Raw genomic sequence first — 113,307 nt, 5'->3', positions numbered from 1 at the left:
GCCGCGCATCGAGGGGTCGGCGGCCAGCGGCAGCAGCGCCTCGGGGCCGCCGGAGACGACGGCGGTGTCCGCGATGGCGCTCAGGGCGGCCTGTCCGGGGCGCGGTGCGCCGTTGCCCGCCGGTTCGTAGATCTCGACGGCGCGCTCGCGCGGGTAGAGGCCCTCGACCTGGAGCGGGGTGTGGTGGGCGATCCGGCCGCCGGTCACGACCGGTCCGAAGCCGGTGACCCGCTGGTAGCCCGACTGTTCCAGGGTCCGCTTCACGGTCTGGGTCGGGACGTAGCCGACCTGGTCGGGGTCGAGGTCGTTGCGGACGACGACGTAGTAGAGCCCGGCCCGGCTCAGATAGTCCCCCAGGCCGGGGACGTCACTGCCGGTCATGAGCGCCTGCTCGACGGCGTCCATGGCACGCCGGTTGCCGGGGGTGCCGAAGGGGACGTAGTCCCGCTCGGCCCAGCGGGAGTCGGCGAGCACGTCGAGGGGCTCGTCGATGGGGGAGCCCCAGGTGTAGAGGCCGTGCGCGGTGGCGGGGACGACGAGGGCACGGGAGTCGGGCGAGTACTTCTTCAGCCAGTCGGCGGTGGTCTGCCAGTACGTGGGGAGCTGCTGGAAGGAACCCGGGTTGAGGATCGACCCGTTGAGGTACGGCCAGGCGAGGCCGGGCAGGATCAGCACGGCCGCGACGAGGGGCGCGTAGCGGCGGCCGCGTACGGGGCGGGCGCCGCGTGGCTCCGCCGCGACCCCGGCGAGATGCGCGAGGCCGAGAACGAGGGCCAGCGCGAGGCCCGTCTGGAACTTGTAGATGTTGCGGAAGGGGACCAGCCATCCGTTCAGCCAGTCCTGGACGACGCCGTGGAAGGGCGCGCCGAACGCACCGCCGTACCCCGCGAGGGTGAGGAGCGCGACCGACAGCACGGTCAGGACCAGCCAGCGGCGCTCGGGCATGTCACGTCTGGCGAGCCCGGCGAGACCGAGTCCCGCCGCGAGCGCCGAGCAGACGATCACGATCACCGAGGCGGCGACGGTCCAGCCGGCCGGCAGCCAGGCCTCGCCGAAGTGGAGGTACGCGACCCAGTTCCCGGCGCCGCGCAGGGACTCCGTGGCCGACATGGTGGCGGTCGTGGTCCCCGAGGTCTCCACGTACGGGAGGAAGTTCTCGCCGTAGACGCCGAGCATCAGCAGCGGGATCACCCACCAGGCCGTCGCCAGGATCACGCCCGGCACCCACCAGGTGATCAGCTTGCGCTGTCGGGGTCCACGTGGACGGGACAGCAGATACAGCCCGACGGGGAGCAGCGAGGCGAGGGTCGCCGCCGCGTTCACGCCGCCCATGAAGGGAATGACGAGCGCCGAGCGGAGGGCGGCGACGCGGGCGCTGTAGCGCTCGTCGGTGAGGGGGAGCAGGACCCAGGGGAGGAAGGCGCCGGGGAGTGCGGCGGCGGAGGTCGAGCCGACGACGATCGTGAAGACCGGCCAGAGCGCGTACGCGACGGCGGCGAGCAGCCGGGAGGAACCGTTCCCGATCCGCAGCCGCTCGGCCAGCCGCAGGGCGCCCCAGAAGGCGACGGACACGACGATCGACAGCCACAGCCGTTCCGCCAGCCACACCGGGAGGTGGATCAGCTTGCACAGGCCGTAGAACGGCAGCATCGGCCAGGCGTAACCCACGTACTGGTCCTGGATGCCGCCGAAGCCGCCCCGGTCGTGCCACAACTGGCCCAGGTCGGACAGGAACTGCCAGGGGTCGAGCGCGACACCGAGCTTGGTGTCGAACGTCATGCGTCCGGGGTGCACGGCCAGGAACAGCACGAACACCACGGCCCAGAACCCCAGCAGCCAGCGCCTGGACCGCGGCCCGTGCGGGGGGCCGGACGTGGTCGAGACGGGGCGGACGGCCGCCGGGGGAGGAGCCTGGACCGTGGTCGTCATGGTGGACACCGCCGGAGGATGAGGAGGAGGTTCCAGGTGGCGAACTCCCGCAGCCCCGGCGCCCTGGTGACGGCGGAGGCGAGGATGGGCCAGTAGCGGGAGCGCGCCGAGACGACCGTGACGTCGTCGCGGGCACGCACCTGCCGCAGGGTGGTGCCGATGTGCACGGCGAAGAGGTTCTCGCCGAGGGTGTGCTTGGCGGGCCTTCCGGTACGGCGGTGATAGCGGGCCCGCGCCCGCTCCGCACCGAGGTAGTGCCAGGGCGCCCACTCGTGACCGCCCCACGGGGAGAGCCAGTTGGTGAACGAGACGTAGATCAGCCCGTCGGGCCGGGTGACGCGCACCAGTTCGCTCAGGAACGTCTGCGGATCGGCCACGTGCTCAAGGACGTTGGAGGAGAAGGTGACGTCGGCGACCCCGTCCGCGAGCGGCAGCAGATACCCGTCCGCGACGACCGCCGAGCCGTCGGGCTTCGCCCCCAACTCCCGCACGTCCGGCTCGAAGAGATACGCGTGCGCCCCGCGCCGCCGGAACTCCGCGGTGAAGTACCCGCCGCCGCCCCCGACGTCCACGACGGTACGTCCCTCGACGCCGCCGTACGCCTCGACCTGGTCGGCCGCGTCGCGGGCCAGCAACGAGTAGCAGCTCTCGGGGTCGTCCTGCTCCCGCATGAAGGCCCGGAAGAGCGTGAACGAACGCCGGAAGGAGGGGTCCTTCCACGCGGGGGGCGCGCCTTTGGCGGGGGCTCGGCGGGGTATCTCGGGGTCGCCGTCCATGGGTGTCACCCCCGCCAGGAGGTGGCCGCCTCCGTGGCCACCGCCCTGAACTGGCGGACCGTGTTGTTCCAGCGGTACTGGGCCGCGCGGTCGCGGGCGGACTTGCCCATGAGGGTGCGGCGGTGGGTGGACAGGGCGAGGGTGCACCAGGCCGCCGCGAAGGAGGACTCACCGCGCGCCAGCACACCCGTCTCGCCGTCGACCACGGAGTCGCGCAGACCGGGCACGTCGAAGGCGACCGCCGGGGTCTCGCGCGCCGCCGCCTCCGTGACCACCAGGCCCCAGCCCTCCACGGCGGAGGGATGCAGCAGCAGCCACGCGGCGCACAGCAGCCGGTGCTTCTCGTCCTCCGAGACCCGCCCGGCGAACTCCACGTCGGGGCCGGCCAGTTGTTCAAGTCTCTCCCGCTCGGGGCCGTCGCCGACGATCACCAGCCGGCCTCCGGTGACGGGACGGACCCGCTCCCACAGCCGCAGCAGCAGATCGATCCGCTTGTACTCGACCAGCCGTCCCATCGCCACGAACAGCGGCTCCGGCGAGCGCTCGGCGAGCGGCCCCGGCTCCTCGACCCCGTTGTGCACGACCCGGATGCGCTCCCGCTGCACCCCGATCGCGCGCAGCGCGTGGGCCGTCGACGGTGAGACGGCGACCAGCAGATTGCCGCGCTGTGCGCCCGCCAGTGCCCAGTGTTCGAGTCTTCGGCCGATCCGGGCGGCGGGCGCCAGCGGCCCGCCGAACCGCATCCGCCACAGGTCCGTGTGGACGTGGTTGACCAGGCACAGGGTGGGGCCGTGGTGCCAGAGCGGGGCCAGGTACGGCATGCCGTTGCAGACCTCGACCAGCAGGTCGCAGCCGCCGACCTGACGGTGGAAGGCGGAGCGAGCGCGCAGGAAGTGGCCCAGGTCGCCGCCCGCCGACACGACCCGGTAGTCGTGGTAGGCCGCGGGGCCGCCGCACACCAGGGTGACCTGGTGGCCGAGCGAGGTCAGTCCCTCGGCGAGCCGGTCGACGAGGATCTCGGATCCGCCCGCGGACCGGTTTCCCAGGTCCCGGTGGGCGAGGAAGACGATGCGGCGCGGCTGTGGGGGAAGCGCCGGGAGGGACTGCGCGTCGCGCGGGACCGCGGCGCGCAGCGGGGAGGGCACGTGCTGGGGCATGGGTGCTCCAACTCGTCTCAGGGTGCGGAACTCAGCGTGGGGGGTAGGGCGTAGGGCGGGTCGGTCGCTTGGAGGGTGAATTCGCCGATCTGTGCGGGGTGAATCTGCCGATCTGTGGGGGATACGGGTACTGGCTGTCACGGGAGTGTGGGAGGGCTGTGCTCGGGTGGGGGTGGATAGTTTTCGCCCGGCGCTGGGAAGCTGCTACTCACCGAGGTGACAAATTCCGGGCTTTGTGGAGCTGACAGACCATCACATCGTGAGTGGTGAAGGGGAGTTACCGGGCGAACCGGGATCCCGTCGCCCTCGTACCACCAAAACACCCCCCGCGGCGGCGAGGACGAACCCGAGCACACCGGCACCTGTCGGCAACGTCTGCCCCACCAGGCGCAGTTGACCGCTCTCCTTCTTCGCCTGCTTCACCTGGTCCTTCTGGGTTGCCGTGGTGAAGGCCAGCTTGTCGGCGTCCAGGAGCAGCGTCGAGTCGTACGTGGAACCCGGGGCGCGCAACGTCCTGCGCGGACCGACCTGGGCGTAGAGCACCCGGCCGGTGCGCTGGTCGACGACCAGCTCGATGCCGTGGTTGGAGTACCACTCCTCGGCCAGCACCTGGGGGCGACCCGGCAGGTCGACGATGCTGCCGGGCACCAGCCGGGTGCCGATCTTCGTCGGGGGGACCGTGCCGGTGAAGCGGTAACCCGTGTAGCCCTGGATCTTCTTGGTGCCCCGGTAGGCCAGGGTGATCGGGGCGCCGAGGGAGTTGTCCCACCAGCGGTAGGCGTGTTTCTGCACGTCGAAGGGGAACTTGAGGTAGGCGTCGCCCTCGAAGTGCGGACTCTCCTGGCAGCAGTGCACCGGCTGGTTGGTCTTCCGGTCGGTGACCCAGCGGTTCGGGAAGAACTCCAGCGCGTCGTACGGGTCGGCCGCGGGCAGCGACTTGTCCGTGTCGACCGTCGTCGTCACGTCCCAGACGGCGCGCCCGCTGTGCTCACTGTCGGCGACATCGCCTCTGACCTGCTGGGTGATGGTGATCCGCTTGTCGTACAGGGTCTGGATCTGCGCGGTGTCGAAATAGGCGCCCGTGCCGGTGTAGACGGCGGTCGTGTCGATGTCGATGGGATTCACGGCGGCCCGCGGTTCCACGTACCACGCGAGCATCGGGGCCAGTACGAGCAGAAACGTGCCGAGGCCGAGCAGGACCAGTGCGAGGGGTGAGGGTTTCCGGCGCATCCGGGCACTCCAGGGGCGTGAGGAGGCTCGACACACGGGTCACCACTGCTGATCACGGCCGGTCACGGCCGGTCACGGGTGATGCGGGTGATACGGGTGGAACGCGGTGATACGGGTGCGTCGACACCAGGAGGGAAAGTGCACGTGCGGTATGGGCCGGGAACCGTACGGGCACCCTTGACGGAGTGTCAATGCATTGTCGAGACTGAGGACGTGCCGGACGGGACCGGCGAAACGGGCTGCGCGGATCACGGGAACGGGTGGGGACGACCTCCGACAGAGAGGCTCACCCTGCGATGTCCAGACTGTTGGCCGCCGTACTCACCGTCGCGGCCGCCGCCGCGCTCGCCGTGGGTGCCGCACTCGGCATCGTCGCGCTGCTCGACGCGACCCCCGACCAGCCGAACACCCCCCTGATCACGTACGAACATGCCGACCAGGAGCACTGACCGTGCCGAGGGGCGCGCCGCAGGCGGACCGGAAAGCGCAGGCCGGCCACGGGACCGTCGCCATGCGCTCGGCCTGGCATGACGTTCCCCCCGCCCAGGTGCGGCAGTTCGCGGCGATCGCCCTGGCCGAGGCGCCGGATCTCGCCGAGGAGATCCTCCGGGAGATCCGCCGCGAGTACCCGAACGTGCCCCTCGTCCTCGACGACTCCGGCGAGCCGATGGCCCTCGTCGGCATCCGCCGGGCCATCGAGGTCTTCGTGCAGCACCTGGAGACGGCGGAGGGCAGGCCTCGCGTCCACCCCGAGGTCTTCCAGGAGTTCGGCCGCGGCGAGGGACTGCACGGTCGCAGCCTCGACTCGCTTCAGGCGATCTACCGGCTGGGCGTACGCCTCGCCTGGCGCCGGTTCGCGGAGATCGGACAGCGGGTCGAGATCCCGCCACCGGCGATGTACGAGCTCGTCGACGCGGGATACGAGTACCTGGACGGTCTGGTGGACCAGTCCGTACGGGGTTACGCCGAGGCCGCGGCCCGGCAGGCGGGGGAGCGCCTGCGCCTCCAGCGCCGACTGATGGAGCTGCTGCTCGCCGAGCACCACCACCGGGGAGACCCCGCCGAGGCGCTCGTCGAGCGGGCCGCGCGGATCGGCTGGCCACTGCCGGACAAGGTCGCCGTCGGGGTGCTGCTGCGGCCGGCGCGGGAGGCCGTGGCGCCCGCCGTCGGGCAGGGGGTGCTGCTCGACATGGAGTACGAGCAGCCGCGGATGGTCGTGCCCGAGCCGGACGCCGCCGGGCGGCCGGAGCTGCTGCACCGGGCGCTGACCGGCTGGTCCGGGGCGATCGGGCCGCCGGTGCCGCTGGCCGACGCGGCGAAGTCGCTGCGCTGGGCGGATGCGGCGGTACGGCTCATGGAGCGGCGGTTGCTGCCCGGCGGGGAGGTGCTCCACTGCACCGAGCACACCGAGGCCCTGGTGCTCCTCCAGCCCGAGGAGCTGATCGACGACCTCGCCCTGCGCTGCCTGGCACCGCTCGCGCACTGCGGGCCGACGCACGGGCGGCGTCTCGCGGAGACGTTGCTGGCGTGGCTGGAGACGCGCGGAGGTGCGCCGGAGGTTGCCGCGCGGCTCGGTGTCCACCCCCAGACCGTCCGCTACCGCCTCCGCCAGATCAGGGAGCTGTGGGGTGACGAGATCGACGACCCGGACCGGCGGTTCGAGCTGGAGCTGGTACTCCGCGCGCAGCGTCTGCGCGGCGAACTCGGCGACCCCCGGCCCCGCCGCTGACCTCCCGTCGCGCGCGGCCGGCTCCGCCTGCGCGCCAGTGCCCCTGTGACCCCCTGCACCTCACCGTTACCCACCCATTGCCCGCGCAAGAGCACTATGAGTAGCCTGTGTTCGTCATGCCGATCGGCTGTTGAAATTTCGAACATAGAGAGGGGGCCGGTTGTGGGACGCCTCGTACCTGCCGTGACCCGAGCTCTCGACATACTCGAGCTCTTCCTCGACGGGGACGGGACGCTCTCCGCCCCCGACATCGTGCGCAAGCTCCAGCTTCCCCGGACGACGGTGCACGAGCTGGTCACCACGCTCGCCGCCCGCTCGTACATCGTGCAGGTTCCCGGCCAGCCGGGACGCTACCGCCTCGGTGTGCGCCCGTACCAGCTCGGGAGCCGGTACGCCGAGCAGCTGGACCTCGCCGCCGAGGGCCAGCAGGTCGCCCGCTCCGTCGCCGAGACCTGCGACGAGACCGTCCACGTGGCGATCCTGGAGGGCACGGACGTCATCTACATCGCGAAGGTCGACTCCACGCACGCCGTGCGCATGGTGTCCGCGGCGGGCCGGCGCCTGCCCGCCCACTGCACCTCCGTCGGCAAGATGCTGCTCGCCTCGCTCCCCGACGTCGAGCTGACATCCCGTATCCCGGACAACGCGGATCTGGTCGCGATGACGCCCAACAGCATCACCGAGCCGGGCGCCCTGCGCGAGGCCCTCGCCGAGATCCGCCGCCGCGGCGTCGCCGTGGAGAGCCGCGAGTCGAACCCGGACGTCAGCTGCGTCGCCGCCCCGGTGCGCGATCGCACGGGCCAGGTCGTCGCCGCGCTCTCCATCTCCGTACCGATGATCCGCTGGAGCGACGAGCGTCGCGTGGAGCTGGAGCAGCTCGCCGCGAAGGGCGCCGCCGAACTGTCCGAGCGGCTCGGCCACCGGAGCGTGGTGGGATGACCGCGACGAGCGGGAAGACCGGGACGACCGGCAACACGGGCAACGCGGCCTTCGACGTCGCGGTGCGCGCCGAGGCGGCCCTCGGCGAGGGCCCGACCTGGGATCCGGACGCACAGCGGCTGATCTGGGTGGACATCCTCGGCTCCCGGGTCCACACGTACGACCCTGTCTCCGGGTGCCGCACGGTCATGGTCACCGAGCAGCACGTGGGCGCCGCCAAGCCCCGCGCGGGCGGTGGCCTGGTCGTCAATCTGCGGGACGGTGTGGCGACGTACGGCGGCGCCGAGGGCTTCCGGTGGCTGCACCGCGACCCCGTCCCCGGCCGCCGCGCGAACGACGCCGCGGTCGCCCCCGACGGCTCGCTGCTCTTCGGCACCATGCGCTACGACGAGGCCCCGGGCGGCGGCACCCTGTCCCGGATCACCGCCGACGGCACGGTCACCGCGGTCCTCGACGACGTCGCCGTCAGCAACGGCACGGGCTGGAGCCCGGACGGCCGGCTGATGTACTACATCGACTCCCCGACCCGCCGCGTCGACGTCTTCGACGTGGGTGACGGTCAACTCCCCCTCAGCAGGCGTCCGTTGGCCGTGATCGAAGAGGGCGCGGGCTGGCCCGACGGGCTCACCGTCGACGCCGAGGGCTGCGTCTGGGTGGCCCTGTGGGACGGCGGAGCGGTCCGCCGCTACACACCGGACGGCGAGCTGGACCGGGTCGTGGAACTCCCCGTCCCCCGCCCCACCGCCTGTGCCTTCGGCGGCGCGGACCTGACCGACCTGTACATCACCACGGCGCGTACGGGCCTGGAGGCGCCGCATCCGCTCTCCGGCTCGGTGCTCGTCGTCCCCGGCGCGGGGAAGGGCCTGCCGCAGCCGCCGTTCGCCGGCTGACGGCCCCCTTCAGATCAAACCCGGGTCCCCCTCAGAGGTCCCCGTCCGGTCGTCGACCGATGGACGGGGACCTTCGATTTTTGTGCAAACCATTGACGAGAAAGCGCTTCCTATCTACGGTCCCGTTCGAAGTTACGAGCGATCACCGAAATTTCGAACAGTGAATCTCGAACAGTGAAGGCAGGGCATGGGACGACCTGACCTGAACCGCAGGAACGTTTTGGCCGCGCTGGGCGGCCTGACCGTCGCCGGCAGCCTAGGCTTCGCCGCGCTCGGCACCGGCGCGGACGCGCTCGCCTCCAGCGCGCGCACCCGGGTCCGCTACTGGAACCTCTTCCAGGGCGGCGACGGCACCAACCAGGTCGCGATGGTGGACGCCTTCCGCAAGGAACATCCGGACATCGCGGTCAAGGACTCCACCCTGACCTGGGGCGGCCCCTACTACACCAAGCTCGCGATGGCAGCGGCCGGCAACCGCGCACCGGACCTCGCCGTCATGCACCAGGGCCGTGTCCCCGGGTTCGCGCCCGGCCGCCTCCTGGACCCCTGGGACATCGACCTCCTGGCCAAGTACGGCGTGCGGGAGGCCGACTTCAACCCCGTGCTGTGGAAGCGCGGCATCGTCGGCGGCAAGCTCTACGCCCTGCCCCTCGACATCCACGTCCAGCTCTGCTTCTACCGCAAGGACGTCTGCAAGAAGGCCGGGCTGCTCGACGCCGACGGCCGGCTGCCGGCCGCCGGTTCCACCGACGAGTGGTTCGCCCTCCTCAAGGCGGCCAAGAAGCAGCTGAAGAACGGGCAGCAGACCCTCGGCCTGCACGCCAACGACCAGAACTTCGCCTGGTGGTTCTTCGTCGCCTTCTACCAGCAGCTCGGCGGCGGCTACTTCAACGACGACCAGACCGACGTCACCTTCGACACCGACAAGGCCACCGAGGTCCTGGAGTTCTTCCGCAAGCACGTGACCGACGGCTACGTCACCGTCGGAGAGGCCGACGGCGAGGCCTTCCTCGCCGGGTCACCGTTCACCTGGGAGGGCAACTGGTCGGTGCCGTACTTCAACGGCGAGAAGCTCGACTTCGGCGCCCAGCCGCTGCCCCCGGTGTTCGGGAAACCGGCCACCCACGCCGAGTCGCACTCCTTCATCCTGCCCCACCAGTCGGGCCGCGGCGGCGCCGCCGACGAGGGTGCCTACCGGCTCGCCGCCTACATGGTCACCCACGCCACCACCTGGGCCATCGGCGGCCATGTGCCCGCCTATCTGCCCACCTTCAAGGACCCCGCCTACCTCAAGCTCAGCCCGCAGAACGAGTACTCCAGGCCCGCCATGGAGCACCCGGCCACCGAACCGCACATCTGGTTCGCCGGTTCCACCGGTGTCCTCGCGCAACGGGTCGGCCCGGTCGTCGCCTCCTCCAACCTCGGCTCCGCGAAGCCGGCCGCGGCGGCCCGCCGTATGAAGTCCGTCCTGGAGCAACTGCTCGCCATGAAGAACCCCATGGACGGCAGGACGGCCGCCCAGGAGCTGAAGGGAGCAGGCGCATGAGCAGCGCCACGAGCACGGTCGCCGCCACCACCCTGCGCCCCCGCGCGACCACCGCCGCAGACTCCGCCCGACTGCGCTGGAGCCGTCGCTTCCAGCACGGCGGCTGGTTCGTCGCCCCGTTCTTCGTCCTGTACGGGCTCTTCGTGCTGCTGCCGGTGGTCCGCGGCCTCTACCTCAGCTTCACCGACGCCAACATCTCCGGCGACCACACCAACTTCGTCGGCCTCGCCAACTACCGCGAAGCCCTCAAGGACGACCTGGTGTGGAACTCGCTGTGGCACAGTGCCCAGTTCACCCTGTACGTCGTCCCGTGCATCGTCGTCGTGGCCCTGCTGATGGCGCTGATCGCCCACCACACCGTGCACTTCAAGTGGCTGTGGCGGCTGTGCTTCTTCGCACCGTTCCTGCTGCCCTCCGCCGTCATCGGCAACCTGTGGTGGTGGCTGTTCCAGCCCACCAACGGCATGGTCAACCACGTCCTCGGCCTCACCACACCCTGGCTCACCCAGAAGTCCACGGCCCTGCTCGCCGTCGTCGTCGCGACCCTGTGGTGGACGGTCGGGTTCTCCTTCCTCCTCTTCCTCGCCGCCCTGCAGAACATCCCCCAACACCTCTACGAGGCGGCCGAGCTGGACGGCGCGAACGCCTTCCAGCGCATGCTCCACATCACCGTGCCGAACCTGCGCAACATCACCGGCCTCGTCATCGCGCTGCAGATCCTGGCCTCGCTCCAGGTCTTCGACCAGGCGGTGGTCATGTACCAGTTCGGCCCGGGGCCGGAGGAATCGACCCGCACCTTCGTCCAGTACACCCTCGAACAGGGCTTCACCAGCTACCGCGTGGGCTACGCCTCCGCGATCTCCTTCGTCCTGTTCCTCATCATCGCCGCCGTCGCCCTCGGGCGGATGTGGCTGCTCCGCAGCCGAGAGGAGGGCATCTCCCGATGACCACGCCGTCTCCCACCCTCCGTAAACCCCGCAGCACCTGGACGCCCGCGCAGATCGCCCTGACGGCCGTCGCCCTCGCTCTGTCCGTGATCTGGATGGCGCCGCTGGCGTGGGCCCTGTCCACCTCGCTCAAGACCCCGGCCGAATCGGTGGCCTCGCCGCACTGGATCCCCAAGGACTTCACCCTCGACTCCTGGCGCAAGGTCTTCGAGGCCGGCAACATCCCCAACTGGTTCGTGAACTCGCTGGTCGTGTCGGTCTGCGTCACCTTCATCGTGCTGCTGGTCGCCTCTCTCGCCGGATACGGCTTCGCCCGCACCGAGTTCCGCGGCAAGTCCGTCCTGATGGCCGTGACGATGGCGGGCCTGATGTTCTCCCCGGCGATCCTCGGGGTCCCGCTCTTCACCACCGTGCAGTCGCTCGGCATGGTCGACACCTACTGGGGCATGATCCTGCCGCAGTGCGCCCCCGCCGCGATGGTCTACATCCTGTACAAGTTCTTCCAGTCGCTGCCCCGCGAGCTGGAGGAGGCGGCGTTCATCGACGGCGCGGGCCGCTGGCGGATCTTCTTCACCCTCGTCCTGCCGCTCTCGAAGCCCTCGCTGTCGGCCGTCGGGATCTTCACCTTCATCGCCTCGTGGAACAACTTCCTGTGGCCCTACATGGTGACCAACAACCCCGACCTGATGACCATGCCGAACGGCATCGCCACCGTGCAGAACGCCTTCGGCATCGTCTGGCCACAGCTCATGGCGGGCGGCCTGATCGCGGGACTCCCGCTGATCGTCGTGTTCGTCTTCTTCCAGAGCCAGATCGTGCGGGGCGTGGCCCACACGGGTCTGGCCGGCCAGTAACAGCCCTGAGGAGAGTGTGAGTTGAAGCGCTTCAGGCTCGCCGCGCTGCTCGCCGCGGCCACCATCGCCCTGCTCCCGTCCACCGCGTCGGCCGACGTCACCTACCCCGACCCCCTCCCGCTCACCGGCCAGCAGATCATCCACGACCCCACGGTCACCCACCTCAGGAACGGCCGCTACGTCGCCTACTCCACCGGCGGAGTCATCGGCGCCCGCCTCTCCACCGACCTCCACCACTGGGACGACGCGGGCAACGCCTTCACCACGCCCCCGGCCTGGTGGTACGACTACAACTCCACCGCCGATCCCTGGGCCCCCGACCTCTCCTACCGGGACGGCCGGTACTGGCTCTACTACGCCGTCTCCTCCTGGGGCACCAACCACTCGGCGATAGGCGTGGCCACGTCGAAGACGGGCATGCCCGGCACCTGGACCGACCACGGACCCGCGTTCACCTCGGGGACCACCGACGCCTGGAACGCCATCGACCCGGCGGTGGTCCGGGCCGACGGCAAACTGTGGATGGCGTTCGGCTCGTACTGGACGGGCGTCCGCATGGTCGAACTGGACCCGAGCACCGGCAAGGCACTGCCCGAAGCCACGGTCCACCACCTGGCCACCCGCCCGGACGCCCCGTACGCGGTCGAGGGCCCGTACATCGTTGAACACGGCCGCTACTACTACCTCTTCGCCTCCTACGACGCGTGCTGCGCGGGCGTGAACTCGACGTACAAGATCCGGGTCGGCAGATCGGCATCGGTGACGGGCCTCTACGTGGACAGCACGGGCAAGCCGCTGCTGGAGGGCGGCGGCGACCTGTTCCTGGCCGGGCACGGCAGGTACATCGGCACCGGAGGCGAGTCGGTCTTCCACGACCGAGGCCAGGACTGGCTGGCGTACCACTACTACGACGCGGACGACAACGGCACGCCCAAGCTGGGGCTGAACAGGCTGAACTGGAACGCAAACGGCTGGCCAAGCTTGCTTTAGGGGCGCGGGGCCGTACCAATATGCGGCTCCGCCGCGTGGGCGCGACCAGCCCTCCCCGAACCCGCAGACAAAACCGAACCCCCGGAAGGAAAACATGCGTACCGCCCGCTTCGCCCTCGACCCCGCCTTCACCATCGGCGAGGTCAACCCCCGTCTCTTCGGCTCCTTCGTCGAACACCTCGGCCGCTGCGTCTACACCGGCATCTACGAACCCGACCACCCCACCGCAGACGCCGAAGGCCTCCGCACCGACGTACTGGAACTGGTCCGCGAACTGGGCGTCACCACCATCCGCTACCCCGGCGGCAACTTCGTCTCCGGCTACAACTGGGAGGACGGGGTGGGCCCCGCGGAGGAACGGCCCCGCCGCCTCGACCTCGCCTGGCGCTCCACCGAGACCAACCGCTTCGGGCTGTCCGAGTACATCGCGTTCCTGAGGAAGATCGGTCCCCAGGCCGAGCCGATGATGGCGATCAACCTCGGCACGCGCGGGGTCGCCGAGGCCCTGGAGCTCCAGGAGTACGCCAACCACCCGGGCGGGACGGCCCGTTCGGACCTGCGGGTGGCGCACGGCGACAAGGAGCCGTTCGGCATCGGCCTGTGGTGTCTGGGCAACGAGATGGACGGGCCCTGGCAGACCGGCCACAAGACGGCGGAGGAGTACGGCCGTCTCGCCGCCGAGACCGCCCGCGCGATGCGCCAGATCGAGCCGGACCTCGAACTCGTCGCGTGTGGATCGTCGGGACAGAGCATGGACACGTTCGCCGCGTGGGAGGCGACCGTGCTGGCGGAGACGTACGACCTCGTCGACCACATCTCCCTGCACGCCTACTACGAGGAGACCGACGGCGACCGCGACTCCTTCCTCGCCTCCGCCGTCGACACCGAGTCCTTCATCGAGAACGTGGTGGCGACCTGCGACCACGTGGGCGCCCGGCTGAAGTCCAAGAAGAAGATCAACCTCTCCTTCGACGAGTGGAACGTCTGGTACCAGAGCCGGCCGAACCCGCATCCGGTCGAGGACTGGCAGGAGGCCCCGCGCATCCTGGAGGACGTCTACACCGTCACGGACGCGGTCGTCTTCGGCTCCCTGCTGATCGCGCTGCTGCGGCACGCGGACCGGGTGACCGTCGCCTGTCTCGCCCAGCTCGTCAACGTCATCGCGCCGATCATGACGGAGCCGGGCGGCGCGGCCTGGCGGCAGACGACGTTCTTCCCGTTCGCGCAGGCGGCGAAGTACGGGCGCGGGGAGGTCCTCGACGTCCGCCCGGTGTCGCCGACGCACGAGACGAAGAAGTACGGCGAGGTCGACCTGCTGCACGCCACCGCCGTGCGCGCCGAGGACGGCTCGGTCACCGTCTTCGCGGTCAACCGCAGCCAGACCGAGCCGCTGCCGCTCGAAGTCGCCCTGAACCGGCTGGGGTTGACGACGGTCGTCGAGCACAGCGCGATCGCCGACGCGGACCCCGACGCCCGCAACACCCTCCAGGACCAGGAACGGGTCACCCCGCACCCCGTCGAGGGCACCACCCTCCAGGACGACGGCAGCCTGACCGCCGTCCTGGAGCCGCTGTCCTGGAACGTGATCCGGCTCAGCTAGCGCGCGCGTGCGCGCGGCCGGGGGAGTCCACCGGTGTCACCGGTACCCCTCCGGCCGCGCTGCCCATCAGCGTCAGCTTCACCTCGCCCGGACCGGCCGGGGTGGTGCCGTCGGACAGTACGGCGAGGGCCAGGGTGTTGGCGCCCCGGGTGCGCAGGACACCGTTGGGCAGGACGAAGGTGTGCTGGGGGCCGACGTCGTTGATGTACTGGCCCATGTTCCAGCCGTTCAGGAAGATCTGGACGCGGTAGGCGCGGGTCGGGTCGTCGGTGAGGGTGAGCCCGATCGAGGCGTCCACGCCCGGGCTGATGGCGAGCCGGAACCCGGTGCGGTACCAGGCGACACCCTGCCCGCGCGCCGCCCGCGGGAGGTCCACGGCCTTCCAGCCGCTGTCGGCGAACCCCGGCAGATGCCAGCCCTGTCGTTCCCCGTACAGGCCGCCGTGGTTGAGCGGTCCCCGCACCGGGTCGGGCGCCGTCTGGCCCTGGATCCGCCAGGTGACGGCCGGGCTCGCCCCCGCGAACGTCACCGCGGTGAGGCCCCGCGCGGCCTTGTGCGTGTCCTTCGCCGCGCCGTCCTCGTCGTGCTGCATCCGGCGGACGAGGACGGAGAGGACATGCGGTCCGCTCGCGTACCGCACGGGGAAGGTGGCCGTGGCGGACCAAGTTCCCTTCCGCACCGTCGACTTGTCCGGCACCGGCATCCGGTGCGTGCCCAGCGGCTTCCCGTCCAGCCACGCCATCAGCAGCCCCTGTGTGCCCGTGACGTACGAGAGGGACACCGACTCGGTGGCGCCCGCGGCCCCCGCTTCCTCGAAGCGCCCCCGGTACCAGACGTCTCCGTAGTGGAAGCCGTAGTCGTCGGCGAAGAGGACGGGCTGCCCGGCCGGTACGGGGGTGGTGCTGTACGAGGAGGTCCTGTCCGCGACCTTCCAGGCGGAGTCGTCGAACTCGGCGTCCGACTCCGGGTTCTCGCTGTGGAAGCGCCAGTTGCCCAAGGCGGGCAGGTGGACGGCCGCGACCCCCGGCAACCGCCGCTCGGCCCGCAGACTCCCGGAGGTGGTCGCCCTGGCCTTCAACGTGCCCTGGTTCCACACCACGTCACTCATCCCGCGCGGCCCCCACACCTCCAGGTCGGCCGCCTCGACCGTGTCCCCGGTGAGATGGACGGTCGTGTCGCGCAGGGCGGCGGTGCGCAGGAGCGCCGGGCCGTATGCGAGCACGGGCCCCGACGGGGTGTCGTGGCGCCACAGCCGTACGGACGTCTCGTCGTCGGCGAGCAGCAGGAGGAGGGGGGCCTCCGTGCCGCCGCCCTCCACCAACACCCTGGTCAGACCGCCGAGTTCGGCGTCGACGCGCAGCGCGCCGGACGTGTACGCGTGGTCGGCCTCTCCCTCCAGCACGGTGACCGTGGGCTCGCTCGCGCACTCGACGGCCGTCCGTGTCGGCTCCCCCTTGCGCCCCGTGAACACGGCGATGTCCTGCCGTCCGGCGGTGAGCCACATCATCGGCTGGGCGCTGGAGTACCTCAGCGTCCGCCGCCCGAGCGGGAGACCGGTGGCGAGCAGCCGGGCGTCGAGGCCGGGGACCGGTACCGGAACGCTCACCCCGGCGAGGGGGACGGCGGCGAGGACGTCGTCGGTCCGGTCGTTGCGCAGGATGTGGAAGTGCGCCTTGGTGTCCGGGTTGACCAGGTGGTACGCCGTGATCCCGGCGTCCGCCCCCGACGCGCCGCCACTCGCGCCGACCTGGACGTCGGGTGCCCGGTCCAGCTTGGCGAGGTCGGGCACGCAGTGCAGGAGCTGCCCGAGCTGGTGCATGGGGACCAGCTTCGGGGTGGGCCTGCGGGCCTCGTCGAGGGCCGCGCCGTAGTCGTACGAGGTGTAGACGACCGGCGCGGGCAGCCAGCCCCAGGAGGTCCCCCCGAACGTCATGTAGACGTTGTGGATCTTGATGCCGTTGGCGAGGTTGGTGAGGTAGAAACGCCGCTCGTACGCCGCGTCACGCGTTCGCGCCGACTCCGCGTACCCCTTGCCGCCGAACTCCACCCCGCCCCACGGGTCGAACCAGCCGCCGCCGAACTCGGCCAGCAGCCCTGGGGTCTCGGGACTCGCCGTCGAGCCGCCCTTCGTACCGCCGATGCCGTAGTAGCCCCAGTCGGGCGGCGGCGCGAAGGGCGAGGGGTAGCCGTCGAAGCCGTACAGATAGCGGCCGCTCTCGCCGCCCGTGTCGAACGTTCCCGGCGCCCAGTGCCCGTTGCGCCCCTTGTCGTTGTGGAAGAGCGGCACGTCGATGCCGTCGGCGCGGACCTTGGTGTAGAGGTGGGCCATGTAGTCGAGCCCGCGGGGGCTGGTGACGTTGTTCGCGTACTCGTTCTCCAGCTGGTAGAGGACGATCGTGCCGCCGCCGTGGGTGTAGAGGTGCCGGGCCGCGATCCGGTTCACGGCGGTCAGCCACTCGTCGACGTACGACAGATAGGTCGGGTCGGAGGTGCGGGCGGTGCCCCGGGTGGCGGTCAGCCAGCCGGGGAAGCCGCCCGCGTCGACCTCGGCGTTGATGTACGGGCCGGGCCGCAGGATCACGTACAGGCCGGTCTCGGCGGCCGTGCGCAGGAACAGGTCGAGGTCGCGCACGCCGGTGAAGTCGTACTGTCCGGGCGCGGGGGAGTGGTAGTTCCAGGAGACGTAGACGCTGATGGTGTTGTAGCCGTGGGCGCGCAGCTTCTCCAGGACGTCCCGCCAGAGGGAGGGGCTCGGCAGCCGGAAGGGGTGGACCTCACCGGACCACAGGACGACCCGCCTGCCGTCGACCAGCATCGAGTACTTGTCGAAGCCCACGGTGTGGCGGGTGCCGTCCGCGCCGGGCGGCTTTGGTGCCGGGCCGGTGGGGGCGCTCGCGCGGGCGAAGGCGCCGTCGCTCCCGCTGAGCGTGAGGCCGAGCGCGGTGGTGCCGGCGAGTGCGCTGAAGGTACGTCTGCTCAACACCATGCGGGGCCTCTCGTGGACAGGTGCGCGGGGGTGCGGCCATTGTCCACAGCGGTGCGTCTCCCCATGGCCGTATGAGGGGCTCGGCGCGGGTGGATTACGCGGTACGGCCGGTACGGGGGTCGCGCCGGCGGAGATCGCCCGGTCGGCACGCGGGCGCTGCCGGCCGGCGGCCGGATGGAGCCGCGCAAGGTGATCGGCTCCATCGACACGGGCGGGGCGGGTGGGTCAGGAGGGCTTGGCCGCCGTGAGGGCGGTGACCGTCACCTTGTCGTCGCACTCGGCGATGACACCGTCCGTCAGCGCGATCTGGTGCGCCCCGGCACTGGGGACACCCACCACCAGCGTCGGATAGCTCGCGGGCGTGGCTCCGGACTTGCAGTAGCCGTCGGCCTCACCCTGGACCTGCACGAACGTCAGCTTCGTAAACGCCTTCCCGCCCGGCGCGACCTTCACCGTGGACGCGCCCCCGGTCGTGGTCACCTTGAGCGGACGGTTCTTCTCGGGGGAACCGTTGCCCGCCCCCGCCACGGTCGGATACCCCTGGACCGTGCACGCCTTGCCGGACACGTTGGTGAACTCGACGATCGCCGCGCCGGTCCCGGTACCGTCCGGCCGCACCGCGGCCTGGTACATGGACGCCTTGAGATCCGACAGGCCGCAGGCCTTCGCACCGGTGGACGGCGCAGTGGTGTGTGTCGGGGAGCCGGACGTGACGGACGTGACGGGGGTGGACGGGGTGGAGGGGGAAGTGGAGCTGGAGGTGGAAGTGGAAGTGGATGCCGCCGGCTTGACCGGAGCACCCGACGGCGAAGAGCCCGCCCCCGCCGGGCTCCCGCCCGGCTGACACGCGGTCATGAGCAGGGTGGCCGCCGAAGCGGTCACCATGGCCGTCGCGACTCTGCGGATACCGATGCCGTACATGAAGTCCCCCGAAGTGGTTCAGGCGCCGGTCTCTCACCGACACTCGTCGCTTCAGAGCGCGTCATCGGCTTCCGGGGTTCACCTGCCGGGCTGTCTGTGACACGACGGTGACACAACAGGTCCCACTGCGCAGTTCGGGACAGCCCGATCGACTCGCCGATTCAGGGCCTGTGCGGCGGTGAATGGGGGGCCGCCCACAGGAGGTCGCGGGTCAGTTCGAGGACGCTCGGTGTGCCGGTCAGGCTCATCGCCTCGACGAGTTCGTCGGTGAGGTCGTCGATCAGGCGGGTCACACCGGCGGCGCCGCGGACGGTCAGTGCCCACAGGACGGGCCGGCCGATGAACACGGCACGGGCGCCGAGGGCGAGGGCGGCGAGGATGTGGGTGCCGCGGCGCAGCCCGCCGTCGGCGTAGACCTCGGCTCCCGTGCCCGCCACCGCGTCGACGACCTCCGGCAGGGCCCAGGCGGTGGGCACCAGCCCGTCCAGCTGCCGCCCGCCGTGGTTCGAGACGATGAGGCCGGACGCTCCCGCGGCCACCAGTTCCCGCGCGTCGTCGCCGCGCAGCACGCCCTTGACGACGATGGGGAGGCCGCGGGCCCGTTCACGCAGCCAGCCGATGACGTCGAGGGTCAGATCGGGTGCGCGCTCGGCCGCCTCGGGCGAGGGAATCCCGGTGACGTTGCCGTACAGGTCCTCCGGTCCGATGAAATCGTCGACCTGCGTTCCACGTTTGCCCCGTGCCCCGTTGACCGGCGTGTCAGCGGTCAGTACGACCGCCCGCGCCCCGGCGGCGAGGGCCCGCTCCAGCGCCTCGATGGTCAGTACGGGGTCCCGGGCCACGTACACCTGCACCCACCACGGGGCCCCGCTCGGCACCAGGTCCGCGAACGGCACCGCGGTGTTCGAGGTCACCGCCAGCAGCGATCCCGCCGCCGCGACGCCCCGCGCGGTGGCGCCCTCCCCGTCCGGGTGGGCCTTGCGCTGCAGGGTGCTGGGTGCGACGAGTACGGGGGTACGAACGGGCGTGCCCAGTACGGTCGTAGAGGCGTCGCACGTCGAGACGTCCCGCAACAGCCGTGCCCGGAAGCGGAACTGGTCCCAGGCCGAGGTCGCCTCCGCGACGCTCATGCCGCGACCGGCGCCGCGCCGGAAGTACGCGTAGACGTCCTCCGGCAGCACCTCGGCGGCGCGCTCCTGAAGACCGTCGATCCAGCGACCGATGTCTGTCACCTGACATCCCTTCGTCGTACGGTACGACGAAGCAAGGGTGCCCCAGGCACCCGCCTCGGCGGTCTAATTCGCTCGACACCGAGGAGCGGGACCGTGATGCTGCACCCCTATGACGCGAACCGATACGCCCCCCGCGTGGGACGAGCGCACCCAGCTGACCACCTTCCTCGACTACGTCCGTGCCACCGCCCGCGCCAAGTGCGAGGGAGTCTCACCGGAGGGCGCGCGGCAGGCCCCGCTCCCCGGATCCCCGCTGATGACGCTGTGCGGGCTGATCAGCCACCTGCGCTGGGTCGAGCACTACTGGATCCAGGTGGTGTTCCTCGGCGAGGAGGACTCGGGGCCGATCGCGGCCGCGACCGACGACGATCCCGATCCGGAGATGCGGATCGCCGTCGACGTGCCGTTGCCCCGACTCCTCGACGAGTACGAGGAGCAGAGCGCCCGCTACCGTCTCCTGGTCGCCGAGCACGACCTGAACACCACGGCCAAGCGTCCGATCCGCGACGGCCGGCACGTCGACCTGCGCTGGATCCTCCTCCACCTGATCGAGGAGACCGCCCGGCACAACGGGCACGTGGACATCGTCCGGGAACTGGTCGACGGCGTGACGGGGTTCTGAACTCATGGCCGAAGCAAGCGGGTTGAACCCCACCCTTCGCACCCTCACCTTCGACTGCACCGGTGATCCGTACGATCTCGCCTTGTTCTGGGGCGAGTTGCTCGGCCGTCCGCTGGACGACGACGACAAGCCGGGCGACCCGGAGGCGGTCCTGCGCGACCCGTCCGGCGGCCCGACGCTGCTCTTCGTGCGCGTCCCCGAGGGCAAGTCGGCCAAGAACCGCATCCACTTCGACCTCCAGCCGCAGGGCCGCACCCGCGCCCAGGAGGTCGCCCGCGCCCTCTCCCTCGGCGCCCGGCAGATCGCCGACCACACCCGCCCCGACGGCGGCGGCTGGGTCACCCTCGCCGACCCCGAGGGCAACGAATTCTGCGTGGAGCGCGGGAAGTCGGGCTGAGCGCGCGCCGGCGCTACGCGCGCGTCACCCCGTTCAACGGCACCCGTCGCGCCTCCACCGTCCGCCGCGCGATGCGCCAACCCCCGTCACGCCGCACCACCACGTCCTCGTACGACACCGATCCGCACCGGCCGTCCGCCATCACCCCCAGTCCTTTGGACCGCACCCGCGCGCGGCCGTCTCCGAGGTCGTCGGTGATGACGATGTTGGTGACGTGATGGGCGACGGCGTTCCCGGCGCCGAGGGCGAGTGCCGCGTCCCGGATCGCCTCGATCCCGGCCAACTCGCCCTGTCCGAAGGCGGACACGTCGTAGACGACGTCCTCGGTGAACAGTTCCGTCAGTTCGTCGAGGCGTCCGTCGTCGAAGAGGTGGCCGTGCAGGGAGACCAACTCGGCGATGGCCAGGCGGTCTTCGGTGGCGAGAGTCATGGCGGGGCCTTCCGTGTGCGTACGGTCGCGTGCGGCATGGGGATGTGACAGGCGTCACACTTCTGGGTTCGAACTTTCGCGCTTGCCGTGCATCTGGTCGGTGTCGGGTCACCGGGTGGCTTCGGAACAGCACATCTCCGTAGCCGTCCATTCCATTTCACCGAGGAACTTTCATGGCTTATCTGCGCGGATTCGTCCCCTGGATCGTCGCCGGCGTCGTCTCGTCCTTCGACTGGCGCTGGGGCGCGATCGCGGGCCTTGTGTCGGGACTGCTGCTCCTGCTGCAGGACCGCTTTCGCGGGGTCGGCCTCGACGCGCTGATCCTGGAGATCAGCACCGTCGCGTACTTCGTCGTGGTCGGCGCCGTGGCCGTCGCCGACCCGGGCTCGGCGCTGGCGGACCACACGGACGTCGTCTCCTTCGGCTGGCTGGCCGCCACCGCCTGGGGGACGCTGGCGATCCGGCGCCCCTTCACGCTGGGCATCGCCAAGCGCCAGACACCCCCCGAGTACTGGGACATGCCGGAGTTCGTCCGGGTCAACAACCACATCACCAGTGCCTGGGGCGCCGGCTTCACCTTCATCGGCGTCAGCCTGGCCGTCTGCGGCGCGGTGGACGCCCCGGCCTGGGTGGGCATCGCCGCCCATGTCGCCGGTCTCGTCGGCCCCGCCGTCTTCACGAAGGTCCATCCCGCCCGGGCCCAGGCGCGTCTGCTGGCCGCCCAGGCGCCGGTCACGGCCGTCCCCCGATAGACCGTCCCCTCCCCGTACGAGAAGGAGCAAACACATCGTGACCACCACCCCGGAAGCAAAGAACGTCGTTCTCGTCCATGGCGGATTCGTCGACGGATCGGGCTGGAGGGGGGTCTACGACCTGCTGCGCGCGGACGGCTACACCGTCAGCGTCGTCCAGAACCCCACGCTCTCGCTCGAAGGCGACGTCGCCACGACCAGGCGGGTACTCGACGCCCAGGACGGCCCGACCGTACTGGTCGGACACTCCTACGGCGGCGCGGTGATCTCCGAAGCGGGCACCCACGAGAAGGTGTCCGCACTCGTGTACGTCGCGGCGCTCGCACCCGACAAGGGCGAGTCCGTCAACACCCTCATCGCCGACCCGCCGCCCGGAGCTCCCGTCCCGCCGATCCTGCCCCCGAACGACGGGTTCCTCTTTCTCGACCGGGAGAAGTTCGCCGCGTCCTTCGCCGGTGACCTGCCCGCCGACGAGGCCCGCTTCCTGGCCGACTCCCAAGTCCCCTGGGGCGTGGACGCGTTGGGCGGGACCGTCAGCCTCCCCGCCTGGCGCACCAAGCCGAGCTTCTACCTGGTCGCCGCCGACGACCGCATGATCCCGCCCCCGGCCCAGCGCGCCATGGCCGAGCGGGCGGGCGCGACGGTGAGCGAGACCGGCGGCAGCCACGCCGTCTACGTGTCCAAGCCCGGCGAGGTCGCCGCGCTCGTCAAGAAGGCCGCCGCGGGAGCGAGCGCGTGACGAACGAGACAGCTCTTCCCCTGTATCTGCGGGGCCGCTTCGCCCCGGTGCCCAGGGAGCACAGCGCGGCCGACCTCACCGTGCGGGGCTCCCTGCCGCCCGACCTGGACGGCCGCTATCTGCGCAACGGCCCCAACCCGCTGCCCGGTCAGGACGAGGGGCACTGGTTCACCGGTCCCGGCATGCTCCACGGCATCCGGCTGCGCGACGGACGTGCCGAGTGGTACCGCAACCGTTGGATCCGCACCCGGCAGCTGGACGGGCACCCGTTCATCCGCGCGGACTTCACCGTCGACCTGGCCGCGACGCCCGCCAACACGCACGTGATCCGGCACGGCGACACCGTGCTGGCCCTGTGCGAGGTCGGTCTTCCCTACTGGGTCACCCCGGAGCTGGAGACCGTGGGACCGTACGACTTCGGCGGGCGGCTGACCACCGCGATGACCGCTCACCCCAAGGAGGACCCGGTCACGGGCGAACTGCACCTGTTCGGGGCCGGGTTCGCCCCGCCCTACCTCACCTACCACCGGGTCACCGCGGACGGACTGCTGCTCGACAGCCGACCGGTCGACGTGCCGGGTCCGACGATGATGCACGACTTCGCCCTCACCGAGCACCACATCGTGTGGATGGACCTGCCGGTCGTCCTCGATCCCACCCTGGCCGGTTCCGGCGGCGGCATGCCCTACCGGTGGGACGAGGAGTACGGCGCGCGGCTCGGGGTCATGTCCCGTACGCCAGGCAGCACCGACGTGCGGTGGTACGACGTCGATCCCTGCTACGTCTTCCATGTGGGCAACGCCTACGAAGATATGCGGGGGCGCGTCGTGCTGGACGCGGTGCGCTACGACCGCGCCGGCTTCCAGCACACCTGGTCGGACATCGGCGGTTCCACAGGGGCGAGCGGACCGGGCGGTCTGGTCGGGGTGAGGGAGCCCGGCCACTCCCAGGCCTCCGCCGTCCTGCACCGCTGGACCCTTGACCCGGCCACCGGCCGCGCCTCCGAGTCCCGACTGGACGACCGCGACGCCGAGTTCCCCACGCACAACGAGACCCTCACCGGGCGCGAGAACCGCTACCTCTACACCGTCTCCGGTGACGGCATCGCCAAACACGACCTCACGCGCCACACCAGTAACGCCTACGAGACGCCCGGCAGCCGCTACGCGGGCGAGGCGGTCTTCGTACCGGCGGTGGACGGCACCGGCGAGGACGAGGGGTGGCTCCTGTCGCTCGTCTCGAACGACGACGGCGAGGCCGGGGAACTCCTCGTCCTCGACGCCGCGGAGATGTCCGTCCAGGCCGTGGTGGAACTGCCCCACCCCGTCCCGGCGGGGTTCCACGGAAGCTGGTTGCCGGAGCCCGTCCAGCGGCCCTGAACGGCTGGACAGGTCCTAGGGCTCCCACGGCCTGACGCAGGAGCTCTATCCTGCGCGCATCGCCATCGCGACGGAGGCGTTCGGACATGATGCCCCTCACCTCACCCACGGACGAGGAACTCACCCGCCGGGCGCAAGCCGGCGAGACCGGAGCCCTCGGGCTGCTGCTGGCTCGCCACCAGGCGCCGATGCGCGCGGTGGCGATGAGCCTGCTCGGCTACGGCCCCGACGCGGAGGACGCGGTGCAGGACGCCGCACTGACCGCGCTGCGACGCATCGGGGACGTACGGGATCCCGCGGCCGTGGGGGCGTGGCTGCGGGCGATCGTGCGCAACGCCGCCCGCATGCGGCTGCGTGTCACCCGGGAGACGCCCGGCCTGGACGGCCTCGACCACCTGCACCCGTGTGATCACGAGCCGTCGCACCCGGAGCGGGTCGTCGAGCAGCACGCGATGCGGGACTGGATCTGGGACGCGGTGGAGGAACTGCCCGAGCAGCTGCGGCTGGTGCTGATGCTGCGGCACTTCAGCGGCATCACGTCGTACCAGGAGATCGCCGCCGCCTGTGAGATACCGGTCGGCACGGTGCGCAGCCGGCTCAACCAGGCCAGGGCGAAGCTGGCCCAGGTGCTGTTGTCGACCGCCGCCCACGCGCACGACGACGCTTCCGTTCTCACCGAGGAGAGCAGGCAGGAGGCCCTGGAGACCTTGCGGGGTGCCGCGCGTGGCAACCTGCCCCGGGAGATAGCCGAGCTGTGGCCGGCCGAGACCGAACTGGTCGGTGCGCTCAGCCGAACAGGAGAACGCACCCACCCCTTCCCGGCCATGCGGCAGAACCGGGAATCCGGGGTGCGTCAGCACCTGCGCCATGTGGTGGCCAGCCGGGACATCGCCATCTGGGAGATGGACGTCATCAACCCCGTCGGCGCCGTCAGCCCCTGCCCGCCGACCCTCGCCTGGCTCATGTTCCGGCGGGACAGAAGAGTTCAACGACTACGGGTGGTCTTTCCCGAACCTCCGCGGTGAGTGTGGTTCCGGCGGGGGGCAGTGACGATCACGGTCTTGGCTGCTTGGGCCGCTTCAGCGTGTGGCAGGCGTGCCGGGGTCCATGCTGGGGCGAGATCTGGCCGACGAGTTCCCGGAAGCAGATCAGGGCGGTGATGGGTGGGATTCCGACGACGACCATCGCCAGCAGGGAGCGCGGGGACTGGCCGACGCAGAGGGCGACCGCCGTGGCGGAGGCGATCAGCATCACGGACCAGGACCGTCTGGCGCTCCGGTGCTGAACGGACGCTCGAAGAATGGACAGACCTGCCACGAGCCACGGTCCGTACACCATGAGTGGCCACCATCGCGCCAACTTTGCCGAAACGACCAGCAATGAAATGCCACGCAGTTGGTTGTATGAATAAGAGACGGACCATCCCAGCATCATCACTGCGGATACAATGATCATTACGACCAGGAAAACAACCGTGATGATCCTGTGTTTAGCGGCAATGGCGTGGAATCCCGGCCGGGGCCTGCGCCGGTTGACCGGGCGGCGCGGCTGGGCGTGGCTGTGCGGCGGGGCCGGAGCGGCGGGCGTCACGCTCGACGTCGTGTACAGCATCTGCGCCAGCTCTTCGTCCGGATCCCACGCGTCCGGCTCGATCGCGGGCTCGGGGACGCGCCAGAAGTGTTGCGTCCCGAGCGGATCGGCGCCGGTGAACGGTGGGTTCAGCGGATCATAGGCGGTGGCTCGCGGATCGAACTGAATGTCGCGGAGGGTGGGATCGTCCTGAGTCCAGTCCATCTGTCTGCAGCTCCTTTGCGCCCTGGCTCAGCGGGATCCGTCTGCGGTGTGTCCGTCCCACGTGGCCCGCAGGTATTCGCTTTCCATGCGGGTCATGGCCTTGAGGAACTCCTCGAGCAGGTCCGCGCAGTGCTCCAGGCGTGCCCTCCCGTCGGCGGTATCGAGCCAGTCGTTTGCGTGCATATCTTTTGTCGTCACGGCTGAATAACGAGCACCATAGGGCGTAAGGCATTCGGTCATTCAGGGGAATGTACGTCCATAGATCCATAGATCAATTGAGATGATCGTGGTGTTATCGAGGCGAGGGCCCCGCCGGTTCCGGCGGGGCCCGTTGCGGGGGTTCGTGGGGCGGACGTCAGCTCGTTTCGACGCCGACCGTCAGCGTGCCCGTGTAGCCCGACGCGGCCGTGCTGCCCAGGGCCGTCAGGGTGAGGAGGCCGGACGCGGCGCCTCCGTCGTCGTAGATCGAGTCCTGGGCGAGGGTGGTGCGGGTGACCGTGTTCGTGGAGTACGGGGAGATCCTGGCCACCGCCGTGGTGATCGTTTCGTTGAAGAAGAGCTGGCCGGTGTGGAGTTCCCGGCCGCCGGTGAAGCTGCCGTCCGAGGTGAGCGTGACTCCCGTGTGCACCTTGAGGTGGATGTGGATGCAGCGGCCCCGGTACCAGCCGGGGTAGATCGTGGTGAGGTTCGCGACGCCGCCGGCGTTGGTGAGGACGCCGCCCCGCAGGAACGAACCGTCGTCCGGTTCGCTGTGGCCGTTGTTGCCGACGAAGCCGGAGTACTCGCCCAGCGCGTCGCAGTGCCAGATCTCCACGAGGGCGCCGGAGAGCGGGACGCAGGTGTCGTCGTCGACGACGGTGAGCGCGAGCTTGAGCGGGACGCCCGGCTTGCTCTCGGTGATGTCGGCGCGGACCAGGGCGCCGTCCAGGTAGTAGGGGCCTTCGGTCATCTCCTTGGTGAGGGTGCAGACGGCCGCCGCGGCGACGGGGGCCGAGTCCACCGTCTTGGCCGTGTCGGTTGTGGGGGCTTCCGGTGCGGCGGCGCCCACGGCCAGGGTGGCGGCCGTGGCGCCGGTGGCGATCAGCACCGTACGGCGCCCGATCGGGTGGGCTGCTCCTGAAGTGTCTGTCATGAACACGGCAGATTAGGAACGGATGCTGTTGGTCAGCTGTCAGTACGGCAAAGTGATGAGCCGTCAAGTTCCTTGTGAGACACGTGAACCGGGTCTGGGTCGGGTTGCCTCAGACGGTCGCTTCGAGGGTCACGTCGATGTTCCCCCGTGTGGCGTTGGAGTAGGGGCAGACCTGGTGCGTGGTCTGCACGAGCTGGTCGGCGGTCGCCTGCTCCACGCCGGGCAGGTGGACCGACAGCTTCACGGCCAGGGTGAAGCCCCCGTCCTCCTTGCTGAGCAGGCTCACGGTCGACGTGACGGTGGAACCGGGCACCTTCACATCCTGCTGGGCCGCGATCAGCCGCAGTCCGTTGTGGAAGCAGGCCGCGTAGCCCGCGGCGAAGAGCTGCTCGGGGTTGGTCCTGTCGCCGCCGGGGCCGCCCATCTCCTTCGGCACGGCGAGGACCTCGTCGAGGACTCCGTCGAGGCTACGGACCTCCCCGTTGCGGCCGTCGCCGGTCGAGAGGGCCTCGGTGGTGTAGAGCGTGGTGGTGGACATGGTGTCTCCTTCTGGCTGGACTTGGGCAGGTTTGAGTAGGCACGCGTGGGCATGCCGAAGAGAGGGGTGAGGATCACCCCGGCTACTGGACGGAAACGGAATCCGTGTCGGCGGCCGTCCGCGTGCGCGGGGCGGTGACCTGGGCGAGCAGGGTCAGTGCTGCCTGCGAGGAGGACTCCGCCGCCGCGGTGACCGCGACGATGCGCTGCCCCGGCTCGTTCGGGACCGGCATCGCCTGCTGGACGACGTCCATCGGGCCGACCAGAGGATGCCGCATCCGGTGTGTCGCGATGTCCCAGGCGCGAACGCGGTGTTCGGACCAGAGGGTGGTGAACTCCCGGCTTTTCATCGTCAGGTGACCGATCAGCTCGGCCAGCTCCGGATCGTCGGGGTACTCCCCGACCGCGAGCCGCAGCTTGCCCACCGCGTCCCTGGCCTTGCGCGGCCAGTCCTCGTACAGATCACGCGTGTGCGGATCCAGGAAGACCAGCCGTGCGGTGTTGGGGCGCCGGGCCGGCTGCTCGGGACTGTCCGGATCGAGATGCCCGGCGAACAGCGCGTGCCCGGTGCGGTTCCATGCCAGGACGTCGCTCCGGCGGCCGAGCACGATCACCGGGGTGTCCCCGAAGGCGGCGATCAGCTGCCTCGTCGCCTCGGAGACACGCTCGGGTGCGGGGCGGCGGGGCCGACTCCTGCCGCTCTTGCGCACCACCCCGGCGAGGTCGTGCAGGTGGCGGTGTTCGGTCTCGTCCAGGCGGAGCGCCCGGGCGATCGCGTCCAGTACCTCCACGGAGGCGTTGAGGGACAGTCCCTGCTCCAGCCGCGTGTAGTAGGACTGGCTCACCCCCGCCAGCTGGGCCAGCTCGTCGCGCCGCAGCCCGGGCACGCGCCGACGCTCCCCGAACGTCGAGAGCCCGACGTCGGCGGGCCGCAGCTGCGCGCGACGCGTACGGAGGAATCGACCGAGCTGGTCCTTGCTGTTCATGGACTTGAGTATGGGCGGGTCGGGCGTGGGTAGCCTGCCCCTCCCAGTGACACGTTGTGACTCCGTCGGTTCAGCGGTGGTTGGCGGAGGCGTAGTTGAGGAAGTCGGCCCAGGTGGTGGGGGAGAGGGTGAGGTGGGGGCCGTCCGTGTTCTTGGAGTCGCGGACGTGGATGGTACGGGGGCAGGTGGCGACCTCGACGCAGTCGCCGTCGCCGCTGCTGCTGTAGCTGCTCTTGAACCAGGCCAGTTCGGACGTGCTCATAGCGCTCCTCGCATCCGCTCCAGCAGGCTCACGGAGTCCTGAAGGGTGAGAGCCTGCGAACGCATCCTGGCATACCGCCGCTGGAGGACGCTGATCTCTTTTGGGTCGGAGAAGAACAGGCCGCCGCGCTGGGCTTCGTTGTAGGCGTACCACTTGTTGTCGGGGGTCTCCAGCTGCTGGAGGGGGCCCGCCATTCCGGCATGCGACTCCAGCACCAACGGCATGATCTGGACCTCGACGTTCCGCAGCGCGGAGACCTCCAGTACATGGTCGATGAGCTCGCGCGTGACCTCGACTCCGCCTGTACGCCGCAGGAACAAGTGCTCTTCGAGGATGAAGCTGAAGGCGGTGTTCGGTCGCTCTCGCAACAGCCTTTGACGCTCGGCCCGCGCTGCCCACTGGGCCTCGATCTGCTCGTCGTCCAGGGACGGCAACCGATCGGTGAACAGCTGCCGCGCATACCCCTCCGTCTGCAACAGACCCGGAATCAACCGGCACTCATAGGTATAGAGAGTGATCGCGGTCGTCTCCAACCGCGCCCACTGCCGAAACCACGCCGCCAACCCCGGCTGCCTCGCCAGATGCCCCGCCGCCTTCCGTAACGCCCCGGTGTTGCCCAACACCTCCTCCGCCCGCTCGACGAACGTCGGATCCGGCATCCTCCGCCCCAGCTCCACCGACGCCACCGTGTGTTTGGAGAACCGCACCCGTTCCCCGAACTCCTCCCGGCTCAGCCCCGCATGCTCCCGCAGGGCCTGTACGACCGCCCCGAACGTCCGCAGACTGTCCGACGACTCGGGCTCTCCACCCGTCCCCACCGCACCATCGACCACCATGGGTCACCTCCCGCACCCCATGGTCACGCCCAGTGACCGGTACTGTCCAGTCCGTCACCGCGTACGCTCGCGCAGCGTACGCGGCGCCGACCTGGTGAAGTGCCTCGATCACCGTCAGATTGGGCCCATGACCGCACCATCCACCCCCCAACACCCGGTTACCGTACGTGTGTTCACGCAGCGCCTCAGTGCCACCCCGCGCGGCGCCCGCCTCGCACGTCACCTCGCCCTGCACCAGCTGCACGCCTGGGGCATCCCGCACGGCACGGACGTCTCCGACGCCGTCGCCGTGATCGTCGCCGAGCTGGCCGCCAACGCGGTCACGCACGGGCGCGTACCGGGGCGGGACTTCGAGCTGCGGCTGTCGCTCGTCACGGGCAGCGTCCGCGTCGAGGTCACCGACACGCGCAGTGGGCCGCGTCCGCCGGGACCCGGTGACGTACCGGCCGCCCGCCCCCTCGACGAAGGCGGTCGGGGCCTCGTACTCGTCGAGGCGCTCGCCGACCGGTGGGAGGTGCTGGACCGGGAGCCGCCCGGCAAGACCGTCCGTGCCGAGGTGGACCTGCCCAGGTGGCTGTCCCTGGTCAGGAGGTCGAGCGTGTCGCCTTCCCGATCGACGACAGCACCGCCTCCGGATCCCCGCCCGGAGCCACCGACTTGCCGATCTGTGCCCTGATCGACGCCGCCACCTGGGACCAGTTGGTCTCGGAGAGGGGGTAGAGCTCCATGTTGTCCAGGGCGTCCAGGCCGTTCCAGAGCTTGCTGTACTGCTTGTCCTCGCGCATGGCGGCGCTCGCCGCGGTGGTCACGGGCAGGAGCTGGTACTCGGCGGCCTGCTGGGTGACGTACTTGTCGCCGTAGAGGAAGTCGAGGAACTTGCCCGTCTCCTCGCGGTGGCCGGCCGAGCGGAAGGCGATCGTCCAGTCGGCCGTGCCCATGGTCGGCACGGTCCGGCCGGTGCGGCTCGGGAGCGCGACGGTGCCGTAGGGGACGCTCAGGGTCGAGTCCTCGATCTGGCGCATCAGGGAGAGCGGGGCGTTGACCATGGCCGCCTTGCCGTCCATGAAGGCCTGGAGGGCGGCGCCGCGGTTGAGCTTGCCGGGGAGGGTCGGGCCCGTGAGACCTTCGGCGACGAGGGAGGAGCGCAGCCACTTCAGCGTGGAGACGTTCTCCTTGGAGGTGAGGGCGTAGCTGCCGCTGTTGTCGGTGTAGCCGCCGCCTCCGGCCAGCAGCCAGGCCAGGGTCTCGGCCTCCGCCTCCTCCGGGCCGAGGGGCAGCGCGATCGGGTACGTCACGCCCATGGCCTTCAACACGCGGGCGTCCGTGAGGAGTTGCTGCCAGGTGGTGGGGGGCTTCAGGCCCGCCCGGGAGAAGAGGTCCTTGTTGTAGTACAGGAGGCGGGTGCTCGCCGTGAACGGCAGGCCGTACTGGACGCGGCGCACCTGCCCGGCCTCGGCGAGGCTCGGTACGAAGCTGCCCTGGGCGGAGATCGACAGCAGCTCGTCCGCCCGGTAGAGCATGCCCTTGGCCGCGTACTCGGCGTAGCTGTCGGTCTGCACGACGTCCGGCGCCCTGCCCTGCTTGACGAGCGCGGCGACCTTCGCGTCGACCTCGTCGGCCGGGTAGACCTTCGTCTCCACCCGGATGTCGGGATGGGCGGCCTGGAAGGCGAGACCGACGCGGTCCCAGAAGCCGACGGAGTTCTTGTGGACGCTGTCGCCGTAGTTCGTGGCGACGACGGTGAGGGTCGTGGTCTTCGCCTCCGACCCGGAGTCCTTGCCGCAGCCGCTCACGCCCACCGTGAGGCCCAGCGCGGCCGTCATCGTCATCATGATCCGGGCTCTGCGACGCACGGCTCCCACCCCTCCTGGACGAAGAGCGTTGATCGTAGGCCGGGAGGGGCGGTGGCCACAGGGCCGCCGCCGTTGCGTTTTGGTTCCGGTGGTGTGACGGGACAGGTGATCTCATGGGCGCCGTCAACGACTCACAAGGAGATCGACCGTTGGTTGCCAGCAATCTTGTTCTCATCTCCAACGCCGGTGACGTGGGCCGCACGGTCCTCGACCAGCTGCGCGCGCGGGACGTGCCCGTGCGGGTGATGGTCCGCCGCGACGACGATCGTGCTGCCGAGTTGCGCGTGCTCGGCGCGGAGGTCGTCATCGGAGACCTGACCCGGCCCGAGACCGTCGCCGCCGCGCTGGAGGGTGTCGGGCGGGTGTACTTCGCGATGCCCGTGTCGCCGGACCAGCTGCTGGCGGCGGCCGTCGTGGCCAGCGTGGCGCGCGAGCAGGGGGAGCTGGACGGCCTGGTCGACATGTCCCAGATGACGGTGTCGCAGATGACCGCCACCAGCACCGGGGAGTCGCACCAGCAGCGGCTGCACTGGCTGTCGGAGCAGGTACTGAACTGGTCGGGACTGCCAGTGGTCCACATCCGGCCGACGGCGTTCCTGGACAATCCGCTGTTCACCACACTGGCGGCGCGGTCGATCCGGGACAACGGCACGATCGCGCTGCCGTTCGGCACCGGACGCACCTCGCCGGTCGCCGTGGACGACGTCGCCCGGGTCGTCGCCACCGTGCTCCGCGACCCGGCCCCGCACATCGGGCACGTCTACGAGCTGACCGGGCCACGCACCGTCGACATGACCGAGATGGCCGAGGAGTTCTCACGGGCGCTGGGGCGTCCGGTGTCCTATGTCGACGTGCCTTTGGGCCAGTGGCGGACCGAGGTGCTCGCCGAGGCGGGCCTGCCGCCGCATACCGAACAGCACATCGCCACCATGGCCCGACTGCACCGGGAGAACCGCTACGACCGCGCATCCGACGACGTCGAACGCGTCACGGGCGTGCCTGCCCAGACGATCGAGGCGTTCGTGGCCGCGCGCAGGGACTTCTACCTGGGCTGATCCTCACGTCTGCGCCGTGATCGGCTGGGCAGGTCCTAGCCGACCTGGTTGTACATCGCGCCCGCCGCCGGCCAGCCCGTGGGCTGGGGCGCGGGCGTGGGTTCCGGCTCGGTGCGGCCCCGTACCTGGGCTGCGGTCAGGCCCCGGTTGCGCAGGCCCGGCATGCCGGTCTGGCCCAGCCCGGCGGCCGGGGCGGGGGCCATGGCGGGCATCGCCGGTGCCTGCGGCGGCGGCTGCATCGACCGTGCCTGTGCCTGGGCCGCCGGTGACGGGGCCTGGGCGACGGCGGGGATCGGCGCCTGCTGTCGTTGTGCCTGTGCCTGAGCCTGTGCGGTCTGGGCCATCTGCGCCATCTGAGCGACCGCGGACATCGGCGGCGCCTGCGGCATCATCTGGGCGGCCGGTTGCATCTGAGGGGCGGGCTGCATCTGGGCCACCCCGGGCATCTGGGCCACCCCGGGCATCTGCGCGACGTTGGGCATCTGCGCGACGTTGGGCATCTGGGCCACGTTGGGCATCTGGGCGACCGCGGGCATGGGCATGGGCTGCTGCTGCGGCGGCGCAGGCGCGGGCATGCGTGCCGCGGGCTGCTGCTGCGGCGGCATCATCGCGGCGGCCGGAGCCGGGGCGGGGACCAGGCCCGGCATACCGGTGGGGGCCTGCGCCGGGGCCGGGCCCGGCCAGGTCTGGGCGGGCGGCAGGCTCGGCATCGCGGCGGCCTGCGCGGCCAGCGGCATGCCGACCCCGTTCGTCTCGCTGATCAGACGGTCCACCGCCGCCGTACCCGAGCTGTAGCTGGTCCCTGTGCCCAGCTCGGGTACGGCGGCTCCCCTCCTGGACCCGTAGAGCACCTGTTCCATGCCGGACACCAGGCGACGCACGTCCGTCTGGGGGCGCACCACGAGTCTCAGGAAGCGACTGGACGAGCCGATCTTGTTGCCGCACTCACGGACCAGGATCCGGTGCTCGGTCAGCAGCCGGTCGCGGACGACGGTGCCCTCGGCGCCCACGGGAAGCCGTACGAAGAGGAAGTTGCCCTGCGAGGGGTAGACCGTCAGGCCGGGGAGCGCCGAGAGCTGGCGGGCCATGTCGAGGCGGTCGCGGCGCACCAGGTGCAGGCTCTCCATGTACTCGGCGCCGTGCTCCTTGAGCATGAACACCACGGTCTCCGCGAAGGAGTTGAGGTTCCACTTGGGCAGCATGGAGCGGATCTTGCCCGCGAGCGCGGGGTTGGCCACGAGGTAGCCGAAGCGGATGCCGTGCAGGCCGAAGTTCTTGCCGAGGCTGCGCAGCACGATGACATTGGGCCGCAGGACGGCCTCTTCCACGACACTCGGGTCGTTCTCGGCGTCGGCGAACTCCAGGAACGACTCGTCGATGACGATCAGGTCCAGGTCCTGGAGCTGGTCCATGAAGTTGACGACCGCGCGGCGGCTGAGGAAGCCGCCGTCGGGGTTGTTCGGGTTGCAGATGACGGCGACACGGGTGCCGCGGGCGCGGATGAACTCGATGTACTGGGCCGGGTCCAGAGCGAAGCCGTTGGACTCCATGAGCGGGAACATGTCGACCCGCTTGCCGGTCTCCATGGGCTGGTCGGTCCAGCGGCCGAAGGTGGGGACGGGGATGGCGAGGGACTCGCGCACGAGCAGGTGGTCGATCCAGGTGATCAGTTCCGTGGAGCCGTTGCCCATCGCGACGCAGCTCGGCGGGAGTTGGAGCAGCGCGCACAGCTCGGCCGTGATCGTGTCGGCGCTGCTCGGGTAGTACGTGATGATCTCGCGCAACCGCCCGGCAAGTTCGTCGAACATGCCGGGGGTGGGGAAGTACGGGTTGCACGGGATGCAGAAGTCGATCGGGCCGACTCCATCGCTCTCGCGGGCCAGCGCAGCCATCGAGGGGCTGTGCGCCGCAGTACCGCGGAACAGCGAGGCGACGTTGTCGGCCATGGAACCTCCGGTCTCTGGGTGGCCCGTGCGGGGGAGCACGGGCCGTCCTTTCATACGGAGGCGGAGGGGGCGCCGTTCAACTCGTGGGGATCGAGTAAGGGTTGACTTTTCCAGGCAACCGAAAGGGCCCCGGTGGCGTCACCCACCGAGGCCCCGATGTCACGCGGACGTCAGACGGATGTCACGCGCTGAACGAGTGGACCGTCGTCGTGCGGTATGTCTGCTCAGGTCGCAGCACCGTCGAGGGGAACGACGGGTGGTTCGGCGAGTCCGGGAAGTGCTGGGTCTCCAGGCACATGCCGTCGCCCTGCCGGTAGGTGTGTCCGGAGGGGCCGACCAGGGTGCCGTCCAGGAAGTTGCCCGAGTAGAACTGCACGCCCGGCTGGTCCGTCGCGATCTTCAGGGTGCGGCCGGACTTCGGGTCGCGCAGGGTCGCGATGTGCTCGGGCTTGGCGGTGACGCCCTTGTCGAGGACCCAGTTGTGGTCGAAGCCCTTGGCGGTGACCAGTTGCGGGTGGCCGACGCGGATGTCGCGGCCGATCGGCTTGGCCTTGCGGAAGTCGAAGGGGGTGCCCGCGACCTTGGCCAGCTCGCCGGTGGGGATCAGCCCCGAGTCGGTGGGCGTGTAGCGGCCCGCGGCCAGGTGCAGCTCGTGGTCGTAGATGCCGCCGCTGCCCTCGCCGGCGAGGTTGTAGTACGTGTGGTTGGTGAGGTTGACGACCGTGGCCTTGTCGGTGGTGGCCCGGTAGTCGATGCGCCAGTCGCCGTGCCTGGTGAGGGTGTACGTCACCTTCACCTTGAGCGTGCCCGGGTAGCCCATCTCGCCGTCGACGCTGGTGTAGTGGAGGTGCAGGCCGACGTCGGAGCCCGAGGTGAAGCCCTCGATGTCCCACACCTTGGTGTTGAAGCCCTTGGCGCCGCCGTGCAGGCTGTTCACGCCGTCGTTGACGGAGAGCTGGTAGGCCTTGCCGTCCAGGGTGAACTGTCCCTTGGCGATGCGGTTGCCGTAGCGGCCGATCGTCGCCCCGAAGAACGTCGTCCCGGCGACGTACGAGGCGAGGTTGTCGTATCCGAGGGAGACGTTGGCGTAGCGGCCGTGCCGGTCGGGGATCTCCAGGGACTGGACGATGCCGCCGTAGGAGATGACCTTCAGGCGCGTGCCGCCGTTCTCCAGCGACCAGCGGTAGACCTTGGTGCCGTCGGCGAGCTTGCCGAAGAGCTCCTTCACCGGCTTCCTGCCTCCTGTGCTGGCGTGGGCGGTACCGACCGTGCCGGCGGCGAGTCCCGCGGCCGCGGCCGCGGCGATGACCGTACGTCTGCTCGTTTCCATGTGCGGCTCCAGTGGAAGAGGAAGGCCCCCACCGGAGTGGGGGCCTTGACGAGACTTACGAACCGACCTTGCGCTTGTTCCACACGTCGAAGCCGACCGCGGCCAGCAGTACCAGTCCCTTGATGACCTGCTGCCAGTCGGAGCCGATGCCGACGAGGTTCATACCGTTGTTCAGCACGCCCAGGACGAGACCACCGATGATCGCGCCGAGGACCGTGCCCACGCCGCCGCTCATCGACGCACCGCCGATGAACGAGGCCGCGATCGCCTCCAGTTCGAAGTTCAGACCGGCCTTGGGCGAGGCCGCGTTGAAGCGGGCGGCGAAGACCAGACCCGCCAGGGCCGCGAGCATGCCCATGTTCAGGAAGACCAGGAAGGTGACCTTCTTGTCCTTCACACCCGACAGCTTGGCCGCCGGGAGGTTGCCGCCGATCGCGTAGATGTGACGGCCGATGACCGCGTTGCGCATCAGGTAGCCGAAGCCGGCGACCAGGACGCCGAGGATCAGCAGGACCACCGGGGCGCCCTTGTAGCTGGCGAGCAGCATGGTGACGGTGGCGACGGCGGCGATCAGCGCGACGAGCTTGAGGAGGAAGAGGTTGCGCGGCAGTACGTCGAGGGAGAACTCCGTCTGCCGCTTGCGGTCGCGGGTCTCCTTGACCACCACGAACGCGATCAGCCCGATGCCCAGCAGCAGGGTCAGGTTGTGGTAGTTCGTGTGGGGGCCGACCTCGGGCAGGAAGCTGTTGGCGACCTTCTGCAGACCCTCGGGGAACGGGCCGATCGTCTGGCCCTTGAGGAAGATCTCGGTCAGACCGCGGAAGGTCAGCATGCCCGCCAGGGTCACGATGAACGACGGTATGCCGAGATACGCGATGAGGAACCCTTGCGCGGCGCCCGCGGCGGCGCCCATGGCCAGACACAGCACCAGCGCGATCGGCCAGGAGATGTTGTGGTTGACCATCAGCACGGCTCCCACCGCGCCCACGAACGCCGTCAACGAGCCGACCGACAGGTCGATGTGGCCCGCGATGATGACGAGCATCATGCCGATCGCGAGGATCAGGATGTAGCTGTTCTGCAGCACCAGGTTGGAGACGTTGCGCGGCAGCAGCAGGTCGCCGTTGGTCCACACGGCGAACAGCACCACGATCAGACCGAGGGCGAACAGCATGCCGTACTGCCGCATGTTGCGGCGCATGCCGTCCAGCATCAGCTGAAGCAGGCTCTCGTCCGTGGCCGAGCCGCTCTTGCCGGGCGGCGCCGGGGCCGGCGTCTTGGCGGTCACATCCGTGCTCATCGGGTTACCTCTTTGTCCTTCGTCATCTGGCGCATCAGCGTTTCCTGCGAGGCCTCCGCCCGCGAGAACTCACCCGTCAGCCGTCCTGCGGCCATCGTGTAGATGCGGTCGCACATTCCGAGCAGCTCCGGGAGCTCGGAGGAGATGAAGACGACCGCCTTGCCCTCGGCCGCCAGCTTGTCGATGACCGTGTAGATCTCGAACTTGGCGCCCACGTCGATCCCGCGGGTCGGCTCGTCGAGGATCAGCACCTCGGGGCCCGCGAAGATCCACTTGCTGAGGACGACCTTCTGCTGGTTGCCGCCCGACAGCTTGCCCACCGGCTCGAAGACGGTCGGCGCCTTGATGTTCATGGACTTGCGGTAGCCCTCGGAGACCTGCCGCTCCTCGTGCTCGTCGACGATCCCGCGCTTTGCCACCTTGCCCAGGGCACTGAGCGTGATGTTGCGGTTGATGGTGTCGATGAGGTTGAGGCCGTAGTGCTTGCGGTCCTCGGTGACGTACGCGATGCCGTGTCCGACCGCTTCGGACACGGTCTTCGTACGGATCTCCTTGCCGTCCCGGAGCACCGTGCCGCCCGCGTACCGGCCGTAGGTGCGTCCGAAGACGTTCATCGCCAGTTCGGTGCGTCCGGCGCCCATGAGCCCCGCGATACCGACGATCTCCCCGCGCCGCACGGAGATCGACACATCGTCAACGACCTTGCGCTGCTGGTCGATCGGGTGGTACACGGTCCAGTCGCGGACCTCCAGGGCGGGCGCGGCGCCCTCCTCCGGGTGGTGCGGCGTCCGCTCCGGGAAGCGGTGTTCGAGGTCGCGGCCCACCATGCCGCTGATGATCCGGTCCTCGGTGGTCTCCGGGGCCTTCACGTCGAGGGTCTCGATGGTCCGCCCGTCGCGCAGGATGGTCACCGAGTCCGCGACCCGCTCGATCTCGTTCAGCTTGTGGGAAATGATGATCGAGGTGATGCCCTGGTTCTTCAACTCCAGGATGAGATCGAGGAGTTTGCCGCTGTCCTCGTCGTTCAGGGCGGCCGTCGGCTCATCGAGGATGAGCAGCTTCACCTGCTTCGACAGCGCCTTCGCGATCTCCACGAGCTGCTGCTTGCCCACGCCGATGTCGGCGACGCGGGTCTGCGGGTTCTCGTCGAGCTCGACCCGCCGCAGCAGCTCGGAGGCGTGCCGCAGCGTCTCGGTCCAGCTGATGAGCCCGCGGGTGGCGTGCTCGTTGCCGAGGAAGATGTTCTCCGCGATGGAGAGGTAGGGCACCAGCGCCAGTTCCTGGTGGATGATCACGATGCCGCGGTGCTCACTGGCCCTGATGTCCTTGAACGAGCAGACCTCGCCCTCGAAGAGGATGTCCCCCTCGTAACTCCCGTGCGGGTGAACGCCGGAGAGGACCTTCATCAAGGTCGACTTGCCGGCGCCGTTCTCCCCGCAGATGGCATGGACCTCGCCCTGCTGGACGGTCAGAGTGACGTCCGACAGCGCCTTGACGCCGGGAAAGGTCTTGACGATCGAGCGCATTTCCAGGACGGGTCCCGCCATGGTCGTGCCTTCCAATCACTAGAGGGTGGCGGTTACTTGAGGTCGCTGTCCTTGTAGTAGCCGGTGCCGACCAGTTCCTTCTCGTAGTTGGTCTTGTCGACGCTGACCGGCTGGAGCAGGTAGGCGGGGACGACCTTGGTGCCGTTGTCGTACGTCTTGGTGTCGTTGAGCTCGGGCTTGTTGCCCTTGAGGGCCGCGTCGACCATGCCCGAGGCCACCGTCGCCAGCTTGCGGGTGTCCTTGTAGACGGTCTGCGTCTGCTCGCCCGCGATGATCGACTTCACCGAGGCCAGCTCGGCGTCCTGGCCGGTGACGACCGGCAGCGGCTTGCTCTTGGAGCCGTAGTCGTCCGACTTCAGCGAGGAGAGGATGCCGATGGAGATGCCGTCGTAGGGCGAGAGCACCGCGTCGACCCGGGCGCTCTTGTACGACGAGGTCAGGATGTCGTCCATGCGCTTCTGGGCGGTGCCGCCGTCCCAGCGCAGGGTGGTGACCTGGTTCAGCGCGGTCTGGCCGGACTTGACGACGAGCTGCTTCTTGTCGATGTACGGCTGCAGGACCTTCATCGCGCCGCCGAAGAAGTACTTCGTGTTGTTGTCGTCGTTCGAGCCGGCGAAGAGCTCGATGTTGAACGGGCCCTTCTTGGAGCCGTCCGCGAGACCGAGCTTCTGCAGGATGTAGTTGCCCTGGAGCTCGCCGACCTTCGAGTTGTCGAAGGACGCGTAGTAGTCGACGTTCTTGGTGCCGAGGATCAGTCGGTCGTAGGAGATCACCGGGATCTTGGCGTCGGCGGCCTGCTGGAGCACGTTGTTCATCGACTTGTTGTCGATGGCCGCGATGATCAGGGCCTTCACACCCTGCGTGATCATGTTCTCGATCTGCGAGACCTGCGTGTCGGGGTCGTCCTCGCCGAAGGCCAGCTTGGTCTTGTAGCCCTTCGACTGAAGGTCCTTGACCACGTTGTTTCCGTCGCCGATCCAGCGCTCGGAGGACTTGGTCGGCATCGAGATGCCGATCGTGGCGCCCTTGGTGCTCCCCGAGGAGTCCTTGCTGCCGCCGTCGCTGTTCTGGCCGCAGGCGGTGAGCGTGAGGGCGAGGGAGGCTGCGCCGGCTATGGCGGTGAGGGCAGCTCTGCGGTTACGCATGATCATCATCCTTGATGTCTCGGACCGGCTCGGTCTCGCGTTACGGGGATGCTCCGAGAGCGTTGCGAGGGAAAGACCGAGTAGAGGTGTGTGGGATTGTGCGCGGCTGTGTCGGCTTGTGTGAAGGGGGTTTGTGCGAACGTTATGAGGTGGTGTTGAAGCGCGTGAGAGTTCCGGGCAGCCGGGATCCGAGCGGCGCCATGTCGCCGTCCGCTCCGTGCCGCGCGAGCAGGTCCAGGGCGAGCCGGCCGCGACGCACCCGTTCCTTGGCGGTGTTCAGGGTCAGGTCCCTCAGGTGGTGCCCGTACGGGTAGATTCCGGGGGCTTTGGACAGGCCGAACTTGAGGTACAGCGGTGCGCCGCGTCGGATCAGCTCGGCGACCTCGTACATCCGCACATAGCCGCCGAGGTCGTCGGGGGCCTCGATGTACATGTCCATCGGAGCGGCCGAAACTCGCCGTATCTCGGTGAGATGATCGAGCGTCAGATCGCTCGGCACGTTGATGGAGTCCGCGCCGAGGTTCTCGTACACCGCGTACGAGGCCGGGTTGACCGGGCCCACCAGTGCCGAGAGTTTGAGAGTCGTGTCGGCCGGGATGATCCCCGCCGCGCGCGCCCGGTGCAGGGTCCACAGCACGCCCTCGTCGGCGACGAGGAGGCACTTGACGCCCAACTCCGTAGCCCGGACGGCGTCTTCGACACAGCCGGCCACCGCGTCGTGGCCGCGGGCCCGCAGGCCGCCGCCACGCGAGTCCGAGCGCACCGAACCGCCGATGTCCCAGGTGCCGCGCGGTCCGGTGAACAGGCAGAGCTCGATGTCCCGTTCACCGGTGGCCTCGACCATCTCGGTGATCTCGGCGTCGGTCAGCATCCAGACACCGCTGCCCTGGCTGATCCGGTGGATCGGTACGTCGAGCCGCGAGGACTCCTTGAGGACCACGGCCAGGGCTTCGGGCCCCTCCACGGAGGGAACCTCGGTGCGCCAGCGGCCGCCCCCCGGGAAGGTGTGCGGCGAGGCGTCGGCGGGAGAGAGGGCGGGCGCGCCCAGGCCGAGCGCGGCGAGCGCCTGCTCACCGGGTCGACGGGCTGCCGTAGGGGCGGCGTCGGTCACTGGCTGTCCTTCGTGATCGAGGGTGGCGCGTACAGATGTGGTGCGCGTACAGAAGTGGTGCGTGTGGCGCGTGTACTGATGTGGTGCGCGTACCGGCATGTTCGATATGTCGAACGAGGTTCGCGTTCTTGGGTGCGCGGAGCCTGGGTGGTACGCCGGTACGGAGCCGTCAGGTAACTCCGTACCGGCGTACGGCTTGGGGGACTACGGCTTCAGCAGGACCTTTCCGACCTTGGGGTCGCCGGACCCCACCAACTCGATGGCCTGCGCGAACTCGGCGAGCGGCAGCTCGTGCGTGACCAGCGGCAACGGACTGAGCAGCCCCGCCCCGAAGACCCGCACGGTGTGCGCCCAGGCCGCCGGCGGCGCCCCGAACACGGTGTGCACCTCCAGCTGCCGTACGACGAGATCGGTGGGGTCGAGCCCCTCCGCACCCGGCGCCGGGATCCCCGTGAGGACCAGGCGTCCGCCGCGCCTCAGCAGGGAGGCGGCGGTGCGCGCGGCGGACGCGGACCCGGCGGTCTCGATGACGACGTCGAAGTCGTCGGGGAGTTCCTGGTCCTTCGTACGGAAGTCGGTGGCGCCGAAGTCCTTCGACAGCGCCGCCCGGTCCGGCCGCGTCCCGACCACGAGCAGCTCCGCCGGAGAGTTCGCCTTCAGGAACTGGATCGCGAACATCCCCAGCGTGCCGGTCCCGACCACGGCGACCCGCTCACCGGGCCGGGCGTTCGCCTTCAGCGCGGCGGCCGCGATGCAGGCGGCGGGCTCCAGGAGGGCCGCCGCCGTCAGGTCGGCGTCGTCCGGCAGCACGTGCAGCAGCCGGGCCGGGAGGGTCAGCGTGGTCGCCATCGCGCCCGGCTGGGTGAACCCGGTCTCCTCGTACCCCGCCGTGCACAACGTTGTCTCGCCCGCGTGGCAGCGGTCGCAGACCTGGCAGTTGCGGAAGCCTTCACCGACGACCTTGCGTCCGACGATCGACTCCGGCACGCCGGCCCCGACCGCCTCGACGGTCCCCGACCACTCGTGGCCGGGCGTGAGCGGATAGCGGACGTACCCGTCGGGGCGGTTGCCCTGGTAGACCTCGCGGTCGCTGCCGCACATGCCCACGGCGTGGACCCGGACCAGGGCCTCACCGGCGCCCGGCCGCACCGGCGCGTGCTCGATCAGCCGGTGCTCGCCCGGCGCCTCGACGACGACCGCGGTGCTCACGCGGTCCCCTTGGGCTTGCGCTGTTCCCAGCCGTCGGCCCAGAGATCGAAACGGGCCTGCTGCTGCGGGAACTCGGCCGCCGCGTCGACGTCCAGCTCGACTCCGAGACCGGGCTCGTGGGACAGCTCGAAGTAGCCGTCGACGACCTGCGGGGCGCCCTTCACGACCTTCTTGATCTCCGCGTCCGCGAAGTCGTTGAAGTGTTCGAGGATCTTGAAGTTGGGGGAGGTGAAGCCGACTTGGAGGGAGGCGGCGGTGAGGACCGGGCCACCGACGTTGTGCGGCGCGACGAGGACGTAGTGCGCCTCGGCGGTGGCGGCCAGCTTCCGCGTCTCCCAGATGCCGCCGATGTGGCCGACGTCGGGCTGGATGATGTCCACGGCCTGGCTCTCGAAGAGCTCGCGGAACTCGATGCGGTCGTGGATGCGCTCACCGGTCGCGACCGGGATGTCCACCTTGGCGGCGACCTTCTCCAGGGCCTTCAGGTTCTCCGGCGGGACCGGCTCCTCCAGCCACGCGGGCTTGAAGGGCGCGAGCTCGCGGGCGAGCCGGACGGCGGTGGAAGGGGAGAACCGGCCGTGCATCTCCAGCATCAACTCGGCCTCGGGGCCGATCGCGTCGCGCACGGCCTCGATCAGCGAGACGGAGTAGAGCGTCGCCTCGTGGTCGAGCTCGAAGTGCCCGGTCCCGAAGGGGTCGATCTTCAGCGCCTTGTACCCGCGCGCCACGACCTCCTGGGCGGCCTTGTGGTAGGCCTCCGGAGTTCGCTCGGTCGTGTACCACCCATTGGCGTAGGCCTTGACCTTGTCGGTGACCTTGCCGCCGAGCAGCTGCCACACGGGGACGCCGAGGGCCTTGCCCTTGATGTCCCAGCAGGCCATCTCGATGACCGCGATGCCGGACATCACGATCTCGCCGGCGCGCCCGTAGTCGCCGTACTTCATCCGTCGGACGAGGTCCTCGACAGCGAACGGGTCGGAGCCGAGAATGTGATTGGCCTCCGCCTCTCGCAGATAGCCGATCAGCGCGTCGGTGTGGCCCAGCATGCGGGTCTCGCCGACTCCGGTCAGGCCCTCGTCGGTGTGCACCTGGACGTAGGTCAGGTTGCGCCAGGGCGTCCCGACCACGTGTGTGCTGATTCCCGTGATGCGCACGGCAGTTGCCCCCTGTGCTCTTGCGGCTCTGTTCGAAATTTCGTCACACGTTCGAAATGCTGGCGTGACAGTAAGGACGTGGCCCCTGGAGTGTCAATGGGTCGAACGGAACGGTCGGCGATGGATTTTGCCGGTATGCCTCGGCTCGTCGCGCGCGCGATGCTGCGAACGGGGAGCGCGGCGCGCCGGAACAGGCAGTTCCCTACATAACTTTCACAGCTGTGACTATGCACGTTACCTGTGAGGAACTTAGTCTTCCGGCGTCATGGACTACTGCGACCCGTGCCGACGGCACCTCAACGGCGCCCTTGCCTGCCCGGGGTGCGGCACCTCCGCCGAACAGCTCCGCACGCATGCGGAGGAGACCGACATGCGTGCCGGAACGGGCGCTGGGGCGGTCGATGCCGGCGTCGACTCGTTGTACGAGGGCGACAACGACGACGAGGATCACGGCGACGACGAGGACGGCGAGGGGGAGCGGTCCGGGCGGGCCGCTGCCCGGCGGCGGAACCGTGGGCGAGGCCGGGGCCGGGACTCGGAGGGGCCCGGCGGTGCGAGCCGGCGGGACCGGAAGGCCGCTGCGCACCGTCGGCGGCGGCGTCGGGTGCTGCTCGTCGTCGCGGGGTTCGTGCTGGCGGCGGGTGGGCTGAGTCTCGCGGAGCTCGGCATGGACGGGCCGGGGCTGTTGCCGAAGCCGGCCGCGGCCGGGGGTGAGTCGGCGGACGGATCGGCGACCTCGGACGCCGGGACGGCGCGGCCGATCACCGACGCGGGGGGTTCGTCCGGTGGTACGTCGGCTGCGACGGCCTCTCCGGACGCGTCGGCGTCTCCCTCCGCTTCCAAGTCCGCCAAGGATGACAAGTCCAAGGACGACAAGAAGAAGGACACGCAGGGGCAGTCGGCCACGGCGGGTACGGGTGTGGTGCCGTCCGCGACGTCCGGCCCCGTGTCCTCCACTCCGCCGAAGTCGTCCCCCAAGCCGACGGCCGCGCCGACCTCGGCCGCGCCGTCACCGTCGCCTTCACCTTCACGGTGCAACCGTTTCCTGTGGTGGTGCACGTAGGAGGTTCCGTGGTCTTGTCGGCTGCGGGTGCGTGGGGGTCGCTCGCGCAGTTCCCCGCGCCCCTGAGACGGGGCTTCGCCCCGAGCTTTTAGGGGCGCGGGGAACTGCGCGGCCGGCCCCCACCGGCCCGCACCCGAGAACTACGGCGTGAGCATTCTCTGCAGGAGGTCCCGGAGGGACAGGCGCTCCTCGGTGGAGAGGCCCGCCAGGGGCTCGCGGGCGAAGTTGAGCGCGTCGCGGAGGGAGCGTGCGACACGCCGGCCCTCCTCCGTCGCCGCGGCCAGCTTCACACGCCGGTCGGACGGGTCGGGGCGCCGCTCGACCAGACCCCGCGCCTCCAGCCGGTCCACGATCCCGGTCACGTTCGACGGCTCGCACTTCAGCTTCTGGGCGAGCCGCCGCATCGGCAGCGGCTCCAGGGAGAGCAGGCTCAGAAGTCGCGCCTGCGCCCCGGTCAGCGCATGCTCGGCGGCAGCCTCCTCGTACTCCTCGTGATAGCGGGCCACGACCGTGCCGATGAGTTCCACGACCTCAAGGGTCAGCGTGTCGATTCGGGCTGTTCTTTGCGTGGCCATGGGCTCCAGGTTACTCCGTTACTTGACATCATGAAATATTGAGGAGCATGGTTGTTTCAGGTACTGAAGCATTAGAGCCGTCGTCGCACGTACCCGTGCATGCACGTAGGAAAGGCACCCCCTCATGACCGAGACCCAGCTCCCCGCCGTCAACCGCGAATGGCACCTGGTCAGCCGCCCGGTCGGCTGGCCGAAGCCCGAGGACTTCGCCCTGGTCGAGGCCGAGGTCCCGCAGCCGGGGGAGGGCCAGGTCCTCGTACGGAACGCGTACGTGTCCGTCGACCCGTACATGCGCGGCCGCATGAGCGCCGCCAAGTCCTACGTCGCCCCCTTCGAGCTGGGCAAGGTCATGCAGGGCGGCGCGGTCGGTGAGGTCATCGCCTCCAACGCCGAGGGCATCGAGGTCGGCGACCACCTCCTGCACTTCTTCGGCTGGCGCGAGTACGCCGTCGTGGACGCCAAGCAGGCCGTCAAGGTGGACCCGCAGGCCGCGCCGCTGTCGACGTACCTCGGCGCCCTCGGCATGACCGGACTCACCGCCTACGCGGGCCTCCTGCGCACCGCCGCCTTCAAGGAGGGCGACTCCGTCTTCGTGTCGGGTGCGGCCGGCGCCGTCGGCAGCCAGGTCGGACAGATCGCCAAGCTCAAGGGCGCCTCGCGCGTCATCGGCTCCGCCGGCTCCGACGAGAAGGTCAAGCTGCTCGTCGAGGAGTACGGCTTCGACGCCGCCTTCAACTACAAGAACGGGCCGGTCAGCGAGCAGCTGCGCGCCGCCGCCCCCGACGGCGTCGACGTCTACTTCGACAACGTGGGCGGCGACCACCTGGAGGCGGCCATCGGCTCCCTCAACCGGGACGGCCGCATCGCCGTCTGCGGCATGATCTCGGTCTACAACAGCACCGAGCCCGTCCCCGGCCCGAAGAACCTCGCCCGCCTCATCCAGACCCGCGGCCGCATCCAGGGCTTCCTGGTCGGCGACCACTACGACCTCCAGGCGCAGTTCGTGCAGGAGGTCGGCGCCTGGGTCCGCTCCGGCGAGCTCAAGTACAGCGAGACGGTCCTCGAGGGCATCGAGAACAACCTGGAGGCGTTCTTCGGCGTCCTGCGCGGCGACAACGTCGGCAAGATGATCGTCAAGCTCTGACCCTCCGGTCCTCTGACCCTCCGGTCCTCTGGTCCTCTGGTCCTCCGGCTCTCTGGAGAGGCTGTCGCTGGACTTTCGGCATACGGTAACTTCTTTCCGAAACCGTCGCGATCGTGGGCGCGAGTTGCGGCGGACCAAGGAGGAACGCACCGTATGTCCATCCAGCAGACCGATGTCCTCTACACCGCCGTCGCCACCGCCGAGAACGGTCGCGACGGCCGGGTCGCCACCGACGACGGCAGGCTCGACGTCGTCGTGAACCCGCCCAAGGAGATGGGCGGCAGCGGCGCCGGGACCAATCCGGAGCAGCTCTTCGCCGCCGGGTACAGCGCCTGCTTCCAGGGCGCCCTCGGCGTCGTCGCCCGCCAGGAGAACGCCGACGTCTCCGGTTCGACGGTCACCGCGAAGGTCGGCATCGGCAAGAACGAGGACGGGTTCGGGATCATCGTGGAGATCTCCGCGACGATCCCGAACGTCGACGGGGCCACCGCACGGGACCTCCTCGAAAAGGCCCACCAGGTCTGCCCCTACTCGAAGGCGACCCGCGGCAACATCACCGTGACGCTCGTCTGACGGCGCTCGTTGTGCAGGGCAAAGGCCGCACCCCAGGACGTGGGGTGCGGCCTTTGCCCTGTCGTGGGAGACGGTCGGCAGTGTCCTACGAGACGGTCAGCAGTGCCCTTCCCACCTGCGGGAACTCCCCCTTCGGATGGTCGCGGAAGAGCGGTTCCGTACCGAAGAGCACGGCATGGGGACCGCTGACGACAGCGGCCTGGCCGCCGGCGGCCGCAGGCCCTCCCGTCCCGTCCGCCAGCGGGCGCCAGTGGCCGGAGACGAGCGGATCACCAGGCGCGTACGCCTGCTCCACGCGCACCCCCGGGCCGAGATCGGTGAACCAGACGGGCGCGTAGACGAAGGCGTGGTCGGGCGCGTTCGCGGTGAGCGGCCCGCCCGAATTCACCACCCGCACCACACCGTTGGCGTCACCGTTGCCCTCCACCTGCCGCACCGCCAGCAGCCCGGCCCCCGAGTTGAGCGCGGCTCCGACGGCCCCGCGGCCGACGAGACCGTGGGTGTGGAGGAAGGCGTCCAGCGCCGCCTGCGCGCCCGCGTTCAAACGGGCGTGGTCGAGCTCCGACGACACGAACAGCACCTCCACCGCGGACCAGTCGAAGCCCGCGTTCAGGACGGCCGTCGACACCGGCACGACGTCGAAGTTCATCTCCCGCAGCGCGAAGAGCTCACCCGGGGTGACGGCCGCGGCGACGCGGACGCGGTGCAGGGGAGTTCCCCGCCCGTCCCCGGCCGCCTCCGTCGCATCGAAGGCGACGTCGTACGTACGGGCGAGAGCGGCGGCCCGCGCCCGCGCCGACCCCGGCACGACGACACTGCCGTCCGCGAGCTGCCGTACCGAAACCCCCTGCCCGAGAAGAGAGTTGAGGGCGGCGATCTCCTGCGGGGTGTCGAGACGCAGCCGCAGATCGCCGCGCGGGGCGACGTACCCGACATGCGTGGCGGCTTCGACCCGGCGGGCGGCCACGGCGGACAACCCCCCGCTCCGTACGGGCACGACCGTCGCACCCCACAACCGGCCCAGACTCCAGCCCGAGATGTCGTACATCACCGACACCTTGTCACTGATGTCCCGCCCGTCGGCCAGCATCACATTGGCCAGACCGCGTTTGGGCTGGTGCAGGTCGACGACGTACGAGCCCTTCGCGTACGACCGTCCGGCCAGCCGGAAGTCGCGGATCGCGCGCGTGACGCGGACGTCGTTGGCGAGGAGGTGGTCGACGAGGCGGGCGGCGGCCGTCGCCGAACGCTGGGCGCCGCCCGCCGGGATCACGTAGGCACGCGGGAAGTCGGTCGTGTAGACGTCCTCGGGACCGATGCCCGGCACCCCCGGCACCGTCTCCGCCGAGACCGGTACCTGGGCCGCGCCCGTCGCGCCGCGCCGGAAGACCTCGATCTGGTCGGCGATGATCGAGACGCGGTGGTTCTGGGCGTAGGCCAGGGTCGCGCGCATGGCCGCGCCGGCCACGTCCACGTTGATGGCGGACCGGCGCCGGAGCTCTGCCACGGGCAGGGTGTCGTATTCCGAGTTGTTCACCGCCAGCGGGATCTCCACGGTGTGCGCGGCGACCGCGCCGTGGAACGCCTGGTACTGGGGCGTGAAGATCGGCGGCCAGTCGTCCCAGCCCTCCTGCTGGTCGCGGAAGGGGATCTGGGCGGGCTCGACACCGTCCTTCGCGGGGGTGTAACCGAGGCCGTTGACGGCGGCCTCCATACCGAGGGCGTTGGCGTAGGTGTTCTTGAGGAACAGGTCGTACTCGTAGTTCTCGCCGTGCGGCGGGGTCGTCGGCTCGATCAGGGTGCCGTTGACGTACCCGTGCAGGTCGAGCATCACGGCCGGCTGCTTGTCGATGGCGATCTGGCGGATCGCGCGCGCCTCGGGCTGCGAGGCGGTGATGAAGTCCCGGTTCAGATCGAAGCCGTTGGCGTTGGCGCGGGTGCCCGCGATCCGGCCGTCCGGGTTCGCCGTGATGTTGAAGTAGAGACGGTTGTGGGCGAGGAGGTCGGTCGTCCGCGTGTCCTTCGCGCTCGCGAGCCGCTCGATGAGCTTGAGGGCGGCGTCGGTGCCCTCCCACTCGTTGCCGTGGATGTTGTTGTTGAAGAAGACCGGCGTCTTGTACGTCGCCTTGACGGCCGGGTCCTTCGCCGCGGCCTGCGGCGCGTTCTCGATCAGCTCGCGCATCCGCTCCTGGGCGAGGGACTGGCGGGCGGACTCCGGCGCGGTGACGGTGACCAGGTACAGCCGGTGACCGCCGGCCGAGCGGCCCGCCACCTCCACGCTGACACGGTCGCCGAGCCTTTGCAGGGCGTTCAGCTTCGGGGCGATGGCGTGGTACGGGGTGAGGCCCAGCTTGATGGACTTGTCCGCCGGGTTCTCCGGGTCGGGGGAGAGGACCTGCTCGCGCGGATAGCCACGGCGGGGGGAGGCGGGGCCGGAGTCGGACAGGTCGGTGACGGGGCTGGTGAGGGCGTTGCGGGCGGCGTTCGCCGGGGCCTTGGCGGCGACCGGGGGCTGGTCCGCCCCTTCGCGGCCGGCCCCTTCACGGACAGGGGGGTTGCGGTCCGCGGTGGCGCTGTGCGGGGCGAGGAGAAGCGATCCGGTCGCGGCGGTGAGGACAGTGGCGATCAGGACGGGTCTCGGTAGGCGCACGCGTCGTACCTCCGGTGGGGGCCTGAGATCGGTACGGGTGGGTGGGGCACGGGTCGGTAGGGCACGGTTCGGTAGGGCGTACAGGTCGGTAGGGCGAGGTGTACCTGTTCGACTCTTCCGCAACAAGAGGGCGTTGGTGCCACGGCGGCTCCCCTGGACGCCATGGATGCCACGGATGGGGCATCGCCGACGGTCCGGAGGGGGCATGCTGAGGCCATAGGACGCCACAGGAGGCCGGCGGGCGGGTCCAGGTGGCGAGGTGCCGTGCGTGGCCAGGAGGGCTCATGTCCCCGATTCCGTCGCTTCCCAGCATCCCCGGCATCCCCAGCAGGGATGACGTGTTGCGCATGGCGCGCAGCACGACCGACATCACCGGCCAACTCCTCGACACGGCCGGGAACATCACCAGAATCGCCCTCAACACCCTCGACCCCCGGGACGGGTCGGGGGCGGAGGCGCTGCGTGTGCTCCGGGAGACGACGGCGGAGCTGGCGGAGGCGAGTGCGTCTCCGCAGGCGCAGGAGGCGTTCTACCGGATCGTGGACACGCTGACGCGGCTCGGGACGAGTGGGGCGCCGCTCGCGGTGCATCCCGTGAGCCGGCCCGCGCAGGCGTTGCTGGCCGCGCTGGGGGACAGTCTGCTGCCGATCCTCGACGCGGTGGAGCCCGCGGTGCAGGAGGCGGCGGACGCGCTGGGGGACTTGATGGAGGCGGGGTCGCCGTTGCTGCCCGCGGTGGCCGGGGTGGCGGCGGGGGCGCTGCTCGCTCTGACACCGGTGATACGGGCGGCGGCGGACGTGTTGCGCGACTCTTCGCCCGAACTCCGGCGTATCGCGGACGCGTTGACCTCGGCGCTGGCTCCGTTGCTGCCGCTTCAGGTGGCGCTGGCCGAGCGGGCGGCCGCGGCGGGGGTGGGGGTGGTGCGGGCCGCGCTGCCGCCGCTCGCCGACCTCACGGAGGCGGCGGCGGCCACGACGAACGCGGTCCGGCCGGTGCTGGTCGCCGGCGAGGAGTTCCTTGTCTCCGGCCTCGAACACCTACAGCCCCTGCTCCTGGCATCGGCGTCACGGACGGGGCGGCTGGCTCGGGCGGCGGCGGTGCGGGTGTCCGCGGCGGTGTCGCCTGCGGCGGAGCGGGGGCTGGTGGTGGCGGTGACCCCGGCCTAGCCTCCGCCCTCGCCCACGGACCGGCGGGGGCTGCGCCCCGCGTCCCCGGGCCGTCCGGATTGGTTCGGCTGCGGGCTCGTGGGGGCTGGTCGCGCAGTTCCCCGCGCCCCTGGGGCGGGGCTGCGCCCCGCATTCCCGGCTGTCCGGATTCGTTCGGCCGCGGGCTCGTGGGGGCCGGTCGCGCGGTTCCCCGTGCCCCTTAAGGCCTGGGGGCGTGCGGCGTTCGTAGGTGGGACCGAAGGCCGCTGCCCCACCCGGCCCCCGGGCCCGCGCCTTCCCCCGTTCACCCCACCCACCCTGGTCCGCGCCATCCAGCCCGTCCGGCGTTTGAGGACGAGGACGGAGGCCGAGCCCCGCCCACCCCGGCCCGCATCACTCAGCCCGTCCGGCGATTGAGGACGAGGCCGTTCAGGCCGACGGGGGTCCGGGGCGCAGCCCCGGCGGGGTGGAAGGGGCGGAGCCCCTGGGATGGGTCGGGTAGGGGCGGCGGGGGCGAGGGGAAGGGGGCGAGCCCCGGTAAAGTTCAGGCCATGCGTGATCTCGGGGCGGGGTTCGGTTATCTCATACAGGGCCAGCGATGGGTGGCACGGCACGGGAAGCAGTACGGGTTCGGACTGCTGCCGGGCCTGATCACCCTCGTGCTGTACGCGGCAGCGCTCGTCACCCTCGCCCTGTACGGCGAGGACTTCGTCACCTGGTCCACCCCCTTCGCCGACGACTGGTCCAGCCCCTGGCCGGGCCTCTTCCGCGGCTTCCTGACCGCCGTACTCTTCGCCCTCGCCCTCCTCCTCGCCGTCCTCACCTTCACCGCCGTCACCCTCCTCATCGGCCAGCCCTTCTACGAGTCCCTCTCGGAGAAGGTCGACAGGGACGTCTCCCCGGACGGCACGGCCCCGGAGTCGGGCCTCCCGCTCTGGCGCGAGCTGTGGATCTCCGCGCGAGACAGCCTCCGCATCCTCGTGCGGGCCGCCGTCTGGGGCGTCCTTCTCTTCGCGCTCGGCTTCCTCCCGTTCATCGGCCAGACCGTCGTCCCCGTGATCGGCTTCTTCGTCACCGGCTTCTTCCTCACGGAGGAGCTGACCGCCGTCGCTCTCCAGCGCCGGGGCGTCGGCCTCCGCGACCGCCTCACCCTGCTCCGCTCCCGCAAGACGCTGGTCTGGGGCTTCGGCACCCCGCTGGGCCTCGCCTTCCTGGTCCCGTTCGTCGCCGTCTTCCTGATGCCGGGCGCGGTCGCGGGCGCCACACTGATGGCCCGCGACCTGCTCGACGAGGAGACGGGCGAGCCGGACGACGACCACGACCACCACGGCGGCCACGACCACCACGGCGGCCACGACAACCACGAAGAACGCGCCGCCGCGTGACCGGGACCCCCGCCGGCCCCGGCATCACCCCCGCGTCCGCCCCGTCCCCCTGACGGCCGACGCGCTCGCGTCCGCGGCCACCGTCACGATCGCCCGCACCTGGGCGATGATGTCCAGCCGGTTCTGAACGAACTCGGGGTCCGTGACCGTCCCCGTCGCCGGGTCCGTGTTGCCCGCGCCGAACTGCAGTACGGGTGTGTGGACATGCCCGCCGGGCAGGCTGTCGTGCAGTCCGAGGCGGTCGCGCAGCAGCGTCGCGCGGTAGGCGATCTCGTTGGAGAGGTAGTCCCCGCCGCCCCCGGCGCGGGCCGTCGAACCCGGAGTCGGGCCGTCGGGGCGTACGACCGGATCGGTGCCGCCCGCCGGAATCTCGGTCACCGAGGTGTGGTCGTACACGGGGAAGCGGCCCGTGGCCGCGGCCACGATCCGCGCGTACGGGAGCGTCGTCGACGTCCATTGCGGCTGCGAGGCCGGGTCGGTGACGGGGATCGTCTCGGTGCGGGAGACGTTCTCGTTGTCCGGGAAGCCGCCCCGCCAGGCCCCGTTGGTCCGTTCCACATCGAAGCGCCCGACGCGGCCCTGGCTCACCGTGGTGAACAGATTCACGCGCGGGAGCTGGCGGCGCAGTGTCCGCTCCACCGTACCCTGGGCGAAGTCCTGCCAGCGGACCGGGAACACGGCGGTCTCGATGCGCGCCGGGCCGTCCGCGGTCTGGATCGTCGTGCCGTCCAGGGCGAGGGCGGTGGCCCCGGACGGGTTGGAGATCCGGACGTCGCGGTCCAGCGTGAACGGGTCGAACCCGGTGAGCAGGATCCGCTTCACGCCCTTGGCGCGCGCATAGCGGATGGCGTTCTCGCCGCGCGAGTTCTCCTCCAACTCGGCCAGAAGTTCGGCGCGTTGTGTGTCGGTGAGATCGAACTCCGGCTCCCACTGGCGCACTTCGCGCGTCATGCCCAGCCGCGCCCAGTACAGCGGCCGGTCGTCGTCCCGGCTCAGGTCGCCACCCGCCGGGCCCCGCCCCTGCGCCCGGTCGACGGCCCGCTGCCACAGCCGCGCCCCCTGCCGTACGACGACACGCTCGGCCTGCCCGAACGAGCCCGCCCGCTCCAGCGCCCGCGCGAACCCGGGGGCCACCGTGTCGAATCCGGAGCGCCGCAGGATCTCCTGGGGAGCGGCCCGGTCGAGGCGCTGTTCCTCGACGGTGGCGGGGGCCGCCGCTGCCGCCGACGCGGTGGGCGCCGCGGCCAGGCCGCCCACCAGGGCCAGTCCGAGTACGCCTGCACCGAGCCGAACGCGTATGTAGGTCAAGGGAGTTCATGCCTTCCGTCGCCGTGGGGTGCTGCCGGACGGCCGCAGTATCGCGTGACGGAGGGGACGTGCGCCATGAGGTGTGGCACCGGCAGCCGAAGTGGCTGGGGCGGCGAGTGGCTCAGGTGGGCAGGTGGGTCGCCGCCTCCCGCAGTGCCCCCAGGAACGCCTGCGCCGCCGGTCCCAGCGACCGGCCCCGCGCCGTCGCCGCGTACACCGCCCGCGCCGGCGCCTCCTCGTCGCGCACCGGAAGCAGCGCGATGTCCGGGCGTACGGACTCGGCGGCGAGCGCCGGTACCAGGGTCACTCCGAGCCCGGCGGCGACGTACCCCTGCTTGGCCGTCCACTCGGCCACGACATGCGCGACGCGCGGGCGGAAGCCGTGCCGCAGGGCCGCGTCCAGGAGGGTGCCCTCGGGGCGCGAGGAGCCGGATATCCAGTCCGCGTCGGCGAGTTGGGGGAGACGGACGGAGGGCTCGGCGGCGAGCGGATGGCCCGCGGGGACGGCGACGTACAGGGACTCGTCGAGGAGGTGGTGCAGGGTGTACGGGTCCAGCGGGGCGCGGCCCGTCGTGGAGACGATCGCCAGGTCGAGGCCGCCCGCGGAGAGCCGCTCCAGGAGCACGGGCGTCAGGCCCTCCTCGCGGGTGAGCCGCACCCCCGGATGGCGCACCCGGAACGCGGCGATGGCACGGGGCACGAGCGCGGCGTCGGCCGTGGCGAACGCGCCGAAACGCAGCCGGCCGCCCGCGACCCGCCGCAGCGCGGCCAGTTCGCGGTCCGCGCCATGCAGCCGCTCGACCACCGCCTCGGCGTGCGGCACGAGGACCCGCCCGGCCTCCGTCAGCCGTACGCCCCGAGGAAGCCGGTCGAAGAGCGGGGCTCCGCCGAGCGCCGACTCCAGCGAGGAGATCTGCCGGGACACCGCGGACTGTGTCCAGCCGAGGGTCCGCGCGGCCACCGTGAACGAACCGTGCCGGGCGACCTCAAGGAAGACCCGCAGCCAGGTGGTGGAGAGGCCGGGTACGGCATGCGGGTTGGGCATGAGAGCCATGCTAGACATTCGCTTGTCGCATCACGTGGGCCCGCCTAGCGTCGAAGGCATGGAAAAGATCGCATTCCTCGGGCTCGGGCACATGGGCGCCGCCATGGCGCGCCGGCTCCTCGCCGCGGGATTCCCGCTGACCGTCTGGAACCGCACCGCCGAGAAGGCCGAGCCGCTGGTCGCCGAGGGCGCCACCCTCGCCGCGTCCCCGGCCGAGGCCGTACGGGACGCGGACGTGGTGATCAGCATGCTCGCCAACCCGGCCGCGCTCGACGCGGTCGCGGACGCCATCGTGCCGGAGCTGCGCCGGGGCACCACCTGGGTGGAGATGTCGACCGTCGGCCCCGAGGTGGTCAAGGAACTCGCCGCCCGGCTCGGGGAGGGCGTGACGTTCGTCGACGCGCCCGTGGCGGGCAGCACGGACAAGGCGGCCGCCGGGCAGCTCCGCATCCTCGCGGGCGGCGAGCTGACGGGCGTCGGGCACGTGCTCGTCCATATGGGCACCGTCACCCGCACCGGCCCGCTGGGCTCCGGCGCCGCGCTCAAGCTCATCGTCAACACGGCCCTGCTCGGCGGGGTCGCCCTCGTCGCCGAGACCATGGCCCTCGCGGACAAGCTCGGCATCGACGAGAAGGTGGCGCGCACCGCGCTCGCGAACGGCCCGCTCGGCGGCGCCGTCGGCCGCGCCTTCGCCGAGGACGTGCACTTCGCCACCGCGCTCGCCGCCAAGGACGTCGCCCTCGCCACGAAGGTCGCCGAACTTCCCGTACTTGAAGCGGTGTTGGAGCACTACAAGCGTGCCGCCGCCGATCCCGCCGTCGCCGGCGCGGACATCGCGAAGGCCGTCGAACGCATCCGCCGCTCCGCCTGAGAGGGCCTCCCATGCAGATCACGCTCGACAACCCGCCCTCGGCGCCCGGTCCCGCCAACGGCTACTACTCCCAGGTGGCCCGGGTCGAACTGCCGGGCGCGGGAGCCCTGTTGTACCTCTCCGGACAGGTCGCGGACGGCGCCGACCTCACCGAACAGAGCCGCGGGGTCTTCGAGACCATCGACGCCCTGCTGGGGGCGCACGGGGCGGGCCTGGCGGACATCATCAACATCCGTACGTATCTGACGGACATCACCCAACTCCCCGCCTACGGTGCGGTACGCGCCCAGTACCTCACCGGTGCCCCGCCCACCAGCATGACCTTCGAGGTCTCCCGTCTCTTCAAGCCGGAGGCGCTCATCGAGATCGAGGTCGTGGCCGCCGTACCGGCCCCGCGTGACGCACACGGGCCGGAGTGATCCCTTCCGGGTGATACTGCCGCCCATGAAGGCAGCGAACCTGGGCGTCCTCTTCCTCATCGAACTCGGCGCCCTCGCGGCCGTCGGGTACTGGGGCTTCACCCGCGACGCGGCGACGCCGCTGACCTGGCTCCTCGGCCTGGGTGCCCCGGCCGTACTCATCACACTGTGGGCGCTGTTCGGCTCGCAGAAGGCGTCGTACAAGACGCGCGGCGCGGTCCGCGTCGGTTTCGAACTGCTCTGGTTCGGGGCCGGTGTGGCCGCGCTGGCCTTCGCCGGGGTCTACGGGTGGGCGATCGCCTTCGCCGCCGTCTGCGCGGTGAGCAAGACGCTGGCCGTGATCTGGCGCCAGTAGCGCAGACAGCGGCGCAGGCGGTGACGGTGACGGTCGGGTTCAGTCCTCGCCGAGCAGCGCGAGGAAGTCCCGGAACGCCCCCGGCATGTCCACCGACTCCGGGTCCAGGAGCCACTGGAACTGGAGGCCGTCCATGACCGCCACCAGCAGCGGAGCGGTGCGCTCCGGCGTGAGCCCGTTCGGCAGCCGCTGCCCGTACTCGGCGCGCAGCACCGCCGCCATGCTCGCGCGCACCCGCGCGTACCGCTCGGTGAAGTACTCGCGCGCAGGGTGTCCCTCGGTGACGCTCTCGCCGAGCAGTGCCGAGAACGTCTGGATGATCCCGGGCCGCATGGCGTTGTACTCGACCAGTGAGGCGAGCAGGTCGACCCGCCACTGGGTGTCGGGCACGGCGTCCCACTGGTCCCGCTCCTCGAGCACCGCGACGAGCAGCGCGTCCTTCGTCGGGAAGTAGTGCAGCAGCCCCTGCTGCGTCAGCCCCACGCGCTCCGCGACCGACGCCATGCTCGCGCCCCGGTAGCCGCGTTCGGCGATCACCTCCAGGGCCGCCCGGACGATCTCGGCGCGCCGCTCCTCGCTTCTGGCCCTGGTGCTCATGGCGTCACCGTACGGCATGAGCATACCCGTAATATAACGAAGAAATAACGAAACCTACTGCTTTACAGGTAGCGGATGCAGGATGGACGCGCAGACCGAATTCGCGGGCTCACGGGCTCACGGGCGTACGGGCTCACGGGCGTACGGATTCACGATTCACGGACTCAATGAGGAGGCACCGCGATGGCGGGAACGCGCACACCGGCCGACGAGGCCCGCGAGGCGGTCGTCGAGGCGGCCCTCGGCAAGCTCGACCTGGGCACGAAGGCGAGGCTGCTCGCCGGGCAGGACATGTGGTCGCTGCCCGCGCTGCCCGAGATCGGCCTCAAGTCCCTCGTCATGTCCGACGGCCCGATCGGCGTACGCGGTGTCCACTGGACCGCCGGCGACCCGTCGATCGCGCTCCCCTCGCCGACGGCGCTCGCCGCCACCTGGGACCCGGCCCTCGCCCGCCGGGCCGGCACCCTGCTCGCCCAGGAGGCTCGCCGCAAGCAGGTCCACGTCCTCCTCGCGCCCACCGTCAACCTGCACCGCTCCCCGCTCGGCGGGCGCCACTTCGAGGCGTACAGCGAGGACCCGTTCCTGACCGGCGAGATCGGCTCCGGCTATGTCCAGGGCGTCCAGTCGGGCGGCGTCGGCACCACCGTCAAGCACTTCGTCGCCAACGACGCCGAGACCGACCGGTTCACGGTGAACAACCTGCTCTCCGAACGCGCCCTGCGCGAGCTGTACCTGGCCCCCTTCGAGGCCATCGTCGCCCATGCCCACCCCTGGGGCATCATGACCGCCTACAACACGGTCAACGGCACCACGATGACCGAGCACCACCACCTCGTGAACGAGATCCTGCGCGGCGAGTGGGGCTTCGACGGCTTCAACGTCTCCGACTGGACCGCCGCCCGCGCCACGGTCGGCGCCATCGAGGGCGGTCTCGACGTCGCCATGCCCGGCCCCCGGACCGTGTACGGGGAGGCGCTCGCCGCCGCCGTCCGCGCGGGCGAGGTCGAGGAGGCCAAGGTCGACGACGCCGTCCGCAACGTCCTGCGGCTCGCCGCCCGCGTCGGCGTCCTGGAGGGCGCCGAGCCGGTCGTCACCGAACCGCCCGGGACCGTGGACGGCGAGGCCCTGGCCCGCGAGATCGCCCGCCGCTCCTTCGTCCTCGTGCGCAACCAAGGGGCTCTTCCGCTCAGGGAAGGGCACGGCGAAGGGCACGGTGAAGGGCACGGTGAAGGGCATGGCGAAGGGCACAAGGTCGCCCTGATCGGCGCCGCCGCCCGCGACGCCCGCGTCCTCGGCGGCGGCTCCGCCACCGTCTTCCCCTCCCGGGTCGTCCCGCCTCTCGACGGCCTCACCGCCGCCCTGCCCGAGGGCAGCCTCACGTACGCCGTCGGCGCCGACCCGAACGAGGAACTCGCCGTCGCCGACAAGGGGTTCACCCTGCGGGCCGTCTGCCGTGACCGGGCCGGCACGGTCATCGGCACCGGCTCGGCCCCCAACGGCCAGATCCAGTGGATGGGCAACGACCTTCCTGAAGGCGTCACCCACGCCACCCTCCACAGCGTCGAACTGACCGGCACCTTCACCCCGCGCGAGAGCGGCATCCACACCCTCGGTATCAAGGGCGTCGGCGCCTTCACGCTCACCGTCGACGGCACGGTCCACTTCGACGACATCCAGCGCAGCACGAAGGACGACCCCTTCGAGGCGTTCTTCGGCGCTCCCGTCGAGCGCGCCCAGGTGGATCTCGTCGCCGGTGAGACGTACGAGGTGGCGCTGCGGCACGTCATCGTCGTCCCCGAGGGCGCGCCGCTGAAGGTGGTCGGCTTCACGCTCGCCCACCAGGACCCGCGCCGCGACCCCGACGAACTCATCGCCGAGGCCGTCGAAGCCGCCCGCGCCGCCGACACCGTCGTCGTCGTGGTCGCCACCACCGACCGCGTGGAGTCCGAGGGCTTCGACCGGAAGGACCTGCGACTGCCAGGCCGGCAGGACGAGTTGGTGCACGCCGTCGCCGCCGCCAACCCGAACACCGTCGTGGTCGTCAACGCCGGCTCCCCGGTCGAGCTGCCGTGGCGCGAGGAGGTCGCGGCCGTACTGCTCAGCTGGTTCCCCGGCCAGGAGGGCGGCGCCGCCCTCGCCGACGTCCTCACGGGCGCCCACGAGCCCGGTGGCCGGCTGCCCACCACCTGGGGCTCCCTCACGGCCGCCCCGGTCACCCAGGTGGCCCCGGCCGACGGCGAACTCCCGTACACCGAGGGCGTGTTCATCGGCTACCGCGCCTGGGAGAAGGAGGGCAGGACCCCCTCGTACGCCTTCGGGCACGGCCTCGGCTACACCGACTGGACGTACGAGTCGATCGAGCTCGACGGCGGCGACGGCGGTGCCGGTTCCGGTTCCGGTTCCGGTTCGAGTTCGGGTTCGGGTTCGGGTACGACGGTCACGGTCCGTGTCCGCAACTCCGGTGCGCGTCCCGGGCGCGAGGTCGTCCAGGTCTATCTGGCGCCCGTCGAGGCCGACGCCGAGCGTCCGGCCCGATGGCTCGCCGCCTTCGCGGGCGTCGAGGCGGGCCCCGGCGAGAGCGTCGACGTCGGCCTCGTACTCCCGCGCCGGGCCTTCGAGGTCTGGGACGAGAGCACCGGAGCCTGGGTGTTTGTGAAGGGTTCGTACGAGGTTGCGGCGGGTCGCTCGATCAGCGACCGTCGGGTCGCGGCGACGATTAACGTCTGACGCGGGACGAGTCCACCCCGAGCAGCCCCGGTCCGGAACCTGACATCCGGACCGGGGCTCGTCGGTTCTCGGCCACCTGTGGCAGACTCGCGGGCCGGAAACACGCCGGTTCGGGGGAGAACAACGCATGTACCCAGGTCAGCAGCCAGGCCCGTACCCACCACAGGGGCCGTATCAGGGGCAGCAGCCCTACTACCCGCCTCCGCAACAGGGCCCGTACCCACCTCAGCAGGGCCCGTACCCGCCCCAGCAGGGCTACCCGCAACAGCCGCAGCAGCCGTACCAGCCCTATCCACCCGCTCCTCCCCAGTACCAGCAGCAGCCCCAGGCCCCCCAACAGCACCTGGGCGAGGGCGAGATGCGGCTGGACCCCAGCCTCACCCCCGACCAGCGACAGCTGGTGGTGCGCATCCAGCAGCAGGCGAAGACATACGCGTACGGCTTCGTCCTCGGCATCCCGCTGACCTTCGGCGGCGCCCACTACGGCATCACGCGGACACCGATCGGCTTCGCGGCCACGGCCGTCGGACTGGTCGCCGTGGCCGTCGGCCTCTTCGCCATGACACGGATGCGGGCCCTCAAGCAGCAGCTGCGCCTGATCACCCCGGACGCCTGGCGCTCCCCGGCCGCGCATCTGCCGGGCGCCCGCAAGGCCGCCACCCTCGCCGCTTACCTCAACGGCGTACTCGTCCTGCTGTCCTTCGCCGCCGCCGGCTATCTGCTCTACAAGGGCGCCGGATGGGGCGCGTACGGCAACTCGTTCGGCTTCGGCGCCCTGGTGCTCGGCGCGTTCATCCCGTTCGGCATGGGCATCGCCGCCGCCACGACGATCCCGCAGCTGCTGCGGGTGATCCCGGCCGGTGCCAAGGTCGGCCGGAGCCTGTACTCGATCATCATGGTGCTGGCCACCACCGTGCTCGTCGAGGGGATCAAGGGCAAGGCCCCGCTCCCCGCGCTGACCGGCGCCGTGGTGGTCGCGGTCTGCCTCGGCGCGATGACCCTGCTGGGCAGGGCCACCCAGCGGATGCGCGGCGAGAGCGTCTGACGGTCGGTCGCCGGCTACTGGCCGCGGACGCCGAACCCGTACACGGTCCGCGACCGGTACACCCCGCCCGGCCGCAGTTCCGTGCTCGGGAACTGCGGCCGGTTGGGGGAGTCGGGGAAGTGCTGGGTCTCCAGCGCGACGCCGTCGCCGGGGGCGAAGGGGTCGCTCAGGTGCTCCGCGGTGTACAGCTGGAGCCCGGGTTCGGTGGTCGCGACGGTCAGCGTCCGTCCGGAGGGCGGGTCGTACAGCTCGGCGACCTCGACGGCGGTCTCCGTGAGCCCCTTGTCGAGCACGAAGTTGTGGTCGTAGCCGGCGCCGACCTTCCGCGCCGCACGGAAGTCGAACCGTGTCCCGTCGACGGCGTCCAGCGCCCCGGTGGGGATCAGATCGGCGTCCACCGGCGTCAACCGCGAGGCGTCCAGCCGGAGTTCGTGGCCGCCCGCGTTGCCCGTACCGGCCAGGTTCCAGTACGTGTGGTTCGTCAGGTTCACCACGGTCGGCGCATCCGTGACCGCCTCGTACGCGATCCCCAGCGCACCCGCCTCGTCCACCGTGTACGTCACCGAGACCTCCAGACGCCCCGGGAAGCCCTCCTCGCCGTGCGGGGAGACCCGGGTGAGGCGCAGCCCGTGATCGACCGGCTCCGCGTCCCACACCCGCTTGTCGAAGCCGCGCTCCCCGCCGTGCAGGGAGTTGGGCGGGTTGTTCTGCGCCAGGTGACAGGTGAGGCCGTCGAGGAGGAAGCGGCCGCCGGCGATCCGGTTCGCGTACCGCCCGACCAGCGCCCCGAAGTACGGTCCCGTGTGCGTCAGATAGCCGTCGAGGTCGGGGAACCCCAGCACCACGTCCGCGCGCACCCCGTCCCGGTCCGGGACCTCGACCGACTGGACGATCCCGCCGTACGTCAGGACCCGCACCCGCACCCCGGCCCGCTCCAGCGTCCAGCGGTGGACCGGGGTGCCGTCGGGAAGAGTGCCGAAGAATTCGCTGTGCATGATCGAAAGCCTAGGCCAAGGATCCCAACGACAAGTCCTAGCCCACCGGCTTCGTCGCCGTCACCACCCGATAGGCCATCTCCGCGAGCCGCGCCTGCCCGTCCCTGCTCGGGTGGAACCAGTCCCAGTGGCTCAGCTGGTCCGTGCCGAAGCGGTAGTCGAAGACCGCGCCCCCGTCGAAGCGGCAGTGCTGGTCCTTGGCGCACACCTCCTTCAGGACCTGGTTGTACGCCTCCACCCGGTCCTGCACCGTCGTGCGCCGCCGCATCGCCGCCGTGGTCAGGGAGTCCGCGTCGCTCAGCATCGAGGGGCAGATACCCAGCTTCCAGATCTGCTTGCCCAGCGGGTTGCTCCGCCCCTCGGACCACAACCGCTTCAGATCCGGCACGCTCGACACGTACACCTGGGTCTTGGGCAGCGCATGGCGCAGCGTGTCCATGGCGTCCTCGAACTCGGCGCGGAACTCGGCGACGGGGGTCATCGCCGACACCGACGAGCGGCAGGCGTCGTTCGCGCCCGCCATCACGGTCACCAGCTCCGGTTTGTTCGTGACGGCCTGTGCCATCTGGTCGGGGAGATCCGCCATCCGGGCGCCGGTCACCGCGTAGTTCCAGCTGCGCTCGGCGGCCCCGGCCTGCCCGAGCAGCCGTACGGCGAGGCTCTTGACCTTCGTGTCGCTGCCCGTCGCCCAGGACACCTCCGGACAGTCGGACAGCACGGTGCACGCGTCGAAGCCGCGGGTGATGGAGTCCCCGACGGCGGCCATCGACTTCGGGCTGCGGTCCCAGGCGGGGGTCGGCTTCGGGAACGCCTTGGCCGTCGTGCCCCGGGGCGCCGGGGAGTTGTCACCGACGGCGTCGCAGCCGGCGACGGCGACACCCAGGAGAGCCGCCGACGCGATGGCGAGGACGGCCCGAGAACGGTGACTCCTGTGATGCATCCCCTGGTCCCCTCGTTCGTCAAGCACGATTGCTCGGCACCATTGCTCAGCACCCCTGCGACACGGTTGGCCGACACCCCGCAGTACACGACCGGTCGCACCGCGTCCCCTTGGGTGAAACCTCAATGTTTCTGGGCGCTGGGACCGACGGTACGTCACACTCCTTGCGCCGCCGCACGGTAGCCTCGCCACGTGGCCGCCCTGCCACTGCCTTTCCGCTAAGTTACAAGATGTCTCGCTCTGTCCGGAGGCCCCAGTGACGACACGTGGAGTTCTCTACGTGCACTCCGCGCCCCGAGCGCTGTGCCCGCACGTCGAGTGGGCGGTCGCGGGCGTGCTCGGTACCCGCGTCAACCTCGACTGGATCCGGCAGCCCGCCTCGCCGGGCACCTGGAGATCCGAGTTCTCCTGGAAGGGCGAGGTGGGCACCGCCTCCAAGCTGGCCTCCGCGCTGCGCGGCTGGCAGATGCTGCGCTTCGAGGTCACCGCCGAACCCTGCCCCACGGCCGAGGGCGAGCGCTACAGCTGCACCCCCGAACTGGGCATCTTCCACGCCGTCACCGGAATCCACGGCGACATCCTGATCCCCGAGGACCGCCTGCGCGCCGCCCTCCTGCGCTCTCAGCGGGGCGAGAGCGACCTGGAGTCCGACCTCGCCAAACTCCTGGGCAAGCCCTGGGACGACGAGCTGGAACCCTTCCGCTACGCGGGAGAGGGCGCCCCGGTCCGCTGGCTCCACCAGGTGGTCTGACTCTTAGTCGCCCTCAGGGGCAGCGCCCTGCTTTTAGGGGCGCGGGGCTGTGACATATGCGGCTCCGCCGCGTGGGCGCGCCCAGCCCCCACCGCCCGCACTCGACGAACAACAGATGTGGCCCCGGACTCCAGAAGGAGCCCGGGGCCACACCCCGTTAGTACACCTACGGCCGAATTCAGATCGTACGGAACGCCAGCACCACGTTGTGCCCACCGAACCCGAACGAGTCGTTCAGGGCCGCGATACGGCCCTCGACAGGCAGCTTGCGAGCCTCCCCGCGCACGATGTCGGCGTTCGCCTCGGCCTCGGGGTCGAGGTTCTCCACGTTGATGGTCGGCGGAGCGATCCGGTTGTACAGCGCCAGCACCGACGCCACCGACTCCACACCCCCCGCGCCACCGAGGAGATGACCGGTCATCGACTTGGTCGCCGAGACCGCCATGTGGTCCGCGTCGTCACCGAAGACCTTGCGCAGCGCCTTCAGTTCCGCCACGTCACCGGCGGGCGTCGAGGTCGCGTGCGCGTTCACGTGCACGATCTCGGCCGGGTCCAGGTCGGTGTTGTCGAGCAGGTTCTGCAGGGCGCGGGAGATGCCGCGCCCCTCCGGCTCCGGCTGCACGATGTCGTGGCCGTCGGCGGAGATGCCCTGGCCGACCGCCTCCGCGTACACCCGGGCGCCGCGCGCCGCGGCGTGCTCGGCGGACTCCAGGACGAGGACGCCGGCGCCCTCACCGAGGACGAAGCCGTCACGAGCCACGTCGTAGGGGCGCGAGGCGCCCTGCGGGTCGTCGTTGTTCTTGGACATCGCCATCATGTTGCCGAACGCGGCGATGGGCAGCGGGTGGATCGCCGCCTCCGTACCACCGGCGACGACGACGTCGGCGCGCCCGGTGCGGATCATCTCGATGGCGTAGCCGATGGCCTCGGCGCCCGAGGCGCAGGCCGAGACGGGGGTGTGCACGCCGGCGCGGGCGCCGACGAGCAGGCCCACGTTGGCGGACGGGCCGTTCGGCATGAGCATGGGAACGGTGTGCGGGGAGACGCGGCGGACGCCCTTCTCCTTCAGCACGTCGTACTGGTCGAGCAGCGTCGTCACGCCACCGATGCCGGAGGCGATGACGGTGCCGAGCCGGTCCGGGTCGACGGAGGCGTCGTCGCCGGCCTTGTCGGTGAAACCGGCGTCGGCCCAGGCTTCCTTGGCGGCGATCAGAGCGAACTGCGCCGAGCGGTCGAGACGGCGGGCCTGCGGGCGGGGGATGACCTCGCCGGGCTCCACGGCGATCTGCGCCGCGATACGGACCGCCTGATCGGCGGCCCAGTCCTGCTCCAGGGCGCGGACACCGGACTTGCCGGCGACCAGCCCCTCCCAGGTAGAGGCTGCGTCGCCACCCAGCGGTGTGGTTGCGCCGATACCGGTGACGACCACGGTGCGATTGGTCGGGCTCACGGGAATTCTTTCTCCAAATACGAGGATTCAGCGGCGCCACCGCCGGGTGGCGGGGCAACGGACTGATCAGTGGACCGGGCCAGGGCGAACCGGGCCCGATCGCTGGATCAGGCCTGGTGCTTGAGGATGTAGTCGGTCGCGTCGCCGACGGTCTTGAGGTTCTTGACGTCGTCGTCCGGGATCTTGACGTCGAAGCGCTCTTCGGCGGCGACGACGACCTCGACCATGGACAGCGAGTCGACGTCCAGGTCGTCGGTGAAGGACTTGTCCAGCTGGACGTCCTCGGTGGGGATCCCGGCGATCTCGTTCACGATCTCGGCGAGACCTTCGACGATCTCTTCCTGAGTGGCGGCCATGTCAGGCGCTCCTTCGGTGTGTATCCAGAGAGGGTTGGCGGTATTCCGTACGGACCGGATGATCCGGCACGGAGTGCCTAGGGGAGAGTAACGACCGTCGCGGCGTACACGAGACCCGCCCCGAAGCCGATGACGAGCGCGGTGTCGCCGCTCTTCGCCTCGCCGGTCGCCAGAAGCCGCTCCATCGCGAGCGGGATCGAGGCGGCCGAGGTGTTGCCGGTGGTGCGTACGTCACGCGCGACCGTGACGTGCTGCGGCAGTTTCAACGTCTTCACCATCGAGTCGATGATCCGCTCGTTGGCCTGGTGGGGAATGAAGACGTCCAGGTCGTCCGCGGTGATTCCGGCCGCGTCCAGCGCCTGCTGGGCGACCTTCGCCATCTCGAACACGGCCCAGCGGAACACCGCCTGGCCCTCCTGCGTGATCGCAGGGAACTTGATCTCGCCCTTGGAGTCGAGCGGAAGCTCCGACACGTCACCGATGCGGAAACGGTCCCACGGCACGGTCTGCTTGATCGTGCCGGCCTTGTCGCCCTCGCTGCCCCACACGGTCGGGCCGATGTGCGGCTCCTCGGAGGGGCCCACGACGACCGCGCCCGCGCCGTCACCGAACAGGAAGGCCGTCGCACGGTCCTCCAGGTCGGTCAGGTCGGACAGTCGCTCCACGCCGATGACGAGGACGTACTCCGCGGAACCCTCGACGATCATGCCCTTGGCGAGCGTGAGGCCGTAGCCGAAGCCCGCGCAGCCGGCGGAGATGTCGAAGGCGGCGGCCTTCTGCGTGCCGAGCTTGTCGGCGATCTCCGTCGCGACGGCCGGAGTCTGGCTGAAGTGCGAGACGGTCGAGACGACCACGGCGCCGATCTGGTCGGCGTTGATCCCGGCGTCGGCGATGGCCTTGCCGGACGCCTCGATCGACATCGCGGCGACGGTCTCCTCGTCGGAGGCCCAGTGGCGGGTCTCGATGCCGGAGCGCGAGCGGATCCACTCGTCGGAGGAGTCGATCGTCTCGAGGATCACCTCGTTCGGCACGACCCGGACGGGACGGTAGCCGCCCACACCCAGGATCCGCGCGTACGGGGCGCCCTTGCTGGGCCTGATCTTCGACATGCTCTGTCGGCTCCTTAGGCGGAGGCGTGCTCTGCGATGAGCTCGCGAGCCGCGTCGAGGTCGTCGGGGGTCTTCAGCGCCAGGGTCTTCACACCCGGCAGCGCGCGCTTGGCGAGCCCGGTCAGGGTGCCGCCCGGGCAGACCTCGATCAGCGCGGTCGCGCCGAGCTCCTGGAAGGTCTCCATGCACAGGTCCCAGCGGACCGGGTTCGCGACCTGGCCGACCAGTCGCTGCACGACCTCGGCGCCGGTCGTGACGGTCCTGCCGTCCTTGTTCGAGACGTACGCGATCTTCGGGTCCACGGGGCTCAGGGCCTCGGCGGCCCGCGCCAGCGTCTCGACCGCGGGCGCCATGTGGTGCGTGTGGAACGCGCCGGCGACCTTCAGGGCCACCACGCGGCGGACGCCCTCGGGCTTGTCCGCCTCCAGGGCGGCCAGCTGCTCCAGCGTGCCGGCGGCCACGATCTGGCCCCCGCCGTTCACGTTCGCCGGGGTCAGACCGAGCTTCTCCAGGTGCGGGACCGTGGTCTCGGGGTCCCCGCCGAGCAGCGCCGACATACCGGTCTCGGTGATCGCGGCTGCCTCGGCCATCGCCAGGCCCCGGGTGCGCACGAGCTTCAGCGCGGCCGTGGCGTCGAGCACGCCCGCGAACGCGGCGGCGGTGATCTCACCGACGCTGTGACCGGCGACGGCACCCGGGCCGAGCTCGGCGACGTCACCGAGCGCGGCGGCGGAGAGGAGACCGGCGGCGACCAGGAGCGGCTGCGCGACAGCCGTGTCCCGGATCTCGTCCGCGTCTGCCTGCGTGCCGTAGCGGGCAAGGTCGAGCCCGATGGCGTCCGACCACGCGGCGAGGCGGTCGGCGGCACCGGGGAGATCGAGCCAAGGGGTCAGGAAGCCAGGGGTCTGAGCGCCCTGGCCGGGAGCGACGAGTACGAGCACTCTCACACTCTCTCTTGTGGACGGCCACGGCCGCCCGTGGGGACAGGGACGAAGAACACGAAGGGGAATTGTAGAGCCCCGACAAAAGCCTAGGCTTGAGGATCCCCATCGGCCAGACGCCCCAGGATCAGCGCGATCCGTAGTGTGAACGCGGATCGTACATCCGAAGGTGACCAACCGGTGACGTCAGTCACACGTCGGAGCCGGTAGCGCACGGTGTTGGGGTGAACGAAGAGCATCCGGGCCGCGCCTTCGAGACTGCTCGCCTGTTCCAGATAGACACTGAGCGTTTCCAGCAGCGCGGAGCCGGCCTCCTCGAGCGGTCTGTAGATCTCCTCCACCAGTTGCTCGCGGGCCGAGGGGTCCGAGGCGATCGCGCGCTCCGGCAGCAGATCGTCGGCCAGAACCGGGCGCGGAGCGTCCTGCCAGGCGAAACACGCTTTCAGCCCGGCGGCCGCGGCCTGCGCGGAGCGGGTCGCGGCGAGCAGATCGGGCACGATCGGCCCCGCGACGACGGGCCCGGCGGCATACGGCCCGATCAACGACTTCGCGACCGCGAGCGGATTGTCGTTGCCCCCCGCGATGACCACGAGCCGGTCCCCCAGCACACCGGTGAGCACCTGGAGCTTGGCGTGCCGGGCCGCGCGCCGGATCGCCTCGACCGTCAGCTCGCTGTCACCGTCGGGCGCCGTACCCAGCACCACGCAGACATGTTCGGGCGAGTTCCACCCGAGGGCGGCGGCCCGGCTGACGGCACCCTCGTCGGCCTCGCCGGAGAGCACGGCGTTCACGACGAGCGATTCGAGGCGGGCGTCCCAGGCGCCCCGCGCCTCGGCGGCCTGCGCGTACACCTGGGCGGTGGCGAAGGCGATCTCCCGGGCGTACACGAGCAGCGCCTCGCGCAGTACGGACTCGTCCCCCGGGGCGGCGACCTCGTCGATCGCGCTCTCCATGACCTCGATGGTCGTGCGCACCATCTCCACGGTCTGCCGCAGGGTGATCGCCCTGGTCAGCTCGCGTGGCGCGGTCCCGAACACATCGGTGGAGATGGCCTGCGGGGCGTTCGGGTGGCGGAACCACTCGGTGAAGGCCGCGATACCGGCCTGAGCGACGAGCCCGATCCAGGAGCGGTTCTCCGGTGGCATGGCCCGGTACCACGGCAGCGTCTCGTCCATCCGCGCGATGGCCTGAGCGGCGAGACTGCCGGAGGACTTCTCCAGCCGCTTCAGGGTCGCGGAGTGCGCGTGGATGTCGTGCGCTGGGCGCTCGGTGTTGCTGGATTCGGGTTCGGGCACGGGACAAGACTGCCTTATCAGGACGGAGGCGTGCGGCGGCGGGTCGCAAGTAGGCGGGGGGAGGGCCTGGGGCGGGGCTACGGTGTCCGTTGTGACGGACGTACGGCGACGACGGCGGAACGAGCGGATCTGATGGACGTACGGCGCGCCGACGAGCGCTACCACGGAGGTGACCCGGACGCCGGGATCACCTCCTTCCACGCCTTCTCCTTCGGACCGCACTACGACCCCGACAACCTCCGCTTCGGTGCGGTGATCGCCTGCAACGAGGAGTCGCTCGCGCCCGGCGCCGGCTTCGACGAACATCCGCACAGCCACACCGAGATCGTGACGTGGGTGGTGGAGGGGGAGCTGACCCATCGCGACTCGGCGGGCCACGAGTCGGTGGTCCGCCCCGGAGACGTCCAGCGGCTCAGCTCCGCGGGCGGCGTCCGGCACGTGGAGCGCAACGACGGCTCGGTCCCCCTCGTCTTCGTCCAGATGTGGCTGGCCCCGTTGTCACCCGGCGGCGAACCGTCCTACGAGGTCGTCCACGGCATCGCGGACTCCACGCCGTACGCCGTCCCCGAGGCCGGGGCGATGCTTCATGTGCGGAGGCTGGCGGCGGGGGAGCGGACGGCGGTGCCGGATGCCGGGTTCGTGTACGTCCATGTCGTCCGGGGTGAAGTGCTCCTGGACGGCGAGGAACTGGGCCCCGGCGACGCGGCCCGCATCACCGAGGCCAAGGACCTGGAAGCGGTGGCGGGCGCCCCCGCGGAGCTGTTGCTGTGGGAGATGACCCCCTCGACCTGAAACTCCGGGAGGCCCGAGGCTTTCAGGGGCGCGGGGCTGTGACATGTGCGGCTCCGCCGCGTGGGCGCGACCAGCCCCCACCCACCCGCAGCCGAAGAACCGGTGGGATCAGGCTTGTAGGGCCCTCAGTACGGCATCCGTGAACGGGGTCCAGGACTCGACCGCCCAGGGGCCGAACGCGCGGTCCGTGAGGGCGACGCACGCCGCGCCCGCCACCGGGTCGATCCACAGGAACGTACCGGACTGCCCGAAGTGACCGAAGGTCCGGGGCGAGGAGGAAACCCCCGTCCAGTGGGGGGACTTGGAGTCGCGGATCTCGAAGCCGAGCCCCCAGTCGTTGGGGTTCTGGTGGCCGTACCCGGGCAGCACCCCCTTCGTACCGGGGTACTGGACGGTCATGGCCTCCAAGACCGTACGCGGGTCCAGCAGCCGCGGCACCTGCACCTCGGCCACGAAGCGCACCAGGTCCGCCACCGTCGACACCCCGTCCTTCGCGGGCGAGCCGTCCAGTGATGTCCTCGTCATCCCCAGCGGCTCCAGCACCGCCTGCCGCAGATACTCCCCGAAGGGGATGTCGGTCGCCTTGGCGACATGGTCCCCGAGCACCTCGAACCCGGCGTTGGAGTACAACCGCCGCTCCCCGGGCGCGGCCGTCACCCGGTGCTCGTCGAACGCGAGCCCGGAGGTGTGCGCGAGGAGATGACGGACCGTCGACCCGGCAGGACCGGCAGGCTCGTCGAGCTCGATCGCGCCCTCCTCGTACGCGACGAGCGCGGCATACGCGGCCAGCGGCTTGGTGACCGAGGCGAGGGCGAAACGGTGATCGACAAGGCCGTGCGACCCGAGCACCGCCCCGTCCGCGCGGACGACGGCCGCGGCCGCCGTGGGAACGGGCCAGTTCTCGATCGACGCCAGGCTGCTCTGCAAAGACATGGCTACGAGCCTAAGCGGCTCACAGGTGCAGCCGCATCGACGGGTCGGCCTTGCGGACGAATCCGAGCGAGACGTACAGCGGCTCGGCGGCGGCGGACGCGTTGAGGTCGACCTGGGGGACGTTCCGTTCACGGAACCAGTCGAGGAGCGTTTCCATGCACGCTCGCGCGTACCCCCGCCGCCGCGCGTCCGGATCGGTCGCGACGCTGAAGACGTGCCCGACCGCGCCGTGCGGATTGCCCGCGCGCCCGATCCGGTACTCGATCGTCCCGGCGACGAGCGCCGCGAGAGCGCCGGGCCGGTCGGGGTGGTCCGGGTGGTCCACGACGAAGGCCGCGAAGTCCCCGTCGGGGTCGGCGAGCCTGCCGCGTACGGTCGGGAGGGACTGGGCGTGCCACTCGGTGGACGGGGGACCGGCGGAGGCGAAGACCGAGTCGATCATCACCTGGCGCAGGCGCAGTACTTCCTCGGCGTCCCCGGGCACGGCACGGCGTACGAGACTCATGATCCGCACGGTAGTCAGAGTGCCCCGCGCACGTCTCCGTATTTGCGGCGGGCGTCCGTCGGGCGTCGCCGGACGGGTTCTCACCCGAATCCGCTTGCTTCGAGTGCACTCGAAGGTTTTAGCGTGGAGGTCATGACGGTGATGGAGACCACGGCCGAGGCCGCCGAGACCGGCACCAGTACGCGTACCCGGGACTGCGCCGCCCCGCCCCACCGACACCGGCGCCCGGACGGCCAGGACAACTACACGATCAGCGAGGTCGTCGCCTTCACCGGCCTCACCGCGCACACCCTGCGCTGGTACGAGCGGATCGGGCTGATGCCGCACATCGACCGCTCGCACACCGGCCAGCGCCGCTACAGCAACCGCGACCTGGACTGGCTCGACCTCGTCGGCAAGCTCCGGCTCACCGGTATGCCGGTCGCCGACATGGTCCGGTACGCGGAGCTGGTGCGCGCGGGGGACGACACCTACATCGAGCGCTTCGAACTCCTGGAGGCGACCCGCCGCGACGTCAAGGCGCGGATCGCCGAGCTCCAGGACACCCTGGCGGTTCTCGACCACAAGATCAGTTTCTACGCGGACGCCGGGCGTGCCCTGACGTCGGAGAGGTCCCGATGACGGACAGCAGGATCGCGAACGTGGAACTGGGCACCGGCGGCCCCGAGGTCGGCGTACAGGGCCTCGGCTGCATGGGCATGAGCTTCGCGTACGGGCCCACGGACGCCGACGAGGCCCGGGCCACCCTGGAACGGGCGCTGGAACTCGGCGTCACGCTCTTCGACACGGCCGACGTGTACGGCCTGGGGGAGAACGAGAAGTTCATCTCGCCCTTCGTCAAGGCGCACCGCGACGAAGTCGTCCTCGCCACGAAGTTCGGCATCTACCGTGATCCCGCCGAGCCGACGAAGCGGACCATCCGCAACGAGACGCCGTACATCCGCCGGGCCGTCGAGGGGAGCCTGCGGCGGCTGGACGTCGACGTGATCGACCTCTACTACATGCACCGCCGTGACGTGAACATCCCCATCGAGGAGACCGTCGCCGCGATGGCCGAGCTGGTGCGCGAGGGCAAGGTCAAGCACCTCGGGCTGAGCGAGGTCACCGGCGGGGAGCTGCGCGCCGCGCACGCCGTGCACCCGATCGCGGCCGTGCAGTCGGAGTGGTCGCTGTTCAGCAGGGACATCGAGGCGGGCGTGGTGCCTGCGGTCCGTGAGCTGGGCGTCGCTCTGGTGCCGTACTCGCCGCTCGGGCGCGGTTTCCTCACCGGTTCGTTCGTCGACGCCGACCGGGATCTGACCTCGGACGACTTCCGCCGTACGATGCCGCGCTTCACCGGCGACAACGCGGCCGCCAACGCCGCGCTGTTGGAGCCGGTGCGTGCGGTCGCCGAGGCGCACGGGGCGTCGCCGGGGCAGATCGCGCTGGCCTGGGTGCAGCAGCAGGCGTCGTCGCTCGGATTGCCGGTGGTGCCGATCCCGGGCACGCGCAGGCGCAGCCGGGTCGAGGAGAACACCGCGGCCACGCGGATCGTCCTGACGGAGGACGAGTTGGCGGTGCTGGAGCCGATCGCCTCGAAGGTGGCCGGGGAGCGGTACGCGGACATGTCGTTCTCGTCGGCGGGGCGGGAGTAGAGCCGCGCCCCGCAGCCGGCATCAGAGCTCGGCCAGCAGTTCCGCCTTCTTCGTCGTGAACTCCTCGTCCGTGACCAGGCCCGCCTGGTGGAGTTCGCCGAGGTGACGGATGCGGTCGGCGATGTCGGCCGGGTCGCGGCGGGGAGCCGCTGCCGCGGTCACCGGGGTGGGACCCGAGGCCTGCACGGCCGCGAGGACCGACGCGGCGAACGGGAGGGACTCGTGGACGGGGCCGTAACCGAGACCGAAGACGACCGCCGCCGGGTCCTGGTCCGCCTGGGCGGGCTGTGTGGTGGCGGGCTCGCGCCGCAGGAGCCGCAGATGGCCCTCGAAGACCTCGGGGGAGCGCCACTCGACCCCGCTGAGGCCGGTGACCGGGAAGCTCTGGTCTCCGGCCTTCCACTTGGCGGAGGACGCGCCCGTCCAGAACCAGCGGAAGGACACCGCCTTGCCGTCGAAGGAGGCCTTTCCGTCGTACGCCTTGAAGTTCAGCGGCGCCTCGGGCGGCGCGACGAGGTAGCGCTCGGGCGGTTCGGCGTCCTCGGTGAGCGCGGCGCGCAGTTCGTCCGCGTAGTACTCGGCGAGGGTCTCCCGGTCGGCCGGCAGCACCAGCCGATAGGGGTCGCCCCCTTCCTTGAGCTGTCCCGCGGCCGCCTCCATCAGCGGATCGGCGCCCGCTCGCGGCACGGCGTGCAGGACGACCGTTCCGCGCTTGCCCGGCGTCAGTGTGACCCCCGCTATCGCCTCCAGGGGGATACGCCTTTCGCCGAGCGCCTGGAACAGCTTCGGCGAACGGATCCCCCGTTCGAAGCGGATGAGCACGGAGTCGGACTCGAACTCCCAGGCGGCATGAAATCCGGCCAGTACGTCACCCATGCGGGCCATCGTAAGCGGCTCTTACGCCTGCGTCGCCTCCCCGGGCGGACCGCAGTTCCTCGACCTCTACGCGCGTCCCGCCGCCGGGGCGTCGGACAAACCCTCTCGGCACGCGTCATCCTTGTGTGCGCACTGCACCGCCTGGTACGCGCCAATGCCGATCTCGGCGAAGTTGCGCAGGCTCTCGGTGCCCGGCTCGAAATAGCCGCCGTGGCCGTTCGCGCCCCGCGCGGACAGCACCCGGGCCCCGAACGCCTTCGACACCGGGTCGGCGCCGTGTCCGAGCCCGCCCAATTCGAGGTAGGGCACGTCCTGGATCCAGTCGCCGGAGTCCCGCATCGCCCAGACCCGGGCGGTGGTGTGCAGCGAGGACGCCTTCTGGGCCCGCATGCCGGGGCTGCCGGCGACCGCTATGTCGGAGACCCGGGAGGGCATGGCGCGGGCGGCGAGGCCGCACAGCACCGAGCCGTAGCTGTGGCAGTAGAGCGCGACGGGGGCACGGCCGGGCAGGGCGCGCAGCAGCGCGTTCAGCCGGATCGCGCCCTCCTCGGCGCGGCTGCCGGTGGCGGCGTCCATGCCGAGTCCGCTGGGCGTGGTGTAGTCGGCCCAGGCGATCACGGCCGTACGGGCCTGGGGGGCGGCGGCGTGCTCGGCTCCGTACAGGGCCTGCGCCATGCCGACCGGCGCCGAGTACTGCTTGTTGGTGCGCTGGAACGTGAGCAGATCGGTGTCGACGCCCGGCACCACGATGGAGATCCGCTCGGCCCGGTCGAGGTTTCCGAAGACCTCGGCGACCCGGCCCGAACCCATGGGGTCGAAGGCGAGGAAATCGCGCCCCTTCTGCAGCATCGCCTCGTAGCGGTGCATGCGGCGCCCGGCCTGCTGCTGTCCCAGGGACGAGAGCCGGCTGTCGTGCATGCGCTTCTTCTCGACCTTGCGCTGCTGGCCGATGGCGACGCGGTTGGCCTCGTAGCGCAGGGGCACGGGCGCGCCGTTCATGTTGCCGACCGCGAGCGGATAGCGGTGGGCGAGACCGGTGCGCTCGCGGGCGTCGAGGGACGCGAAGAAGCGGGCGAGGCGGCTCGGCGTGGAGTCCGGGTCAGGCAGTCGCTGTCCGGCGACGCTGCCGTGCTCCCACGCGGAGCGGGACGCCTGGAGAGGGGTTGCCCCTCGATGGCCCTGGAGTGCGGTCCAGCCACTTGTGGCCAGCATCACGAACACCACGGCCAGCGCGAGCAGTGCGCGCCAGACGTTCAGTTGGGGGGATGTGTCGAAGGAAGTCACTGAGAGGACACCCTAGGAGAAGGTTGGCGCCTCCCGTTAAACGAGTGACTGGTATCACGTTTCTCGCAGGGTAATTGGGGCAAACCGGGTTCAGTTTCAGATAAATAGTGACGCAGTGTGCCCGGAGTTGATCGTTCCGTGCGGCGTTCCGTGCGTCATTCTGTACGTCACTCGGCACGTCACTCCGTGCGTCATTCCAACGTCACTGCATGCGTCACTCCGTGCGCCACTTCTCCGCCAACGCGGGCCCCACCTGGTCGAGGTAAGCGGTGGTCAACTCGCGGATCGCCGGGATGCTGTGATCGGTTCCCTCGCTCCACAGACGGCCCGTGACGCGCATCACTCCGCCGAACACGGCCACCGCGACGCGCGGTCTGGGGTCCGCGTCCACGTCGAGTCCCTCGCGCTCGGCGATGACCCGCGCGATCTCCTCCTCCAGTTCCGCGGAGCGGCGCAGATAGGCGGCGAGGAGGGCGGGTGTCGACTCGATCAACTGGTAGGCGCGCATGTGCAGTTCGAGCGGCACGACGGACTCGATCGACTCGCCGATGGTGTCCCAGCCCTCCAGGACGGCGCGGCGCAACGCCTCCAACGGGGCTTCCTGGGGCGGGCGTTCGCGCACGGCGGCGAGGAAGCGTGCCTCCGCGACCCCCTGGGTGAACAGGGCGACCTCCTCCTTGCCCGCGAAGTAGCGGAAGAAGGTGCGCTGCGAGACGTCGACGGCCTCCGCGATCTCGTCGACGGTCGTCCGCTCGTAGCCCTGGGTGGTGAACAGTTCGAGGGCGGCACGCAGCAGTGCCTCCCGGGTGCGCTGCTTCTTGCGCTCGCGCAGGCCTGCCCGGGGCGACGTCTCGTCGGCGGTCGTCTCCATGAGGTCCTCTTCTGTTCTTTCAGCCCAGCTCAGCGTACTGGTGGGTGACGTGACAGTTACCGACTTGTGAATTGGTTTGTCAACTGTCAGTGGCTGTCACTAGCCTCGAAGGTATGACTAGTCAGACCACCATCGACACGACGGGTTCGGGGGACAAGGCTCCGGTCACTCCGTCGGACAAGGCGCCGTCCGACGGGCTGCGCGGCCATCCGTGGTTCACCCTGTTCACCGTTGCCGTCGGCGTCATGATGGTCGCCCTGGACGGCACCATCGTGGCCATCGCCAACCCGGCCATCCAGAAGGACCTGGGCGCGAGCTTCGCCGACGTCCAGTGGATCACCAACGGCTACTTCCTCGCGCTCGCGGTCACCCTGATCACCGCGGGCAAGCTCGGTGACCGCTTCGGGCACCGTCAGACCTTCCTCATAGGCGTGGTCGGTTTCGCCGCGGCCTCCGGCGCGATCGGCTTCTCCAGCAGCATCGCCCTGGTCGTCACCTTCCGCGTCTTCCAGGGGCTGTTCGGCGCGCTGCTGATGCCGGCCGCGCTCGGCCTGCTGAGGGCCACCTTCCCGGCCGAGAAGCTGAACATGGCGATCGGCATCTGGGGCATGGTCATCGGCGCCTCCACCGCGGGCGGCCCGATCCTCGGCGGTCTGCTGGTTCAGCACGTCAGCTGGCAGTCGGTGTTCTTCATCAACGTGCCGGTGGGCGTCATCGCGCTGGTCCTCGGCCTGATGATCCTCCTCGACCACCGCGCCGCGAACGCCCCGCGCTCCTTCGACGTCCTGGGCATCGCGCTGCTCTCCGGTGCCATGTTCTGCCTGGTATGGGCGCTCATCAAGGCTCCGACCTGGGGCTGGGGCTCCGGCCTGACCTGGACGTTCCTGGGCGCCTCGGTGCTCGGCTTCGTGCTCTTCGCCCTGTGGGAGAAGCGGGTCGAGGAGCCGCTGATCCCGCTGGGGCTGTTCCGCTCCGTACCGCTGTCGGCCGGTGTGGTCCTCATGGTGCTGATGGCCATCGCCTTCCTGGGCGGCCTTTTCTTCGTCACGTTCTACTTGCAGAACGTGCACGGCATGAGCCCGGTCGACGCCGGTCTGCACCTCCTCCCGCTCACCGGAATGATGATCGTGGGCTCGCCGCTGGCCGGCGCCCTGATCACCAAGACGGGCCCGCGCATCCCGCTGGCGGGCGGCATGGCCCTCACCGCGATCTCCATGTACGGCATGTCCACGCTGGACACGGGCACCAGCGGCGCCGTGATGTCGCTCTGGTTCGCCGGTCTCGGTCTCGGCCTCGCGCCGGTCATGGTCGGCGCCACCGAGGTCATCGTGGGCAACGCGCCGATGGAACTCTCCGGCGTGGCCGGCGGTCTCCAGCAGGCCGCGATGCAGATCGGCGGCAGCCTCGGTACGGCCGTGCTGGGCGCCGTGATGGCCTCCAAGGTCGACGGCGACCTCGCGGGCAACTGGGCCGACGCCAAGCTGCCGCCGCTCACCGCGGCCCAGCTCGACCAGGCCTCCGAAGCAGTCCAGGTCGGCGCCGCACCGGTCGCCCCGGGCACCCCGGCCGCACTCGCCGAGAAGATCACGACCGTCGCCCACGACACGTTCATCTCCGGCATGAGCCTGGCCTGCCTGGTCGCCGCCGGGGTCGCCGTCGTGGCGGTCTTCGTCGCGCTCCTCACCAAGCGGGGCGAGAACGCCGAGGCGGCGGGGGCGGGCGCCGGCCATATCTGAGTCTGCGCGTCGGACCAGCCCTTTTTTGTACAGGTTTCACCTATCTGGGTGACACCACGGAAGATCCCTCCCGCCGGCAGCCGTCGCACGTCACAGTGGGTCAAGTCCTCCGCACGACATGGGAGGACCACCGGAACTGCGGCGCGCTGCCGGAGGGGGGCGGCGCGCCCGCAGTCCGAAGGGGGCGGGTGGGGCGCCCCTTCAGGGGCGCGGGGAACTGCGCGACCAGCCACATCGGACCCGCACCCGACAACGAACCCCCTTCGCGCTAGCGCGAACGCTCCTCCGCACCCCCCGACACCGGGTGCCGAACCCCACCGGCCAGCGCAGCCACCTCCGCACGGAGCGCCCGCACTTCCTCCGTGAGCGACTCGATCGCCGCCGTCTGCCGCCGCTCCTCCACGTCGTCCTTCTCGAACCGCGAGATGAACCACGCGGCGATGTTCGCGGTCACGACACCGAGCAGCGCGATCCCGGAGAGCATCAGCCCGACCGCGATCATCCGCCCGAGGCCGGTGGTCGGCGCGTGATCCCCGTACCCCACCGTCGTCATCGTGGTGAACGACCACCACACGGCGTCACCCAGGGTCTTGATGTTCCCGTTCGGCGACTCCCGCTCCACCGACAGCACCGCGAGCGAGCCGAACATCAGCAGCCCGACGACCGCGCCCCCGACGTAGGTCGTCAGCCGGATCTGCTCATCCATCCGGGCCCGCCGCCCGACGAGCGTGAGCGTCGCGACGAGCCGCAGCAGCCGCAGCGGCTGGAGGATCGGCAGGATCACCGCGCACAGGTCCATCCAGTGCGTACGGACGAAGTCCCTGCGGTCCCGGACGAGTATGAGGCGCACGAGATAGTCGACGGCGAACGCGCCCCACACCGTCCACTCCACGGCCGTGCACGCGCCCGTCAGGCCACGGCTCGCGTCACTGTCCACGATCGGCACGGCATAGGCGACGGCGAAGGCCACCGCGAGTCCCAGCAGGGGCCGCTGCGTGCGCTGCTCCCAACGGACCTGCACCGATTGCTCGTTCATGTCCGCATCGTAGGTGCACACAGCACACGTAAGGGGCGCGGAAAGCCGGGTGTCCCAGCTCCCCGCGCCCCTAGGGCCCACCGGCGCTCGCGCGGAGCGCCTACGCGTCGCCGCCCGCGGCTCCCGGGTCGGCCGACGCCACGTCGAGCAGCTGATAGCGGTCGATCGCCTGCTTCAGCACCGACCGGTCGACCTTGCCCTCACGGGCCAGCTCGGTCAGCACCGCGACCACGATCGACTGCGCGTCGATGTGGAAGAAGCGCCGGGCCGCGCCGCGCGTGTCCGCGAAACCGAAGCCGTCCGCGCCCAGCGACTGGTACGTGCCCGGCACCCACCGCGAGATCTGGTCCGGAACCGATCGCATCCAGTCGGAGACGGCCACGAACGGACCCTCGGCGCCGCTCAGCTTCTGCGTCACATAGGGGACGCGCTGCTCCTCCTCGGGGTGCAGCAGATTGTGCCGCTCCACGTCGACGGCCTCGCGCCGCAGCTCGTTCCAGGAGGTCGCCGACCAGACGTCGGCGCGTACGTTCCACTCCTCGGCGAGGATCCGCTGCGCCTCGACCGCCCAAGGCACGGCGACACCGGACGCCAGGATCTGCGCCGGGACGGAACCCGAAGTCCCTTCCGAGTAGCGGTGGATGCCCTTGAGGATGCCGTCCACGTCGACGTTCGCCGGCTCGGCCGGGTGCTGGATCGGCTCGTTGTAGACGGTGAGGTAGTAGAAGACGTCCTCGCCGTGCGGGTGTTCGTCGGACGAGCCGTACATCCGGCGCAGACCGTCCTTGACGATGTGCGCGATCTCGAACCCGAACGCCGGGTCGTAGGCGACACAGCCCGGGTTGGTCGAGGCGAGCAGCTGCGAGTGGCCGTCCGCGTGCTGAAGGCCCTCACCGGTCAGAGTCGTACGGCCCGCGGTCGCGCCCAGGACGAAACCGCGCGCCAACTGGTCGGCCATCTGCCAGAACTGGTCACCGGTGCGCTGGAAACCGAACATCGAGTAGAAGACGTAGACCGGGATCAGCGGCTCGCCGTGCGTGGCGTACGCCGAACCCGCGGCGATCAGCGAGGCCGTGCAGCCCGCCTCGGAGATGCCGTCGTGCAGCATCTGACCGGTCGGCGACTCCTTGTAGGCCAGGAGCAGATCGCGGTCCACGGACTCGTACTGCTGGCCGAGCGGGTTGTAGATCTTCGCGCTCGGGAAGAACGAGTCCATGCCGAAGGTGCGGTACTCGTCGGGCGCGATCAGCACGAACCGCTTGCCGATCTCCTTGTCCCGCATGAGGTCCTTGAGCAGTCGCACGAACGCCATGGTCGTGGCGATCGACTGCTGACCGGAGCCCTTCTTCACACCCGCGTACGCCTTGTCGTCCGGCAGGGCCAGCGGCTGCGACCGTACGACGCGCGTGGGGACGTATCCGCCGAGCCCCTTGCGGCGGTCGTGCATGTACTGGATCTCTTCCGAGTTCCGGCCCGGGTGGTAGTACGGCGGCGCGCCGGACTCCAGCTCCTTGTCGGAGATCGGCAGGTGCAGACGGTCCCGGAAGCCCTTGAGGTCGGCGACCGTCAGCTTCTTCATCTGGTGCGTGGCGTTGCGGCCCTCGAAGTTCGGGCCGAGCGTCCAGCCCTTGACCGTCTGCGCCAGGATCACCGTCGGCTGGCCCTTGTGCGCCTTGGCCGCCGAGAACGCCGCGAAGATCTTCTTGTGGTCGTGACCGCCGCGCCCCAGGTGCAGGATCTGGTCGTCGGTCATGTTCTCGACCATCGCCCGCAGCCGGTGGTCGTCACCGAAGAAGTGCCGGCGGATGTAGTCGCCCGTCTCGGTGGCGTACGTCTGGAACTGGCCGTCCGGAGTGGTGTTCAGCTTGTTGACCAGCACGCCGTCGCGGTCCTGCGCGAGCAGCGGGTCCCAGGTGCGGTCCCAGACCAGCTTGATGACGTTCCAGCCGGCGCCCCGGAACTGGGACTCCAGCTCCTGGATGATCTTTCCGTTGCCCCGTACCGGGCCGTCGAGGCGCTGGAGGTTGCAGTTGACGACGAAGGTCAGGTTGTCCAGGCCCTCTCGAGCGGCGATGGACAGCTGTCCGAGCGATTCCGGCTCGTCCATCTCGCCGTCCCCGAGGAACGCCCAGACGTGTGACTTGGAGGTGTCCGCGATGCCGCGCGCCTCCATGTAGCGGTTCATCCGCGCCTGGAAGATCGCGCCGAGCGGACCGAGGCCCATGGAGACGGTCGGGAACTCCCAGAAGCCCGGCATCAGGCGCGGGTGCGGGTACGAGGACAGACCGTACGGAGCCTTCGACTTCTCCTGCCGGAACGCGTCGAGCTGCTGCTCGGAGAGCCGGTCGAGGAGGAACGCGCGGGCGTAGATGCCGGGGGAGGCGTGCCCCTGGAAGAAGATCTGGTCGCCGCCGTCGCCCTCGTCCTTGCCGCGGAAGAAGTGGTTGAAGCCGACGTCGTAGAGCGAGGCGGAGGAGGCGAAGGTCGCGATGTGACCGCCGACGCCGATGCCGGGACGCTGGGCGCGCGAGACCATCACGGCGGCGTTCCAGCGGGTGGCGTTGAGGACCTTGCGCTCGATCTCCTCGTTGCCGGGGAAGAAGGGCTCGTCCTTGGTGGCGATCGTGTTGACGTAGTCCGTGCTGCGCATCTCGGGCACGGCCACGCGCTTCTCGCGGGCCCTTTCGATCAGCCGCAGCATCAGATAGCGGGCGCGCTCACGGCCGCGCTCGTCGACAGCGGCGTCGAGGGAGTCGAGCCACTCCTGGGTCTCTTCGGGGTCGAAGTCCGGGACCTGACTGGGAAGGCCGCCAATGATGATCGGATTGCGATCGGATCCGGAAACCACGCTGTTCCTTCACTGTCAGAGGGGCGTGTGAGGGCTGCCCGAGGGGTTGTCTGGGAAGCTGTCTGGGGCGGTTTTTCGGTCTGTCTGCACCGTTCCCCATCGTGTACCTCGGGAACGGAATCGTCATCTCTACCGAGAGGTAACCAACACATTCCTGCAGTTCGTTGGGACGTGCCCGACCAAAACGCAACGATACGCTCACTCCGTGACGCGTTCCGCAAAGTCGTTCGGGTCTCGTACGCTCCAAGGGTTCCGAAATTCATAAATGGGGCAGAAGGGTGTGGTGTGCGTCACTTGTGGCCTTGAATCCACGCCTGAGGTTGCGCCGACACCGCCGGGATCGTCACCGTTTCGGCGGTCTCGACGGCCGGGTACTTGCGCGATCCGCCCCGCCCGTGTGGACTACGGCCAATGCTTCGCGTACGCGCGTGGCTGAGACATCTACCGAAACATGATCAGGAGGCAAGCCGTGAGCGCGACCGCGGACCACGCGGAGGAGCGGACCAACCCGGCCGGCAGGCTGGGGTTCGAGCCCGGACAGGTGGTCCAGGAGATCGGCTTCGACGACGACGTTGACCACGAGCTCCGTGAAGGTATCGAATCGTTGATCGGCCAGGACCTGGTCGATGAGGACTACGACGACGTCGCTGACGTCGTGATGCTGTGGTTCCGCGACGAGGACGGCGACCTTACGGACGCTCTGGTGGACGCCATCGGTCTCCTTGAGGACGGCGGCATGATCTGGCTGCTGACCCCGAAGACCGGCCGGGACGGCTACGTCGAGCCCAGCGACATCAGTGACGCCGCCCAGACTGCCGGCCTCTCCCAGACGAAGAGCATCTCGGTCGGGAAGGAGTGGTCGGGCACGCGTCTGGCCACGCCCAAGTCGAAGCGCTGAGCTCTCGCTCCGTCTGCCGCACCAAACCACCCAAGAGGCCCCCGTCGGCGTCCCCGCCGCCGGGGGCCTCCCCCATGCCCCGGGCCTGTGGGGGAGGCGAGGAGCACCCGCGCCGGACCACCTCACCGCCGCGGTCCCCGGGCCGGAACGCCGGCCTCCGAGACAACACCCCACCCGAATGGCGGCAGCCCCCACAAGACGTTGTGCCCCGGGCGAGCGGGCTCGGTCGAGCCGGTGCGAGGCGCGCACCGGGGGTGGCGCGTGGGGCACGTGGTCGGGGTGCGGCCGGTGGGGCGGGGGGTGCTGCGTAGGGTGGGGTTCACCCGAACAGGCCCTTGGAAGGGGAGCGTGTGACTATGGCGATCGAGGTCGGCACCGAGGCACCGGACTTCGAGCTCAAGGACAACCACGGCGCCACCGTGAAGCTGTCCGACTTCCGCGGTGAGAAGAACGTGGTGCTGCTCTTCTACCCGTTCGCCTTCACCGGCGTGTGCACCGGCGAGCTGTGTGCCCTGCGCGACGAACTGCCGAAGTTCGTCAACGACGACGTCCAGCTGCTGGCCGTCTCCAACGACTCCATCCACACCCTGCGCGTCTTCGGCGAGCAGGAGGGCCTGGAGTACCCGCTGCTCTCCGATTTCTGGCCGCACGGCAACACTTCGCGCGCGTACGGCGTCTTCGACGAGGACAAGGGTTGTGCCGTGCGCGGCACCTTCATCATCGACAAGACGGGCGTCGTCCGCTGGACCGTCGTCAACGGTCTGCCGGACGCGCGTGACCTGAACGAGTACGTGAAGGCGCTCGACACTCTGTGAGCCCGACACCCTGTGATTGTTCGGTCGCAGGGCCTGCAGGGTGCGGGAACCCGTCACTAGGATCGACACGTTGATCCGATACCAACGCACGACGGGGCTCCCCGCCCCTGGACACCATTGGGAGGACTCGTGGGAGTCAGCCTCAGCAAGGGCGGCAACGTATCGCTGACCAAGGAGGCCCCGGGACTGACCGCGGTCATCGTCGGTCTGGGATGGGACGCCCGAACCACCACCGGCGTCGACTTCGACCTCGACGCCAGCGCCATCCTCACGAATGCGGACGGCAAGGTCAGCACCGACCAGAACTTCGTGTTCTTCAACAACCTGAAGAGCCCGGACGGTTCGGTCGAGCACACCGGGGACAACATCACCGGTGAGGGCGAGGGCGACGACGAGCAGATCAAGGTCAACCTCGCCGCCGTGCCCGCCGACGTCCAGAAGATCGTGTTCCCGGTCTCCATCTACGACGCCGAGAACCGCCAGCAGTCCTTCGGCCAGGTCCGCAACGCGTTCATCCGCGTGGTGAACCAGGCCGGCGAGGCGGAGATCGCGCGCTACGACCTCTCCGAGGACGCCTCGACGGAGACCGCCATGGTCTTCGGCGAGCTGTACCGCAACGGCCCGGAGTGGAAGTTCCGCGCCATCGGCCAGGGCTACGCCTCGGGCCTGCGCGGCATCGCGCAGGACTTCGGCGTCAACGTCTGACACGACCGTCGGACGAGGACACGTCGGACGCGAACGTCTGATCTGAACGTTTGACGCGACCGTCCGACGTGAACGTCTGAGCCGTACGGCCTTCGGCTCCAGGCCCGGCGCCGCACGCTTCATGTGCGGCGCCGGACCCGCTGGACCACCGCGCGCAGGCCGCGCGGCACAACTAAGAGTTTGACCTCGGGGAGGACCAGCATCATGGGCGTCACGCTCGCCAAGGGAGGCAATGTCTCCCTCTCCAAGGCCGCACCCAACCTCACGCACGTGATGATCGGGCTCGGCTGGGACGCGCGCTCCACCACCGGAGCCGACTTCGACCTCGACGCCAGCGCCCTGCTGTGCAATTCCGGCCGGGTGCTCGGCGACGAGTGGTTCATCTTCTACAACCAGCTCAAGAGCCCGGACGGCTCCGTGGAGCACACCGGTGACAACCTCACGGGTGAGGGCGAGGGCGACGACGAGTCGATCCTGATCGACCTCTCCAAGGTGCCGGCCAACGTCGACAAGATCGTCTTCCCGGTCTCCATCCACGAGGCCGACAACCGCGGTCAGACCTTCGGCCAGGTCAGCAACGCGTTCATTCGCGTGGTCAACCAGGCCGACGGTCAGGAGCTCGCCCGCTACGACCTGTCCGAGGACGCCTCGACGGAAACGGCGATGATCTTCGGCGAGGTCTACCGCTACAACCAGGAGTGGAAGTTCCGAGCGGTCGGACAGGGGTACGCGTCCGGTCTGCGCGGCATCGCGCTCGACTTCGGAGTCAATGTTTCCTAGGGCCCGCCCGAGCCAGCCGAAGGGGCAGCCCTCTAGACTTCGTGGTCAACAGTAGGTAAAGCCGAGTACGGCGCGGGGGAGACCCGTACATACACGATGATTGGGTAGCCAGTGCTTCTGAAAACCTTCGGCTGGTCGTTTGCGGTCACCGCGCTCGGCTTGGTCGCAGCGGTGATCTACGGGGGGTGGACCGCCTTTGGCATCGTGGCGATCCTGGCCATCCTGGAGATCTCGCTGTCCTTCGACAACGCGGTGGTCAACGCCGGGATCCTGAAGAAGATGAGTGCCTTCTGGCAGAAGATCTTCCTCACGGTGGGTGTGCTGATCGCCGTCTTCGGCATGCGACTGGTCTTCCCCGTCGTGATCGTGGCGGTCACGGCCAAGAAGGGTCCGATCGAGGCGGTCAACCTCGCACTGACCGACAAGGACCAGTACCAGCAGCTGGTCACGGACGCCCACCCGGCGATCGCCGCCTTCGGTGGCATGTTCCTTCTGATGATCTTCCTCGACTTCATCTTCGAGGACCGGGACATCCAGTGGCTGCGCTGGATCGAGCGTCCGCTGGCCAAGCTCGGCAAGGTCGACATGCTGTCGGTCTGCATCGCCCTGGTCGTGCTGCTGGTCTCCTCCATGACCTTCGCGGTCCACGCCCACCAGCACGGCGGCGCGCACATCGACAAGGCGCAGACGGTGCTGATCGCCGGCATCGCGGGCCTGATCACGTACATGGTCGTCGGCGGACTCTCCGGCTACTTCGAGGACAGGCTCGAGGAAGACGAGGAGCGGGAGCACGAGGAAGAGGAGGAGGCCGCGCGGACCGGCAAGAAGAAGCCGGCCGTCGTCCTCGCCGGTCAGGCCGCGTTCTTCATGTTCCTCTACCTCGAGGTCCTGGACGCGTCCTTCTCCTTCGACGGTGTCATCGGCGCCTTCGCCATCACCAACGACATCGTGCTGATGGCGCTCGGCCTCGGCATCGGCGCCATGTACGTCCGCTCGCTCACGGTCTACCTGGTCCGCCAGGGCACCCTCGACGACTACGTCTACCTGGAGCACGGCGCGCACTACGCCATCGGCGCCCTCGCCGTGATCCTCCTGGTCACCATCCAGTACCAGATCCACGAGGTCATCACCGGTCTCGTCGGTGTCGTCCTGATCGCCTGGTCCTTCTGGTCCTCGGTGCGCCGCAACAGGGCGCTCGCGGCGGCCGAGGGAAAAGCGACGGCCTCGGACGACAAGACTGAGGTCTCGTCCGGGGTGTGAGTCCGGGAGCGTGATTCCGGGAACGCTCTGAGCGGGGCGGCCGTCGAGGACGAGTCCTCGTGGCCGCCCCGTCGCATATCCAGGCAACGTGGGGGCGGGACAAGGCAATGGGCTTCTGGGACGACCTGTGGCGCGGACGCTCGACGGACTTCGACTCCGGCAGTGCCGCCACCAATTCCATAGAACTGACCAAGCGGAACCACACGGTCTCGCTCACCAAGCAGGGCGCGGCCACCGGCAACCTGCGCATCAACCTGTCCTGGCGTATGCGCACGTCGGACATCGGCGGCGGCCAGCAGCGGGGCAGCCTGCTGCGGCACCCCTTCAAGACCTTCAAGCCGGACGTGGTCCAGGCGCACACCCAGAGCATGGTGAACGTCGACCTCGACCTGGGCGTGATGTACGAGCTCGCGGACGGCTCCAAGGGCGTGGTGCAGCCTCTGGGCAACTTCCTCGGCGACATCAACGACCCGCCGTACGTGAAGCTCAGCGGTGACGACCGGTTCGGTTCGGCGTCCGGTGAGACGGCCTACGTCAACCTCGACCATCGTGACGACATCAAGCGGCTCCTGGTCTTCGTGTACATCTACGACCAGACGCCCGCCTTCGACCGTACGCACGCCATCATCACGCTCTACCCGAGCAACGGGCCCCGGATCGAGATCGGCCTCGACGAGCGGCATCCGCAGGCCCGCTCCTGCGCGGTGGTGATGATCGAGAACAACAAGGGCGAGATCACCGTGCGGCGTGAGGTGAAGTTCGTGTACGGGTTCCAGGCGGAGCTGGACCGGTTGTACGGGTGGGGGCTGCAGTGGGGGCGGGGGTACAAGTCCAAGGCCGACCGTTGATGGTCGAATACAGCCCCGCGCCCCTTTCGGGGCGCTTTCCTAGCGTCCGATGAACTGTGGCCCCTGTGGCGGCAGCCTGAAATCCGGGTCGGGGAGGGAGCCGACCGCCTGCGGGAAGCCGTAGGCCGGCTGGACGGCCGGGGCCGTCTGGGGCCCCGGGTAGCCGTAGGCGGGCTGGCTGGTCGGCTGGGGGTAGCCGTACGCGGGCTGGGCGGGGGCCGTCTGCGCGGGCCCCGGATAGCCGTACGCGGGCTGCTGGGGCACCGGGGCGGACTGCTCGGGCGGGAGCGGCACCGAGGTCTCCGGGGAGGCCGCGGGGTCCGCCCAGGCGGTGGCGTCGGGCACGGGCGCGACGGCCTCCGGCTCGGACTCGTCCACCGTGATCCCGAAGTCGGAGGCGAGCCCCTCCAGACCGTTCGGATAGCCCTCGCCGAGCGCCCGGAACTTCCAGCCCTGACCGCGCCGGTACAGTTCGCCGCAGATCAGCGCCGTCTCCGTACCCGTCTCCGGTTTGATGTCGAAGTAGGCCAGCGGCTCACCGTCCGAGCCGGTGGTGCCGGTCGTGCCGGACGCGTCGTACAGCAGGATGCGTAGGGCGCGTACCTGGTCGAAGGTGACGCCGTCCGCCGATGCGACCAGCAGAATCTGTCCGACACCGGACTCGACACCCGCCAGATCCGTCTGGATGGTGTCGGTGAGGCCCTCGGAGACGCGTTTCTTGCCAAGTCGCCACACCTTGCCCGAGGGATGGCGTGGCTGGTTGTAGAAGACGAAGTCCTCGTCGGATCGCACACGACCGTCGGGACCGAGGAGCAGCGCCGAGACATCGACATCGGGGACACCCTGCCCGGGCGTCCAGCGCAGCACGGCACGTACCGCTGTGGCGTCCAGCGGGACGTTCGACCCCTTCAGCATCGCGTGCGTCATGCGGTCATCCTGCCCTCTCGGTCCTGGTCACGACAACGCGGGGGTAAGGATTCCCGGTCGGCATGCGCGGGCAACCGACATGGCCGAGTTACCTGAACTTCACGCCTGGTGGGAACGACTGACATGGATTTGTACGTACTATTACCGGCCACCTCACGTAAGTCCGCCTAGCCGCCACGGGGGAGTTTCATGCGTCATTTCGGGCACATCGCCCCTGAAGAGCGGCAGCGTCTCTTCTACCGGGAGCCGTGCGTCTTCACCGCCGACTCGCCCGCCCGCGTGCTCGCGGCGGCCCTCGGCGCCACCCTGTACAGCCCCGCGACCAGACCCCGCCTCGCCGACGACGTCGTCAAGCAGGCCGGGCGCGGCGTGGTCTCCATGGTGCTGTGCCTGGAGGACTCGATCGACGACGCCGAGGTCGTGGGCGCCGAGGAGAACCTGGTCCGGCAGTTCGCCGACCTCGCCGGACGGCCGGAGACCGACGGGCTCCCGTTGCTGTTCGTACGGGTCCGTGAGCCCGGGCAGATCCCGGACCTCGTCCGGCGGCTCGGCGCGTCCGCGCGGCTGCTGTCCGGGTTCGTCCTGCCGAAGTTCACCGAGGAGCGGGGCGTCCCGTTCATGGAGGCGCTCACCGCGGCCGAGTCCGCGAGCGGCCGGCGGCTGTTCGCGATGCCGGTCCTGGAGTCGCCCGGCCTGCTGTACCTGGAGAGCCGCCGGGAGACCCTGGAGGGCATCTCCCGAGTCGTCGACAAGTACCGCGACCGTGTCCTCGCGCTGCGCCTGGGCGTCACCGACTTCTGCTCGGCGTACGGGCTGCGCAGGGCGCCCGACATGACCGCGTACGACGTCCAGATCGTCGCCTCCGTGATCGCGGACGTGGTGAACGTGCTGGGGCGCTCGGACGGCACCGGGTTCACGGTCACCGGGCCCGTGTGGGAGTACTTCCGGGTCCAGGAGCGCATGTTCAAGCCGCAGCTGCGCCGCAGCCCCTTCCAGGAGGGCGAGGTCGAGGAGCTGCGCCAGTCGCTGATCGAGCACGACCTGGACGGGCTGCTGCGCGAGATAGCCCTCGACCGGGCCAACGGTCTGCTCGGCAAGACCTGTATCCACCCCTCGCACGTCCCGGCGGTGCACGCGCTGTCCGTGGTCAGCCACGAGGAGTACAGCGACGCGCAGGACATCCTCAGGCCCGAGCGGGGCGGCGGGGGCGTGCTGAGGTCGGCGTACACGAACAAAATGAATGAAGTGAAGCCGCACCGCGCCTGGGCCGAGCGCACCCTCCAGCGCGCCGAGGTGTTCGGTGTGGCGAACGAGGACATCGGCTTCGTGGAACTGCTCGCGGCCGCCCTGCCTGCGTGAACCGCGCCGGCTCGAGCGACCTCGACCGACCGACAAGGAATCGATGAAGAACGTGGTGTGGACGGGGACCTGGGTCGCCGAGCGACTGGGTGTCGAGCTCGTCGGTGACGAGGAGCTGAGCGACCTGCTGGGGCTCGCGCTGCGGCGCAACCCCCGCCGGGCGCATCTGCTCGTGTCGAACGTGCTCGGCAAGCATGTCCCGCAGTCGCCGTCCGTGGTGTACGGACACGGCTTCGCGCTCGGCCGGCGGGTGCGGGAGCTGCTCGGCACCGAGGACGCCCGCGCGGCCGTCGTCCTCGGGTACGCCGAGACGGCCACCGGCCTCGGCCACTGCGTCGCCGACGGCGTGGGCCTCGCGCCCTACCTCCACTCGACCCGCCGTCCCGTCCCCGGCGTCGACACGGCGGGCGGCTTCGAGGAGTCCCACTCCCACGCCACCTCCCACCTCCTGCTGCCGGAGAACCCCGCTCTGCTGGCGGGCGCCGGCCCCCTGGTCCTCGTCGACGACGAGTTCTCCACCGGCAACACGGTCCTCAACACCATCCGCGACCTCCACGCCCGCTATCCGCGCGACCGCTATGTGGTCGTGGCCCTGGTCGACATGCGCTCGGCCGCGGACCTGGGCCGGCTGGCGGAGTTCGCGACGGAGATCGGCGCGCGGGTGGACCTGATCGCCGCGGCGAGGGGCACCGTGAACCTCCCGGAGGGCGTCCTGGAGAAGGGGCAGGCGCTGGTGACGGAACACGAGACCACCGAGCGCGGCGAGCCCGCCGACAGCCGTCGGGGGCATCCCGGTGCCGCCCGTGTCGAGCTCGGCTGGCCCCGGGGCCTGCCCGACGGGGGACGGCACGGGTTCACGCCCGGGCATCGAATACGGCTGGACGCGGCGCTGCCCGCCATGGCCGCGCGGGTCGCCGACGCGCTGCCGGAGGGGGCGCGGCGTGTCCTCGTACTCGGCTTCGAGGAGCTGATGTACGCGCCGCTCAGGCTGGCCAGGGAGCTGGAGCAGGTGGTGCCCGCCGAGGTGCGGTACTCCACGACCACCCGCTCCCCGGTGCTCGCCCTCGACGACCCCGGTTACGCCATTCGGACGCGCCTCGCCTTCCCGGCCCACGACGACCCCGACGACGGACCGGGCGAGCGGTACGCCTACAACGTCGCGGGTGCCGGTTTCGACGCGGTCGTGGCCGTGGTCGACTCCGCCGCCGACACGCCCGGCCTGCACGCCGCCGACGGCCTGCTGGCCCAGCTCGCGGAGCACACCCCGAGCGTCCTGCTCGCCGTCGTCCCGTCGTACGTCCCCGCACGGCCGTCCACAGAAAGGCCCTCCATGCTCCCTGAGCCCCTCCGCGGCCCCGCCTTCTCCTCGTACGCGCCCGACGAGGTCGGCTGGCTGCTGCAGGACCTCTCGGACGTGACGCTGGAGGCGCCGACCGAGGAGCGCGAGGAGGCGATCCAGAGCGGAGGCGCCCACTACGCGGAGTCGCTGCCGGTCGAGTACCAGCCGAGCCCCCAGTACCAGGAGCTGTTCCAGACGGCCCTGGGCACCTCGGCCGCCCGGATCGCCCAGGCCGTCGGCGCCGTCACCGAGCTGGTGCTCGCCGAACGCTCCCCGCGTCCGGTCCTCGTCTCGCTGGCCCGCGCGGGCACCCCCGTCGGCGTCCTGATGCGCCGCTGGGCCCAGCACCGGCACGGCCTCGACCTGCCGCACTACGCCGTCTCCATCGTCCGTGGCCGCGGCATCGACGCCAACGCGCTGCGCTGGCTGGCCGCCCACCACGACCCGGCCGACGTCGTGTTCGTCGACGGCTGGACCGGCAAGGGCGCCATCACCCGCGAACTCGCCGACGCCATCAGGGAGTTCGAGTCCGCAGAGGGCGTCACCGGCTTCGACCCGGAGATCGCGGTCCTCGCCGACCCGGGCTCGTGCGTACGGACGTACGGCACCCGCGAGGACTTCCTCATCCCCTCCGCCTGCCTCAACTCGACGGTCTCCGGCCTGATTTCGCGTACCGTGCTGCGCTCGGACCTGGTCGGCGAGTACGACTTCCACGGCGCGAAGTTCTACCGCGAGCTCGCCGGCTCCGACGTCTCCGTCGACTTCCTGGACGCCGTCGCCGCCCGCTTCCCCGACGTCGCCGACGCGGCCTGCGCCCAGGCCAAGGAGCTCCTCGCCGCCGACCGCACCCCCACCTGGGAGGGCTGGGCGGCCGTCGAGCGGATCAGCGAGGAGTACGAGATCCACGACGTGAACCTCGTCAAGCCGGGCGTCGGCGAGACCACCCGCGTGCTGCTGCGCCGCGTCCCCTGGAAGATCCTGGCGCGCGCCGGAGCGGGCGCCGACCTCGATCACGTACGCCTGCTCGCCCAGCAGCGCGGGGTGCCCGTCGAGGAGGTCGACGAACTCCCTTACACCTGCGTGGGGTTGATCCACCCGAAGTACACGCGCGGCGCGACCGGCGCCGACGGCAAGGCGGTGACGGTCTGATGTCCGCGCCCAAGGTGCTCGTCGCCAGCGATCTCGACCGTACGCTGATCTACTCCTCCGCCGCCCTCGCGCTGACCATGCCGGACGCGCGGGCGCCCCGGCTGCTCTGCGTCGAGGTGCACGAGGCCAAGCCGCTGTCGTACATGACCGAGACGGCCGCCGCGCTGCTCACCGAGCTCGGCGACACGGCCCACTTCGTGCCCACCACGACCCGCACCCGCAAGCAGTACCAGCGCATCAACCTGCCGGGCCCCGCGCCCGAGTACGCGATCTGCGCCAACGGCGGGCATCTGCTCGTCGACGGTGTCTCCGACCCCGACTGGCACGCGGCCGTGACCGCGCGGCTCGCCAGCGAGTGCGCGCCGCTGGACGAGGTGCGGGACCATCTCGCGGCCACCGCCGACCCGGCCTGGGTCCGCAAGCACCGGGTCGCCGAGGACCTGTTCGCCTATCTGGTGGTGGAGCGCGAGCTACTGCCCGAGGAGTGGGTGAAGGAGCTCGCCGTCTGGGCGGAGGGCCGCGGCTGGACGGTGTCGCTGCAGGGCCGCAAGATCTACGCCGTGCCGAAGCCGCTCACCAAGAGCGCGGCCGTGCGCGAGGTGGCCCGCCGCACCGGCGCCCTTCTCACGCTCGCCGCCGGTGATTCCCTCCTCGACGCCGACCTGCTGCTCGCCGCCGACCGCGGCTGGCGGCCGGGCCACGGGGAGCTGGCCGAGGCCGACTGGACGGCGTCGGCGATCACCGCCCTCCCGGAGCGGGGGGTCGCGGCGGGGGAGCGGATCCTGCGGGAGTTCGTGCACGCCTGTGGCCGCCCCGGCGTGGTCTGAGCGGGGTCCGGGCGCGGTCTGATCGGCAGCCGGGCGCGGTCTGAGCGGGAGCCGTGCCCGGCCTGTGCGGGGACCTCGTAGGGCCTGAGAGTGCGACACGCCCGGGCGGCGCGGAGGATTCGGGCGAAGAAAAGCTGAAGACTTCCTGAAAAATCCTGGTCGGTCAGCCGCAGCAACCGCCGCCGCAGCACCCGCCTCCGCCCCCTCCGGACGGGCGCGGGGCGGGCGCGGACGCCGACCCGCCGGTGGCGACCGCGACGGTCGACAGGAGTTTCACCGTGTCGTCGTGCCCGGCGGGACAGTCCGCCGGAGCGGCGGATTCCGCCATGGGGCGGCTCAGTTCGAAGGTGTCGCCGCAGGTCCGGCAGCGGTACTCGTAGCGAGGCATACGCACAGGTTAGCGGCCGGGGACCGACGATCGAAGCCTTCCGTGACCCGGTCGCGCACCGGGTGGCGCCGTGGTCCGGAACCCGGGCCTCCTCGATTCCTCCCCGATTCCCGCCCGGTGCCTTCAGAGGGCCGACTTGACCTGCTGAATATTTCTGTCTGGTTCCTGGGCGAGGAGATCGTATTAGTCGCTGATAATTTAAGAGGGCCGCGACGAGCCGCAAGGTCGGGGAGGGGGGCTCGCAGCCGCATGTGCGGCAGCTGCATCTACCCGCGCGCGCAATTCCGAAGTGCGGAGGGAGACGCAGTCGTGACCGAGGCATGGCATCGAACAGATGCCCCGCATCCCCTGGGCCGTCCACGCGCCGGAGCCCGCCGTGGCTAGCGGGGAGGGCGACGACCGCCAGAACCGCCGCGGGCTCGGTCCGCAACGGCCCGCGAGCCGTCGCACGGAAGACCCCGCGAGCCGTCGTACGGAGGATACGCAGGACGAGACTCCCGCCGAGCGAACCACTCAGCTTCGCCTCCCGCCCGGCATCGATGAGACCACCCAGCTTCGCCTCCCGCCCCGCGCCGAGGAGACCACTCAGCTCCGCCTCCCGCCCGGCGCCGAACGTCCCGCAGAGAAGACCACGCAGCTTCGCGTCCCGACGCCTGCCGAGATCGAGGCGCACTCAGGTGCGGAGGACCTCGCACGACGCACCGATCGAGGGACGAATTCCGGCCATCGCGGCACCCGGCGCAAACCGGCCATGCCCTCCGCGCTCGCCGAACGCTGGGCGCGCATCGCCCGCCGTCTGAGACCGGCGTACCCGCGCCCCGGACGCACCGGCTGGCGGCGCTGGGTGCCCTCCTGGCGTCAGTGGCTGGGCGCCTGGGGCCTGGCCGTCGGGCTGAGCGGAACGTTTCTGGTGATCGCCTACGCCGCGACAGACATACCCCAGAACCTCAACACGTACGCCACCCAGCAGGACAACGTCTATTTCTGGTCCGACGGGACGCCCATGGCCCGTACCGGGTGGGTGCGGCGGCAGGCGATGCCGCTGAAGGACATACCCCAGGACGTGCGCTGGGCGGTGCTGGCCGCGGAGAACCAGAGCTTCTACTCCGACCCGGGCATCTCCTTCAAGGGCATCACCCGCGCCCTGGTGCGCACGATCGGCGAGGGCAACACCGAGGGCGGCTCGACGATCACCCAGCAGTACGTCAAGAACGTCTACCTGAACCAGAACCGCTCGGTGAGCCGCAAGTTCACCGAGGCGATGATCTCCCTCAAGCTCGACCAGAAGATGAGCAAGGACAAGATCCTCGAGGGCTACCTCAACACCAGCTGGTTCGGCCGCGGCACGTACGGCATCCAGCGCGCCGCCCAGGCCTACTACGGCAAGGACGTCGGCGAACTCAACGCCAGCGAGGCCGCGATGCTCGCGTCCCTGCTGAAGGGCGCGGGCCTGTACGACCCCACCCTGAGCCAGGCGAACCACAAGCGCGCCGTGGAGCGCTGGTCCTGGATCCTCGACCGCATGGTCAAGATCGGCAAGCTGTCGCCGGCCGAGCGGGCCAAGTACACGAAGTTCCCCGAGCCGACCACACAGTCCCAGACCTTCGACACCGGCAAGCAGAGCGACTACCTGGTGGAGCTCGCGACCCAGTACGCCAAGAAGGCCGCGCACATCTCGGACCAGCAGTTCGACCTGGGCGGCTACCAGATCTACACGACCTTCGACCGGAAGCGGGAGACGGCGCTCGCCGACGCCGTGGCCAAGGCCCGCAAGAAGGCCCTGAAGGACGACCCCAAGACGGCGAAGACCGCCCACTACGGGGCCTCCTCGGTGGCCGCCGACGGCAAGATCCTCGCCGTCTACGGCGGCCCCGACCACCGTACGCAGGGCTACAACGAGTCCAACGCGACCACCGTCCCGGCCGGTTCGGCGTTCCTGCCGTTCGTCTACGCGGCCGGGCTGGAACACGGCGTCCACAAGACCCGCGACAGTACGGCGACACCGGTCACGCCGGAGACGCTCTACAACGGTGACGACAACATCCCTGTCACCACACCCGAAGGGCCCTACTGGGACCGCGCCAACAAGAAGGTCGCCGCCCACAACGACGGCAACAAGTCCTGGGGACAGATCAGCCTGCGCAGGGCGCTCGCCGAGTCCGTGAACGTGCCGTTCATGCAGCTCGGCATGGACACGGGCCTGGACAAGGTGCGGCAGACCGCCGAAGCGGCGGGGTTGCTCTCGTCGACCATGGGACCCCAAGTGCCAGCGCTGTCCCTGGGCAACTCCACACCCAGCGCGATCCGGATGGCCAACGCCTACGCCACCTTCGCCGCGGGCGGGTCGCACACCGAGCCGTACTCCGTGCGACGCATCACCCGCAACGGCTCCCAGGTCGCCCTGGACACCCCCCGCCCCCAGCGCGCGGTGAGCGCCGAGGTGGCCCGTGAGGTCACCGAGGGGCTCACGGACGCCTTCGTCACGGCGCACCCCACCGCGGCCCAGAGCGCACCGGACACGGCCGGGAAGGCCGGCACCACGGCGGACGACACCGCCGCCTGGTACGTCGGCACGAACCGTTCCGTGTCGACCGCGATCGTCCTCTACCGCATCGACCTGACCAAGAGCCTCGAACCACTGCCGCTCAAGGGGCTCGCCGGCGCGTCCGCCGACGACGTCCCGTACGGCATCTGGGCCGGCGCCATGAGTCCGCTCGGCTGACCGCGACGGCCACGAGGCCGCCCACCCCGACGGCCGAGAGGCCACCGCGCATCCCGATGGCCGAAAGGCCCCCGCCCGCTCCTTCCACCCCCCTCGCAGAATGTGCCCCGTATGAACTCGAAGCACAGCGGTCACCGCCGCCGCGAACCCGCACCCGCTCCCGGTTCCGCCCGCCAGGGTTTCGTGGCCATGGCGGCCTTCCTCGTCGTGACGTCGACGACCGCCACCTACCTGGCCCTGAACCACTCGGACAACACCACGCCGGCCGCCTCGGCCGGCGGTCCCCGCTCCGGGGCCAGCGCCACCAAGACGACCAAAGAACCCCCGTGGGACGGCAAGACGAAGGTGCTCGGGGACGGCTCCACGTCCTACACCGGGCCGCAGAAGGGGCAGTTGAAGCCCGTCCCGCTCAAGCCGGGTGAGAAGCCGCCCCAGTTCGTCGTCTTCTCCTGGGACGGCGCCCTCCAGGGCGACGACAAACTCTTCACGCACTACCAGGAGTTGGCGAAGCAGTACAACGCCCACATGACGTTCTTCCTGACCGGCATCTATCTGCTGCCCAAGGACAAGAAGACGCTCTACAAGCCGCCGATGCACGCGCCGGGCGCCGCGGCGATCAGCTACGCCACCGACCAGCACATCCGCGACACGCTGGAGGAGCTCGGCAAGGCGTACAAGGAGGGCAACGAGATAGGCACCCACTTCAACGGTCACTTCTGCGAGGACAAGGGCGGCGGGGACTGGAGCGTGGAGGAGTGGGAGAGCGAGATCAACCAGTTCTTCTCGTTCGTCGAGAAGTGGAAGACCAACACCGGCTACACCGACCTGCCGGCCCTGCCGTTCGACCCCACGAAGGAGGTCAACGGCGGTCGCGCGCCCTGCCTGGAGGGCCAGAAGAACCTGCTCAAGGCCATGAAGGCGACCGCCAAGGACTACGACTGGCGCTACGACGCGAGCTCCTCGGGCAACCTCCAGATATGGCCCAACAAGAAGGAGGGCGTCTGGGACTTCCCGCTGCAGCTGCTCCCCTACGAGGGCGGCAAGTTCCAAGGTCTGTCCATGGACTTCAACTTCCTCGCCAACCAGTCCGGCGACTCGACCGAGGGCGACCCGGCCAAGTACCCCGAGTGGGAGCAGGAGACCGTCGCGTCGTACATGGACGGTTTCAACCGCGTGTACTACGGCAGCCGCGCACCGCTGTTCATCGGCAACCACTTCGAGAACTGGAACGGTGGCATCTACATGAAGTCCATCGACCAGGTCGTCAAGAACGTGTGCACGAAGAAGGGCGTTCGCTGTGTGTCCTTCCGTGAACTGGCCGACTGGCTCGACGTGCAGAAGCCCGAGACCCTGGAGCGCCTGCGCAGTCTGGATCCCGCGCAGTCCCCGGACTGGTCGACGGTGGTGAAGTAGCCGTGAACGGCGTCCTGACTTTCGGTGCGTCAACCTACTCTTTTCTCAAGGGAGTTGACCTGGGCGTGCATGAAATCCCCCCGGGTTCACCACAGTTGAGGAGGACGTGTAAAGATTCCCTCCCCGACATCTGATCGGGTGTAAGGAGAGTCCTCAGTGAGATCGAAGACGTTGAGCCGATGCTCGACCCTGACGGCGATCGCCGTCTCCGCAGTGCTGCTGCCCCTTTCCTCCGCCCACGCGGCGACCGCGTCCGTCACCGTGAACCGGGCGACGACCGACGCGTTCGGCCGGATGGCGGACGCCGTGCTCACCGACCGCACGGCGGCCCTCCTCGACAAGAGCCAGGCGGCACCCCGTACGGCCCTCGCGTCGAAGTCGACGGGAGGCGTCAAGCTGACCGCCGCGCTGACGAAGACGGAGGACACCGCGGTGACCTCCCTGCGCGGCACCCGCTCCCGCCTCGCGGCGCTGGGTGAGGCCTACACCGCGGCCGACACCAAGGTCACCGTCGACAGGACGCGCAGGTGGGGCAAGGTGGCCACCGCCTGGGTCACCGAGACCACCGTCCTGACGTACAAGAAGATCCGCGGCGACGAACCCGACACCACGGGCTTCAACGCACACCACGTCCTGACCTTCGCCGCCCAGCCGGACGGCACCTGGAAGCTCTCGGGCCTGCGCACGACCGACAAGGGCCCCCGCCAGGTCAACGAACCCGTCACCGCCGCCCCCGCGCGCAGGACCCCGATGGCCGTTGTCGACGCCCCCCCGGCAGCGACCACGTATCCCGCGCCCGCCAACCCCAAGAAGCTCACCGGAGGCGCGTACGACTACGCGGCGATGGCGACCTACGCCGAGAAGTACTGGAAGAACTACAACGCGGCCTACCGGAAGTTCAACGGGGTCGGCGGTGACTGCACCAACTTCGTGAGCCAGAGCCTGCTGGCGGGCGGCTGGCAGCCGATCAGCACCGTGACTCCGGAGGAGTACGACACCTGGTACTACGTCGCCAACGGCCAGTCCGATTCCTGGGCGGGCGTGAACGAGTGGTCCTGGTTCACCCAGACCGCCAAGCGCACCGCGCCGCTGGCGAACGTCTACCAGATGGACGTCGGTGACGTTCTTCAGGTGGACTTCGACAAGGACGGGTCCAAGGACCACACCATGATCACGTCCTACCGCAGCTCCAGCGGCGTCCCGTACCTGACGTACCACGACGCCGACACCTACCGCCGGTCCCTGTCGAGCATCATCGCGTCGTACCCGACCTCGGCGTACTACGCGTACCGCACCTGATCACCTGATCACCTGAGGTGACCTAGGGATCCGTGGGTTCGGGCGGTTCGGCGGGCTTGGTCTCCGCTGCCTCGGATTCCGCTGCCCCGGTGGATTCCGCTGCCTCGGCCTCCGTGCCGCCCACGGCCTTGGGCGTCGGCGCGGCCCTGTGCGACTGCTGCAGGGCCGTTGCCGAGGCCGACTCCCGCAGCGCCCGGATCCGCTCCGCCCGCTCGACCTCCTCGGGGTGGCGGGCTTTGTAGTACGGGTTGTCGTGCGGCAGGGCCGAGCCGACCCTCCCGTACATCCCGAAGAACATCAGCAGGACGCCGACCACAAAGCTGAAGAGCACGTTCTGGATGTGGAAGGCGAGGAAGTTGTAGCGGCCGTCCAGCAGCGCCAGGTTCAGGAAGCCGTTGAGGATGAACAGGACGCCGAAGACCATGTTGAGCGTCGAGGCGAAGTTCCCGCCGATCACCATGCCCACGAACAGCAGCAGCCCCACGCAGATGGACAGCACGCTGAGCGAGCCGTTGGTGTTCAGCCCTATGACCGTGTCCCCGTGGGTGGTGAAGAAGCCGACCTTGTTGGTCAGGCCCAGGATGCCGAAGGCGAGCAGGAAGAGGCCCATCAGGCCCGCGCCGATCCGGTAGAACGTGTTCAGCCGGTGATCGACCGGCAGATGGTCGTCGAAGGCGATGCGTCGTCGGGTTCCGGGACGAAGTACGTGCGTGGCCATGTCCGCCTCCCTCTTCAGCTAGCGGAGGCCGTACGTACATCCCAGCATCCGCCCGGAGGCCGGGGACCGCCAACACAGGGGACGGGATCGCCGACATCGGAGGCCGGGATCGGCGGTACCGGAGACCGGCACGACGGGTATGGCAGAAGCTCAGACCGGGCCGCCGCGCTCCTCGCGGATCTGGGAGACCACCCGGGCCGCCGTGGCCCGCACCGCCTCCGTCTCCGTCAGGAAGTGCCAGTAGTCGGGGTGGCGCCCCTCCAGCGCGGCGATGGCGCGCTCCAGCCGGGCGACGGAGTCGTCGAGCGGGCGGGCGTGCCGCGGATCCGGGGTGTTGCGGCCCGACATGGCCAGGCGCTGGGCGTCCCGGATGGCGAAGCGGGTGCGGTCGATCTCCTGCTGGGGGTCCTTGGACACGGCGTTCAGCCGCCGCAGCCGGTCGCCGGCCGCCGACACGGCCTCGTCGGTGCCGTTCAGCAGCGCGCGGACCGTGGACAGCAGCGAGGTGGCGTCCGGCCAGCGCTGCGCGTCGCGCGCGGCCTGCGCCTCCTTCAGCTTCAGCTCGGCCTGCCGTACGTTCTCGGTGGCCTGCTCCGGTACGTGCTGCAGGTCCTGCCAGCACGCGGCCGCGAACCGGCGCCGCAGCTCGCTCAGCACCGGCTCCACCTGCCCGGCGCGGGTGGTCAGCGCCTGGGCGCGGGTGCGCAGCGACACCAGCCGGTGGTCGATCTCCGCGGCCCGCTCCGGCAGCCGCTCGGCCTCCGCGCGCACCGCCCCTGCCTCCCGCGAGACCCGCTCGGCGCGCTCCAGCGTCTCCGGTACGCCGTGCTGTCCGGCCCCCTGGTTGAGCTTGGTCAGCTCGGGCCCGAGCGCGGCGAGCCGGCCGGCGAGATCATCGGCTCTGAGTCCTGTCTCCCGTGCGCTGTCGAGGGCGTTCGAGGCGGCGAGCAGGGCCTGGCGGGCGCGCTCGACGGCGGGCGCGAGCCGGGCGAGCTGCGTCTCGGCCTTACCGAGCAGCGGCCCGAGCCCCTGCGTGAACCGGTCCAGGTCCCCTTTCACCCGCCCCAGCTGGTCCTTGGCGGCGGTGAGTTCGGCGCGGGCGCGGGTGGCGACCGACGCCTCCAGCTCGTCCCGGTCGAGGTCGTGGGCGTCGACGGCCTCGATGTACTGCTGACTGGCCTCGTCGATGCGCCGGCCCAGCGCCTCGAAGTCGGAGACGGCGCGGCGGGCCGCGGGGGAGTCGTCGACGGCGGTGATGGTCTCGATCGAGATCCGCAGATCGCGCTGGGCGGTGTCCAGTTCGTAGAACGCGGCCGCGGCGGCGTCCTTCGCGGCCTGCGCCTCGGCCCGCTGACTCTCGGCGCGTCCGCCGAACCAGCGCCGGGTGCCGCCACCGGCGAAGGCGGCGGGCAGAACGAGGGCGGCGAGGAGCGGGAGGGTGACGAGGGTCAGCACGTCACGGCATCGATGGGGCTGACGGCGTACCGACTGCGCGCGTGGCGCAAACGGCGTGTACGGCTCTGAAGGTGTCGCCGTCACATCCCTCTCCCGTGCTGTCATCCGCCTTGCCCGGTGTCATTCTCCCACCGGTTAAGGACGAACACACGGGCCGGTTAGTTCGCGGTTCGTACTGTGATGCTTCCGTCGTTCGCGTGGGCGGACACCACATGGGAACTGGCCGGGTCCCTGGGCACGGACACCCGCACGGATCCGTCCCCGCTCTCGGCCGTCACCCGATAGGTGTCGTGGGGCAGCCCGATGGTGAGCGAACCGTCCTGGCTGCGGGCCTCGACCAGGTCGGGTACGACCCCCAGTTCGAGCTGTACGGACCCGTCCGAGGACTGGGCGCGCACGCGGCGTGAGTCGATGCCGAGGGCGTGGATCGAGCCGTCGGCGGTACGCAGGTCCAGCGCGCCGGAGGAGTTCGTCACGCGGACACTCCCGTCCGACGTACGGATCCCGAGCGCCTCCTTGAACCCCTGCGCCCGTACGCTCCCGTCCCCGTCCACGACCTTCACCGCGACCCCGCGCGGCACGACGATCCGGTGCTTGGCGCTGCAGTCGGCGACCATGCCGGAACACTTCATCCGCAGCGTCAGCCGGTCGTCCTTCATCGCCCAGGTCACGCGCGGATCCCCACCGACGACGATGTGTCCCTGGAACCACCGGGTGACCTCGACCTTGTCCGCCTCGCCCGACTCGGCGACCACGAGCTCCAGCGCGGAGTCGTCCGAGTCCACGGTGAGCGTACGACCGTGCAGCGTGAACGCCCGATGCTCCGGATGCCTGTCGTCCCCGGCACTCGCCCCACAGCCCGCGGCGGTCGCGACGAGAGCGACGACGGCACCGGCGACCGCCACGGTCCGCGCAGGTGTCTGTGTCCGAGCCATGAAGATCTCCCCCTGGAATGAACGCCGACGCGCTCCGATGCCCTTCGACGCCTTTCGACCATACGGTTCCGGGGTGCGCCGGGGCATCCGGGCTGCTCCCGGACCGGAGGTGGGGTTAACCCCCGGATACGGGTTTGCGGGGCATCCCCCCGGGCAATGTAGGCTGTCGACTCGTCCTGGGCGCGTAGCTCAGCGGTAGAGCGCCGCCCTTACAAGGCGGATGTCGGCGGTTCGAAACCGTCCGCGCCCACCAGTCTCAGGACACGAGAAAGGCCCAGGTCAGCCGGTATGAATCCGGATGCCTGGGCCTTGATCTTTTTCGGCTACTCGGGGCCGTCGTGCCACTTACGTGCCAGATGGGTCGCGACGCGGCCGCTTCACCTTCTTGATCTGACCGTCCACGTAGTCGGCGATCTGGTGGTCGCGCCCGTTGACGAGGTGCTGATAGACCAGCGCGGCCCGCACCGACGAGTGGCCCATCCGGTGCATCAGCTCGCGGGTGGTGGCGCCACCGGTCGCGGCGAGGGTGTTCCCGGTGTGCCGCAGATCGTGGAAGTGGACGTCACCGAGACCGGTCGAGTCGAGCGCGCGGAGCCAGATCCGCCGGAAGTTGTTCCGGCGCAGGACACCGCCGCGGGCGCCGACGAAGACGAGCCCGGTTCGGCCGGCGGAGGCATGCTCGGCCAGGTGGTGTGCCAGCTCGGGCACGAGCGAGGCCGGGAAGGCGACGGTGCGGACACCGGCCGCGCTCTTGGGCGCCTTGACCGTCAGGCCGTCTGTCCGAGTCTCGGCGTATGAGCGGCGCGGACCGACACGGTACGGGCCTCCAGGTCGATGTCCCGGCGCTGGAGAGCGGCCAGCTCACCGAAGCGCAGCGCCGTGAAGGCGGCCAGGAGGATCAGGGCGCGGCAGTGAGGCGGAACGGCGTCGGCGAGCCGGTACACCTCGGGCACGGAGAGGAACGGCCGCTCGGTGTGGGTGACCGTCCCTGCGCCTTTCACCCGGCACGGATTGCGCTCGATCAGCCCGTCATCCACGGCCGTGTTCATGATGGCGCGGAGGACCTGATAGGCCTTGGCGACGGTGGCCGCGCCGACTCCGGCGTCGAGGAGATCAGTACGCCAGCGCCGTACCTGCGGAGTAGTGATCTCCCGCAGTGGGATCGCACGAAACGTCGGCAGGATGTGCCGATTGAGAACGCCTGTGTTGCGCTCGCGGGTGGTCGCTGCGTAGTCGCGATCCTTGATCCAGGCGTCCGCGAAATCGCCGAGCGTCACCTTGACGTCGGGGTTCTGCCAGTCACCGTCGAGGATCTTCGCTTCCTGCTTGACGAGCCAGCGGTCCGCGTCGGTCTGCGTGGCGAAGGTCTTGTCAGCCGTGCGCATCAGCCCGTCGGGGCCCCGGTAGCGGGCCTGGAAGCGGGCTTGCCGACCGTGGCTCGGCTGGAGTGGCCGTCCGGTCCTTCGGGGCGCCCTGGTCGCTGATTGAAATACGCGGAACGCGTCGCTGTTTACGGAGCTGACGACAGGGTGTCCTACGGGCCGACGAAAGGAACTCGGCTGCGGGAGGGACGCGTGAGCAAACAGAGGGCCCGGATATGGGTCGGTATCGACGCGGGCAAGGGCCATCACTGGGCCGCGGTGGTCGACGAGACCGGCGCGACTCTGTGGTCGAAGAAGATCGAAAATGACGAGTCGGCGATCCTGACCACACTCGGCGAGATCCTGGACCTGGCCGATGAGGTGCACTGGGCGGTGGACATCTCCAGCAGGTCCTCGGCACTGCTGCTGGCGCTGCTGACCGCCCACGGGCAGCAGCCTGTCTATGTGCCCGGGCGGACGGTCAACCGCATGGCCGGCGCCTACCGGGGCGAGGCCAAGACGGATGCCCGCGACGCCTATGTCATCGCCGAAACCGCCCGCCACCGCCGGGACTTCGCCACCCTCGACGTGCCCGCACAGCTGGCCGCCGACCTCGCACTCCTGACCGCTCACCGCACCGACCTGGTCACCGACCGGGTGCGAACGGTCAACCGGCTCCGCGATGTGCTCACGGGCATGTTCCCCGCCCTGGAGCGGGCCTTCGACTACTCGGCCCGCAAGGGCGCACTGGTGCTGCTGACCGCCTACCAGACCCCGGCCGCCCTGCGCCGATGCGGCCAGGCTCGCCTGACCTCTTGGCTGGTCAATCGAGGCGTCCGCGACGCGGACAGCGTGGCCACGACGGCCGTGGAAGCCGCCCAGGCCCAGCAGACCGCGCTGCCCGGCGAGGACGCCGCCGCACAGATCGTCGCCGACCTGGCCACTCAGATCCTGGCCCTGGACGACCGACTCAAGCGCATCGACCGGCAGATCCGCGATGCCTTCCGCACCCACCCCCAGGCCGAGATCATCGAGTCGCTGCCCGGCATGGGCCCCATCCTCGGAGCCGAGTTCGTCGTCGCCGCGGGCGACATGACCGCCTACGTTGACGCTGGCCACCTTGCCTCAGCCGCCGGACTGGTCCCCGTCCCCCCGCGATTCCGGCCGCCGCACCGGCAACCTGCACCGCCCCAAGCGCTACAGCCGCCGCCTACGCAGAGTCTTCTACCTCTCCGCGCAGACCAGCATCATCCGCGACGGCCCCAACCGGGAGTACTACCTCAAGAAACGTGGCGAGGGCTGCAAACACGTCCAGGCCATCATCGCCCTCGCACGACGCCGCACCAGTGTGCTGTGGGCTCTTCTACGCGACGACCGGGCCTTCACCCCCACCCCGCCCATCACGCAGACGGCTTGACTCAGCCCAAGGCCACAAAGCCAGCAGCGTGGCTGAGGCCGACGGGGCTGCAGCGAGACACACGCGCACCTGATCGGTCGGCGTGCCCGCCGTCGTGGCTGACTTTCGTCGGCTGAGGCACAGACGACCTACCGGACGAGGCGCCGCCCTCACCTGCGAAGGGCGGCCACAGCCTTGACTCGGTCATTGAAACTCCAGCCCAAAGCCGCTCCACCGACCTCTTACCACTGCCGCTTGATAGCAGAAATAACCAGCGCAATATGCTGTTGCGCCAGGCTATTAAGGTAGGACTGACGCTGGAGCGCCTCTACGATCCAGTCGGGCCCCTTCCTGCTTTGCACATCTGGGGCCAGTCTTTCGAGTTCACCTTCACGCACTAGGACCGCGCCGAGGTCTTCCAACCCGCTAAGCAGCCGTCCCGAAGCGCTCACAGCCACGCCACCTTTGAAGGCTCGGATGCCGTAATCTTTCAAATCTTGCCAAGGGCTCCTCTCTGCCCTGATGGCCGCCTGGATGATGGCTTCGGTATCTTTGTCATAGCGCTTCTCCGAGTCCTGCTCAAGCACCCGTTTCACAAGCTCAAGGACTTGAGATCGAGTTTTAGACGTTTTCGGAACCCGGAATTGCTGGGTGGCCTTCTTGTAATCGTCCGCAAAGTGAATCCAGTCACCACCCAACATCTCGACAAAGAATTTAGTCTTCCCTTCATTATTGAGGAGATCAAGGTCGGCAACAACGACGGTTGGAACAGACACCGACCGCAACGCCTTCAGCACCCTCGAAAAGCCATCTTTGCCTCCAACCGGAGTGAATTGGATATCCCCCGGAGAGAAGTCGAGCCCAGATGCCGCATCCAATGAAGCCGCATAAAATCGGCAATCGCCGTCCGATTCGGCAAGGACTACAGCTCGATGAAATAGACCATCGAGTACGCTGCTGTACCTCAAAACTGGCTCGTCCCAGAGTTCTCGAACGAGTTGGTGATCCAACTGATGCACAGTGGTGCCGTCTTCGTTGCGGTCCAGTCGAACCACTGCGACAGGCGCTTGAGCCTCAAGCAACCCCACGAGGAAGTTCCGGTCGTGCGTGGCGATGAGGATCTGGATTCCTCGATCCGCCGCCAGCTCGCCGATCACGGTACCGGCAATCTTCGCTTGGGGAGGGTGCAGAAATGCTTCGGGCTCATCAATAAGCATGATTCGACAGGAAGCCGTAACCAGTGGCAGCAAGAGTCCCAGGAAACTCTTCATGCCGTCACCTTGCTTATCCAGAGGATCAAGATCGGCGAGAGATTTGACGTATTCAGGCGTGATTGCATCAACTGCTGGCGCGGCGATGATTGTTTCCCCCACGCGCAGTTGTGTCTTTCGTCCGATTCTCTCCAGCGTAAGCTTCTGTCGAAAGACCCGCTCACTCAGAGACTGTACGGTCTTCAAGAGTTCCGGATCGTCCTGCAAGCGATGAAGGGGATGAGTAGGAGGCTCATGAAGCTCATCTCTCTGATCGACCGGCTCCACAACCTGAAGTCGATTATTCAAATCGCCGCGCTGCACAAGAAGTGACGCGATACCAGCCAAGTTTCCTACGGTCTTACTTTGCTTGCAAAATTGCTTGATATTGTTGACTGTGACGCGCGCGTAAGTATCACCGGCAACAAACCCGGCGCGAGATTTGACCCCAGACCAAACCGAGTGTTCGTTGCACCAGCAAAAGAAGTCGGCCTGTTCACCTTCTCGGGCAATATCGACCTTGTCGATCAGTCGCGACCTGTAAACAGAATTGCTTGGCCGAGAAAGCTTTGTCCATACATCCCTAAGGAAAGTTGACTTGCCCGCATTGTTTCCGCCGACGATTACCGTTACTCCGCCACGCGGCGGAGTAATTTCTTCCCCCTTCCGGGTGACCAACTTTGAGATGAAGACATCGAAATTTGCGGCGTCTCCACCCTCAAGCAGGTCTTCGGGAAGCGGGATTTCGTCCTTATCCTGGTGATGTGCCCCCATTGCCATGCTGGATAGTATGCAGAGTCTGCGGCACCTCTCGCATGTGGTTTCTCCGTATTGATCAGGAACAGTTGCCGTTGTGGACTTGCGCCAGGGAGTGCCTGGGCAGTTCAAAGTGCGCGAGCGCCCCCCTGGCCGTCTTCGGGTCCTTGAAGGGGTCACAGCGATGACCAACAGGGACGGCTACCGACGGCTCAGCAACAGGTCAGGATGTTGATCGATAGGGCGGTCGCAGGTCACGGTTCCTGGTGGAGCTGCAGTGACCCGCGGGCATAGGGACCCCTTGTGTCCACTTCGTGTGCGTGCCGCAGAGGGGGAGCAGCGCTGTCGCGTGGTCGCTGCGGTCTGTGTGGGCTGAGTCCTGGGCAGTCCCTTGGCCGTCCGAGGCCGACCAACGCTGACAGACAGCACCCACGGGTGACCACCCCCACCCCGCTCTGGCCTGGACCCCCGGAGATGATCTGCCACACTGGACGTGTTATGCCTGCACCCGGAGATTACCTATCGCTAGGCATACTCAGCGACGAACTCCGGGCGGTACGTGGCTTGGTAGTTGTCGAGCGCCCATCGAAGCGCGGCGGCAGCCCCGCAGGGAATGCCGGCCGCAAGCTGATCCCAGCCAAGGAAGCGCACCCGATCGGGGATACTGACCAGACCGGTAATTGCATCCCAGAAGGCATCCCAGCTCATGCCGTAGAAGCCCGGGAAGCCCGGCTCCCGCATCAGAAGCAGGTGCAGGGCGCGCTCGTCGGTCACCTCGCTGACATCAATGGTGATCACGGCGGCATGCTTGCACGTGGTTGAACCGTTCTGCCATCCACACGAGTGACATCAACGCCGCCGAACGTCCGCACTCCCAGGCGGCCTGCCATGGCCAGCGTCGACGGGTCTCCCTGGCAGTGCCGAAGATCAATCGAACTCCTAGAGCAGTGCACACGCACCAGCGCCCTCCCGGGCCGTCCTGGGGCCGTGGAAGGGCGCTCAATGGTGACCAACGTCGATAACTGCCGACAGCTCAGCAGCAGGTCAGAGCGGTGATCGTTTAGGCGGCCGCAGGTCACGGCCGCCGTAGGTCAGTTATGGCTGAACTGAAGCCACTCAGCCAGTCTCAGGCTGAGAGACACGGTCTGTGGCGTTCCGTGCCTCTCGGTGCGCGAGAGATCTTGCGCTGCGGTCATTCCTTGACCTGCCCCCAGCGGTCCCCGGATACGGGACGCTCGTCTGCGGCCGCAGTGGCCTCAACTCTCGTGTTCCCGCCCGCCTCAAACACCGAAGCGTTCGTCGTCGCGCACTGCAGAGACACCTCCGTGATGGCATGAGCCTGAGGACCGGCGAGATATTCCGTGTCTCCTGCAGCTTGCGCCTGAGATCATGTTCATCGTCGGGTGGCTGATATGACAAGGACATGTCTTGATCATTTTGGATACGTGCATCTTGCGCGGATGCGGTCTAGGCAGCAGCAGCGCAGATCTCCTGCGGACAATCCGTGGATCGGGTATCCAACGGGTGGCAGTCCCTTGGGTTGTCATGGAGGAGCTTGCGGCACAACACGCCGTGAAGTATGAAAAACAGTACGAATCTGCCGCAGCTGTCTTGGAATCCCTCAGGAAACTCACACCATGGTCTGGTGTTCCGGAGCTTAGAGAGTGTGACCTCGATCGCGTGCGCGAGCACTGGCGCCGGGAGTACGGATCGATCGTCGATGTCATTCCGACGAGCGAGGAGGCCCTACGTGAGGCAGCCTTCCGGGAAGCCAACGGGCTTGCCCCGTCGAAGATCGCCTCCAGTGGCAGCAAGTCAGTAAAGACCGGTTACCGCGATGTCGCCATTTGGATGTCAGCCATCGAATACGGGCGTCAGCACCCTCAGGAGACTGTCTACTTCGTCAGCTCGAACACGGAGGACTTCGGCGATGGCACCTCCTACCGTCATCCCATGTCCAATGATGTCGTGGGCCTGGGAAGCCGTTTCGTGCACCTAACTTCGCTGGACCAAGTCGTGTCGCGGTTCACTCACCCTGCCGAGGTTGATGATCAGCGGGTTCAGGCGGCTCTCGCTCGTTCTACCTCTCTTATCGCCAAAGCCGCGTTTGAGGACGACGACATGGCCAAAAGCCTGCGATCGGGTGGGTTCGAGTGCATCCTCGCTCGCCGCCACCTTCTCTCGGCAGAAGAGCTGGCAGGGCGAGCGCTGGCGTGGGTGAGACCGCCCGACGGGGTCGAGGTTGGCACTCTTCGGGACGTAAACGTCTATCGGATCGGCAATCGTGAGTGGTTTATCGCGACGGTCCGCTGGCACCTGGCTGGACCAGCAGTTCTCGAACCCGGGGAGGATTTCGTCCGCTGGAGGAGCCACGACGAAACGGCCACCATCGGTTGCAGCTGGGAGACCAGGGTGCTTTGCACCCTCGACGAAGAGGATTCCCGCCTGGTTGTCCTGAGGAGTTCGGCCCCCCAAGCTCTATCGCCAGAGGAGTTCGGACGGCTCTCGGCCGATGACACGATGACCGTCGACTCGATCCAATATGCGCTGGAGCGAGTCCTTCACGCCGGCGTCAGGGAGAACAGCCCGCAGGGGATTCAGTGGCAGATGCTGGTGCCCAAGCAGGGAGCAAGCTACTTGGAAAGCCTACTCGCCGAAGCAAGGCAGCAGTACCGAACAGGGAGACCCTCGTTGGTCTGGGAGCAGCAGGGATAGCAATCATTAGTCGGCGATAGCGAGTTCCTCGCGAGGCACTGCCAGCGTGGTGGAGGCCGGTGGGGGTGCAGCAAGACACGCGCGCGCCTGACCGGTCGGCGCCCCGCCATCGTGGCTGGCTGTCATCGGCTTAGGCTCGTGCCAGATACAGCGGTCAGCCACGGTCAACGGGAGTGTCTAGCGGTCGAGTTGCTGGGTTTCTCACCGGGCATCGAAAGCCCAGGTCATCGGCCCAATGCACCAGCCGCTCTCCTAAAGCGGTGGTCCCGTCCAGGCACCCTCTCTACCCTGTCCGCATGTGCCGATACGCGACCCCTTACAAACCGCACTTCGTGTGTCTTGCGTGCCGGTCGTCGTTCAAGCAGAGCCCGCTGCCGCCGCGGGCGCATCCGTGCCCGCGCTGCCGTACCCCGATGATCAATGCTGGGTTCGACCTTGCTGTCCCTCGCCGTAGAGACAAGAGCGCTTGGGAGGCACTTGAGGCCACGCTGCGTGCCGGCCTCACCTTCCACTCGTGCGGTTGCGGCGGCCCCGGCTACCGACCGCGCTCGACCGCAGAGGTCCGGGAGCGACGCCGGGCGGCGAGGCAGCTGGGGCTGCTGGAGCAGACGGCGCTGGAGCGCTACGACCCTTGGGAAGAACTAGCGCGGTGAGGTGGTGCGCGTACAGCAGCGAAATACAGCAACCCCAGCAACCAGCAGTGCCCAACGGTGGTCCTCATAGCCATCGTTGTAGCCCGTATGACCTTCAATGACCGACCTCTGTAGAGCTACGGATCAGAAGGTCTCTGACATCTACGGTTGACATCAACGACGCCGGACGGAGACGCACCCCAGCGTTCTCGTCCGGCCATCGTGTCAGCGAGCGGTTGCGGCCGGAGCGGACCCGGAGCGAACTTACAAGGCGAATGTCGACTGGGAGTCGCATGCTCGGATATGGGCAGGGGATGGCTGTCAGAGCCGGGTGGGAGTGTGCTGCCATGAAGGACGCACTCTTTGATTTGCCGGAGATACCTCCGGAGCACGCCGTGATCGCTCGGTTCCACCTGGGCGGCGGTGACCTCGGCGAGTCCGATCAGTGGGCGCTGGTCTTTGAAGCCGAGCGGTCGATGACGGCCGCGGTCGAAGCCGCAGATGTCGGTGAAGTCGAAGGCAACGAGTTCGGTGGCGGCGAGGTCGTGATCTTCGCCTACGGACCTGATGCGAAAGCCCTGTACCGGGTCATGGAGCCTGGCCTGCGCGCGCTCCCGTTTCGGCCGGCGCACGTCGTGCTGCGCTACGGAGAGCCTGCCGATGATGTGGTGAGGGAGCGCATTGATCTTTGAGTGTGCGCAGCCCACGCAGCGACCGCTGGGCTGTCTCTGGGCCGTGAAAGGTTGACCAACGGTGACAGGAGACACCGGAGGGTGACAGGTCCCTCGATGACCGCAGGGAGGGTCCGGCGATGTACGCCTGCCACCGGATTTCTGCGGATGGCTGCAGTGATTCCGTGGAGAAGTTTCTCCTGGCTCAGGGGGCAGGCGGTGTGGGCCCGAGTCCCGGATCCTGCGCAGTCGGCTGATTTTGCCCGAACGACCGAGCGGTACGAAAAGCAGCCTGAATTAACACCAGCAGCCCCTTCTCGCTCAATTGCCCATCCTGATGAAGTTGCAGCGCCCCGATCACGACCACCCCGACCAGTGCCCCAAGGAGCACAACCGGGAGCGTCCAGGCTGGAAGCGTACTTCCTACCACCAAGAAGAGCGTCGTGATTACAGCTAGCGCCAGCAGGTAGAACACACCAGCGCGCCATGGCCCACGACTGGCCAGCCGCTGTATTTCCACCAGCTTAAGGATGTCGGCGACTTCGGCGGAGTTCGCGCCGGAGATACTGGCGATTCGTCCAGACCGCCCGCTCGAGAAGGTGGCAGAGCAGTTCTCACACTGGCGCATCCCTGACGGCTCGTCGGGCGCTGGAAGAATGCGGCCCTGGCCGAGGCAATCCGGGCATCGTGCTTCATCGTCCCTGTTTTCAGCCATATGTCCCCTCCTTGGCACCTAGGACGCCCCGCGGCTCTGCACGGTTGCCGCGGCACAGCAGCAGGGCTCAGAGTGATGCCCCTTCATAGGTGTAGTAGGTCACGACGCGCCTCCGTACGTCTCTCAAGGTCGCCCAATTACCCGGAGACGCACCGGGTGCGAACGGCCAGCATGAGTGTCTAACTGCGCGACAACACTGACGGACAACGGCAGACGAGTACAGACTTCTGCGGACCTTCAGCGAAGGCTGGGAACACAGCGTCCCAAGGCCGAACCCTCTCCCAAGTTGCTTCGGGGCGAAGAGGCCGTGCCAGACGCGTGCCAGGTTGTGCGGGGAACCACGGGGAACGCCGGGGCATCGAACCGCGGTCCGGCAAGGCGCTAACTCTCTGCTTCCCAGGTCAGCAGGGCAACCTGAGGCAGAAGACACGAGCTTCCCAAGCTCAGTGTGCGGACGGTGCTGACGCAAACGATGCCCTCCGATACGGTCCCGAGCCATGGCGAATGGCAACGGTGTGCCGGAGAAGGTGGCGTGGATCCTGGTTCGGGACGACCGGGTGTTGGTGACGCGTAGTCACGGCAGAGATCGCTTCTACTTCCCGGGCGGTCATCGTGAGCCGGGCGAGTCCGACGGCGAGACCCTGGTGCGGGAGATCGACGAGGAACTGCAGGCGGTGATCGACCCCGGTTCCATGGTGCACTTCGGCACGTTCGAGATCGGCGAGGGCCATCCGGATCACGGCCCCTTCCGGATGATCTGTTACACCGCCGATCACCGCGGTGAGCTGACCCCGTCGAGGGAGATCGCCGAGAAGGCGTGGTTCCGCTACGCCGATCGGGACCGAGTCTCGGCCGTCGACGAGATGGTTTTCGACGCGCTTTACGAGGCCGGGCGGCTTTCCTGATCCCGTGACCGCTGTACAGCAGTGGAGTACAGCAAGCACCACGACCGCAGCCGAGCGTCAACAACCGAGGATGGCCGACCGACCAGACCTCAATGACCTCCCAGCCGAGCGCTCGGGACGAAGAGGTCGCTCCAGAGCTGTGCCGCGTGGGTACCTGCCGTTTCCCCAGGTCCACGGATGGACGACTCGTATGGTGAGCGGCATGTCATCGCCGCTGAGAGCAGACGAGTCAATCGCCGGCCAGGAAGCTTTCGTTGCCTTCCTGACGAGGCTCACGGAGGACTACCGTCAACGCGGGGAGGAGTGGGAGAACCCCACTCTGGAGCAGTTTCTCGAAGCGTTGGCCGCGTGGGTGGCCGACGCTGGGCCGTCTTGGTACGAGCGATATCAGGGCGAGACCTTGCCGCCGGGTGGCAACTGGACGTACTTCGCTCAGGCACTTATGGCCGCAACGCTCTACGAGTGACCGCCGTGTCTTAGAGGTGGCGCGAGTGCTCAGCAGCGGGTCCATGGCTGGGCCGTCCCTGGGCCGTCCGAGGTCGCTCGACAGTGGCCAATGACGACCAACGACGACCACCAGGCGCACGAGACCACTGCTCCTGAGCAGGGAAAACGCAGGCCACCAAGATCCCCGACAAGACCCAGGGCAAGAAGAAGCACCTCCGCGCCATCGATCCCCTGACTCAAAGCCACAAGGGCACCGCCCCGGAACGAGGCGTTCCGGCCTCGTGCACTACCAGTTCCTGGGATGGTTATCCCGCACGCTCGCCCGATAGATCAGCTCCAGGGATCTCCCACCGCCCTGATGAAGCGCTCGGCCGAGACCGCCAACTTTGCCCGCGGGCCCCGGCAGGTGCTTGAGTGATTGTCAAATCCTGTGGATCATTGTCTGCGCCAGCGAAGTTCGGGTGGGTGCCCCGAGTGTCGACGAGCGCGGCTCGTTTGTGACACTCGTCCCCATGACCAGCAGCAACGCCCTTGGCTTCACCCAGATCGTTGACCCGCACGAGATCACTGACGAGCTGAAGCAGACCCTCGTGGACTGCTGGACCGAGGTGAGCAATGCGGGTGGGGCGGCCGGGTTCCCCTTTCCGCCGGTGGATGCCGCCGAGGTCACCGCTGTCCTTGACCGCATCATCGAGAAGCTTGCCCCAACGACCAGCCGCCTTCTGATCGCCCTGGCCGATGGCACCGTCGCGGGCTGGCTGAACATCCGCTGCGATCCCCACCCGCCCGTCGCGCACTGGGGCACGATTCACCACGTGCAAACCCGTCTCGGCGTCCGGGGCCAGGGGATCGGCGCGGCATTGATGAGCAGGGTCCGTGAGGTCGCCCGCGACGAGATGGGCCTGGAGCAGCTGCACCTTGCCGCCCGCGGTGGTGTCGGTCTCGAAGAGTTCTATGGCCGACTCGGCTGGAAGGAGATCGGCAGGTGGCCCGGCGCTCTGCGGCTGGCCTCCGACGACGATCGCGATGAGGTCCTCATGATGTTGTCGCCCTTGTGACACCCAGCAACCTGATCTTGGCCCAGGTAGGGCACAACGACAGGGACAGCAAGGTTGTCATGCCGAGAGGGGCTGCGTGCGCTCGATGAGCTGTCCGCGTTCGAAGCGGGCTAGGCGCGGTACTCCCATGGCGCCGCTACGAGACCCGGCCATAGGCCTAACTATCGGCCACCCTCTTGAGGTAGGAGACGGATGAACCCGTTGGAGCCGCGAGCGCAACGTGATCACCCTGCGCAGTGCGTTCATGAGCAGGTTGAGGCCGCTAGCCCCGAAGGCGCTCACAGCATGACGATTCCCAACTGGATCATCGCCATCGCCACGCTCCTGGGCTCCGCAGCCGCCTTGATCACAGCGCTCAGAGGCTAGGAGCCCCCGTAGACGGCGAACTAGGCTGGCCCGACCCAAGGGCGCCAACAGCCTGGGGGCCCGCAGAAGGCCACACGTGCCCCCTACGTGCCTGATCGAGCGGCGACCGGCGGGGAACAACGGGGAACCTCAGCGAGCCTCACGAAAACGCCCAGGTCGGGGCTTCGGCAGGTAAGGCCAGATCCAGTTACGCGATCTTCCAAACTAGGGCTCTACGACATCGGTAGGCCATCGACCAAAGCCGTTCCGCCCGTGCAGTAGCCCTCCCGTGGAGGGGGGCCATGTCCGCGTGGATCATGTTGGGTTCCGGCTGCGTTTTCGTAGTTCTAGGCATGTTGACTTTGAACGGCCGGGGAACCGCGGCGTATGCGCCGTCGCCTAGGGCTGGTTGGGGTTGGATTGCGATGGCTGGCGGCCCCGTCCTGGACGGAGGACCCAAACTCCTCGGCTTCTCTTCCGGGGCGGCGATGGTGCTTTCCACCCTAGCTCTGGGGCTCGTCGCGCTCGGTGCGGTGCTTCTGGTCCGGGGCGGAGCGTTCGCCAAGGCTCGCCGTGCCGGCGGCGGCGACTGAGTGCCTCCGCTAATCCCTATTTAGGACGAAGGGTCTGCTGTACTGGCCACGGCCCGACCGGGAGTTGCCCTCAACGGTCAGATGGCCGTGCCTCCCTCAAAGATGCTCTGGCGTTGCCAGACGCATTCCG

At 69.4% G+C, this 113,307-nt stretch carries 103 protein-coding genes, 1 tRNA gene and 1 pseudogene (1 of these 105 only partly in view); 52 read left to right on the top strand and 53 right to left on the bottom strand.

Features of this window, described 5'->3' with window-relative positions:
• The 4 genes from ACFZDJ_RS04215 to ACFZDJ_RS04200 form a co-directional block, all read right to left on the bottom strand.
• On the bottom strand, positions 1-1,929 hold the 5' end (the start) of the coding sequence (locus ACFZDJ_RS04215; RefSeq protein ID WP_391056824.1) for an alpha-(1->3)-arabinofuranosyltransferase family protein. It extends 2,661 nt beyond the left edge of the window; the window shows 1,929 of its 4,590 coding nt (coding positions 1-1,929); the start codon lies at positions 1,927-1,929; the stop codon falls past the left edge of the window.
• A complete protein-coding gene (locus tag ACFZDJ_RS04210) occupies positions 1,926-2,705 on the bottom strand; it encodes a methyltransferase domain-containing protein (protein ID WP_391055973.1) in 780 nt (259 codons plus the stop codon). The genes ACFZDJ_RS04215 and ACFZDJ_RS04210 overlap by 4 nt, the downstream gene beginning before the upstream one ends.
• Before the next feature lie 5 nt (positions 2,706-2,710).
• Entirely contained in the window at positions 2,711-3,862 is a 1,152-nt protein-coding gene (locus tag ACFZDJ_RS04205; protein WP_391055971.1) for a glycosyltransferase, read from the bottom strand.
• Between the two features lie 252 nt (positions 3,863-4,114).
• The gene (locus tag ACFZDJ_RS04200; RefSeq protein ID WP_390927627.1) at positions 4,115-5,092 is read right to left on the bottom strand and encodes a porin PorA family protein; all 978 of its coding nucleotides are present in this window, start codon (positions 5,090-5,092) and stop codon (positions 4,115-4,117) included.
• A 296-nt stretch (positions 5,093-5,388) separates the two neighbouring features.
• On the opposite strand from ACFZDJ_RS04200, the gene ACFZDJ_RS04195 reads away from it, so the two are divergent.
• From ACFZDJ_RS04195 to ACFZDJ_RS04155, 9 genes are all read left to right on the top strand, one after another.
• Positions 5,389-5,541 carry a hypothetical protein gene (locus tag ACFZDJ_RS04195; RefSeq protein WP_167552120.1) on the top strand — a complete coding sequence of 51 codons (153 nt, stop codon included), beginning with the start codon at positions 5,389-5,391 and terminating at the stop codon, positions 5,539-5,541.
• Positions 5,542-5,603: 62 nt separating this feature from the next.
• Positions 5,604-6,821, top strand: coding sequence for a helix-turn-helix domain-containing protein (locus tag ACFZDJ_RS04190; RefSeq protein ID WP_390928668.1), 1,218 nt, complete (start codon positions 5,604-5,606; stop codon positions 6,819-6,821).
• 162 nt (positions 6,822-6,983) lie between these two features.
• Positions 6,984-7,760, top strand: coding sequence for an IclR family transcriptional regulator (locus ACFZDJ_RS04185; protein ID WP_168491181.1), 777 nt, complete (start codon positions 6,984-6,986; stop codon positions 7,758-7,760).
• On the top strand, positions 7,757-8,650 hold the full coding sequence (locus ACFZDJ_RS04180; protein ID WP_391055968.1) for an SMP-30/gluconolactonase/LRE family protein: 894 nt from the start codon (positions 7,757-7,759) through the stop codon (positions 8,648-8,650). Before ACFZDJ_RS04185 ends, ACFZDJ_RS04180 begins: the two co-directional genes overlap by 4 nt.
• 187 nt (positions 8,651-8,837) lie before the next feature.
• On the top strand, positions 8,838-10,196 hold the full coding sequence (locus tag ACFZDJ_RS04175; protein WP_391055965.1) for an extracellular solute-binding protein: 1,359 nt from the start codon (positions 8,838-8,840) through the stop codon (positions 10,194-10,196).
• Positions 10,193-11,143 carry an ABC transporter permease subunit gene (locus tag ACFZDJ_RS04170; protein WP_390927633.1) on the top strand — a complete coding sequence of 317 codons (951 nt, stop codon included), beginning with the start codon at positions 10,193-10,195 and terminating at the stop codon, positions 11,141-11,143. The genes ACFZDJ_RS04175 and ACFZDJ_RS04170 overlap by 4 nt, the downstream gene beginning before the upstream one ends.
• Positions 11,140-11,997 carry an ABC transporter permease subunit gene (locus ACFZDJ_RS04165; RefSeq protein ID WP_391055962.1) on the top strand — a complete coding sequence of 286 codons (858 nt, stop codon included), beginning with the start codon at positions 11,140-11,142 and terminating at the stop codon, positions 11,995-11,997. The genes ACFZDJ_RS04170 and ACFZDJ_RS04165 overlap by 4 nt, the downstream gene beginning before the upstream one ends.
• 21 nt (positions 11,998-12,018) lie before the next feature.
• Complete coding sequence (locus ACFZDJ_RS04160) at positions 12,019-12,987, top strand: family 43 glycosylhydrolase (protein WP_391055959.1); 969 nt, start codon at positions 12,019-12,021, stop codon at positions 12,985-12,987.
• Between the two features lie 94 nt (positions 12,988-13,081).
• Positions 13,082-14,587 carry an alpha-L-arabinofuranosidase C-terminal domain-containing protein gene (locus ACFZDJ_RS04155; RefSeq protein WP_390927639.1) on the top strand — a complete coding sequence of 502 codons (1,506 nt, stop codon included), beginning with the start codon at positions 13,082-13,084 and terminating at the stop codon, positions 14,585-14,587.
• Here the strand turns inward: ACFZDJ_RS04155 and ACFZDJ_RS04150 are convergent.
• Together ACFZDJ_RS04150 and ACFZDJ_RS04145 are read right to left on the bottom strand one after the other, a co-directional pair.
• Positions 14,580-17,573, bottom strand: coding sequence for a beta-galactosidase (locus ACFZDJ_RS04150; protein WP_391055956.1), 2,994 nt, complete (start codon positions 17,571-17,573; stop codon positions 14,580-14,582). The genes ACFZDJ_RS04155 and ACFZDJ_RS04150 overlap by 8 nt on opposite strands.
• Positions 17,574-17,798: 225 nt before the next feature.
• Positions 17,799-18,227 (bottom strand): DUF4232 domain-containing protein, encoded by a 429-nt coding sequence (locus ACFZDJ_RS04145; protein WP_390928670.1) that lies wholly within the window; start codon positions 18,225-18,227, stop codon positions 17,799-17,801.
• Positions 18,228-18,282: 55 nt separating this feature from the next.
• Here ACFZDJ_RS04145 and ACFZDJ_RS04140 point away from each other — a divergent pair, with 55 nt between their 5' ends.
• Positions 18,283-18,417, top strand: coding sequence for a hypothetical protein (locus ACFZDJ_RS04140; protein ID WP_391056916.1), 135 nt, complete (start codon positions 18,283-18,285; stop codon positions 18,415-18,417).
• 238 nt (positions 18,418-18,655) lie between these two features.
• On the opposite strand, the gene ACFZDJ_RS04135 is transcribed toward ACFZDJ_RS04140, so the two are convergent.
• A complete protein-coding gene (locus ACFZDJ_RS04135; RefSeq protein ID WP_391055953.1) occupies positions 18,656-19,726 on the bottom strand; it encodes an alpha-hydroxy-acid oxidizing protein in 1,071 nt (356 codons plus the stop codon).
• 109 nt (positions 19,727-19,835) lie between these two features.
• Here ACFZDJ_RS04135 and ACFZDJ_RS04130 point away from each other — a divergent pair, with 109 nt between their 5' ends.
• Complete coding sequence (locus ACFZDJ_RS04130; RefSeq protein ID WP_391055951.1) at positions 19,836-20,348, top strand: DUF664 domain-containing protein; 513 nt, start codon at positions 19,836-19,838, stop codon at positions 20,346-20,348.
• Positions 20,349-20,352: 4 nt separating this feature from the next.
• A complete protein-coding gene (locus ACFZDJ_RS04125) occupies positions 20,353-20,745 on the top strand; it encodes a VOC family protein (protein ID WP_391055948.1) in 393 nt (130 codons plus the stop codon).
• A gap of 13 nt (positions 20,746-20,758) precedes the next feature.
• On the opposite strand, the gene ACFZDJ_RS04120 is transcribed toward ACFZDJ_RS04125, so the two are convergent.
• The gene (locus ACFZDJ_RS04120; protein WP_391055946.1) at positions 20,759-21,175 is read right to left on the bottom strand and encodes a nuclear transport factor 2 family protein; all 417 of its coding nucleotides are present in this window, start codon (positions 21,173-21,175) and stop codon (positions 20,759-20,761) included.
• 173 nt (positions 21,176-21,348) lie between these two features.
• On the opposite strand from ACFZDJ_RS04120, the gene ACFZDJ_RS04115 reads away from it, so the two are divergent.
• The 4 genes from ACFZDJ_RS04115 to ACFZDJ_RS04100 all read left to right on the top strand — a co-directional run bounded on the left by ACFZDJ_RS04115 (position 21,349) and on the right by ACFZDJ_RS04100 (position 25,070).
• Positions 21,349-21,927, top strand: a complete 579-nt coding sequence (locus ACFZDJ_RS04115) for a hypothetical protein (protein ID WP_168508507.1) — start codon at positions 21,349-21,351, stop codon at positions 21,925-21,927.
• Positions 21,928-21,964: 37 nt separating this feature from the next.
• On the top strand, positions 21,965-22,666 hold the full coding sequence (locus ACFZDJ_RS04110) for an alpha/beta fold hydrolase (RefSeq protein ID WP_391055943.1): 702 nt from the start codon (positions 21,965-21,967) through the stop codon (positions 22,664-22,666).
• Positions 22,663-24,045 carry a carotenoid oxygenase family protein gene (locus tag ACFZDJ_RS04105; RefSeq protein ID WP_391055940.1) on the top strand — a complete coding sequence of 461 codons (1,383 nt, stop codon included), beginning with the start codon at positions 22,663-22,665 and terminating at the stop codon, positions 24,043-24,045. Before ACFZDJ_RS04110 ends, ACFZDJ_RS04105 begins: the two co-directional genes overlap by 4 nt.
• A gap of 86 nt (positions 24,046-24,131) precedes the next feature.
• On the top strand, positions 24,132-25,070 hold the full coding sequence (locus ACFZDJ_RS04100) for a sigma-70 family RNA polymerase sigma factor (protein ID WP_391055937.1): 939 nt from the start codon (positions 24,132-24,134) through the stop codon (positions 25,068-25,070).
• Positions 25,071-25,098: 28 nt separating this feature from the next.
• Here the strand turns inward: ACFZDJ_RS04100 and ACFZDJ_RS04095 are convergent, their stop codons facing one another.
• From ACFZDJ_RS04095 to ACFZDJ_RS04065, 7 genes are all read right to left on the bottom strand, one after another.
• On the bottom strand, positions 25,099-25,839 hold the full coding sequence (locus ACFZDJ_RS04095) for a DUF2637 domain-containing protein (RefSeq protein WP_168508503.1): 741 nt from the start codon (positions 25,837-25,839) through the stop codon (positions 25,099-25,101).
• A gap of 27 nt (positions 25,840-25,866) precedes the next feature.
• A complete protein-coding gene (locus ACFZDJ_RS04090; RefSeq protein ID WP_143601534.1) occupies positions 25,867-26,079 on the bottom strand; it encodes a hypothetical protein in 213 nt (70 codons plus the stop codon).
• 115 nt (positions 26,080-26,194) lie between these two features.
• A complete protein-coding gene (locus ACFZDJ_RS04085) occupies positions 26,195-26,971 on the bottom strand; it encodes an intradiol ring-cleavage dioxygenase (RefSeq protein ID WP_391055935.1) in 777 nt (258 codons plus the stop codon).
• Between the two features lie 109 nt (positions 26,972-27,080).
• The gene (locus tag ACFZDJ_RS04080) at positions 27,081-27,509 is read right to left on the bottom strand and encodes an organic hydroperoxide resistance protein (protein WP_382178253.1); all 429 of its coding nucleotides are present in this window, start codon (positions 27,507-27,509) and stop codon (positions 27,081-27,083) included.
• Between the two features lie 82 nt (positions 27,510-27,591).
• Positions 27,592-28,494 (bottom strand): helix-turn-helix domain-containing protein, encoded by a 903-nt coding sequence (locus ACFZDJ_RS04075; RefSeq protein WP_391055932.1) that lies wholly within the window; start codon positions 28,492-28,494, stop codon positions 27,592-27,594.
• A 70-nt stretch (positions 28,495-28,564) separates the two neighbouring features.
• Positions 28,565-28,756 (bottom strand): DUF397 domain-containing protein, encoded by a 192-nt coding sequence (locus tag ACFZDJ_RS04070; RefSeq protein ID WP_391055930.1) that lies wholly within the window; start codon positions 28,754-28,756, stop codon positions 28,565-28,567.
• A complete protein-coding gene (locus ACFZDJ_RS04065) occupies positions 28,753-29,592 on the bottom strand; it encodes a Scr1 family TA system antitoxin-like transcriptional regulator (RefSeq protein ID WP_390927662.1) in 840 nt (279 codons plus the stop codon). Before ACFZDJ_RS04065 ends, ACFZDJ_RS04070 begins: the two co-directional genes overlap by 4 nt.
• Positions 29,593-29,719: 127 nt before the next feature.
• On the opposite strand from ACFZDJ_RS04065, the gene ACFZDJ_RS04060 reads away from it, so the two are divergent.
• Positions 29,720-30,268: an ATP-binding protein gene (locus ACFZDJ_RS04060; RefSeq protein WP_390927664.1), complete on the top strand. Its 549-nt coding sequence runs from the start codon at positions 29,720-29,722 to the stop codon at positions 30,266-30,268.
• On the opposite strand, the gene ACFZDJ_RS04055 is transcribed toward ACFZDJ_RS04060, so the two are convergent.
• The gene (locus tag ACFZDJ_RS04055; protein WP_391055927.1) at positions 30,177-31,445 is read right to left on the bottom strand and encodes an extracellular solute-binding protein; all 1,269 of its coding nucleotides are present in this window, start codon (positions 31,443-31,445) and stop codon (positions 30,177-30,179) included. The genes ACFZDJ_RS04060 and ACFZDJ_RS04055 overlap by 92 nt on opposite strands.
• 149 nt (positions 31,446-31,594) lie before the next feature.
• Here ACFZDJ_RS04055 and ACFZDJ_RS04050 point away from each other — a divergent pair, with 149 nt between their 5' ends.
• On the top strand, positions 31,595-32,500 hold the full coding sequence (locus ACFZDJ_RS04050; protein ID WP_391055924.1) for an NAD(P)H-binding protein: 906 nt from the start codon (positions 31,595-31,597) through the stop codon (positions 32,498-32,500).
• Between the two features lie 35 nt (positions 32,501-32,535).
• Here ACFZDJ_RS04050 and ACFZDJ_RS04045 read toward each other — a convergent pair whose 3' ends face one another.
• From ACFZDJ_RS04045 to ACFZDJ_RS04010, 8 genes are all read right to left on the bottom strand, one after another.
• Positions 32,536-34,446, bottom strand: coding sequence for an aminotransferase class I/II-fold pyridoxal phosphate-dependent enzyme (locus tag ACFZDJ_RS04045; RefSeq protein WP_391055922.1), 1,911 nt, complete (start codon positions 34,444-34,446; stop codon positions 32,536-32,538).
• Between the two features lie 181 nt (positions 34,447-34,627).
• Positions 34,628-35,776, bottom strand: a complete 1,149-nt coding sequence (locus ACFZDJ_RS04040) for a galactose-1-epimerase (protein WP_391055919.1) — start codon at positions 35,774-35,776, stop codon at positions 34,628-34,630.
• Between the two features lie 55 nt (positions 35,777-35,831).
• Positions 35,832-37,076 carry a multiple monosaccharide ABC transporter permease gene (gene mmsB, locus ACFZDJ_RS04035; protein WP_168508494.1) on the bottom strand — a complete coding sequence of 415 codons (1,245 nt, stop codon included), beginning with the start codon at positions 37,074-37,076 and terminating at the stop codon, positions 35,832-35,834.
• Positions 37,073-38,623 (bottom strand): multiple monosaccharide ABC transporter ATP-binding protein, encoded by a 1,551-nt coding sequence (gene mmsA / locus ACFZDJ_RS04030; RefSeq protein ID WP_391056822.1) that lies wholly within the window; start codon positions 38,621-38,623, stop codon positions 37,073-37,075. Before mmsA ends, mmsB begins: the two co-directional genes overlap by 4 nt.
• 32 nt (positions 38,624-38,655) lie before the next feature.
• Positions 38,656-39,768, bottom strand: a complete 1,113-nt coding sequence (chvE, locus tag ACFZDJ_RS04025; RefSeq protein ID WP_351831178.1) for a multiple monosaccharide ABC transporter substrate-binding protein — start codon at positions 39,766-39,768, stop codon at positions 38,656-38,658.
• A 142-nt stretch (positions 39,769-39,910) separates the two neighbouring features.
• Complete coding sequence (locus tag ACFZDJ_RS04020) at positions 39,911-40,879, bottom strand: hypothetical protein (RefSeq protein ID WP_385373263.1); 969 nt, start codon at positions 40,877-40,879, stop codon at positions 39,911-39,913.
• A gap of 204 nt (positions 40,880-41,083) precedes the next feature.
• Complete coding sequence (locus tag ACFZDJ_RS04015; RefSeq protein WP_391055916.1) at positions 41,084-42,088, bottom strand: alcohol dehydrogenase catalytic domain-containing protein; 1,005 nt, start codon at positions 42,086-42,088, stop codon at positions 41,084-41,086.
• A complete protein-coding gene (locus ACFZDJ_RS04010) occupies positions 42,085-43,242 on the bottom strand; it encodes a mandelate racemase/muconate lactonizing enzyme family protein (RefSeq protein ID WP_101405356.1) in 1,158 nt (385 codons plus the stop codon). Before ACFZDJ_RS04010 ends, ACFZDJ_RS04015 begins: the two co-directional genes overlap by 4 nt.
• A gap of 265 nt (positions 43,243-43,507) precedes the next feature.
• On the opposite strand from ACFZDJ_RS04010, the gene ACFZDJ_RS04005 reads away from it, so the two are divergent.
• Positions 43,508-44,305, top strand: a complete 798-nt coding sequence (locus tag ACFZDJ_RS04005; protein ID WP_390927674.1) for a hypothetical protein — start codon at positions 43,508-43,510, stop codon at positions 44,303-44,305.
• 140 nt (positions 44,306-44,445) lie between these two features.
• Here the strand turns inward: ACFZDJ_RS04005 and ACFZDJ_RS04000 are convergent, their stop codons facing one another.
• Positions 44,446-44,880 carry a MarR family transcriptional regulator gene (locus ACFZDJ_RS04000; protein WP_391055914.1) on the bottom strand — a complete coding sequence of 145 codons (435 nt, stop codon included), beginning with the start codon at positions 44,878-44,880 and terminating at the stop codon, positions 44,446-44,448.
• A 124-nt stretch (positions 44,881-45,004) separates the two neighbouring features.
• On the opposite strand from ACFZDJ_RS04000, the gene ACFZDJ_RS03995 reads away from it, so the two are divergent.
• Positions 45,005-46,024, top strand: a complete 1,020-nt coding sequence (locus ACFZDJ_RS03995; RefSeq protein ID WP_391055911.1) for a zinc-binding dehydrogenase — start codon at positions 45,005-45,007, stop codon at positions 46,022-46,024.
• 153 nt (positions 46,025-46,177) lie between these two features.
• Entirely contained in the window at positions 46,178-46,597 is a 420-nt protein-coding gene (locus ACFZDJ_RS03990; RefSeq protein ID WP_060899264.1) for an organic hydroperoxide resistance protein, read from the top strand.
• Positions 46,598-46,682: 85 nt separating this feature from the next.
• Here ACFZDJ_RS03990 and ACFZDJ_RS03985 read toward each other — a convergent pair whose 3' ends face one another.
• Positions 46,683-49,247 carry a M14 family zinc carboxypeptidase gene (locus ACFZDJ_RS03985; protein ID WP_391055907.1) on the bottom strand — a complete coding sequence of 855 codons (2,565 nt, stop codon included), beginning with the start codon at positions 49,245-49,247 and terminating at the stop codon, positions 46,683-46,685.
• A gap of 284 nt (positions 49,248-49,531) precedes the next feature.
• Here ACFZDJ_RS03985 and ACFZDJ_RS03980 point away from each other — a divergent pair, with 284 nt between their 5' ends.
• Both ACFZDJ_RS03980 and ACFZDJ_RS03975 read left to right on the top strand, forming a co-directional pair.
• The gene (locus ACFZDJ_RS03980; protein WP_391055905.1) at positions 49,532-50,413 is read left to right on the top strand and encodes a hypothetical protein; all 882 of its coding nucleotides are present in this window, start codon (positions 49,532-49,534) and stop codon (positions 50,411-50,413) included.
• A gap of 530 nt (positions 50,414-50,943) precedes the next feature.
• Positions 50,944-51,777, top strand: a complete 834-nt coding sequence (locus tag ACFZDJ_RS03975) for an EI24 domain-containing protein (protein WP_391055902.1) — start codon at positions 50,944-50,946, stop codon at positions 51,775-51,777.
• 24 nt (positions 51,778-51,801) lie between these two features.
• Here ACFZDJ_RS03975 and ACFZDJ_RS03970 read toward each other — a convergent pair whose 3' ends face one another.
• Together ACFZDJ_RS03970 and ACFZDJ_RS03965 are read right to left on the bottom strand one after the other, a co-directional pair.
• The gene (locus tag ACFZDJ_RS03970; RefSeq protein ID WP_391055899.1) at positions 51,802-53,085 is read right to left on the bottom strand and encodes a pyroglutamyl peptidase; all 1,284 of its coding nucleotides are present in this window, start codon (positions 53,083-53,085) and stop codon (positions 51,802-51,804) included.
• A 121-nt stretch (positions 53,086-53,206) separates the two neighbouring features.
• On the bottom strand, positions 53,207-54,139 hold the full coding sequence (locus tag ACFZDJ_RS03965) for a LysR substrate-binding domain-containing protein (protein ID WP_391055896.1): 933 nt from the start codon (positions 54,137-54,139) through the stop codon (positions 53,207-53,209).
• Positions 54,140-54,188: 49 nt separating this feature from the next.
• Between ACFZDJ_RS03965 and ACFZDJ_RS03960 the strand changes: the two genes are divergently transcribed.
• Genes ACFZDJ_RS03960 through ACFZDJ_RS03950 form a run of 3 tightly spaced genes read left to right on the top strand, consistent with a single transcriptional unit; the run spans position 54,189 to position 55,775 of the window.
• A complete protein-coding gene (locus ACFZDJ_RS03960) occupies positions 54,189-55,001 on the top strand; it encodes an NAD(P)-binding domain-containing protein (protein WP_390927689.1) in 813 nt (270 codons plus the stop codon).
• Between the two features lie 11 nt (positions 55,002-55,012).
• Positions 55,013-55,420, top strand: a complete 408-nt coding sequence (locus tag ACFZDJ_RS03955; protein WP_384905289.1) for a RidA family protein — start codon at positions 55,013-55,015, stop codon at positions 55,418-55,420.
• Positions 55,421-55,445: 25 nt separating this feature from the next.
• The gene (locus tag ACFZDJ_RS03950) at positions 55,446-55,775 is read left to right on the top strand and encodes a DUF2568 domain-containing protein (protein WP_390927691.1); all 330 of its coding nucleotides are present in this window, start codon (positions 55,446-55,448) and stop codon (positions 55,773-55,775) included.
• Positions 55,776-55,814: 39 nt separating this feature from the next.
• On the opposite strand, the gene ACFZDJ_RS03945 is transcribed toward ACFZDJ_RS03950, so the two are convergent.
• Positions 55,815-56,390, bottom strand: a complete 576-nt coding sequence (locus ACFZDJ_RS03945) for a TetR family transcriptional regulator (protein ID WP_390928674.1) — start codon at positions 56,388-56,390, stop codon at positions 55,815-55,817.
• Positions 56,391-56,555: 165 nt separating this feature from the next.
• Between ACFZDJ_RS03945 and ACFZDJ_RS03940 the strand changes: the two genes are divergently transcribed.
• Together ACFZDJ_RS03940 and ACFZDJ_RS03935 are read left to right on the top strand one after the other, a co-directional pair.
• Positions 56,556-59,099 (top strand): glycoside hydrolase family 3 C-terminal domain-containing protein, encoded by a 2,544-nt coding sequence (locus tag ACFZDJ_RS03940; protein WP_391055893.1) that lies wholly within the window; start codon positions 56,556-56,558, stop codon positions 59,097-59,099.
• A 127-nt stretch (positions 59,100-59,226) separates the two neighbouring features.
• Complete coding sequence (locus ACFZDJ_RS03935) at positions 59,227-60,144, top strand: hypothetical protein (RefSeq protein ID WP_391055890.1); 918 nt, start codon at positions 59,227-59,229, stop codon at positions 60,142-60,144.
• A gap of 14 nt (positions 60,145-60,158) precedes the next feature.
• Here the strand turns inward: ACFZDJ_RS03935 and ACFZDJ_RS03930 are convergent, their stop codons facing one another.
• Both ACFZDJ_RS03930 and ACFZDJ_RS03925 read right to left on the bottom strand, forming a co-directional pair.
• Complete coding sequence (locus tag ACFZDJ_RS03930; RefSeq protein WP_391055889.1) at positions 60,159-61,139, bottom strand: galactose-1-epimerase; 981 nt, start codon at positions 61,137-61,139, stop codon at positions 60,159-60,161.
• A gap of 37 nt (positions 61,140-61,176) precedes the next feature.
• The gene (locus ACFZDJ_RS03925; RefSeq protein WP_391055886.1) at positions 61,177-62,079 is read right to left on the bottom strand and encodes an SGNH/GDSL hydrolase family protein; all 903 of its coding nucleotides are present in this window, start codon (positions 62,077-62,079) and stop codon (positions 61,177-61,179) included.
• A 256-nt stretch (positions 62,080-62,335) separates the two neighbouring features.
• Here ACFZDJ_RS03925 and ACFZDJ_RS03920 point away from each other — a divergent pair, with 256 nt between their 5' ends.
• Entirely contained in the window at positions 62,336-62,830 is a 495-nt protein-coding gene (locus ACFZDJ_RS03920; RefSeq protein ID WP_054231012.1) for a DUF3145 domain-containing protein, read from the top strand.
• A 178-nt stretch (positions 62,831-63,008) separates the two neighbouring features.
• On the opposite strand, the gene fabF is transcribed toward ACFZDJ_RS03920, so the two are convergent.
• From fabF to fasR, 5 genes are all read right to left on the bottom strand, one after another.
• The gene (fabF, locus tag ACFZDJ_RS03915) at positions 63,009-64,280 is read right to left on the bottom strand and encodes a beta-ketoacyl-ACP synthase II (protein ID WP_384905279.1); all 1,272 of its coding nucleotides are present in this window, start codon (positions 64,278-64,280) and stop codon (positions 63,009-63,011) included.
• Between the two features lie 107 nt (positions 64,281-64,387).
• Positions 64,388-64,636: an acyl carrier protein gene (locus tag ACFZDJ_RS03910; protein ID WP_028800941.1), complete on the bottom strand. Its 249-nt coding sequence runs from the start codon at positions 64,634-64,636 to the stop codon at positions 64,388-64,390.
• Positions 64,637-64,713: 77 nt separating this feature from the next.
• The gene (locus ACFZDJ_RS03905; RefSeq protein ID WP_054231010.1) at positions 64,714-65,745 is read right to left on the bottom strand and encodes a ketoacyl-ACP synthase III; all 1,032 of its coding nucleotides are present in this window, start codon (positions 65,743-65,745) and stop codon (positions 64,714-64,716) included.
• A 14-nt stretch (positions 65,746-65,759) separates the two neighbouring features.
• Complete coding sequence (locus tag ACFZDJ_RS03900; protein ID WP_168508477.1) at positions 65,760-66,686, bottom strand: ACP S-malonyltransferase; 927 nt, start codon at positions 66,684-66,686, stop codon at positions 65,760-65,762.
• Positions 66,687-66,775: 89 nt separating this feature from the next.
• Positions 66,776-67,981: a fatty acid biosynthesis transcriptional regulator FasR gene (fasR, locus tag ACFZDJ_RS03895; RefSeq protein ID WP_390927702.1), complete on the bottom strand. Its 1,206-nt coding sequence runs from the start codon at positions 67,979-67,981 to the stop codon at positions 66,776-66,778.
• A 129-nt stretch (positions 67,982-68,110) separates the two neighbouring features.
• On the opposite strand from fasR, the gene ACFZDJ_RS03890 reads away from it, so the two are divergent.
• On the top strand, positions 68,111-68,773 hold the full coding sequence (locus tag ACFZDJ_RS03890; protein WP_168517225.1) for a pirin family protein: 663 nt from the start codon (positions 68,111-68,113) through the stop codon (positions 68,771-68,773).
• Positions 68,774-68,881: 108 nt separating this feature from the next.
• Here the strand turns inward: ACFZDJ_RS03890 and ACFZDJ_RS03885 are convergent, their stop codons facing one another.
• Together ACFZDJ_RS03885 and ACFZDJ_RS03880 are read right to left on the bottom strand one after the other, a co-directional pair.
• The gene (locus tag ACFZDJ_RS03885) at positions 68,882-69,706 is read right to left on the bottom strand and encodes a serine hydrolase (RefSeq protein ID WP_391055882.1); all 825 of its coding nucleotides are present in this window, start codon (positions 69,704-69,706) and stop codon (positions 68,882-68,884) included.
• Positions 69,707-69,725: 19 nt separating this feature from the next.
• Positions 69,726-70,211 (bottom strand): GNAT family N-acetyltransferase, encoded by a 486-nt coding sequence (locus ACFZDJ_RS03880; RefSeq protein WP_390927706.1) that lies wholly within the window; start codon positions 70,209-70,211, stop codon positions 69,726-69,728.
• Between the two features lie 132 nt (positions 70,212-70,343).
• Between ACFZDJ_RS03880 and ACFZDJ_RS03875 the strand changes: the two genes are divergently transcribed.
• Positions 70,344-70,832: a MerR family transcriptional regulator gene (locus ACFZDJ_RS03875; protein ID WP_390927708.1), complete on the top strand. Its 489-nt coding sequence runs from the start codon at positions 70,344-70,346 to the stop codon at positions 70,830-70,832.
• Positions 70,829-71,845 (top strand): aldo/keto reductase, encoded by a 1,017-nt coding sequence (locus ACFZDJ_RS03870; protein WP_391055879.1) that lies wholly within the window; start codon positions 70,829-70,831, stop codon positions 71,843-71,845. Before ACFZDJ_RS03875 ends, ACFZDJ_RS03870 begins: the two co-directional genes overlap by 4 nt.
• 21 nt (positions 71,846-71,866) lie before the next feature.
• On the opposite strand, the gene ACFZDJ_RS03865 is transcribed toward ACFZDJ_RS03870, so the two are convergent.
• From ACFZDJ_RS03865 to ACFZDJ_RS03855, 3 genes are all read right to left on the bottom strand, one after another.
• The gene (locus tag ACFZDJ_RS03865; RefSeq protein WP_391055876.1) at positions 71,867-72,721 is read right to left on the bottom strand and encodes a DUF4429 domain-containing protein; all 855 of its coding nucleotides are present in this window, start codon (positions 72,719-72,721) and stop codon (positions 71,867-71,869) included.
• A 66-nt stretch (positions 72,722-72,787) separates the two neighbouring features.
• Entirely contained in the window at positions 72,788-74,005 is a 1,218-nt protein-coding gene (locus ACFZDJ_RS03860; RefSeq protein ID WP_391055873.1) for an alpha/beta hydrolase, read from the bottom strand.
• 214 nt (positions 74,006-74,219) lie between these two features.
• A complete protein-coding gene (locus ACFZDJ_RS03855; protein ID WP_384905263.1) occupies positions 74,220-74,876 on the bottom strand; it encodes a TetR family transcriptional regulator in 657 nt (218 codons plus the stop codon).
• A gap of 113 nt (positions 74,877-74,989) precedes the next feature.
• Here ACFZDJ_RS03855 and ACFZDJ_RS03850 point away from each other — a divergent pair, with 113 nt between their 5' ends.
• Positions 74,990-76,612, top strand: a complete 1,623-nt coding sequence (locus tag ACFZDJ_RS03850; RefSeq protein WP_384905261.1) for an MFS transporter — start codon at positions 74,990-74,992, stop codon at positions 76,610-76,612.
• Between the two features lie 268 nt (positions 76,613-76,880).
• On the opposite strand, the gene ACFZDJ_RS03845 is transcribed toward ACFZDJ_RS03850, so the two are convergent.
• Positions 76,881-77,648, bottom strand: a complete 768-nt coding sequence (locus ACFZDJ_RS03845) for an ion channel (RefSeq protein ID WP_391055870.1) — start codon at positions 77,646-77,648, stop codon at positions 76,881-76,883.
• A gap of 100 nt (positions 77,649-77,748) precedes the next feature.
• On the bottom strand, positions 77,749-80,496 hold the full coding sequence (gene aceE / locus ACFZDJ_RS03840) for a pyruvate dehydrogenase (acetyl-transferring), homodimeric type (protein WP_391055866.1): 2,748 nt from the start codon (positions 80,494-80,496) through the stop codon (positions 77,749-77,751).
• A 469-nt stretch (positions 80,497-80,965) separates the two neighbouring features.
• On the opposite strand from aceE, the gene ACFZDJ_RS03835 reads away from it, so the two are divergent.
• The 6 genes from ACFZDJ_RS03835 to ACFZDJ_RS03810 all read left to right on the top strand — a co-directional run bounded on the left by ACFZDJ_RS03835 (position 80,966) and on the right by ACFZDJ_RS03810 (position 85,802).
• Positions 80,966-81,394, top strand: coding sequence for a DUF3052 domain-containing protein (locus ACFZDJ_RS03835; RefSeq protein ID WP_060896036.1), 429 nt, complete (start codon positions 80,966-80,968; stop codon positions 81,392-81,394).
• A gap of 356 nt (positions 81,395-81,750) precedes the next feature.
• Entirely contained in the window at positions 81,751-82,209 is a 459-nt protein-coding gene (locus ACFZDJ_RS03830) for a peroxiredoxin (RefSeq protein ID WP_384905820.1), read from the top strand.
• Positions 82,210-82,338: 129 nt separating this feature from the next.
• Positions 82,339-82,914: a TerD family protein gene (locus ACFZDJ_RS03825; protein ID WP_054230998.1), complete on the top strand. Its 576-nt coding sequence runs from the start codon at positions 82,339-82,341 to the stop codon at positions 82,912-82,914.
• Positions 82,915-83,118: 204 nt separating this feature from the next.
• A complete protein-coding gene (locus ACFZDJ_RS03820; RefSeq protein WP_101405384.1) occupies positions 83,119-83,694 on the top strand; it encodes a TerD family protein in 576 nt (191 codons plus the stop codon).
• 111 nt (positions 83,695-83,805) lie between these two features.
• On the top strand, positions 83,806-84,954 hold the full coding sequence (locus tag ACFZDJ_RS03815) for a DUF475 domain-containing protein (RefSeq protein ID WP_168508466.1): 1,149 nt from the start codon (positions 83,806-83,808) through the stop codon (positions 84,952-84,954).
• Positions 84,955-85,061: 107 nt separating this feature from the next.
• Positions 85,062-85,802, top strand: a complete 741-nt coding sequence (locus tag ACFZDJ_RS03810; protein ID WP_060896039.1) for a Tellurium resistance — start codon at positions 85,062-85,064, stop codon at positions 85,800-85,802.
• A 39-nt stretch (positions 85,803-85,841) separates the two neighbouring features.
• Here the strand turns inward: ACFZDJ_RS03810 and ACFZDJ_RS03805 are convergent, their stop codons facing one another.
• Positions 85,842-86,729, bottom strand: a complete 888-nt coding sequence (locus ACFZDJ_RS03805; RefSeq protein ID WP_390927719.1) for a TerD family protein — start codon at positions 86,727-86,729, stop codon at positions 85,842-85,844.
• A gap of 189 nt (positions 86,730-86,918) precedes the next feature.
• Here ACFZDJ_RS03805 and ACFZDJ_RS03800 point away from each other — a divergent pair, with 189 nt between their 5' ends.
• From ACFZDJ_RS03800 to ACFZDJ_RS03790, 3 genes are read left to right on the top strand one after another with little or no spacing between them, the layout of a single operon-like run.
• The gene (locus ACFZDJ_RS03800; protein WP_391055863.1) at positions 86,919-88,088 is read left to right on the top strand and encodes an HpcH/HpaI aldolase/citrate lyase family protein; all 1,170 of its coding nucleotides are present in this window, start codon (positions 86,919-86,921) and stop codon (positions 88,086-88,088) included.
• Between the two features lie 43 nt (positions 88,089-88,131).
• Entirely contained in the window at positions 88,132-90,576 is a 2,445-nt protein-coding gene (locus tag ACFZDJ_RS03795; RefSeq protein ID WP_390927723.1) for a phosphoribosyltransferase domain-containing protein, read from the top strand.
• On the top strand, positions 90,576-91,403 hold the full coding sequence (locus ACFZDJ_RS03790) for an HAD family hydrolase (protein ID WP_391055860.1): 828 nt from the start codon (positions 90,576-90,578) through the stop codon (positions 91,401-91,403). The genes ACFZDJ_RS03795 and ACFZDJ_RS03790 overlap by 1 nt, the downstream gene beginning before the upstream one ends.
• A 163-nt stretch (positions 91,404-91,566) precedes the next feature.
• Here ACFZDJ_RS03790 and ACFZDJ_RS03785 read toward each other — a convergent pair whose 3' ends face one another.
• Positions 91,567-91,791 (bottom strand): zinc ribbon domain-containing protein, encoded by a 225-nt coding sequence (locus ACFZDJ_RS03785; RefSeq protein WP_101408169.1) that lies wholly within the window; start codon positions 91,789-91,791, stop codon positions 91,567-91,569.
• 751 nt (positions 91,792-92,542) lie between these two features.
• Between ACFZDJ_RS03785 and ACFZDJ_RS03780 the strand changes: the two genes are divergently transcribed.
• The 3 genes from ACFZDJ_RS03780 to ACFZDJ_RS03770 all read left to right on the top strand — a co-directional run bounded on the left by ACFZDJ_RS03780 (position 92,543) and on the right by ACFZDJ_RS03770 (position 97,225).
• The gene (locus ACFZDJ_RS03780) at positions 92,543-94,513 is read left to right on the top strand and encodes a transglycosylase domain-containing protein (RefSeq protein WP_390928676.1); all 1,971 of its coding nucleotides are present in this window, start codon (positions 92,543-92,545) and stop codon (positions 94,511-94,513) included.
• A gap of 111 nt (positions 94,514-94,624) precedes the next feature.
• Entirely contained in the window at positions 94,625-95,926 is a 1,302-nt protein-coding gene (locus ACFZDJ_RS03775; RefSeq protein WP_099922884.1) for a hypothetical protein, read from the top strand.
• Between the two features lie 156 nt (positions 95,927-96,082).
• Positions 96,083-97,225: an amidase domain-containing protein gene (locus tag ACFZDJ_RS03770; protein WP_390927727.1), complete on the top strand. Its 1,143-nt coding sequence runs from the start codon at positions 96,083-96,085 to the stop codon at positions 97,223-97,225.
• A gap of 22 nt (positions 97,226-97,247) precedes the next feature.
• Here the strand turns inward: ACFZDJ_RS03770 and ACFZDJ_RS03765 are convergent, their stop codons facing one another.
• The 3 genes from ACFZDJ_RS03765 to ACFZDJ_RS03755 form a co-directional block, all read right to left on the bottom strand.
• Entirely contained in the window at positions 97,248-97,943 is a 696-nt protein-coding gene (locus ACFZDJ_RS03765) for a DUF4383 domain-containing protein (protein WP_390927729.1), read from the bottom strand.
• Between the two features lie 150 nt (positions 97,944-98,093).
• On the bottom strand, positions 98,094-99,482 hold the full coding sequence (locus ACFZDJ_RS03760) for a hypothetical protein (protein WP_391055857.1): 1,389 nt from the start codon (positions 99,480-99,482) through the stop codon (positions 98,094-98,096).
• Between the two features lie 74 nt (positions 99,483-99,556).
• Positions 99,557-100,333 (bottom strand): DUF4097 family beta strand repeat-containing protein, encoded by a 777-nt coding sequence (locus ACFZDJ_RS03755; protein ID WP_390927733.1) that lies wholly within the window; start codon positions 100,331-100,333, stop codon positions 99,557-99,559.
• Positions 100,334-100,511: 178 nt separating this feature from the next.
• Between ACFZDJ_RS03755 and ACFZDJ_RS03750 the strand changes: the two genes are divergently transcribed.
• A tRNA-Val gene (locus ACFZDJ_RS03750) sits at positions 100,512-100,586 on the top strand.
• Positions 100,587-100,678: 92 nt separating this feature from the next.
• On the opposite strand, the gene ACFZDJ_RS03745 is transcribed toward ACFZDJ_RS03750, so the two are convergent.
• Together ACFZDJ_RS03745 and ACFZDJ_RS03740 are read right to left on the bottom strand one after the other, a co-directional pair.
• Positions 100,679-101,041: a tyrosine-type recombinase/integrase gene (locus ACFZDJ_RS03745; protein WP_391055854.1), complete on the bottom strand. Its 363-nt coding sequence runs from the start codon at positions 101,039-101,041 to the stop codon at positions 100,679-100,681.
• Positions 101,042-101,100: 59 nt separating this feature from the next.
• Complete coding sequence (locus tag ACFZDJ_RS03740) at positions 101,101-101,718, bottom strand: phage integrase SAM-like domain-containing protein (RefSeq protein WP_391055851.1); 618 nt, start codon at positions 101,716-101,718, stop codon at positions 101,101-101,103.
• Between the two features lie 189 nt (positions 101,719-101,907).
• Here ACFZDJ_RS03740 and ACFZDJ_RS03735 point away from each other — a divergent pair.
• A pseudogene (locus ACFZDJ_RS03735) lies at positions 101,908-103,111 on the top strand (IS110 family transposase).
• 221 nt (positions 103,112-103,332) lie between these two features.
• On the opposite strand, the gene ACFZDJ_RS03730 reads toward ACFZDJ_RS03735, so the two are convergent.
• Positions 103,333-105,120: an AAA family ATPase gene (locus tag ACFZDJ_RS03730; RefSeq protein ID WP_391055848.1), complete on the bottom strand. Its 1,788-nt coding sequence runs from the start codon at positions 105,118-105,120 to the stop codon at positions 103,333-103,335.
• A gap of 501 nt (positions 105,121-105,621) precedes the next feature.
• The gene (locus ACFZDJ_RS03725) at positions 105,622-105,894 is read right to left on the bottom strand and encodes a barstar family protein (protein ID WP_391055845.1); all 273 of its coding nucleotides are present in this window, start codon (positions 105,892-105,894) and stop codon (positions 105,622-105,624) included.
• Between the two features lie 630 nt (positions 105,895-106,524).
• On the opposite strand from ACFZDJ_RS03725, the gene ACFZDJ_RS03720 reads away from it, so the two are divergent.
• Together ACFZDJ_RS03720 and ACFZDJ_RS03715 are read left to right on the top strand one after the other, a co-directional pair.
• Entirely contained in the window at positions 106,525-107,811 is a 1,287-nt protein-coding gene (locus ACFZDJ_RS03720; RefSeq protein WP_391055843.1) for a PIN domain-containing protein, read from the top strand.
• A 979-nt stretch (positions 107,812-108,790) separates the two neighbouring features.
• Complete coding sequence (locus ACFZDJ_RS03715; protein ID WP_391055841.1) at positions 108,791-109,135, top strand: hypothetical protein; 345 nt, start codon at positions 108,791-108,793, stop codon at positions 109,133-109,135.
• A gap of 184 nt (positions 109,136-109,319) precedes the next feature.
• Here ACFZDJ_RS03715 and ACFZDJ_RS03710 read toward each other — a convergent pair whose 3' ends face one another.
• Positions 109,320-109,829: a hypothetical protein gene (locus ACFZDJ_RS03710; RefSeq protein WP_390927743.1), complete on the bottom strand. Its 510-nt coding sequence runs from the start codon at positions 109,827-109,829 to the stop codon at positions 109,320-109,322.
• 497 nt (positions 109,830-110,326) lie between these two features.
• Between ACFZDJ_RS03710 and ACFZDJ_RS03705 the strand changes: the two genes are divergently transcribed.
• The 3 genes from ACFZDJ_RS03705 (at position 110,327) to ACFZDJ_RS03695 (ending at position 112,239) form a co-directional block, all read left to right on the top strand.
• On the top strand, positions 110,327-110,734 hold the full coding sequence (locus ACFZDJ_RS03705; RefSeq protein WP_168508444.1) for an NUDIX domain-containing protein: 408 nt from the start codon (positions 110,327-110,329) through the stop codon (positions 110,732-110,734).
• A 202-nt stretch (positions 110,735-110,936) separates the two neighbouring features.
• A complete protein-coding gene (locus ACFZDJ_RS03700; RefSeq protein WP_143669671.1) occupies positions 110,937-111,200 on the top strand; it encodes a hypothetical protein in 264 nt (87 codons plus the stop codon).
• A 493-nt stretch (positions 111,201-111,693) separates the two neighbouring features.
• Positions 111,694-112,239: a GNAT family N-acetyltransferase gene (locus ACFZDJ_RS03695; RefSeq protein ID WP_358548338.1), complete on the top strand. Its 546-nt coding sequence runs from the start codon at positions 111,694-111,696 to the stop codon at positions 112,237-112,239.
• The last annotated feature ends 1,068 nt before the right edge of the window (positions 112,240-113,307 follow it).

It is taken from the genome of Streptomyces sp. NPDC007896, assembly GCF_042959425.1.
Classification (GTDB): Bacteria; Actinomycetota; Actinomycetes; order Streptomycetales; family Streptomycetaceae; genus Streptomyces.
This window is presented reverse-complemented; position numbering and strand designations above follow the sequence as displayed.

Bases quoted from the DNA above. Each gene is read 5' to 3' on its own strand.
- ACFZDJ_RS04210 (WP_391055973.1), bottom strand. From the start codon at position 2,705: ATGGACGGCGACCCCGAGATACCCCGCCGAGCCCCCGCCAAAGGCGCG.
- ACFZDJ_RS04205 (WP_391055971.1), bottom strand. From the start codon at position 3,862: ATGCCCCAGCACGTGCCCTCCCCGCTGCGCGCCGCGGTCCCGCGCGAC.
- ACFZDJ_RS04200 (WP_390927627.1), bottom strand. From the start codon at position 5,092: ATGCGCCGGAAACCCTCACCCCTCGCACTGGTCCTGCTCGGCCTCGGC.
- ACFZDJ_RS04195 (WP_167552120.1), top strand. From the start codon at position 5,389: ATGTCCAGACTGTTGGCCGCCGTACTCACCGTCGCGGCCGCCGCCGCG.
- ACFZDJ_RS04190 (WP_390928668.1), top strand. From the start codon at position 5,604: ATGCGCTCGGCCTGGCATGACGTTCCCCCCGCCCAGGTGCGGCAGTTC.
- ACFZDJ_RS04180 (WP_391055968.1), top strand. From the start codon at position 7,757: ATGACCGCGACGAGCGGGAAGACCGGGACGACCGGCAACACGGGCAAC.
- ACFZDJ_RS04175 (WP_391055965.1), top strand. From the start codon at position 8,838: ATGGGACGACCTGACCTGAACCGCAGGAACGTTTTGGCCGCGCTGGGC.
- ACFZDJ_RS04170 (WP_390927633.1), top strand. From the start codon at position 10,193: ATGAGCAGCGCCACGAGCACGGTCGCCGCCACCACCCTGCGCCCCCGC.
- ACFZDJ_RS04165 (WP_391055962.1), top strand. From the start codon at position 11,140: ATGACCACGCCGTCTCCCACCCTCCGTAAACCCCGCAGCACCTGGACG.
- ACFZDJ_RS04155 (WP_390927639.1), top strand. From the start codon at position 13,082: ATGCGTACCGCCCGCTTCGCCCTCGACCCCGCCTTCACCATCGGCGAG.
- ACFZDJ_RS04150 (WP_391055956.1), bottom strand. From the start codon at position 17,573: ATGGTGTTGAGCAGACGTACCTTCAGCGCACTCGCCGGCACCACCGCG.
- ACFZDJ_RS04130 (WP_391055951.1), top strand. From the start codon at position 19,836: ATGACGCGAACCGATACGCCCCCCGCGTGGGACGAGCGCACCCAGCTG.
- ACFZDJ_RS04125 (WP_391055948.1), top strand. From the start codon at position 20,353: ATGGCCGAAGCAAGCGGGTTGAACCCCACCCTTCGCACCCTCACCTTC.
- ACFZDJ_RS04120 (WP_391055946.1), bottom strand. From the start codon at position 21,175: ATGACTCTCGCCACCGAAGACCGCCTGGCCATCGCCGAGTTGGTCTCC.
- ACFZDJ_RS04115 (WP_168508507.1), top strand. From the start codon at position 21,349: ATGGCTTATCTGCGCGGATTCGTCCCCTGGATCGTCGCCGGCGTCGTC.
- ACFZDJ_RS04100 (WP_391055937.1), top strand. From the start codon at position 24,132: ATGATGCCCCTCACCTCACCCACGGACGAGGAACTCACCCGCCGGGCG.
- ACFZDJ_RS04095 (WP_168508503.1), bottom strand. From the start codon at position 25,839: ATGGACTGGACTCAGGACGATCCCACCCTCCGCGACATTCAGTTCGAT.
- ACFZDJ_RS04090 (WP_143601534.1), bottom strand. From the start codon at position 26,079: ATGACCGAATGCCTTACGCCCTATGGTGCTCGTTATTCAGCCGTGACG.
- ACFZDJ_RS04085 (WP_391055935.1), bottom strand. From the start codon at position 26,971: ATGACAGACACTTCAGGAGCAGCCCACCCGATCGGGCGCCGTACGGTG.
- ACFZDJ_RS04080 (WP_382178253.1), bottom strand. From the start codon at position 27,509: ATGTCCACCACCACGCTCTACACCACCGAGGCCCTCTCGACCGGCGAC.
- ACFZDJ_RS04075 (WP_391055932.1), bottom strand. From the start codon at position 28,494: ATGAACAGCAAGGACCAGCTCGGTCGATTCCTCCGTACGCGTCGCGCG.
- ACFZDJ_RS04070 (WP_391055930.1), bottom strand. From the start codon at position 28,756: ATGAGCACGTCCGAACTGGCCTGGTTCAAGAGCAGCTACAGCAGCAGC.
- ACFZDJ_RS04065 (WP_390927662.1), bottom strand. From the start codon at position 29,592: ATGGTGGTCGATGGTGCGGTGGGGACGGGTGGAGAGCCCGAGTCGTCG.
- ACFZDJ_RS04060 (WP_390927664.1), top strand. From the start codon at position 29,720: ATGACCGCACCATCCACCCCCCAACACCCGGTTACCGTACGTGTGTTC.
- ACFZDJ_RS04045 (WP_391055922.1), bottom strand. From the start codon at position 34,446: ATGGCCGACAACGTCGCCTCGCTGTTCCGCGGTACTGCGGCGCACAGC.
- ACFZDJ_RS04040 (WP_391055919.1), bottom strand. From the start codon at position 35,776: ATGGAAACGAGCAGACGTACGGTCATCGCCGCGGCCGCGGCCGCGGGA.
- mmsB (WP_168508494.1), bottom strand. From the start codon at position 37,076: ATGAGCACGGATGTGACCGCCAAGACGCCGGCCCCGGCGCCGCCCGGC.
- mmsA (WP_391056822.1), bottom strand. From the start codon at position 38,623: ATGGCGGGACCCGTCCTGGAAATGCGCTCGATCGTCAAGACCTTTCCC.
- chvE (WP_351831178.1), bottom strand. From the start codon at position 39,768: ATGCGTAACCGCAGAGCTGCCCTCACCGCCATAGCCGGCGCAGCCTCC.
- ACFZDJ_RS04005 (WP_390927674.1), top strand. From the start codon at position 43,508: ATGGACTACTGCGACCCGTGCCGACGGCACCTCAACGGCGCCCTTGCC.
- ACFZDJ_RS04000 (WP_391055914.1), bottom strand. From the start codon at position 44,880: ATGGCCACGCAAAGAACAGCCCGAATCGACACGCTGACCCTTGAGGTC.
- ACFZDJ_RS03995 (WP_391055911.1), top strand. From the start codon at position 45,005: ATGACCGAGACCCAGCTCCCCGCCGTCAACCGCGAATGGCACCTGGTC.
- ACFZDJ_RS03990 (WP_060899264.1), top strand. From the start codon at position 46,178: ATGTCCATCCAGCAGACCGATGTCCTCTACACCGCCGTCGCCACCGCC.
- ACFZDJ_RS03980 (WP_391055905.1), top strand. From the start codon at position 49,532: ATGTCCCCGATTCCGTCGCTTCCCAGCATCCCCGGCATCCCCAGCAGG.
- ACFZDJ_RS03975 (WP_391055902.1), top strand. From the start codon at position 50,944: ATGCGTGATCTCGGGGCGGGGTTCGGTTATCTCATACAGGGCCAGCGA.
- ACFZDJ_RS03965 (WP_391055896.1), bottom strand. From the start codon at position 54,139: ATGGCTCTCATGCCCAACCCGCATGCCGTACCCGGCCTCTCCACCACC.
- ACFZDJ_RS03960 (WP_390927689.1), top strand. From the start codon at position 54,189: ATGGAAAAGATCGCATTCCTCGGGCTCGGGCACATGGGCGCCGCCATG.
- ACFZDJ_RS03955 (WP_384905289.1), top strand. From the start codon at position 55,013: ATGCAGATCACGCTCGACAACCCGCCCTCGGCGCCCGGTCCCGCCAAC.
- ACFZDJ_RS03950 (WP_390927691.1), top strand. From the start codon at position 55,446: ATGAAGGCAGCGAACCTGGGCGTCCTCTTCCTCATCGAACTCGGCGCC.
- ACFZDJ_RS03945 (WP_390928674.1), bottom strand. From the start codon at position 56,390: ATGCCGTACGGTGACGCCATGAGCACCAGGGCCAGAAGCGAGGAGCGG.
- ACFZDJ_RS03940 (WP_391055893.1), top strand. From the start codon at position 56,556: ATGGCGGGAACGCGCACACCGGCCGACGAGGCCCGCGAGGCGGTCGTC.
- ACFZDJ_RS03935 (WP_391055890.1), top strand. From the start codon at position 59,227: ATGTACCCAGGTCAGCAGCCAGGCCCGTACCCACCACAGGGGCCGTAT.
- ACFZDJ_RS03930 (WP_391055889.1), bottom strand. From the start codon at position 61,139: ATGCACAGCGAATTCTTCGGCACTCTTCCCGACGGCACCCCGGTCCAC.
- ACFZDJ_RS03925 (WP_391055886.1), bottom strand. From the start codon at position 62,079: ATGCATCACAGGAGTCACCGTTCTCGGGCCGTCCTCGCCATCGCGTCG.
- ACFZDJ_RS03910 (WP_028800941.1), bottom strand. From the start codon at position 64,636: ATGGCCGCCACTCAGGAAGAGATCGTCGAAGGTCTCGCCGAGATCGTG.
- ACFZDJ_RS03905 (WP_054231010.1), bottom strand. From the start codon at position 65,745: ATGTCGAAGATCAGGCCCAGCAAGGGCGCCCCGTACGCGCGGATCCTG.
- ACFZDJ_RS03885 (WP_391055882.1), bottom strand. From the start codon at position 69,706: ATGTCTTTGCAGAGCAGCCTGGCGTCGATCGAGAACTGGCCCGTTCCC.
- ACFZDJ_RS03880 (WP_390927706.1), bottom strand. From the start codon at position 70,211: ATGAGTCTCGTACGCCGTGCCGTGCCCGGGGACGCCGAGGAAGTACTG.
- ACFZDJ_RS03875 (WP_390927708.1), top strand. From the start codon at position 70,344: ATGACGGTGATGGAGACCACGGCCGAGGCCGCCGAGACCGGCACCAGT.
- ACFZDJ_RS03870 (WP_391055879.1), top strand. From the start codon at position 70,829: ATGACGGACAGCAGGATCGCGAACGTGGAACTGGGCACCGGCGGCCCC.
- ACFZDJ_RS03865 (WP_391055876.1), bottom strand. From the start codon at position 72,721: ATGGGTGACGTACTGGCCGGATTTCATGCCGCCTGGGAGTTCGAGTCC.
- ACFZDJ_RS03855 (WP_384905263.1), bottom strand. From the start codon at position 74,876: ATGGAGACGACCGCCGACGAGACGTCGCCCCGGGCAGGCCTGCGCGAG.
- ACFZDJ_RS03850 (WP_384905261.1), top strand. From the start codon at position 74,990: ATGACTAGTCAGACCACCATCGACACGACGGGTTCGGGGGACAAGGCT.
- ACFZDJ_RS03845 (WP_391055870.1), bottom strand. From the start codon at position 77,648: ATGAACGAGCAATCGGTGCAGGTCCGTTGGGAGCAGCGCACGCAGCGG.
- ACFZDJ_RS03830 (WP_384905820.1), top strand. From the start codon at position 81,751: ATGGCGATCGAGGTCGGCACCGAGGCACCGGACTTCGAGCTCAAGGAC.
- ACFZDJ_RS03820 (WP_101405384.1), top strand. From the start codon at position 83,119: ATGGGCGTCACGCTCGCCAAGGGAGGCAATGTCTCCCTCTCCAAGGCC.
- ACFZDJ_RS03810 (WP_060896039.1), top strand. From the start codon at position 85,062: ATGGGCTTCTGGGACGACCTGTGGCGCGGACGCTCGACGGACTTCGAC.
- ACFZDJ_RS03805 (WP_390927719.1), bottom strand. From the start codon at position 86,729: ATGACGCACGCGATGCTGAAGGGGTCGAACGTCCCGCTGGACGCCACA.
- ACFZDJ_RS03800 (WP_391055863.1), top strand. From the start codon at position 86,919: ATGCGTCATTTCGGGCACATCGCCCCTGAAGAGCGGCAGCGTCTCTTC.
- ACFZDJ_RS03795 (WP_390927723.1), top strand. From the start codon at position 88,132: ATGAAGAACGTGGTGTGGACGGGGACCTGGGTCGCCGAGCGACTGGGT.
- ACFZDJ_RS03790 (WP_391055860.1), top strand. From the start codon at position 90,576: ATGTCCGCGCCCAAGGTGCTCGTCGCCAGCGATCTCGACCGTACGCTG.
- ACFZDJ_RS03785 (WP_101408169.1), bottom strand. From the start codon at position 91,791: ATGCCTCGCTACGAGTACCGCTGCCGGACCTGCGGCGACACCTTCGAA.
- ACFZDJ_RS03780 (WP_390928676.1), top strand. From the start codon at position 92,543: ATGCCCTCCGCGCTCGCCGAACGCTGGGCGCGCATCGCCCGCCGTCTG.
- ACFZDJ_RS03775 (WP_099922884.1), top strand. From the start codon at position 94,625: ATGAACTCGAAGCACAGCGGTCACCGCCGCCGCGAACCCGCACCCGCT.
- ACFZDJ_RS03765 (WP_390927729.1), bottom strand. From the start codon at position 97,943: ATGGCCACGCACGTACTTCGTCCCGGAACCCGACGACGCATCGCCTTC.
- ACFZDJ_RS03755 (WP_390927733.1), bottom strand. From the start codon at position 100,333: ATGGCTCGGACACAGACACCTGCGCGGACCGTGGCGGTCGCCGGTGCC.
- ACFZDJ_RS03740 (WP_391055851.1), bottom strand. From the start codon at position 101,718: ATGCGCACGGCTGACAAGACCTTCGCCACGCAGACCGACGCGGACCGC.
- ACFZDJ_RS03730 (WP_391055848.1), bottom strand. From the start codon at position 105,120: ATGGCAATGGGGGCACATCACCAGGATAAGGACGAAATCCCGCTTCCC.
- ACFZDJ_RS03715 (WP_391055841.1), top strand. From the start codon at position 108,791: ATGAAGGACGCACTCTTTGATTTGCCGGAGATACCTCCGGAGCACGCC.
- ACFZDJ_RS03710 (WP_390927743.1), bottom strand. From the start codon at position 109,829: ATGGCTGAAAACAGGGACGATGAAGCACGATGCCCGGATTGCCTCGGC.
- ACFZDJ_RS03705 (WP_168508444.1), top strand. From the start codon at position 110,327: ATGGCGAATGGCAACGGTGTGCCGGAGAAGGTGGCGTGGATCCTGGTT.
- ACFZDJ_RS03700 (WP_143669671.1), top strand. From the start codon at position 110,937: ATGTCATCGCCGCTGAGAGCAGACGAGTCAATCGCCGGCCAGGAAGCT.
- ACFZDJ_RS03695 (WP_358548338.1), top strand. From the start codon at position 111,694: ATGACCAGCAGCAACGCCCTTGGCTTCACCCAGATCGTTGACCCGCAC.